This window comes from Flaviramulus basaltis, from assembly GCF_900114265.1.
Classification (GTDB): Bacteria; Bacteroidota; Bacteroidia; order Flavobacteriales; family Flavobacteriaceae; genus Flaviramulus; species Flaviramulus basaltis.
On record NZ_FPKV01000001.1, the window covers coordinates 288356 to 403698 of the forward strand.

A 115343-nucleotide genomic window follows, 5' to 3' on the forward strand; every position below is an offset into this window, starting at 1 on the left:
TAACTAACGAGCGAAGTAACATTTGATGTGGGTTTTCTTTTTTCTTTAAAAGTTCTTTTTCAAAGATTTCCTTTAAGGTTTCAACATTTCTATTTTCGCAAAATACCAACGGAAAAAATAGCCAAACGTTTTCAGTACCAACTTGTCCATCTTCTCTATGATAACCTAAAAATGTTCTGTTTTTCCATTTTTCAACATTGGGTGCAGTCCATGAAAATGAAGCTGTTTTACCAAATACTTTTTCACTTTGGTGTTTTACATTTTCAGTAGTTAAAACATCGCCTTTTTCAATAGCACCACTAGCAGTTCCAACCAAAACACCGTACATAATAATTCTATCGCCAGATTCAAATTTTTCTAAAGTTATTTTATGCTTTGATTTTGTGTCGGAAAGTATTTTTATGTTTTCTCCTTCAAAAGCAATAACATCTCCCGCCTTTAAATTGATTAAGGCAACAGCAACATTGTCTGACGAATTTACTTTTATGATTTTATTTTGCATTATTATAACTACTAATTTTAATAGATTTTACTATAATTTTCAAACCCTTTTTCAATACCGTTTGCTTCAATTTCATTTAAAGCCAAAGTTATGGCTTCGGTTAAATTTTCAACTTTGTTTAAATCTTCACCCCAATATGCTTCAATGCTCAATGTGTTTTTAGCTATTTGAGAATAATCGGTAGATTTCCAAATCTCGGTAAATGTTTCAACTATGTCATTACTATCTTGAACGGGTAAATTTCCTCCTTTAAAAGTCCCTTTGTAAAAACGGATTAAGCAAGCAAACGCGAACGTTAAGTTTGTTGGCAATTTTTTATGGATTTTTACATACTTCAATAAACTTGGTAACACACGGACTGTGAATTTTGAAACAGAATTTAACGCTATACTTGATAGGTTGTGAATGATAAATGGGTTTCTAAAACGATCGAAAATCTCATCGGCGAAACTGTTTAATTCTTCTCTATCCATTTCCAACGTGTCTATAATTTCATCAAAAACGGCTTTTTTTATAAATGCTCCTATAAAGGTATTATCAACTGACTGCTTTACGGTTTTGTTTCCGTGAAGCAATGAAAAAGGTACCATTGCTGTATGTGCACCATTTAGAATACGCACTTTCCGAGTACGATAAGGCTGCATGTCATCAACAATTTTTACATCTAGTTTTGTTTTATCAAATGGTAATTTTGCTTTTAAAGCTTCTCCGCCTTCAATGACCCAGAGTAAAAAAGCTTCAGCGGAAACTATTAAATTATCAGAGTAATTTAATTGGGCATTGTATGATTCTATTTCATCTTTAGGGTAGCCTGGTACAATTCTATCAACTAATGTGTTGTGAAATGTACAGCTTTGTAGTAGCCAATTTTTAAAATCATCACACAAATTCCAATCTGAAATATATTTTAAAATGATGTCTTTTAAAGTATCTGAATTATAGTTAATCAACTCACAGGGTATAATGGTGAGCCCTTTATTGGCATCACCATTAAAATATTTAAATCTTTCGTGTAAAAGCACTGTTAATTTAGCCGGAAAAGAACTAGGTGGCTGCATGTTAAGTGTATCGGTGCTTAAATAAGCGATACCTGCTTCGGTAGTATTTGATATAATGAACTCCAGAGATTCTTCTTTTGCTAAATCTAAATACTCATTAAAATCAAGATAAGGATTAACGGCCTTTACAATATTGGTAATAAGCTCTATGTCTTGAATTTCCTTTCCTTTTTTAATACCTTTCATAAACAAGGTATATAATCCATCTTGGTCGTTTAGCATCTTCACCAAACCTCTATCTATGGGTTGTACCACAGCAATTCCAGCATTAAAACCTACTTCTTTATTCAGTTCTTGAAATGCGTAACCTATGAACGCTCTTAAAAAGTTTCCTTCACCAAACTGAACTATTTTAATTGGTGGTTTTTTTCCTAATCCGAGGTTGTTTCTATTTAGTGCCTTTTTATTTTCTTTTAATTCTGGCATTATATTTCAATTATAAATCAAACAGTCTAGGTAGCCATAAGGTGAGCTCTGGTAAATATGTTATTAAAAATAAAGCAACTATCATAGCTAAAAACAGAGGCAATAAAGGTTTTACTCATTATTTGGTTGGTTAGTCCTCATTAGATGGTTTTCCTATGGTTGCTAAAATTCCACCATCAACATATACAATTTGTCCGCTCACAAAATCACTGGCTTTTGAAGCTAAAAATATAGCTGCACCTTGCAAATCATCAGGATTTCCCCAACGACCCGCTGGTGTTCTACCAACTATAAAATCATTAAAAGGGTGTCCGTCAACTCGTATTGGAGCTGTTTGGCTTGTTGCAAAATACCCAGGTCCTATGCCGTTAACTTGTATATTGTGCTTAGACCATTCTGTAGCCATGTTTCGGGTAAGCATTTTTAAACCTCCTTTAGCAGCAGCGTAAGCTCCTACAGTATTTCTACCAAGCTCACTCATCATAGAGCAAATATTAATAATCTTTCCTTCTTTACGACCAATCATACCTTTTACGATATGCTTCGACATAATAAACGGACTTACTAAATCTACTTTTAAAACCTGCTCAAAATCCTCAACTTCCATGTCTTCCAAAGGGGTTCTTTTTATGATTCCTGCATTGTTAACAAGAATATCTATTACACCAACTTCGTTTTCAATCTTCTTTATATTTTCAATGACTTGGGCTTCATTGGTCACATCAAAAAGATATCCTGATGCCTCTATACCAAGTGATTTGTATTCATCAACAGCTTTATCTAACTTTTCTTGTGAGGAGGCCCCATTAATTATTAAGGTTGCCCCTGCATTTCCAAGCCCCTTTGCCATAGCCATACCCAATCCATGCGTTCCTCCTGTAACAAGTGACCGTTTTCCTGTTAAATCAAACAAATTAATTGACATACTTTAAATTTTATCTTAGCTCGTTTATTTTACACACATCCATATCTCCATAATCCAGATTTTCACCAGCCATACCCCAAATAAAAGAATAATTGCTTGTTCCTGAACCTGCATGTATTGACCAGGGGGGCGAAATTACTGCTTCATCATTACCCATCCATATATGACGTGTTTCATTTGGTTGCCCCATAAAATGACAAACCGCCTGTGTTCCTGGTACTTCAAAATAAAAGTAAACTTCCATTCGTCTGTCATGAACATGCGCAGGCATAGTATTCCAGCTGCTTCCTGTTTTTATGGTTGTCATTCCCATTTGAAGTTGGCAAACGTCAACCACACTGTTTACAATATATTTTCTTAAAGTTCTGGCATTAGCTGTTTCTGGAGCACCTAATTCAATAACCTCAACATCTTCTTTTCCAATTTTTTTATTTGGAAATGCCTTGTGTGCGGGTGTTGAATTTAAATAAAACTTTGCTGGATTACTTGATGAAAGACTTTTAAATCTTACATTTTTATTTCCTTGTCCAATGTAAAGTGCCTCTTTATTATCCAATTGATATTCTTCATCATTAACTTTAACCAATCCAGATCCTCCAATATTAATAACTCCTAGCTCTCTTCTTTCTAAAAAAAAACTTGCCTTTAAAGGGTCAATGGTTAGTAATTCAACTGCTTTATTAACAGGAACAACTCCTGCAACCATAAACCTATCATAATGTGTATATGTCCAATTTATAACATCTTTATTCATTAGGTTTTGAATTAGGAATTCATCACGTAATTTTTGAGTATCATATTTCTTCACCGCTTCAGGACTCGAAGCATATCTAATATTATAATTTTGCATATTTTATAATTAAAATGTAATCGATTACACAAATATAATGTAAATTATTTTAAATCCAATTTATTCGAGTAAAAACAGGGCCTCTGCTATACTTATTTTAATCATTAGGTATTGAGAATTTGCCCATATCCAATTTTCCTTTATCAGAATAAAACAAATAGAAGGTGTTATTTATTGCTACTAGTTTAGGAATAGACCTACCCTCTCCTGCATTAGTATATTTTTGAGTACTTCTGGTATCAGTCCAATGGACTCCACCATCTATAGAGTATTTGTATACAATTTCCCCTATATTCATTTTGGCTTTACATGATTCATCATCATTACATAAATCTGGTCTGCTCTTTAAAGCTATGGCCATTATAATCTCACCTCCAGAAAGGGAAGAAACGGCAGATAGACCACTAGATAAATGCCATTCTCCTAAATCTGAAAACAATAGCCTATCCTTAGTATATAATCTATTTCCTTTCTTTATTAGGTTGTAATAAACAGATTGAAAACTACCATATGAATAAATACCGGTACCGTCTTCATTAAACGTTATATCTGGATTTGATTTTCTACCGATTCCTTGGGATATATCTTTTTTGGAAGCTTCAAGTTGGTTTATAAAATCTGTTCCCACCAGGGCATTAAAATACCAAATACTTCCATTTGGCCAAGGATTACCAGATAGCAAATATACCTTACCGTTGTTATATCTCATTTGAAAATTAGCATCTAATCTACTGTAGCTTGTTTCAAACTTTCCCAAACCTTGAATTCCTTTAGGTGTGGCCTCGTAAAAACTAAAAAGATTATGTATATCTTCTTGTCCTGTTGGATCAGTATGCACTAAATACGCATCTCCATTATCTAATGCTGCAATACCAACAACGTAATTTCTCTTAACAGGCTCAGAAAACTGCATATTTCTTATAAGCCAATTATCAGTCGAATCCTTTTTACTGTAATTTAGAATATGGCCTTCATTCCAACTCCCTCCCTCTCTTGTTAAGGTATGCACTGTACCATTTTTACTTACTCCGATGGCTGGTTCATAATCCATTGGTTTTTGCCTTAAATCCTCAATCTTATTATCTTCAAAAACAATATTACCTAAGGTATCTAGTTCGTAGTAATGGGCTGCGATGATATATAATTTATTTTTAAAGGAAACGACATCAAACTGGTTCCCTTCAACTACACCGTTAGTAAACTTCCACTCTTCTTGCCCAAATGAAATGTTCAATCCATAAAAAAACAAAAAAAGTATATACATAATTTTATATTTTGGTTTGTCATAACTAAAGTAGTTAGGTATATAATTAAATACTTTCATTTGTTTATTTTTATTATTTTTTTAATTGTCTAAATGGAACACCTAGATAATCTTGCTTTTGTGTATCCAGTAATTTTTCATAGGTGTTTATAACTATATTAAATATTTTATGCTTCATTAAAAATTATGTTTTAATGGCAAAACTTATGGAACAAGTTCAACTATTAATGGATTGTTTATACGTCTAGAAAAAACAACCAAATAATCTTCCCATTCCTCCTTGCTTTTGAATTGTCCGCTCGCCTTCCAACCAAATCCTGCATAATAAACTACCTGATTATTTTCAACTTTTAAATGGGCGTAGACATTACTTAAATCCTTTATATTACTATCGTAAGTTTCAAAATCAAGAAAAGTACTTTTTTTAGCTATGATACCTGTACCAATTTCCGATTCCTCCAAGGTTTCCCAATAACTCACCCAACCTTCATCAGAATCGCCCGATACATTCCCTTTTCTATCATGTAAGGTTAAACCAGAATAGATAGTATTAGCACCCTCTAAAGAAATAATAAACCTTGTAAGGTTATTACCTAAATCTAAACTCATCACTCTTGATTCCTTAATGGTATTTCCAGCTGCATCCCAGTCTTCATACTCCAGATAAAAACTTGTACGTAAGGGACCTGTAGTGATTGTTTTATATTTAACATAATTTTTTGAGTAATAATATGAACTATCAACTTTAACAGCTATACCCCCTACACCACGACTAGCGCCTACATGAAAATTATCTAAACCTTCTCCAGTGTCTTTATGATAAGTCCCAGTTTTTTCAGTATATTTTTTATACCATTTATTAATAATTGGGTAAGGCACTCTCTTTAGCCAGGCATCAACGCCACTTGATAGAGTAGGTTCTTTTAGATTGTTTTCATACCTAAATTGAGCATTAGGTCCATAAACCCTGAATGCCACTTTATTGTTCTCCCAAGCATAATCATCAGTGCGTTCTGGCACGAATCTAGAATAACAGAGTTCAGGAGCTTTTGGTTTTTCGGTGTCGGTTACAGCAACAATGTTAAAAGTTTTTTCTGAATTTGCCGCCATTTCTGGTTGAAACAAAATTTGATCCATGATACCATCACCATCGTTGTCGACAGTTTGTGTAACTTGTAATTTCCCTGTACCTTCATCTTGAATTCCCAATGTAGACAAATCTTCAACCTTTAAAAAATCTTTTGTTAATTCGACAACCTCAAAAGTTCGCTCAATATCAAGTGTATTTTTCACTATAATCGAAAATCTCTTTTCCTTTTGTGAGCATGAATAACTAATAATGAGACCCACCAACAAACAAGCATATATGTTTAAATGTTTATGTTTCATAGTCATATTCTTTTAAGACAGTTATTCATTTATAACTGAAGCTTTATATAGCCAATTATTATCCAACTTTAGGTTCTCTGTGTTTTTTGATTGCAAAAATATTTCAGTTGATACTTTGGTTTTGCAATTATGAATATAGACGTCGTTACTATTACTTAATCGTATTACTGCTTCTTTGTTCTCTAAATTATCAGACTTAAAGCCATCAATATCTACAGTTTCTCCATTATCAATAATTAAAGGATTTCCATTTTCACAATTAACATGCACATTTTTAAATTCAGCATTTTCTATAAAACTAGCTTGAAATCCGTTTTTAGATGAAAAGTTTGAGTTTACTATGGATAAGCCTTCTACAGGGGCTTCAGGTAAACCTTTTACTATAAGAGCATTCTTAACATTGACAGCCGTAATATTACTCAACCGAATATTTTTAAAAAAAGGTGTTTCAATGGTAACAGGTAATTTAGCTGTGTCCTTATTACCGTAATACATATCTATGGAAATAGCAGTGGTGACATTATTCATTATAATATTATCAGCTCTATAATTTTCAACAACACCACCTCTTCCACGGCCAGTTTTTATTCTAATACCACGAGAAGTTCCATTAAACACACAATTAGAAACAGTTATATTTCTAACATCTCCAGACATTTCACTTCCTATTCCTATGGCACTATGCCCATTTGCAAAAGTACAGTTGCTAATAACTATATTTTCGCAAGATTTTGCCACTCTTCTTCCATCTTCATTATATCCCGATTTAATTGTAATACAATCATCCCCACAATCAACAAAACAATTTAATATCCGTACATTTTTACAGGACTCTGGATTTATTCCATCTGTATTAGGGGAGTCGTGAGGCTGAACTATAGAAATTTTCTCTATGGTTACATTTTCACAATACACCGGATGAATTGTCCATGATGGTGAATTCACAAGCATTAATTCTGAAATCAAAACGTTGCTACAATTATACAGGTTTATCATTCTTGGTCGTGGCACCTTTAATGGACTTCCAATGGGATTGTCAGGTTCCCTTTCTGTTATTCCATTTTGCATCCTAATATCTCGGGTTCTGTAAAATGCTTCCCACCAAGCTTCACCTTGACCATTAAGCGTGCCCCTGCCTGTAATGGTAACATTTTGTAAATCATGCCCCGTAAATAAGGAGGCATATACTTTTCTTTCAATCCCTTCCCATCGCCCATCAACTATTGGACAGTTTTCAATATCATTGTCAAATAAAAGCGTGGCTCCCGACATAACCTCAAAATTAATATTACTTTTTAGGAACAATGGTCCGGATAAATAATTCCCAGGAGGTACTATCACTTTTCCACCCCCACTGGCATTACATTTGTCAATGGCTGTTTGAATAGCTTTGGTACAGAGCATGGCTCCATCACCTATAGCTCCATAATCCTTAATGTTATATATACCATCTTCTTGTGAAAGCCCTACTATTGGAAGGCAAATAAATTGAATGAGTAATATGATTTTTTTCATGATATTAATAATTTTATATAAAAGTGTAAGTACTATTAAATTTTTGTTCGTCTAATTTTTTTAATTCATTATAGAAATTTCATCCTTGGGCACTTCGTCACTAACATCTAAATGAATAGTGTTACCCAAATAATTGTGAAGGATTATATTTTTAGTGGTACCTCCATAAACTTTATACTGTTTAGGCGATGTATAATTTACTGTAATATCTACATTGACAGCATCCTCTATATCTATAACCTTATTGTTGCTATCTCTAACTGTTAACCCATCAATACTCAAATTTTTGATACTCTTTCCATTTAAAATATCCGTAGCTTCTGAGCGCATCAAAATATTTTTCAATAAAAGCCCGTCTACATTTTTGATTTTCATACCATCTATAGAGCTAATGTCCATGTTACTAAAACTTAAGTCCTTGAAATTACTTTCTCCCAACCCATATAAAAAAACGGGATATTTTATATTGGACATGGTTATATTTGAAAAATGAATGTTTTGAAGTTTGGGCGTGCTTTTAGTTATAGGCATATACTGAATAGAGTCTTTATCATAATACATGGCATTGATGTGAATAGCAGCTGGAACACCATCAAAACAATAAAGAATATCCTTGATGATCATATTGTTTACCCTTACATTTTTAATATAGCCGCCACGTTCCCTATTGGTTTTAATATGAATTCCTTTTCCCGTATTTTCCATAATACAATTACTAATGACTACATCTTCAACACCCGCAGACATTTCACTGCCTATTGCCACACCCGCTGCACCATGTATCATCGTACAATTGCTTATCTGTATATTCCTTGAGGGTTTATAATTTTCGCGTGCCTCAGATCCTTTTCCCGATTTAATGGCAATACAATCATCACCAACATCGATAACACAATTGGTGATTTTTACATTTCTACTGGATTCTGGATTAATACCATCTGTATTTGAAGATTCTTCAGGGTTTTTAATATAAACACCGTCTACAGTTACATTGTCACAATCCACAAAATGAACGGTCCAAAATGGCGCGTTTATTATTTTAATATCCTTTATTTTTATGCGTGAGCTATTTAAAAATTGTATAAAAAGTGGTCGTTGAAAGCCAGACTGATCCAAATTCTTTTTCTCTGGATTGTTTTCGGCAAAAATCTGTTGCCATTTATTTGGTTCTCTTTTAATCCCTTGCTTTTTATATTTTCGGATGTCCATAATAGCTTTTTGCCATATCTCTCCTTGTCCATCAACCGTTCCCATACCTGTAATAGCAACATTCTGAAGATTGTTTCCATAGATTAAAGGTGAAAACCCAATGCCATTCGCGCCCTGAAACCTTGTTGGAACCATTGGCAGATAATCATCAAAATCCTTACTGAATTTTATAATTGCCCCTGCATCAATATGAAGCGTAATATTACTTTTTAAATGAATTGGGCCTGTAAGATAATCGCCTGCGGGAAAATAAACCGTTCCTCCTCCCTGTGATGCAGCTTTTTCAATAGCAGCTTTTATCTCCGATGTATTTTTATATACACCATCATTCTTTACTCCATAGTCAAGAACATTTATAACATTTTGAGTGTACACTGTCGTTACAACAAAAAATAGAAGTATTACATGTGATAGGTTCAAAAAAATTTTATTCATAGGTAGTTGTTAAATGGTTATTTTAATTGAGTTGTAGCCTTCATCTCATCTACCATAATTGTAAAATCTCCCTTTTCTACAACGCGCTCCATATTTTGATTCCATAATGAAAATGCTTTATAAGGAATTTTCATTTCAATAAGCTTTGTTTCATTAGGCAATAGCTTTACCTTACGAAACGCTGCTAAGGACTTCACTGGAGTTGTTACTGATGCATAATTGTCTCTTACGTACACAAGTATAGTCTCATCGACAGGCAAATTACCGCTATTGGATACACTAAACTTAATGCTTACTGGTTGTTCATTCGTAATTTCATCATCTACAACCAGATTATTATAAGTAACGGTAGTATAATGCATACCTGAACCAAATTCATATAAAAATTCTGTTGGTTCATCATTGTAGGATCTGAAATATGCTGCTGGCCTATGATTATAAAACGCAGGCAGCTGCCCTGAACTCACAGGTATAGTAATAGGTAATTTTCCAGAAGGATTATAACGACCAAAAATAATATCTGCCAAAGCCTGACCTCCAAACTCTCCTGGTTCCCAAGCATAAATTATGGCACTGGCCAATTCTTTTGCTTTCTTAATGGCTCTGGGTTTACCTGAAATAATAACAACTACAACTGGTTTACCAGCATCATAAGCTGCCTGTATCAATTCATCTTGTCTGCCAAATAATTTTAGATTTGCACCATCTGAGTTTTCTCCACTAGTACGGACAACTTCTGTACTACGCGTAGGATTATCTCCTAAAACCAAAACGGTAATATCTGATTCTGATGCTCGCAGTTTGGTCTCTTCAATATCCTTATCAGAAATATTGCTATGGTCTCCACTAGCATAGTAATCTAAAGTTATTGGTTCATTTTTAAAGGCTTCTAAAATCGTGATAATTTGATCATCCTTCTGGATTGCCGTCCAATCTCCAAGAATGGTTTGATTGTTAGCATTAGGGCCTGTTAAAAAAATACGGGTTTGTTTTGAATTCTTTAATGGTAATAAATTGCTTCTGTTTTTCAGTAACACCATAGACTTTTGCGCGGCTTCCAATGCTAATGATTTTGCCGTATCTGATCTTAAATTAACTTTAGATGGATCTACCAATACTTTTTCAAAGAGGCCTAACGAAAACTTATATCTTAAAATACTTTTTACTGCTTGCTCAATTCGCTTTTCAGAGATTTCACCTTCTTCCACTTGTGATACTACAGTTTCAAAAAATCCTGGACCATGCATATTCACATCGACACCTGCATTTACAGCTAGTTTATTTGCTTCCTCTTGTGAAGATGCTATTTTATGTAATGAATGAAGTCGCTTGACATCCATCCAATCGCTAACTACAAATCCATTGAAACCCAAACTATCTCTAAGTCGCGTTTTAAGTAAATCCTTATTGGCATGACAAGGAATACCATTCAAATCGTGATGAGCAGCCATTATTGTGGCACAACCCTCATTAATAATGCTCTCAAACGGAGGTAACCAAATTTCATTAAGGGCTCTTTCTGAAACATCCATAGGACTAAAATTAAGACCTCGTATAGGTTGACTTCCAGCCACAAAATGTTTTCCACAGGCTAAAACACTTGACTCTAAGCTATTATTTTGATAGCCTTTAACCATAGCACGACCCATTTCTCCAACCAAAAACGGGTCTTCTCCAAAGGTCTCTCCTATACGCCCCCATCGTGCATCTCGACCAACATCTACATTTGGAGAAAACGTCCAGTGACAACCTGTTTGTCTCATTTCTTTAGCCGTAATAGTTGCCATCTTTTTTACCAATAAGGTATCAAATGTACTTGCCATACCTATTGGTGTAGGAAAAACAGTGGCTCCTTCGTATCTGGCGTGCCCATGTATGGCATCTTCTGCAATAAGTAATGGGATTTTAAGTCTGGACTGCAATGCAATACGTTGAAGAAAATTAGCTTCATCAACCCCTTTAACAAGTAAAAAAGACCCAATCTCTCCCTTTTTTACCCGATCTTTTACATCTTTAACTTCTAGTCCTGGATAGAAGTCTTTTCTACCTTGGTTTTCAATATCATCCAATTGATCTGCAATGGTTAACCCTTGCATGTACTTTAATCCCACATACTGGGTCATCTGGCCCACTTTTTCTTTTAGTGTCATCCGACTATAAAGGTCATCAACACGTTCTTCAACCGAAAGATGAGGGTTGAAATACTCTTGAGAGAACGATAAGAAAATGTTCCCTAATAACATGACAAAAACTATAACTTTTCGAACCATTTATTTAAATTTAGATTGGTGTTTATTATTCAGACACTTTAAGGTTGAACACTTAAAGTCCCTTGAGCCTCAACGTTCTTATATTGAGCCGTTATTTTGTAATCAGTTTTATCACTCCCTGTCTTTAAGAGTATTGATGAAATACCTGCTTTTATTGTAGCGGGATTGTCACCTATCAACATCCCATCGGTACCCGAATCAATTGTAAACAGAACTTGTCCGTCTTCATACGGAAGCTGGGTTCCGTTTTCGTCCCGAACCACTGCCCTAACAAAAATGTCGTCATTTGCAGAAGCCTTAATGCCACTCTCATCAAACTCAATTGTCATATTTTTGAAATCGTTTGGTGTGATTAAAGCATCACGAACAACAGCTTCGCCCTTTATATAACCAACAGCTACAAGAGTACCTGCTTGAAACTTTTCTACTTTAAATGTGAATGGTGGGTTTTTAAGATTTGTTGAAATCCTGTTGGTATCTGGCCTTTGTTTGCTTATTTGTTCACCGTTTAAAAGCAAGGCAACTTCATCACAATTACTAAATACCCTAACATCCAATGACGAGTCTGGAGTCCAATAACTAGCAATAGAAACCATTGGTGATGCTTTCTCTTCTATGGCACGCTGACTTCGGTAAAAATCATAACTGAATTTTGGAAGTCTATCAATACTCATAATTCCGGAAGCTTCCAAATCATCATGATACCCTCTATTGTAATCAAACATAACCCAATAACCATCTGCATGTGCTGGCGTATAAAGATTGTCATTGTGTGCTTCCTGAATGTTTGTTGCCTGTTGCAAAAGTGCCTTTTCTCCAAATTCCAATAATTGCCTACTGGTTCGTTCAGATTCTTTAAGATCATTCCAACTATCTTGATTTAACCCTGCATTTTGAGCATAATATTCCCAATCTCCATATTCAGAAACGTTATATGGTTTTTTAGTTTCAATAGTGTTATCATGTCTATGTTGTCTGGCTTGTAAAAAAATATCATAACCATACTCCATCCATCCAGCAGACAGGCTTTTACCAGTAGGATATTCCTCTTGTACTACCTTAATTAATCTATCGATAAACGCTTTTGGCATTTGAGTTTCATTTAGAGATGCTTCCCAGGCCAATACACAGGGGTTATTGCGATCTCTCCGAATCATATCTCTTACTGTTTGCTCTACTTGATCTGCAAACTTTGGATCTTCATTAAAATATTGCCAACCCGGTATGGCATCCAAAACAAACAATCCTAATGAGTTACAAGCTTCCATAAACGACGGAGCATGTGGATAGTGTGACAGTCTAACATAATCGAAACCAGCTTCTTTTATTTTAACTGCATCACGCCATTGGGAATTATCGCTTATAGCATAGCCTAAATAGGGATAATCTTGATGCCTGTTTACACCGCGCAAAAATATTGGTTCTCCATTTACATACAACTTTTGTCCTTTAAATTCTATATTTCTAAAACCTATGGCGTGAGATTCTTTATCAATAATTTTACCCGATTCAGCAATGATACTTGTTACTAGGTTATAGGTTTGAGGTTTTATTGGACTCCAAAGTTCTGGCGTTAACACACTCATTTTAAGAGTAACCTCTTTATCTTGCAAAGAGTTAAGATGTTCTTCGGTCGATACTGCTCTAACTATTAGCTTATCTTCCTTATATAACTCGGATAGTACCGTAAACTTCTTATCTACATCATACTCATTCCTTATATGAACTTTTATTGAAACTAATGCTTCATCTTTTGATATCTTAGGATAGGTCACAAATATACCTCCAGAAGCCGGTTTGTTTTCTAAAATTGGGTCTGTAATGTGGAGTTTGTCTTTAACAATAAGCCATGCATTTCTATACAAACCACTGTAGGTATTGAAATCTAAAATATTTAAAGGTTTAGGTCCTGTTATTGGATTATCTTCGTTATCAAGCTTAATTGATATGACATTTTTACCTTCAGTAAGGTATTGGGACATATCTACAACAACAGGTAAATATCCACCTAAATGTTGAGTTACATGAGTGTTATTTATCCAAACATCTGCCACATTCATAGCTCCATCAAGTTTCAACCTGTACGTTTTATCTAATTGATCCTTAGAAATATGCATGGTCTTTCGATACCAACAAATGCCCTGCCATTGCTTTAAGGTTACATAAGGCTCAAGGTTAGCTGTATGTGGTAAGGTAACTGTTTCCCATGGTTCATCTGAAAAATCAACTCCAATAGGAATCATTTCATTATTTTCCTCTTGATCCTCCAACTTTATAAACTTCCAATCATTGTTGAATTGGAAAACACTTACAAACTCTTCATCATATTCCTTATTTAAAGATGAATTACAGGAAAAAACAAACACTAAAATTAAATGGAAAAAAACTGATAAAAAATTGGACTTAAGTTTCATATTAATTCATTTTTCGATCTTGTTTGGTTGCTAACTCTACTGTAACATTTTGCACCGATATATCTTTAACATTCTGAATACTAAAACCCTCTAGAGACTTGACTAACATATCTGTGAATGAGACCTGTTGAATTGGAAGTTCAGCAAATCCAGCAATGTAAATACCTCTCCCAACAGGATTATTTATTCTGATATTTTTAAATTGGATATTTCTAAAGAAAGGTGTTTCAGGTGTAAGTGGCTGAAACACTGTTGGACCTTTATCTTCTAGAGCATAATAATACTGATCTATAGCTATTGGAGCATGATTCCATTTTCTATCTGTATGTTTAGTGTTTAAATAGGTAATATTTTCCACCCTAACATCTTCTACAAAAGTGTAGGACGCATTTTTTTTTGTTTTAATATTTGCAATACTGGCGGCATCAATAAACGTACAATTCTTTACCAAAACACCTTTAACTTTACAGCCACTTCCAATAGCAAATCCAAGAGGTGATGCACCAGGAGCTGCATTGCCGTCAAAAACGCAATCCAACACATTAATATTTTCACAAAAGCGGCTTTTTCCATCTCCTTTTAGTGCTATACTATCATCTTGATTAGCAAAGAGACATCCTACAATGGTTACATTTCTTGAACCATACGGATCCAATCCATCGCCATTACGTCCTTTTACTGTAGAATATTTTAAAATTTTAACATCTGAATAAATGACATTATCGATATAAATAAGAACATTATTAAACTTTGGTGAGTCTTGAAATGTTACACCCTGAATAAGAATATTTGAACCTTTAACTAATTCTAGAAAACGAGGACGTGTTTCACCTTTTACTTTTTCTAAGCCTACTGGAAAATGTGGCCACCAAGTTTCTCCATTAGCATCTAAAACACCTTCTCCGGTTATAGTTAAATTATGAATATTTGATCCATAAATTAAACTTTTTCCTGTATGAACTTTGTCACCATCAGTGTATGTCAATGTGGTTTTGAATCTTTTCAAAACACCTATATCGTCATATCCAATAAATGTGAGTAATGCTTCTTTTTCAAGCTCAAACGTCATATCACTTTTTAATTCAATTTGACCAACAAGGTAAGATCCTGCAGGAACAAAAACCGTTCCTCCTTTATCACAACTATTAATGGCATTTTGTATCGCTTCGGTATCATGTACTTTTCCATTACCAATAGCACCAAAATCTTTTACATTAAAAATATTTCCTACCTTTTTAGTTGTAACATTAATCGCATTTTCTTCCAAAAACTTAGGCGCTTTACTTTTTGTAACACATACTGAAAAACTATAGGTGTGTTCAGGTGAAAGGTCTTTTACCGTATAGGTATGCTTATTTGCCGTTGCTATTTTAATACCATTTTGATAAATATCATAAGACAATTTGGAGTGTGAATACTCTTCAAGCATAACGTTTGGCTCGTATTGATCATCCCAAAGAAGTAATACCGTAGACGATGTAACTCCAAGAGAAGGAGCTCTCAAATTCTTAATAAAGTTTGAAGCATTTTGTCCCCATACTTGTAATCCCATGCATAGAAAAATAATTATTAATTTAGTAATCTTATTTTTTATGCTTTTGATTTGTATGTTCATAATTTTTAATTTTTTAGGTTTTTATAAAGCCATGCATCAGCTTCTTCCCATTGTTCCGGAAATGTCCAATGTCCAGTTTCTAAAAAGATATTCAGTTCTTTAGGTGCATCAATTATGTTATATGCAGCAAACATAGAGGTTGGTGGACAAGTAGGGTCATTATACCCCCAAGAATACCATCCTGGAACTTTTATCCTTCTTGCGAAATTTACTGCATCATAATACGGGGCTACCTTTATCCAATTTGGACGTTCTGCTTCGTTATAATTTTTGAACATATGAGGCCAACCTCCTGCTCTTTCTTCTAAATACCCTGTCAAATCGCATAGCGCAGGATAAAAGGCTGCTAAATATTTTATTCGTGGATCTAAACCTGCAGTAACAAGAGACAATCCTCCGCCCTGGCTTGCACCATTAACGGCAATGTTTTCTCCATCAAATTCTTCCATCGAAAAAATATAATCAACAGCTCGAACACACCCCAAGTAAACCCGCTTATAGTAGTAATTATCTAAATCATCTAATTTATTAGCCCAATAGGCCTTAAGTGCTCCATTTTTTAAATTGTTATAAACCTCATCATCCATTCTCACAGGAATGCCATGTATCCCAATTTTCAAGGTAATGAATCCCTCCTCTGCCCTGAGATCCGGACCATAAGACCGCACACCTGCTCCCGGCACTCTTAAAATTGCCGGATACTTTCCAGGAGCTTTAGGTATTGATAAAACACCATATATTCTACTGTTTTTTATATTGCCTATATTGAGTTCATAAACATTTATTTTTGAAGTACATAACTCTGGCAAAAGTCTAAGTTTAGGATCTATGGGCACTTTTGCTAATTCGGCCTTTGCTTGTGACCAAAACGCATCAAAATCGGAAGGGTTGGTTACGGCTGGCAATATATTATGTGGTTCAAAAGCGGCTCTTCCCCTGCCTTTATAGGTTCTATTATTTACTTTTACAGATACTTCGCATTCAAGAAAACCAGGTTTATCAATTTTCATCCCAACGATATGAGCTTGCCCTGATTCGGATACAATATCATCTTCTTTGGTAGATGTCATTTTTTCTAATCCCAATGAATAATGAATTTTAACATTCGGCACTAACTGTCCGTCTTGCAAAACTTTGACATCAAAATTAGCTTTCTCTCCTAATTTATAGTTCCAATCAGCATGGTCAGGCGTTACTATTACTTGTACTCTTGATTGGGCAGGCTGCGCATAAAGTGCGCTGATACTTTTTAAAAGAAGTAGGGCTACAATACAAGATACTCTTATTAATTTTAGTTTCATTTCTTTAAGTTTTATAGTGTTTATTGCTTTTTATAATCGCCCCAAACTTCGTAGTCATCCCAATACACATGAGTAGACTTTCCTTTAGCGTTTAAATAGTTTATGATTTTGCCTGAGGTATAAAGCATAAAGGGATTATGATGAGTAAGCCCATCCGGATTAGGGTTATCAGGATGATATGTCCAATTTTGGATATTGAAAATTCCAATTTCTTTTTCATCAACAATAGCCGTAAGTTGAAATCGACCATGAACCTCATCACCTTCCACAAAATTCACTTTAAGCGTCATCCATTTACCGGTAGGTACAGCAAAATTATTATTGGTTTCCTCCCAAATAATTTCACCCTGTTTTTTTGTTTCCGGATTATAAACCTGACCATGTATTCCAAATTTTAAAGAGTCATTCCCCTCACTTGGTTTATGTAAGCCAACAGTTATGCGAAAACCCGTTTCAGGGTTTACCCACGGCGCATCGTTCCAAAACGCCATAAGCGTAAACCATGTAAATGCATCAGGATACGATTTTAATAGGTCTAAATCTTTAAGTAAAAACAAACGAATGGAATACGTTAAATTCTTAAATCCTTCTTTACAATTATACATATTGGCCTGTATACGACCTTTAACACCATTAAACACATTAGGCTTATCTATTTTAAAAAGAGCTACATGATTTTTAGGATTTATGGGATCAGATACAATCTTAGCAATACGCATCGATTCATCTCCATCTTGATAGTATATTTTAAACTCACAGTTATTAGGTGCACCTTCAAGATTGGTTTCCCAATTTCCTTTTGGGGTATTTAAGGTATCTATGCCTTTTATTTCGGCATCCCTATGGTCAATTTGAGTAACAGTGGTTCCTTCTTCGAAACCCGACTTAAAAATTAATTCTCGTGATTGCCCAAAGACAAAAACCTCATGAAAAACACATATTACGATACAGACAAAATGGATCTTTATATTACCTTGTTTCATTTTTTTATGTTTCTATAATGGATGTGTACTATTAATGTGATATATGAAAACATCATCTATTAATTCATTGATTTTCAATTTCTTTTAGCATTTTCACCAATTCCTCCGGGGCAGACCATTGTACATTATGATCGGCTTCCAACTGCAATACCTTCCAACCATTTTTATTGGCTCTTTCAGCTTGGGGTGCAAAATTATCTGACTTAGGATCAGCACCTTTTTCTACGGTAAGGATATATGTGGTTGGTATATTAAGTCTTTCAGGATTTTTTAAAGAAATTTTGTCCGTTAAAGTTTTTAAAGCCTGTGGAACATGCTTAGGAGGTGATTTTTCCTCTGGAACCCAAGGTGGAATTAAATAACCATTTACAATTTTATAATTTTTAATACTTTCCTCTTTAATTAATGCAACGCTTTCATTATCATTAGGAACAAAAGCATCAATATATACTAGCTTCTTAATCCTTTTAGGTATGCTATCTGCAACACCAGTAATGACCATGCCGGAATAGCTATGCCCAACTAAAATAACATCATGCAAATCTTCATAGAGGATTGTGTTTACAATGTCCTTAATATGTGTATCCAATCCAACATCCAAAGTGGCCAAATGCACGCGCTCTCCCTGACCAGTTAAAGTAGGTCTGTAAACCACACTTCCTGTTGCTGTAAGTAGCGAATCTACTTTCTTGAAAACCCATCCACCGCCCCATGCTCCATGAACAACTACAAATACAGATTTATTATTTGTCTGGGAAAATAAAGATTGAAATGAAATGGTTGCAATTACAAACAACAAAATAAATTTATACTGTCTCATATTTATTGTTTATTTGAATTATCCCAAACTTCGTAGTCATCCCAATACACATGAGTAGACTTTCCTTTAGAATTGATATAGTTTATGATTTTACCTGAGGTATAAAGCTTAAATGGATTATGGTGAGTAAGTCCATCCGGGTTGGTCTTCTCAGGATGATGTGTCCAATTATGGATATTAAAAATTTCAATATCTTTTTTGTCAACGACAGCTATAAGTTGGAATCTACCATGAACCTCATCACCTTCAACAAAATTTACTTTAAGCGTCATCCATTTACCGGTAGGCACAGCAAAATTATTTTGGGTTTCCTCCCATATGACTTTACCCTGTTTTTTAGTTTCTGGATTATAAACCTGACCATGTATTGCAAATCTTAAGGAGTCAACACCTTCGCCTGGTTTGTGTAACCCAACTGATATGCGGAAACCCGTTTCTGGCTTTACCCAAGGAGCATCATTCCAAAATTCCATAAGTGTAAACCATGTAAATGCATCTGGGTAAGACTTTAGAACGTCTAAATCTTCAGGCAAGAACAAACGAATGGAATACGTTAAATTCTTAAATCCTTCTTTACAATTATACATATTGGCCTGTATACGACCTTTAACACCATTAAACACATTAGGTTTATCTATTTTAAAAAGAGCTACATGATTTTTAGGATTTATAGGACCTGGTACAATCTTAGCAATACGCATCGATTCATCTCCATCCTGATAGTATATTTTAAACTCACAGTTATTGGGTGCACCTTCAAGATTGGTTTCCCAATTTCCTTTTGCAGTATTTAAGGTATCTGTACCTTTTATTTCGGCATCCTTATGGTCAATTTGAGTAACAGTGGTTCCTTCTTCAAAACCCGAACTAAAAATTAATTCTCGTGATTGCCCAAAGACAAGCGTCTCAGAAAAAAGACATATCGCTGCACAAACAAAAATGATCTTAATATTACTTTGCTTCATCTTTTTTTAATTTTAGTAATGCTTCTAAAAAATAATAGTCGGCATAAATTAATGGGGCGTCTATTTCAGAACTCTTCGGAAAATGGCCTACGCTGTGTTTTAAAAGAAATCCACTATTTGTTTCTTTTTCAGCCAAATACTGCGGGCTCGACAATGAGGAAAGCATTTTCTTTGCAGCCTCCGTATACCTCAAAGCATCTTCTTTGTTTACGTAGTTTTTCAACTCCAAAAATGCGGAAGCCATAACAGCTGCAGCTGATGCATCTCGTTTTGCCGTTGGAATATCCGGAGCATTAAAATCCCAATAAGGTATCATATCTTTAGGCATATTAGGATTGTTTAAAATATAATTGGCAATACCTTTGGCATGATTCAAATATTTTTGATCTTTTGTAAACCTATACATCATTGTAAATCCATAAAGTCCCCAACCTTGTCCTCTGGCCCATGCAGATTCATCGGCATAACCTTGAAACGTAGTTTTCTTTTCAACCGCTCCGGTAATCGTATCATAAGATAACACATGGTAGCTACTATAATCATCCCTAAAATGATTCTGCATAGTATTGTCAGCATGAGAAATGGCAATCTTGGTCAAGGTAGAATCTGCAAACTCTTTTCCTGCCCACATGAGCATTTCTAGGTTCATCATATTGTCAATAATAACCGGATATTGCCATTTACTATTCCATGTTGAAAAATCCCATGATCGGATACAACCTACAACAGAATCAAAACGTGAAGCAAGTGAATAAGCCGATTCTTTTACTACGTTTTTATAAGCTTCATTGCCTGTTATTTTATAGGCGTTTCCAAAACTACAGAACATCATAAACCCCAGATCGTGAGTCGCTTTATTCGTTTTCTCCTGTTCTAAAACCTTTAAACTTTTTTCAGCCTCAATAAGTAATACCGAATCTTTAGTATATTCAAAAGTATAGAGCAAACAACCAGGATAAAATCCACTACACCAATCATTTGATTTACTAGCAATTAGCTTACTATCTTCAAAACTCCGGGGAAACCTATTATTAGGACGTAAATCTGCTAGGTATTTATACTGCGTATTTGCACGCTCAAAAACAGAATCAATACTCGAACTATTTTGGATATTCTTTACGTTCTTATGACACCCACACAACATAAATATTGGTACTATAAAGCATGCTAATCTTAATTTATTCATAGTGGTTTTAATTAAATCTCATTTTCATTTCTTGGGCACTTTTAACTCTATCAATATTCACATCTTCATACATGTCTTCCAGTTTGGAAACTAATTCTTCAAACAGAGACGGTTTGTATGTAGACAAATCTTTAGTCATTAAAGGATCCTTCTCAATATCATATAGTTTATAGCTGTTAGGTTTCGAATATAACTTATCACTGTAACCATGAAGAACATAGTTATTCTGCCTGATAACAACTTGTGGTGGAATCCCTTCTTTTAAAGGTTTGTTACCTACGTACCTTTGATTATATCCTTCTCCCATAAGTTCCCAATTCTGCCTACGCTTTTCAAATTGCCAATACAAAGGTTTTTTACGTTCAATAGGCGAATTGTTTAATAGATATTGGTATATACTTACACCATCAATTTTCAGTTCAGAATTTAGATTGACATTGGCAATATCACATATTGTTGGTAGTACATCATAATTTACAATTGGGGCATCACATATTCTAGGAGATATTTTATCTTTCCATGAAACCAAACCGGGTACCTTAATCCCGCCCTCAAACAATTGTCTCTTTTGCCCATGTAAGGGATAACTCGTTCCAAAAGATCTTCCAGAACCAGAATTGGTTCTCCACACTTCCGGACCATTATCGGAAGAGAAAAAGATTATCGTATTTTCTCTTAATTTCATAGCGTCCAAAGCTTTCATTAGTCGACCTATCTGATGATCTAAATATGTTACATTTGCGTAATACTGGTCTTTATCTGGATCTCCTGACTTGTACATGTTATTGTATTCATCAGGATTGGAAATAAACTCATGAACTGCATCATAAGACAGAAATAGAAAGAAAGGATCACTCTTCTCTTGAGTTTTAGACAGCCATTGTAACGCATTATCTGTAATAATTTTACTGGAATACCCCTTTATCACACCAAGTGGATTTCCATCTAAATCAAAGAAATCTCCTGGGTTTTTCTGTGAATTTTTATCTAAATCTGTGGTTAAGTGTGGGTTTTCTTTGGTTACCATTCCATAATCAAAACCTTGTTGTTTCGGAAAAGATCCCGTCTTACCTGTCCAGGAATTAGGGTCGTTCCAATCGGCACCGTTTAAATGCCATTTTCCAAAAATGGCAGTACTATAACCTTCTTCCTTAACAAGCTCTGCTATTGTAACCTCTTTTCCACTCAGAAAAATACGATCGTTATCCTTCTTATCACTTATAAACAAATCAATATTAACCCTATTAGGTACTTTTCCTGTCAAAAGACCTGCTCTTGAAGGAGAGCATACCGGTGAAGATGCATAGTGTTGGGTAAAAACTACAGATTGATGAGCTAGTGCAGCTAAATTTGGCGTTTTTATATATGGGTTGTTAAATTCATTAAGCTCCTGAAAATCAAAATTAACATCACCATACCCTAAATCATCTGCTAGAATATATATGATATTAGGCTTGGTAGAAACGTCTTCTTTAGATTGATTTTTAAACGAATAAAAACTCGTCATTACAATAATACTTGTAACAATTAAAAATCCGTATTTATATTTAGTATACATATTCACCTCTTTAATTTTTCCAATTATCTGCTTGAAATGAAGACGCTGGCAATCCTTCTGTATTAAAAAGCTCGCCAACTACCCAATCTTGGTGCGCATAACGCACCGCTACAGGATGATCCACCCTATCAGCCAACAAAACAATTCCTTCTTTGGTTAATAACCCTTTAGCTCTAAAAAATCTTTTATTCTCACCTGCAATTTCAAAATGTTCCAAAGGTTTTCCGTAAGTTGTAAGTCCGTTCTCTGCATGATTAAAAGTTAGTTTCAAAAACTTTCCTTCTGTTTTCATTTCCTTTAAAACTGGACCAGAATATTCAATCCCTTCTAAACCATAAGTTTTACTTAAGGCAATGTATGCCAATCGCTCTCCCGCAACTTTCTTGTTTGCTGGATGAATGTTATCCTTTTCACCAACGTCCAATAGACAAGCCATTCCTATTCCTTCAATATTTGAAAGAGAAACATTTAACATAGACTGTCTTATTTCAGCAGAATTAATAGCATCCATATAATCGAAAGGCGCAATTTGTGCGTAATAAAAGTTCAAACTTTGATTACCCCATTGGTTTCTCCAATCTTTAATTAAGCCAGATAGAAGTTTCTCGTAATTACCTGGTTCCTTTCTATTCGCTTCTCCTTGATACCAAAGAAAGCCTCTGGCACCATATCCTACCATAGGATTTATCATGGCATTAAAAAGATACGTTGGCCGTTGGTGTTTCCCTTCTTTCTTCATATCCTTTTGTTCAATAAACTCAAACTCGGAGATAGTTTTGCCACTAATCCAAGGCTCTATTCGTGTGCCTCCCCAACTAGAAGAGATAAGCCCCACAGGTACATTTAGTACTTTATTAATCATACGCCCAAAGTAGTAGGCCGCTGCACTAAAATTAGCTACATTTTTAGGGATACTTTCTTGCCATTCTCCCTCAAAATCATCCTGAGGCATGTCACTCGTTACCTTATTAACCGTGAACAAACGAATATTTTTATTAGATGACATCACAATATCATTAAGTGCCCCCAAAACGGGTTGGTTTTTATAACCATTCATAGGCATATACATGTTTGATTGCCCGGAACATATCCATACCTCACCAATTAGTATCTCTTTTAGTATTAGTTCTTGCCCATCATTTATATTGATTTCATAAGGGCCTCCAGCTTTAGGAGTACTAACCTTTAAAGACCAATTCCCTTCTCTATCTGAGCTTGTGTTGTATTGTTTGTTATCCCATGATGTAGTAACCTCTATCGACTTTTGAGAATTCGACTTGCCCCAAATTTTAACATTCGATTGCTGTTGAAGTACCATTCCATCTCCAAATATGGCAGGTAACTTTACCTGTGCAAAGCCTACAAATGATAGTATTGACAGGCAAAAGCTTATGATGATTGATTTTATTTTATATTTTTTATTCATCTCAATAAATATTACTAACTACTTACGAATTACTGTTTCCGTTTTATTTCATTTAATGCATTTCTCATTTCTTCTACTTTCTCTGGAAATTCACTCGCAATATTTTTAGTTTCTTCAGGATCGTCATCTAAATTGAACAGTTGTGGTGTGGTCATTAATCCTGTTTCAACTTCTTTATTTACCAACCAATCTGGTGTTGGTCGTTCCTGAGGCTCTATATACTTCCAGTTTCCTTTCCTTAATGCCAATGTAAAGGCTTCCTCAATCATAATCTCTCGACCGATATTGCTCTTTCCTAACCATGCATCTAAATGATTTTCACTATCAGGAGCAAACTCTTCTGAAAGTTTTCCTCCAGTTAAACTTGCCAGCGAAGCAAATAGATCAACCTGATTGAGCATTGCAGAACTTTGCCCCGGTTTTATATTTCCAGGCCAAAATACAATTGTGGGCATTCGGGTACCTGCCTCGTAAATTGAATACTTAGCTCCTTTATAAATGCCTGCCGGTTTATGACTTCCCAGTAACTCTACAGCCTTGTCCTTATATCCATCATCCAATATAGGTCCGTTATCACTCGTAAAAATCACCAAAGTGTTTTCAAGAAGCTTTGATTCCTTTAGGTGATTCATTAACTCTCCAACACACCAATCCATTTGAGCAATGGCATCTCCTCGTGGCCCCATTGAAGACTTTCCTGCAAACCTTTTATTTGGTGCACGCGGTACATGAATATCATGAAATGCGAAATATAGAAAAAATGGATTTTCCTTATTCTCCGTAATAAAGTGTTTGGCCTTATCGGTAAGTACAAACGGAAAATTTTCATCTTTCCATAGGGCTTCTTCACCGCCACTCATGTAACCAATTCTGCTGATGCCATTAATGACTGTTTGGCTATGTTGCGGGTCTGCTTTTTGTTTCAGGTCATCTGGATTTTCAAGTCCTATTGGGTAACCATCCAGTTTTTCCAAATAATTAACTTCTATGGGGTTATCGGGGTTCAAGCCTAATACCTGCTGATTTTCAACAAATACACAAGGCACACGATCTCCCGTAGCCGGAATTAAAAAACTATAATCAAACCCTATCTCTTTGGGGCCAGGAGTAATTTCCTTATTCCAATCTACTTTTCCGCTGCCTAAACCTAAATGCCATTTACCAATAACAGCCGTTTTATAGCCTCCTTTTTGAAGCATCGATGGCAACGTTTCTTTATTGGGATTAATGATTAAAGGAGCATCTCCAGGCAGTACTTCAGCCTTATTACGAAAAGCATAGCTTCCTGTTAGTAAAGAATAACGAGACGGTGTACATGTTGCTGCAGAGCAGTGAGCATCTAAATGGTTTATTCCGTTTTCAGCCAAAAAATCGATATTTGGGGTTTTCACACCTTTAGCCCCATTAATTCCAATATCACCAAAACCAAGATCATCGGCATAAATAATGATGATATTAGGTTTTGAAACAGGTACCTCCTTTTTGTGCTGTTTAGATGTACAGCTAAAAGCTAAGATTAATAAAACTAGGTATACTTTGTATGTTTTCATTTTTAATTGATTTATCAAAAGTCTATTGTCTATAATTTGTATTGTTAGGCACTAAACCTAAACTTCCTAAAAAATCCATACATGCTGCTTTAACATTATAAGATCTTCCTTCTTTATCGTGCGCCAGTTTTACAGTCTCTATAAAAGGCTCTTTATCGTCCACATATAAAAGAAGGTTCACAGCCATGAGTGCTAAATCCTCGTTATCGCACAAACAAAATGATTGCAACAATTGTATTGCTTTCGCATCATTAAATTGTTGATAAGCGATTGCCGACGCAAGAACAGAAACCGGCGGATAACTACCATCCATCGCATCTCGGATTTCTGAAGCATAATTTTGTAATATCTGCTCACTTTGAGAACGCAACCCCATAGCTGCCCAATAACGTACTATTTTGTTTGCATCCTTTAAATAAGCAATCTGTTTCTCGGCGACCTTACTGCCAACATACCCTGATAAAGAAGCCGCTTTATATATTTCGGCTATAGGATACTCGGTATCATCCAATCGGTATTCATAGGGAGCAACCGCTTTATTTACTAAGTTCAATTCATATTCGGGTAAGAACATAATATCTTTGGATTGCAATACCTCATCCTTCAACTGTGTCTCCATTTTATTTAATATCTCTTTATAGTCTAGGTTATTTGCTAGATTTTGGGTTTCCCAGGGATCAGCTTCCAAATCAAAAAGAAAAACAGGTGGGCGTTGCGCGAAAAGACTATTTTGAAGACTATCTAATATACCTGCTTTATAGTCCTGACGCATTTGTTGTTTTATTTCACCAATTTCCATGTATCGAATGTACCTGAGTTCTGGCATGTAAGGCATATAGTTTCTTGAATACAAGTAACGTCCATCGGTCACAGTTCGAACCATATCAATTCCATTGTCCGATCGATCTGAAGAAATTACCAAATGATCCGCTGGTTTTTGACGTCCTCCTCCGAAAAGAATCCGTCCCTCTAAATGTTCAGGAACCTCTCCTCCTACCAGACTAATTAATGTTGGAGCCAAATCAGTAAAATCTACCAACTCATTCGTAACAATCTCTGTACCCCAAGGAGAAAGTTCTTTGTATTTTTCTGGAAACCAAACCACAAAAGGAACTCTGTAGCCATAGTTAATCCCATTTGTTTTCCCTCTTGGCATACCCTCTCCGTGATCGGCATAAAAGAAAATTATGGTATTATCCATTAATCCATCATCCTTTAATCTTTGAAGTAATTGGGCTATTTTATTATCAGTCAGCTTTAAAGCATTGTAAACCCTCGCAAACTGTTTTCGCATCTCCGGACTATCAAGATAAACAGGAGGCATCTCAAATTCATCGTCATTTATAATTTCTTCTTTATCTAAATTGGCTAAAATGTTTCCTTTATACCATTCGTAACTCTCTGTCATGGTACGCGATTGGTGAGACTCCATAAAATTAAAAACAGAAAAGAATGGCTGACCTGCTTTTCTATTCCACCAACCAGCCTTACTTGAACTTTTATCCCAGGTCTCAGAGATATAACGTTCTTCATTTTTTACATTATAATCGGTTTTCTTATTGTTAGATGTATAATATCCTACTTCCTGTAAATATGCAGGGAATCCTTTTATGTAATCAGGCATTTGAATATCACTGCGATGATTGCCAGTACCTGTTTTGTAGGTCTTAACACCTGTAATAATTGCCGTTCTGCTAGGAGAACAAACCGTACCAGTAGAAAACGCATTCGTAAACCGCACACCTTCATTTGCCAATTTATCCATGGTTGGGGTTCGTGCATCTTGATTTCCGTAAACACCCAAAAATTGAGGTGATGTATCTTCAATAGTAATCCAAAGAATGTTAGGTCTAAGCTTTTCTTTTTCAGTACATGCATTAACTAACCACACCAAAAAAGCCAAAATACAATAGGCCTTAGCATTTCGTACTAATCCAACCAGAAAACTATAAAGCTTATTCTCTTTCATTGAACATTTGATTAAATAACTTTAATGATTAACCTTCTGTACGTAACCAGATTAGGAATACCGTCATCCTTAACTTCAAGAATGATATGTATTTCTCCTTTTGGAGCCTGCTTAGGTATTTTTAATTTTGTATTGCCCTTGTTTTTATTCGTTATAATGCCAAACGAAGTGGATACATCATGATATACCCACCAATTGAACGACAGTTTATTCCCGTCTGGATCTGAACTTTCACTGGCATCAATCGTAATGGTATTTCCTGGTTTCACCTTTTTAATAATGCTTTTTTTACTTGAATCACCATCGATTGAAACCGCTGGATTATGGTTCGCTTTTTCAAAAGAAGACACACACCATTGCATTCGGGCGGCAAAGTCGTTTTGGTAGGCTTCTCGCCAGCGGGCTATTGTCCATTTTCGGCGTAATGCACCATCTCGTTCACCCGACCAATGATCATCTTGAGCATCAATAAAATGATTGCCTGAAAAATGCTCAAAACGACCACCCCATCCGCCCCATTCAGGATGTTCAGGAGAGCTTAATCCATTGGGCAAAAAATAAAACCATGATGGCGTATCTCCTTCTTTAGTTCCTTTGGTATTTCTTGAAGTATTCGGATTTTGATTGACAACTGGATAACCTTCTCCCAACGCGCCTTTATTTAAAATATTAGACTTTAACCATTCTTTAGAATTCAAGGTTTCAATACCTGATTTTACAAGAGGTAATGTTGCATAATCTCCTCCTTTACTATCATTTTGATACATTCCGCGAAACGAAGCAGCCTTAGTATCCATCCAGGAAGGTCCGCTTTCTACATAAAAAACCGATGGGAAATTTTTATATATCCATTGACCAGTTCCGATATCAAAATCATTAGGATATTGGTCAGCAATAGCATAGATTCTAATTTTTGAAATAAATAGTTTTAAATCTTCTTCAGATCTGGTGTCTTTTACGTTTAATAAGGCTTGTGCCAAATCATGCGAACCACCCCATACCAAAATATTGAGTTTTTCGTTACTGCTATCTACCGTTTTAATAATATGTTCTGTTCCTGGCGTACTTTTACCTGATAGTAAATTACCACTACCGGCATTGGCTTCTCCTTCAAAAACTAACGCTTTTAAAAACTCTGCTTTTGGATACCCAGATGCATGCTGACTAAGCTTTTTTTGAACCAGTTGATAGTCATCAATAATCGAATCAATTAAATATTTATTTATTTTAAGTTTGGGTTGGTGTCTATTACCTGATGCTGTTGCAATAATACCAGTTAATCTGAATTCATTGGCATAAAGCAATAAACGTCTTAAAGACTGTATATCATCAGGATCGGCACCAATATCAGTTAGTATTAATAAACGCGGTTTTTCCTCGTTTAAAACTTGTTGTGCTGAAACACAATTTACCAACATAAGTGCTAGTAAAAGAAGACAACCATAGTTCCTCACCATATTTAAAAGACTCTTTTTAATCATTATTTCAAATTATCTGAGCAACATTTACTATTGTATCATAATACCTACTTTAATTTCAATCATTTTTTTGATTTACCGCAAATAGATCTTAATGAACCTGCTATATAAGCCGCCTGAAGTTCACGAACTTTGTCGTTGTAATGAACATGATCGACATAGCTAATTTCGCCACCAATATTTCTCGTAAATGTATACAGGTCAATAACCGGTATATTGGCTTCATGCATCAAACTATCGGCAATTTTATTGTAAGCTATCACGTCTGCAGCATGTCGTTGAAATGAATCTTTTCGCCTGGGTGGATTATGAATAGAATCAACAACAGCCGTTGTTCTTACCCAAACCAACTGCACATTTTTATCTTTGATTAATGCTAAAACAGCTTCTAAATTTCTTTTATAATCTTCTGAATTAACCTGATAGGTCCCATCCTTTGGGTTTACTTTTATATCATGAAGTCCACAATTAAGTAGTAACACATCCGGAGAAAAAGAAGAATCTTTATATCTTTCTGTTAAATAAGCAAGGGCACTTCTGGAATCTCCTCCATTACTTCCTCTCATGATACCAGCAGATTTAGGTAAGCCTAAATCATCTCGCTTTCTATCAAAGGAAAAATCTTCTTTTAAATAACCTTCCAAATACTTTCCATAATGTTCTGATATACTATCTCCCAACACAAATAATTCTGATTTTCTATCCTGTAATCCCATTGAAAGCATTAAGAAAATCAGGGGTATTCCTAATAAATGCTTTGTTTGTTTTGATTTCATTTTATTCCTAATTTTCAAATTCAACTTTTATATTTTCAATTCTCGATTTATCCTTTGGCAAACAAGCAATTAGCTCTAAATCTTTAGGACTTTTTATCTGTTTGCCCTCCACAACAAGGTTTATAAAGGTGATCTTACAATCGTAACCTAGTTCTGCATATAGAAATAGCCCTGTGAACTGTTCCTTGTATCTTACTTTCCAGTCTTATACACCGTTAAATTTTCTATTTACCGTAAATAGATCTTAATGCACCTGCGATATAAGCTGCTTGAAGTTCGCGAACCTTGTCATTGTAATGAATATGGTCTATATAGCCATTTTCGCCAGCAATATTTCTGGTAAATGTATACAAGTCAATTACAGGTATATTTGCATCGTACATCAAATCATCTGCGATCTTATTATAAGCTACCACGTCTGCAGCATGTCTTTGAAACGAATTTTTCCGTCTGGGTGTATTATGAATAGAATCGACAACAGGCGCTGTTCTAACCCAAATCAATTTTACATCTTTTTCCTTGGTTAATTCTAAAATTGCTTCTAGATTTCTTTTATAATCTTCTGAATTGACCTGATAGCTCCCATCCTTTGGACTTACTTTTATATCATGACTTCCGCAATTAAGTAGTAATACATCTGGTGAGAAAGAAGGATCTTTAAATCGTTCTGTTAAATAAGCAAGGGCACTTCTGGAATCTCCTCCATTACTTCCTCTCATGATACCAGATGATTTAGGCCTGCCTAAATCATCTCGCTTTCTATCAAATGAAAAGTCTTCCTTTAAGAAACCTTCTAAATATTTCCCATAATGTTCTGATATACTAGTTCCTAAAACAAATAATTTTGCTTTCTTTTCCTGCATTCCCATTGAAAGCATTAAAAATGCGATGGGTATTACCAGAAGAATCTTCGCTTGTTTTGATTTCATTTTATTATTAATTTTTAAATACAACTTTTACATTTTCAATTTTTGACTTATCTTTAGGTAAACAACCGATTTGCTCTAAATCTTTAAGACTCGTTATTTTTTTACCCTCAACAACAAGGTTTACAAAGGTGACTTTACAATCATACTCTGGTTCTGCAAATAGAAATAGTCCTGCAAACTTTTCCTTATTATCTTCTCTTCCCGTTTTGTATACCGTTAAATTTTCTATTGACATATTGATATTTCCCCTGAAAGCTTTTGTAGTTCCCATAAAGTCAACAGCACTTATTTGAAGTAAGGAATGTTCTGCATACTCAATGGTTGCATTTTTAATAAGGAGTGATTTTATGTCGCTTTCTCTATTTCTATCACTAAACTTAAACTGTCCTGTATGAATCATATCTAACCCATCCACTACAATATTGCTAATATCGCTTGAAGCTTGAGTCCCAATTTTAAAACCACTAGCTTGACCGTTTCGTACAACATTATTGGTTATCTTAAAATCATCCATAGGAACATAGGGTTTTTCCATTGTCTTAGGGCAAATTGCATCATCACCGGTTAACAGAATATTATCTGATATCTCAACATGCTGACAATTATCTGGATCTATGCCATCGGCACCATGATGATATCTTAAAACAGCAATATTGTTTATTTTAAGATAGTTGCAATAATGAGGAACTACTGCAAAACCGCCTCCCCGTATTTTTACACCATTTTTATGTACACGAGCTCCTCCCATTCTTATTATGATTCCTTCAATGGTGAGATTATCACAATTTCTGGGCTCTAACACAAAATTGGTCGATGGGAAATTGGTTTGAAGCGACCCTCTTCCTTTTAATGTAACATGATCTTTATCTTTTATGATTAGTGGCGTTTCATTGCTACGAATGATTGCTCCACTCTCCAAATACACAGTTGTATTACTTTTTTTCACAGTAAACTGTCCTCTATATATTCCTTTAGGAAAATAAACTGTTCCACCAGAAGGACATTGATCAAAAGCACGCTGTGGACTCGAATAATCTAAAACGTTCAAAACATTGGCATCCGAAACATTAGGAACATTCTCTTCTTTAGGCATCGCAATAATGGCTAAAATCCCTTCTTTTTCAACATCTTGATCGTTATCATTAGGGGTATTGATTCCTAAAATCAGTTTTTGAGGTTTATCAATGGTAAAAGTTAAAACCTTATCTTCAATTTTATAAGGAATGTTTTTTCGCAAAGGGCTCAACCAAGTACTGTTAGGGTCAATCATATCCTTAAAAGTCACCTCTACTTCTACTGGCTGATCCATATCAAAATGAACATAACTAACAAAATTGTATTCCATGTCATAAGCTGGTTCATACACTTTATAGTGATTCACATAGGCTTCTTGTCCATTCAACTTTACTGAATAAAAAGAACTAGGAGGATCAATGTGTTCGCCTCCATGTACCTTTACTTGTGTAAAGCATATAATTGGTAGAAGCAGCATTGATATAAATATTTTCATTTTAATTTATTTTTAATTATTAGAAGTTAATCAAACTTTTTTTGGAGTCTATATCACTTCAACAGACTTGGTATAAATCTGTCTAATTTCCTTATTGGAAGCTTCAATTTTCTTTTTGGCAGCAGCATAATTATTATGAACATCCATCAATTTATCTGCAATTTGACCGCCAGTTACATCCATGATCTCAAAAATCCAATCGTCATAACCCAAATCGTAATACATCTGACCTTTAATGGTATCTTCCGGTTGTCTCAAATAAAATGCAGGAGTACCATTGGTTAAGGCTATAATTGGGGAATGACACTCAAAACTCAGTACACTATGTGCATTTCGATAAACCGAAGCTGCTTCATCGGGCATCCAGTATCCTCGTTTTACTACATAAGGTTTTACATCTTCAGGCAGAGGATCAATTAAAAGTTCATCCATAATATCTACCTCATAAACCACTTCTGGGCACACTAGTATCTTGTTTCCTGTTTTTCTTACCCAACAAATCATGGCTTCCCGTAACTTTGCATGGTCTTCTTCCATGTACTTCAAGTTTGTTTCATCAACCTTCTTTATTCGTTCTTCAGACCATTTCCAATTAGTAAACTTGTAATACGGTGTATAGCGTAACCGTGGTATGACACAAATAAAATTCCCTCGTTCCAAACCATTTTCCTCTAAGAATGATTCCGCCTTGTTATCATTACGGATATCCATAAAAAAAGTCGCATCGGGGACAAATGAAACATGTTCTCCTGAAATACCATTATTTAACAATACCTTTAAAGACGCTGTTTCCCTGGGATATATAAAGGATGCTTTAAGCAACAATTCTTTTAATGATTTACCAACAGATTGTATGGTTACTCCAAATATTCCAAATGGCTTTCCTGTAATTTCAACCCAAGCCTCTAAATTTTTTTGACCTTGAACAGAGGGACCAGAACCATGAATCATGATATCTGATTCCTTAAATGCATCTAGTACCTCAACACTGGTTACTTTTTTGTCATCATCTACATCTCCATAAATCACCTTAACATTTGGAAAATTTTTATGGAGAAGTTCCTTTACAGGCTCTATGGCCATACTTCTTTTCCAGAGGATAATCTTAGCTTCTGGTAAAAAGGTTTGCAATACATTTAATAATCCTGGAGTATGCGCTATGTCTCCAATATTAACATCTTGCCAACCAGAAAGAAGCAATATGGTTTTACCGTTTCCTAATTTGTTAAAATCTGTATTTTCAGTATTAGTAAGGTTAAGAGCAGACAACAGGGTTGTTTTTAAAAGCCCTGCTCCCACTATCACAGTTCCAACCGCAGGAATAGTTTGCCTAATAAATCGTCTTCTATTCAATATCATATTATTTTAAGCATTCTGCAAACAGTAATTGTTCACAGAATGCTACTATTGTATATGAAACAAGTGTAAATAAAAGCCAGTACGGTGCAATAGTTCATATTAACTAAACTAAAACTACTCCTATGCTATTTGTGATTATTCTTCACAATTGATTCTTTAAATAGAACTATGCACCTACTAACTTACTATCAACTAACTCAAACTATTCTCCCCAACCAGGGTTTTGCTCTATATTAGGATTAAGTACTATTTGATTTGAAGGTATAGGGTACAAATAGTAATAATCTGGAAATGCGGGAGGTGTTCCAAAATAAGATATATAACCTTCAGAAGCACCATTTTGGATAGGTATATTATCATCGTAATCGCTAGATACTATGTACATTCCAAGTTTCTCTTTACCAGCATAAGCATCCATTTTCTTCCAACGTCGTAAATCATTAAATCTAAAGTTTTCACACATCAATTCAACAGCTCTTTCTCTTCTAATTTCCCATAAAATAGGATCAACAGTTGCATCTCTTGATGGGTCAAACCCAGCATCTATATTTGACACTACCATATCGGCCACATGCCCTCTAGCCCTTAATTTATTAATGGTTAAATCGGCTACAGATTGATCAAATTCACCTAATTCCCATTTTGCTTCGGCATAGTTTACCAATACTTCTCCCATTCTAAAAATTGGTGCATCCGTCGTATGTTGTCTTATATCATTATCTCTGTTATAATATTTCCATAATCTATACCCAGTTTTAGCAACCATATCTCCATTCCCTTCGTTATAATCAGCAAAATGAGGAGCCGTAAGCAATACTTGGCCTGTTCTATTTCTTTCTGGTAATAACTTATGTGTTTCATCAGATATTGAAGCCATCAAATCCATATACTCTCTATCCTGCGGATTAGCAGTATATTCAAAAGTTCTGGTATCTCCCGATACGAGATCTACCCTATATGGAGGTGTAACCGTATAATAAAGTCTATAATCACGATTTCTAAATTCGTCATAAGGGTTTGTTTCTCCATCAAAAAGAGGACTGGTATATCTAGTTTGGCCATCTTGCATCAAGTATAAATTCATAGCACTTTTGGTCAAATCCCATCCCACTGTAGCAGCTGGACTTCTAAAATAAAACGTTAAATCATGTTGAAGCACCCCTACTTCATATTGCTTGTATAATATAATACCTGGAATACTACTTAAATCTTCCGTATTAAATACCTCATCATAATTAGGATGTAAGGTAGGGTGCGAATCAATAAGTTGTTCTGCAGCATTTGCACTCGCTCTTAAATAGGTATCTCCTCCACCTAAACCATGATATTTACGCCATGTGCCTTCAAAAAGACCAAATCGTGAGATTAATACCCTAACAGCATCTTTTCCAATTCTATTTTCAGGAATACCGTTAGTACCTGGCTCCAAAATATGTTCTTCAGCATATAGCAAATCTTCCAATACATGTGCAGCAACCTCATTTCTTGGCGTTCTGCTTGCATATAAAATTTCTTCATCTGTATCTGATACAACTTTATCTATCCATGGTACATCTCCATAAGTTAAAAGTTTTTCATGGTAATCAAGTGCTCTGAAAAAATAGCCCACACTTCTCCAATGATTTATTTCAATTTCAGACATACCTGATTTTTCAATATTCTCCAACATTAGATTTACACGTCTAATTGTTGAAAAATTCCACAAACCAGAACTGGTAGGAACCGTAATTCTACCCCATATCCAATCGGAGCCTTGAACGGCAGACGTATTAAAGAGAAGATCTCCATTAAACTCACTATTAAAGGTTTCTCTATGCTGATCATAACCTTCAAATACACCATAAAAACCTAATGCATATGTTTGTGTACTAGCAAAATTATCAAAGACATTTGTTTCTGAAAATGAAAGCTTTGGTTCTGTATCTAATGTCTCCTTAATACAACTTGCTAAAAGCAAGGTTGAAAAGACTAAAAACAAACTGAATAGTCTATTAAAATTATTATATTTATTCATAGTATTTTATTTAAAAAGTTATGTTTACACCTGCACTAATGTTTTTTAAATACGGGTAATTCCCCTCTGAACCAGTTACCAAATCTAGGTCTGGGTCAATTCCATCGGCAACATGGTCAAAATTTAAGAGATTCTCTCCTGTAACAAACACTCTAAAATTTGAAACTTTAAGGCTTTTCATTAATTTCTCTGGCAAGGTATAGCCCAGTGTAATGTTCTTTAATCTTAAATACGCTCCGTTTTGTAAATACTTGGTTTGAACTTCTCTGTTATTCTTGTAATTGCCTTGTCCATTCAAATAGTTTCTAGGATAAAAAGCATCCGTGTTTTCTGGTGTCCAATAGTCTAATTGGTGCTTATAGATCGTTGTGAAACGGTGATTTAAAGGAAAATACTCTACACCACCCATCCAAATATCTCTTTTACCAACCCCTTGAAGGAAAATGCTAAAATCAAAGTTTTTGTAATCGGCAGTGGCAGTGATCCCATACTGATATCTTCTAGTATCGTTTCCTATAATACGCTTGTCGCCAGGGTTTTCCAAAGTGTTGTTACCTCTCCAAATTACACCATCACCATTAAGATCTACATATTTAACATCACCGGGATTTTGGTCTACATTTCTAAGCGGTGCGATACCATCCAGAAGTGTTCCTCCCATAAGGTCGTCATTAAGAGTTCCTGGTTCAAAATCATCTACTGTAAAAAACCTATCTGTGGTATAACCCCAAATTTCTCCAATAGTTTGCCCCACATAATATTGGTTAATAAGTCCAGATTCGTTATTAAATTTTGTGATTTTCGTTTTAGAATCAAAAACATTAAAACCTAAACTATATTTAAAGTCTTTTCCAATATTATCTCTAAAGTTAACGCTCAACTCCCAACCTTTAGTAGAAAGGTCGGCCACATTGTTTAAAGGTGCACTTCCACCTAGTACGGCTGGTAATTCGGCACCTGGGGCCAACATGTCTAATGTCTCTCTGTTATACCAATCAAAGGTTGTTTGCAACTTATTATCAAAAAAGCCAAGATCCACACCAAAATCCAAAGTTCTCACCGTTTCCCAAGTAAAGGAATCACTCACCAAATTTGGAGACTTTATACTAACACCAAGCGCACCCGTTTGTGTATTGATCCAATTAGTCTCAAATGGGTTCATTGTTGGTAAATAAGCATAATTATCCACATCTTGATTACCAATTTCTCCATAAGAAACACGTAATTTAAAGTTTGATACAATGGGCTTAAGTGCACTCATAAAATCTTCTTCCGATACTCTCCAAGCAGCACTTGCTGATGGGAAAAAACCAAACCTTTTACCTTTTGCAAATCTTGAAGAACCATCATAACGACTATTCGCTTCAAATAGATATTTATCTTTATATGAATAGTTAAAACGTCCGAAAAATCCAACAACTCCGTAATCTGAATAAAAGTCAGAGGCATTAATAAGTCCAATACCAGTACTTAAACCCGGTAAATCCGGAGAAAGAAGTACTTGTCTATCTGCACTAAATCTTTTTAACTGATTATATTCCTGATTATACCCCAACAAAAGCTTAAAACTATGGTCTCCTAATTCCTTGCCAAAACTCCCATAAATATTAACGGCATTATACGTTTCTCTTCCATTTGAGGCAGAATAACCTGATTTATTAGGATTATACGGTTCATAATCAAATGATTTAGGGTGAATAAATGATGGTATATATGAAGGGATCTCTCTGTTATTAACAGAATTTTGATAGGTATATTCTGCGTTTACCGAAAAGTCATCCGTAAAATCATAAGTTAACTTACCAAAAATTCTAACAACTTGATCGTATGCTTTAGCTACTGGAGATAAAAGTACTGTATTGGCAGGTGTTCTATAAGGAACTAATTCTCCAGATTCTATCATTCCATATCCTGAAGGTATCGCTGAATAAAAGTTAATCGCATCCTTATATAGCTGTCTCCAATTTCCACTTACAGGATCCTTTCTCAAGGCGTTTTTATACAGTGAATTTACCGTAAAGTTCAACTTTGACGTTAAGTCCGTTGAAATAAAGGTATTCAGGTTATATCTTCTATAGGTATCATTATTGCCAACCATAATACCATCTTCATCACTAACCCCAAAAGACACTCTATAGGTGGTTGATTCAGACCCTCCATTTATTGAAAGATTATGCAATTGTTGAAATCCCGCCTGGTTTAAAAAATCATTTATCACATCAGAGCCACGAACGACATATTTCAAACCAGAATCCTCTGTTATAATCCCATCTGGATATGCTGAAGGATTTGCCTCGTATTGATCAATATAACCCAGCCAAGTGTCAACATCCTGATCCCCAAAATTGGGATAGCCCCAATCTTGAAGAGCGGTTACAAATTCTCTAGGAGACGCCTTCTCTAAAATAGTACTGGCTTTATTCCACCCTATGGTACTAGAGTAATTAAATGTTGGCACTTGATTCTTTCTACCTCTTTTGGTTGTGATCAATACTACACCAAAGGCTGCTCTTGCTCCATAGATAGAGGCAGATGACGCATCTTTTAAAACAGATACATTCTCAATGTCCCTAGGATTGATATCATTCAAATCCATCGGAACGTTATCAACCAAAACAAGCGGCTCTCCACCGTTAATGGATGAAAATCCTCGTATATTAATGTCAACATCCTTTCCCGGTTGACCTGAACCGTAGGTTATTTGAAGACCGGGCACACTTCCCTGAAGGGCTTTACCTGCATCACTAACAGGTCTATCTCCTAAAACTTCATCCATTTTCACAGAGCTCACTGCTCCTGTTAAATTTACTTTTTTCTGAGTACCATAACCAACTACAACAATCTCGTCCAAGCTGGATGCATTTTCTGATAATACAATTTCAATGTTGCTTTGACCAGTAACAGAAATTTCTTTTGTAAAGTAACCTATATAAGAAATAATAAGTACTGCATTTTCATTGGTTACATCTAGAGAAAACTTACCATCAAAATCTGTTTGGGTACCATTACTTGTTCCTTTCTCAAGTATATTGGCTCCTGGTAAGGGTTGCCCATTTATATCGGCAACAATTCCTGTAACATTATACTTCTGTATTTCTGTGTTAATAATTGGTTTTTGGATGACTAGTCCTAAATTTCTGATTGGATTTTCTTTGTTTTTTAATACCACTTGGGTATCATTTATTTTATAATCTGTATTGGTATTATAAAATAGTGTATTCAAAACGGTTTCAATTTTAGCATTTTCAACTTTAATTGAAATTCTTCGGTTTAAATCAACAAATTTTGTGTTGAAAACAAACCTATACTCCGTAGTTGCCTCAATTCTATCTATTACCTTGGCTACTGTTTTGTTTTCAATACTCAATGTAACTGATTGCGTGTAGCCATTATTGGCAAGTGCAGAGAAAATAGAAGCAAAAACAAAAAGAATTGTGAATTTCATTTTTAAATCAAATTTGAAAAAAGGCATATCAATACCTCTCTCTTTATGAAGTTTTTTCATACTTTTATATTGTTTAATTAGTGAATGACTTAGTTTAGTTGATCACTTTTTTATATATGCCGGAAAATGTTGGTCCATTTTCCGGTTTTTTGTATCCAATTAAATGGTTAAAAAGCGATTTAAAGTTCGTTGTTTTTAGTATCATTTATTTCATAGGCACCTGTTGTTTTATGGATTAATTAATATATATGTTATCTCCTTCTATTCTAAATTCCAAAAGGAAACTTTCCTTGAAGTAACCTAAAACATTTTCAAGAGGTTCTTCTTTAAAATGAGCATTAAATATTTCCTTTTTAAGTGCTTCATCAGTAATCACTATTTTTTTATTATAATGACGCTCTAATTTTTTTGCAATATTCTCAAAAGACATATTTCTGAAAAACAATTCTCCATTCATCCATGAAGTGTAAATTTGAGTATCTACCTTCTCAGTTGATATCGTTAAATTTTCTTTATCCAATGAGCCTTTTATCCCAGGAACCAACATTGTTTTTTCTTGTCCTTTAGTCTTATTTGTGTACATTGCTACAGAACCTTCCACTAAAACAACTTCTGCTGCTTTATCTTCTGAATAGGCAGACACATTAAATACGGTTCCATAAACTTTTACATTTAAATTATCTGCTTTCACAATAAATGGATTATCAGGATCTTTGGCAACATCAAAATTAACCTCACCATTTACGAACACTTCTCTGTCCATACCTTTAATGAAGTTGACGGGATATCTTAATGAGGTACCTGAATTAAGATGAGCAATGGTTCCATCAGACATTTTTAATACATACCTTTTGCCATAAGGGATTGTAAGTGTATTGTAAACCAACTCTTTTTTATTCGAGTCATTTTCATAAACTAATTGCTGCCCATTTTGTGAACTTATAACATGTCCCTGTTCATCTACTATCTGTTTAGAACCATCTTCGTTAAGAATCTCAATTTTGCCATTTTCTAACTGAAGTGTAATTCTGTCCTCTGGAATTGTGACAATATTGTCTTTTACAAAAAACCCATTTGTGTACATATAAGTTACTCCCAAAAATAGAATAGCTATAGCTGCATACTTATAAAAAATGGGAATTGCTAAAAAAAGAGACTTCTCTCGTATTGTGTTTTTAGAATACAATTCTTGCTCAAGTGGTGAGTTCAATTTTGATACTATGCTATTCCACGTAGCATCTTCATCGAATTTTTTAATAAACTTTAGTCGCCTGGCTTTTTTGTACATCAACAAATAATCAGAAAACAATTTTCTGTTATTAGCATCCTTATTCAACCAGCCATTTAGTTCTTTAAATTCTTTTTTAGTGATATCCTTAGAAATATATGCAGAAATAAGGTTTATTATATGTGAATTATTGTCAGTCATTATAATTACTCTAAATTATCATAAACCTATGTTATATTATCATAATGAAAAAAGACACGAAATGGGTGACAAAAAATAATAGTTTTTTAAATAAAAAATAATAGTATGATTATTTCAATACCACTACGAAGTTGTTTTAGGGCTCTGGAATAATGGGTTTTGACAGTATTTACACTAATATCGTATTTTAAGGCAACTTCTTTATATTTTAGATTTTCTAATACTATAGACATGAAGACCTCCTTACTTTTTCTAGGCAAACTTTCAATTTTTTGATATAACTTATTCTTTTCTTGTTCAACAAATTCTTTATCTAATTTGTCTTCAGCAAGTAAATTATCAACTTGATTTTCTATATCCTCAAATCGATATTTTGCTTTTGCCTTAATTGCTTGTAAGGCATTGTTTTTTACAGCTTTAAAAAGATATGGTCCAATATACTCATCAAACTTCATATACAGTTTATCGTCCCAAATTTTAACAAACAAATCCTGTACAATATCTTCGGCCATAGCAAAAGAATCGCAATACTTTAGAGCATGTGTACTTAATGGTAGATAATATAAATCAAATAATTCCTTAAAAGCAGCAGAATCTCTTTGCTTGAGCCTATTAAGTATTTCGAAATCATTTGTATTCATAATACATAAATTTACATTTTTTCACCATTATAATTATCAATTTGATAAAAAAATATTTAATATATAGCTTACTTCTTTTGTCGTATAAATGTTTTAGTTGTAATTTCTTAATGTGTATTTTTAATCAATCTTATACTTATCAAACGTCTGGAATATACTTAGTACAGCATTTCAAGACAATTCATTATCAAACCGCTACTAATTATATTAAATGCTTTATCCATATCGCCCCGCATTACGCCTATTTATTATTGCTTTTTCGTACTTCGCATCAAAACGTCTTTCATTTTTAGCATGCAGAGATATTATAATTCCTCAGATATCTTACCTTACTGATTTTCTATTTTTCCAATTTCTCTGTTTTCGTTTCCCTTTTCGATTCCAACATTTAAATCGCCAAGTTCTTTACGTGATTTTTCTACAATTTCCATTAGTTCTTGTACTTTTTCTGGATAGTATTCAATAACATTAAATCGTTCACCTGGGTCTCTCATCATATTATAAAGCTCAGGTTTCTCTACTGCTGTTTTAATCATTTTTCCACTGTGTCCGTCATTGCCTGGTTTGGCATTATACGAAGCATAGGTATGTGGTAAAACCAACTTCCAATTTCCTTTTCGTACACCATTTAAATTGTTTTTACCATAGTAATAAAGAATGGTTTCTCGTGGTGTAGCTTCAAAATTGCCTTTCCAAAGTGATGTAATATCTACACCATCAATTTTATTGTCAGATAATTTACCATCTGTTATTGCGGCTAATGTTGGTAATATATCGATTGCACACGCTAATTTATTACATACAGTTCCTTCAGGCATATTACCCGGCCAGCGAATAATAAAAGGAACTCGCTGTCCACCTTCCCAGCTCGTAGATTTTCCTTCTCGTAAACCTCCTGAAGATCCAGCGTGGTTTCCAAAATTAAGCCATGGGCCATTATCTGTTGTAAAAATGAAAATAGTATTATCTGTTAACCCATTTTTTTCTAGCGCTTTGCTAATTTCACCAACAGACCAATCAATTTCCATCATGACATCTCCATATAAACCTTGTTCGCTTTTGCCTCTAAATTTATCTGAGACCCCGAGAGGAACATGTCCCATTGTGTGTGGAACATATAAGAAGAATGGATTCTTTGCATTTCTGTTAATAAAATCAACCGCTTTTTCGGTATAAAGCGTTGTTAGTTTATCCTGGTACTTTAAGCTAGTAATTCTTTCTACAATTTCATTTCCCTCTATTAATGGTAATTCCGGATATTTTGCACCTTTCTTATCATCAGACAATCTTTCACCTGTAACATTGCTATGTGGCCACATGTCATTGGAATAGGGTAAACCTACATACTCATCGAAACCATGTTGCAATGGTAGAAACTCTTTTTGACTTCCTAAATGCCATTTCCCAAAGCAAGCAGTTGCATAAGCTTGTTCTTTAAACATTTCAGCTATAGTGAGCTCTTCTGAATTCATTCCTATCTTATGATTTGGATATAAAGCCCCTGAGAATCCAATTCTATTTGGGTAACAACCTGTTAAAAGTCCAGCTCTTGAGGCACTACATACAGGTTGAGCAGCATAGAAATTTGTGAATTTCATTCCTTGGCTTGCTATTTTATCTAGATTGGGTGTTTCGAAACCCGTTGCTCCATAGCATCCTACATCACCATAGCCTTCATCGTCTATCAATATAATTACGACATTGGGTTTTTCGATGTTTTGCTTTCGTTTTATTTGATTACAGCTAATAAATAGAACAGCAATTAGTAGAATTAATGTGATAGATGTTCTCATTTTTTAAAATTGTTTATTTGTATCTACTTTTCTTTTTAATATATGTATAACCATATTCTGGAATAATGTTGTTTTATGAGTACAATCTCTTCCTTAAACATAAAACACAACTATTTAATAACATATAGGTTTTATTGTTTCGTCAAAATTATAAATGACCCATTTTCATACTCCGATGTAAGTTTTAGTATTTGCTTCCCCTTTACTTCGGTACTTTTAGCCCAACTTGCATTTTGAATATTAATAGAATACATACGAAAACTACCTGAGACCTGGCTAAGATCTAAATCAACCGAGCCTTTACCAGTAAAATATACTAAATAGCTCTTGTCAGGGTTAGCTGTGAGATAAGCTTCATCATAATCGCAATCCAAAAGGAGTTTCATATTGGGTCGCAAATCCCAAAACTTGACCTTTTCTTCCACCATACGTACAGATTTTATACAATTTATTGAAATCCTGCTTAACCCCAGTCCGGACGTAGGACGATGAAAACGACTAGAGGCCAACCCTCCCACAATATTTCTAAGGAACACCTTTGCTGCATGGCTTGAATTAATACCTTCTTCTGCTCTTTTATGGGTAGATGCACCATATATTTTTACATGATTAATAGGTCTTGTGTTCTTTGAAAGATACGCTTTTACCTTTTGAGCTCCTAACCAATTCTCATAACCTTTATTCCAACTGTTTTGGGAAATATCAACATAATCATACAGTTCGGGGTGATCAAATGTGCGTTTATGCTCATCGTCTGTGAGATCGTGTGCATTCCACATTTCAGTAACATATATCTTTTTATCTCCTGCTTTTTCCTTAATATATTGCGCCCAGTAAGTAGCCCACGCCTCTTCGGCACTGGTTTCATTATCTATACAATAAAGTACATTATTGTATTTTAGAGAAATAGATAGTAATTTATCAACATAAGCCTTCTGGTATTTAAAAACTGTTGTATTTTTCCGCTGATTTGGCGTTGTAAAAAAGAATGGTTGAGCATTTTTTCCTGGATGTTTAGGATATTCTTGAACAAAACCTGACTCATCATATGTATATGAAACATTATTGATTGGATTATACGGATTAGGTTTCCATTCCTCTCGTGAAAAATCAAACCTATCCCAAATTTCAATTTGAACAATGATATTTCTTTTCGCTGTTTCCTCTAAGAAAACCGTAAAACGATTCCAATACTCATCGCTCCACTGGTCAAGATCATATTTCTTATTTGGCAATTCTTTAAATGGATATATTTCAAATCCCTTTTGCTTTCTGTCGCTCATAGTGTTACGCACATAGTTAGCTCCAACATCTACCATCGAATCTAAATGTGGGACAAGTTTTTCAATTGGCCATTGAAACAGATTATCATCATTACTTCCTCCTAATAAAAGTGTTGGCTTACAATTATACGTCCAATAATTAGGGTGTTCGTTTCTTATTTCTATTCCTTTATCCTTAGAAGAACTGCAAGAAAGTATTACAAATAAAAAAACTAACAAGGTTTCTATTTTAACTGTTTTCATTAGTTTTACCATACCATTAAAATCTTTATTAATCTTCAATAAACTCTTTGTGCTAGCATTAATTTTAACTCAACTTTTCTTAAATGTGTCTAGTTTAATTTCTTGTGATTATTAGTAGAAACTCCCAATATATTTTTTAACTGTTGCTTATCTATATGACCTCCAGCAAAATCATCAAACGCCTTATTGGTAGCTTCGATAATATGGTTTGAAATAAATGAAACACCTTCTTTTGCACCTTGCTCTGGGCTCTTGATTACACATTCCCATTCCAAAACCGCCCATACAACGCAACCATATTCGGTTAATTCTGCAAACACCTTTTTGGAATCTACTTTAGTTTAGTTGGTTTGGAAGAGATACTATTTCAAGGTCTCTGCTGCTTTCAACAAAAGTGACTTCGTGGCTAAAGTTCCCGCTTCTTCACTTAACCTATCACCTTCATATTCCACACCTATATAGCTAGTGTAACCAGAATTTTTAATTATTTGCAACATCCTGTAATAATTTATTTTAGTTTCGTTGCCATTACTATCGAAATCATAAGACTTAGCACTTACTCCTAAAGCCACAGGCATCATTTCTCCTACACCTTTATACCTGTTATAATCTTTTCCTTCCATACAGGTTTTATCTTTATTCTTTTCCATGCAAAAATTACCAAAATCTGGAAGCACTCCTACATTTGGCAGATGTACCTCATGAATGACTTCTACAAGCATTGCCGCATTGGATGAGAACCCGCCATGATTCTCAACGATAATATTTATGTTCCTATCTGCTGCATATTCCGCCAACCTTGAAAGCCCTTTTACTGAAGCTTCTTTCCATTCCTTTGCTACTGATGACCCACGCAGATTAACCCTTATGGAATGGCAACCCAATCTTTGGCCTGCGTCCACCCATTTTTTATGATTTTCAACGGCTTGGTTTCGTTCTGCTTCATTTGGGGATGCCAAATCACCTTCTTCATCAACCATAATCAATACATTCTTTATCCCATTTAACCCACTCATAGTATTAAGTGAGTCAATAACCGCATTGAAGCCTATTTTTTTTATTTCTTTTAAATACAACATGCTAACATATTCCACCCCTTCAAAACCCATTTGTCTAGCTATAGGTGCAAACTGAAACACTCCTTTTTCTTTTTTTCTGAAAGACCTATGGAGAGACCATTGAGCCAATGACAATTTAAAGAATGGTGCAGGCTGTAAGACTTCCACGTCATCACCTTGGGATTGTACTGATTGCCCTTCATTTTTGCTTTTACAATTGAAAAACATAATCAGTATCAACAAAACAATGATTGAATAAATTGTTTTCAAAAATGATTTTATTTCCATAATCATATTTAGTTTATGTCTTAAATATTTAAAAGATTAGTTTATCAGCAATCTATATAACTACATTCATTTTGGTTTTTAAAATGTAGAAAAACTAAAATATATCACTTACCAAAGACAAAATCAATAAAACGACAAGAGGTAACATGCCTATAATTTTAGCTTATTTTAAAAAAACTAATTTTTTTGTCACCCATTTTTCGGTTTTTTCAATTATAAATAATAACACTTGTCTTCGGTTAAATGAGTTAAATACAAATAAACACAATTATTTGAAAATAAACGAAAATATTCGTAAAAAAAAGCAAACTAATCCAAAATAATCCCACAACTAAACAAATAATTATACATCTTTAAATGAATCACAAAGAGTTTAAAGCTTCAGAAGAAAATTATGATGCCATTGTTGTTGGAACCGGCATATCTGGAGGATGGGCCGCCAAAGAACTTTGCGAAAATGGTTTAAAAACACTTGTTCTTGAACGCGGTAGAATGGTTAAACATATTGAAGACTATCCTACTGCACATTTAGATCCTTGGGATTTCCCAAATGCAGGAGATGCTACCAGAGAAATAAAAAATCGCAAATTCAAACAACACAGAGACAAGCATTTAACAAAACAAGAGTGCGAACATTTTTTCGTAGATGACACAAAACACCCTTATAATGAAGAAAAACGTTTTGACTGGTTAAGAGGATACCAAGTTGGCGGTCGTTCTTTGGTCTGGGGAAGACACAGCTATAGGCTTAGTGATATTGATTTTACAGCAAACAAAAAAGATGGCATTGGCGTTGATTGGCCTGTGAGATACAAAGATATTGCCCCATGGTACGATCATGTTGAGGAGTTCATTGGGGTTAGTGGAGAAAACCTTGGTTTGAAACAATTACCCGACCAAAAATTATTAAAACCGATGAACCTAAATTGTGTTGAAAAACTTTTAAAAAAGAAAGTTAACGAAAATTTTGATGATGGGAGAGTCGTAACCATTGGTAGAGTTGCACACATTACAGAAGGCACAAAACCGGGTTTAGGCAGAAGCACCTGTCAATATAGAAATAGATGCAGAAGAGGCTGTCCGTTTGGAGCTTATTTCAGTAGCAACTCATCAACGCTACCAATGGCAGAATACACTGGAAACATGACTTTAAGACCCAACTCTATTGTTCATCATGTTATTTATGATGATAAAACCAAGAAAGCGATAGGGGTAAAAGTCATAGATGCGAAAACAAAAGAAACCTTTGTGTTTAAAGCAAAGGTTGTTTTCCTGTGTGCTTCTAGCATGGCTTCTGCCGCCATTCTATTACAATCCAAATCCGATCGTTTTCCTAATGGTTTAGGGAATGATAGTGGGGAATTGGGTCGCAATATTATGGATCACCATTTTCATGTAGGCGCTAGCGGAATAGCTGATGGATTTGAAGATAAAATAGAGAAAGGCAGACGACCAACAAGTATATATATACCACGTTTTCGAAACATAGGTAAGAACACCTATGCAAAAGAGTTTATAAGAGGATATGGTTATCAAGGTGGCGCTTCAAGAAAAAATATGTCTGAGTTAGTTGCAGAAATGAAGTATGGGCCTAAACTCAAGGAAGCCATTTTAAAACCCGGTCAATGGAAGATCAGTTTGAACGCTTTTGGAGAGACACTACCCAATCATGACAATAGAATGTACCTTGATTACAATAAACTTGACGATTGGGGGCTGCCTACAATTACATTTAATGCAGCATTTGGCAAAAATGAACTTGCCATGAGAAAAGACATGAAAGAACAAGCTGTAAAGATGTTAAAAGCAGCCGGATTTAAGAACGTTATAGGATATGACAAATTAAACAAAACCGCCATGGGGTATGGCATACATGAAATGGGAACTGCAAGAATGGGCAGGAATCCTAAAACATCGGTTTTAAACAAATACAATCAAATTCATGCTTGTCCAAATGTATATGTGACAGATGGATCTTTTATGACCTCATCTGGTTGCCAAAACCCGTCCTTGACTTATATGGCATTTACCGCTAGAGCTGCCAACCATGCCGCTGAGCAGGTAAAGAAAAATATTTTTTAACCTTTTTATTATGAAAAGACGAACAGTACTAAAAAAAATGGGACTAACTGCAGGTTTTTTTGCAACCACACCTACTGTCATCAGCCTATTGCAAAGCTGTAAAAGTGATATTAAAACTTGGACACCTGAATTTCTAAGTATTGACGAAGGTACTGTGCTCACCAACCTCGTAGATATCATTTTACCAAAAACCGCAACCCCATCTGCTACGGAATTAAACATTCCGCAGTTCATAGATAAATATATAAAGAATGTCTTTGACGATGATGAACAGCTTGAATTTAAGTCCGCTTTTGCAAATATAATATCGACCCTAAAGCCTAATAAGGAAAATCGCATGGATGATATTCCACAAGAAGCGTATAAAATTCTTTTAGATAAACACATGTTAGTCAAAGAAGATATTGACGAGGAAAGAGAGATGGATCCAGAATCTTTAAAAATGACTACATCAGAATTTTTAAATAGCATAAAAACGTTATGCATTAAAGCTTACATAACTAATGAAGGAATTGGTGAGAGCGTATTGGCTTACGATCCCATTCCCGGCGCTTACTATTGCGGAGACCTTCAAGAGTTAACTGAAGGTAGATCATGGTCTCTTTAAATTACAACCTCAATTTGCTTAAAAATAGCTGTCAAAATTACAGGCATAAAGTAATGGTTCTATTAAAAAATACAAACCTTAATAAAATCGCATGTTTTGGTTTGAAGCTTCATTATAAAGGAATAATCTAGCGTAAGATTAAATGGAAACGGACAGCGTCACAAAAGTTAATCATGAAGCCTAAAACAAACTATATAAAACCATGTAGTGTAAAAAAAATGAAGAAACTCAAAATATTAATAATTTTAATCACTTTAAAATTAAGTGCTTTTGGTCAGGATAAACCAAACGTGCTCTTTATTGCGATTGACGATTTGAATGATTATGTAAATTGTATGAATGGCTCATTGAAGGTTCCTACACCTAACATAGATAAGTTAGCTAGACAAGGGATTTTATTTACCAATGCCCATTGTCAAGCTCCAATCTGTGGCCCTTCTAGAGCAAGCATTATGACAGGGTTATACCCAACAACCACCGGAAATTATTTACAACTCAAAGATGTGGATATAAAAAAATCAAATGATGCCAGTAAAGAAGCCATTTTTATGCCTGACTTTTTTGAAAAACAAGGGTATAAAACAATGGCGGTTGGAAAAATTTACCACAATGGAGATGCTGCCAATACCTTTGATGAATATGGTGGTAAATTTGCTGGGTATGGTCCCATGCCTAAGAAACGAATGAATTATGATCCATCAAAAATTGAAGGTAAAATTGGTCTCACTATGACTGACTGGGGAGCATATCCAGAACATGACAGCCTTATGTCTGACTATCAAAGCGCTAAATGGGCAGTAAAAAAACTAAAGGAATCACACGATACTCCCTTTTTTCTAGCTGTAGGGTTTATACGTCCTCATGTACCGTGGTACGTACCAAAGAAATGGTTCGACAAGTTTCCTATAGACAGTATCGAAATTCCACCATATAACAAAAAAGATTTCGACGATATTCCTGAATTAGGAAGACGAGTGGCCAACGCACCAATGATGCCAACAACAGAAGAGCTTATTCAATCGGGCGAGTGGAAAAATGTTATACAAGCATATATGGCATGCATAGCATTTGTAGATGCTCAAGTAGGAAAAGTACTGTCAGCACTTGAGGAATCGAAATATAACAATAACACCATTGTCGTTTTATGGTCAGACCACGGGTATCATTTAGGTGAAAAAAACAGATTTGCAAAACAAGCTCTCTGGGAAAGAGATACCAGAACTGTTTTAATTTTTAAAGATATCAATACTGATGGTGGGAAAACATGTAATAAGCCTGTTCAACTCTTGGATATATATCCAACACTACTGGAACTCTCTAACCTCCCTACTTATGACTTAGCAGAAGGACATTCGTTAGCAAATTTTATTCAAGGTTCTGATGAAAACTGGACACATCCCGCTCTTTCATTTTATGGAAAAGGTAATGTGGCAGTAAGAGATGAGCGATTCCGACTGATACAATATGAAGATGGCTCATTGGAGTTATATGATTTATTCACCGATCCAAATGAGTGGTTGAATCTGGCCGATAAGTGTGATTATCAAGAAATAATAAAGACATTAAAACAATTCATTCCTACTAGTTGGGCTGATAATTCTATTTATAGTCATTATAACTTTAATGAGTATTTTATTGAAAAATCAAAAATGGATTAATTTTTTTAATAACGAGTAGTCATAAAAGACTCAGGGTCATCAAAATTTAAAAACTTCCCAAGTATCATATAAGGGAATTGTTATCAATAACAAAAAACTTAAAAGATGAAAAAACTTAACTTTTCATTTTAAACATTTAATAAATGAAATTAACATTTAATATAATTCTGGTATACTCAGTCGTATTATTTTTTTTAGGATGTAACAACAATCACATTGAAACTAAATTAGAAACCATTAGGCATATTTCTAATATAAACAACGGTTGGAATTTTCAGTTAGGTGATTCCATTGTCTATAGTCACAAAGAATATAATGATTCTTTATGGACAAAACTTGACCTACCACATGATTGGAGTGTAGGAGGTAATTTTGACACCACCTACGGTACTGATTGGCAAAGTGGGTATTTACCTGCAGGAAAAGGTTGGTATAGAAAAAAAATTTTGATTAATGTAGAACCTAAAGAACATGATATAGAATTGCTGTTTGATGGGGTGTATAGAAACAGTAGTGTTTATGTAAATGGTCATTTAGTAGGAAATCATAAGTATGGCTATACAGGGTTCTTTTACAACATTTCAAATTATTTAAACAATGGTGAAAACAGTATCGCTGTTCGTGTAGATCATTCAAAACCAAAATCTGGCAGATGGTATACAGGCTCTGGTATTTACAGAAATGTATGGCTAAAAGTATTGCCTAAAACGCATTTCAAAACTCGTGAACAATATGTAAGAACCAACTTTGTAAATGATAGTATAGTAGATTTAGATAATCATGTAGTAATACTAAATAACACCCAAAATATTGTAAAAGGAAAATTAGTACAGAAGGTTTTCAATATAAACTATAATCTTTTAAATAAGCATGAAGAAACTGTTGAATTAAAGGCTAATGATAGCATTGCTGTTTCAGGAAAGATGAAATTAATAAAGCCTGAATTATGGTCATTAGATTATCCGAAAAGGCATATCCTTGTCAATCAGTTGTATGATGACAATAAAGAAAAACTAATAGACAGTGACACACTCTTTTTTGGAATTAGAAAAATGGAATTCAGTTCGAAATGGGGGTTTAAATTAAATGATACTAAAACCAAGATAAAAGGAGTTTGCATGCACCATGCCGCTGGAATTTATGGTGCAGCTGTACCAGAAAGTATTTTATATTATAGGCTAAAGATGCTAAAGAAAATGGGGTGTAATGCCATAAGGACTGCTCACAATCCTTTTTCTCCTGAGTTTTATACCATTTGTGATACACTTGGCATATTGGTGCTAGACGAAATCTTTGATGGTTGGGAAAAAGAAAAAGCGGAAGATGATTATGGTTTGTATTTCGAAGGAAATTGGAAAAAAGATATAGAAAATTGGGTTAAAACCAATAGAAATCACCCTAGTGTTTTTATGTATAGCATTGGTAATGAGGTTTCAAACCCTACAAGAGCTACTCAACAAAAACTTATTGATTTTGTAAAAGGAATCGATGACACGCGTCCAATTACGCAGGGTGGTCACGACCCTACCAGGGGCATGACAGATCAATTATCAAAAACGCAATTGGATATAAAAGGATTTAACGGTGATGGAGAAGAAATAGGGAAATACGAGTCTTATCATAATAGGTATCCCGAGGTTCCTCTAATAGCTACTGAAGTACCTCACACATACCAGACAAGAGGAGTTTACAGAACACAAACGCATTGGAGAAGAAAAGATTTTCCTGCCCCATGGGAAATAAATAATGGTTCCGCTGGAACCATGCGAGGGTTAGAAGGTAAATGTTATCCAATTCCCAACCTAGCAAAAGTTGAAATGTTCCCCGAAGAAAAAACAAAATCCTATAGTATTTATGACAATATTTACCCTATAGTAAACCCAAATTTCTGGAAAGAGAATCTGTATTATCAATCTTCTTATGATAATGCTACGGTCAGATCCAGTGCACGAAAGGCTTGGCAAAGAGTCGAAAAACTGGACTATGTGATTGGACAATTTAGATGGACAGCATTTGATTATATGGGAGAAACTAATCTATGGCCTTCACGATTTGCTAATTTTGGTATAATTGATATTGCTAATCTTCCTAAAGACCATTATTACTTGTACAAAAGCCTTTGGAGTGATGACCCAATGGTACATATATTACCCCATTGGACACATTCAGGAAAAGAAGGTAAAATAATTCCTGTGGTTGTATATACTAATGCAGAAGAAGTTGAACTATTTTTAAACAATAAGTCCTTAGGCAAGAAGTCTTACAAAGGAGAACAGTTAGTCTGGAATGTTCCTTATTCTCCAGGAACAATATCGGCAAAAGCCTATATAAACAAAAAGCTAGTCGTACAAGAATTTCATAGTACTGCCAATGGAGAGCACTCACTAAGAATAAGTGCAAGCAAAAACAAGTTAAACGCTGCCAATAAAGAAAACGCCTTAGTGTTTATAGACATTGTTGATAACAATAATGGTAGTTTATTTCCTTATGCAGATGATTACATCACTGTTGAAGTAGAAGGAGCTGGAAGATTAAGAGGTCTTGACAACGGAGACCCTTTAGATTTAACGCCTTATAACTCAAACTCAAAGAAAGCTTTTAGAGGTAAAATAGTTGCATTCATAGAAGCAAATAATTCAGGAATAATTGATATAAATATCAAAACAAAAGACGGTCAAGTAAAAACTTTACAATTAATAAGCAATTAAACCAAATTATTAAAATTTAAAATTATCTAATAAGCAATACATAAAGATATGACCTTAAAAAGAAAAAAAAATTTATTCATCGGCATTTTAATTATCACTGGCTTTCATTTAATGTCCTGTAAAAACGAAAACCGGATTAAAGGAAGTATTGAAAAAACGGATTCAGGTATAAATATGAAACAGCCAAATATTATTTATATTCTTGCAGATGATTTAGGATATGGTGATTTGAGTTGCTACGGCCAAAAAAAATTTAAAACCCCAAACATCGATCGCTTGGCTTCTAGTGGCATGCTATTTACCCAACATTATTCAGGAAGTACTGTTTGTGCACCATCTCGCTCTTCTTTAATGACTGGCATGCATACAGGTCATACCGCAATTAGAGGGAACAAAGAAATAAAGCCCGAAGGACAATACCCTATTCCAGAATCTACCTATACCATAGCTGAAATGCTGAAAAGAAAAGGATATACAACAGGTGCTTTTGGCAAATGGGGATTAGGTTTCCCTGGCTCTGAAGGAGAGCCACTAAATCAAGGTTTTGATACTTTTTTTGGCTACAACTGTCAACGTTTAGGACATCATTATTATCCTCATCATTTATGGTCAAATAGAGATTCTATTAGCTTAAGAGGAAATGCAGGACATAAAAAAGAAATCTATGCCCCTAATCTTATTCATGAAAAAACAATAGACTTTATTGAAACAAATAAAGACAAACCTTTCTTTTTATATGTAGCATCAATAATACCTCATGCAGAGCTTGCCGCACCGGAAAGCATTTTAAAAAAATATAGAGAAAAATATTTACCGGAGAAAGCATATAAAGGTGTTGATAATGGCCCCGAATACAGAAATGGACCCTACGAATCTCAGCAAGAAAGCCATGCAGCTTTTGTGGCTATGCTCTCAATTCTCGACCAGCAGGTTGGAGAAATTCTGGATAAAGTAAAACAGTTGGGGATTGAAAAAAACACTATAATAATTTTTACCTCGGATAATGGACCTCATCAAGAAGGAGGCGCCGACCCTGATTATTTTGATAGTAACGGAGAGCTCAAAGGATATAAACGAGATTTGTATGAGGGAGGTATTAGGGTACCCATGATAGCCAGTTGGCCAGGGAAAATTGACCCCAATACTACTTCAGACCATATCTCTGCTTTCTGGGATGTTTTTCCAACTTTTTGTAACATTATAGGAGCAGATCTACCTAACAACATAGATGGCATTTCATTCTTGCCAACCTTGTTAAGGGATACAAGAACTCAAAAAAAACACGAGTATTTGTATTGGGAGTTTCATGAAAAAGGAGGTAGACAAGCAGTGCGAAAAGGCAACTGGAAAGCGGTTAAATATAATGTTCTTGCGGATCCGAATGCACCACTAGAGTTGTACGATTTATCAAAAGATGTAGGAGAACAATATGATGTCTCTACTGAACATATGGATATTGTTAAGGAAATGGAGAGCATTTTTAAAACTGCAAGGACAAATTCCGATGTGTTTACTTTTGCCCAGGAAACCTATTTAGATATTAATTAAAGATATGAGAGACAAGGTCCTATTCAAGTATTAATAAGGAACAACTGGAAGCTGGTTCATTTTGTAGAACTATATATCTTAAATTACGGTCCTTCAGAGAAAAACAATCTTATTTATAATTTTCCTGACGTTTCTGTAAACCTCAAAACCAAAATGGATATAGCACGAACAAAGAATACTGAATTCCCATTAATAAAAAGAAATAAAAAATGAAAAGCAAAATGTGCACACCAAGAAAATTGTTATTTGTTACGAGTTTTCTATTTTGCTTTTTGAATTGCAAAGAAAAATCTTCAAATGTATCTGATAAAGAAATTAAGCCCAATATTATATGGCTAATGGCAGAAGACATTAGTTTAGATTTGGAATGTTACGGAACAAAAGCTGTAAAAACCCCCAATCTAAACAAAATGGCTTCCGAAGGTATACGGTTTGATAATTGTTTTGTAACAAATTCTATTTGTTCTCCAAGTAGATCAGCAATGATGACAGGAGTACACCAACGAATAATCAACGCAGATAATCATCGAAGCAATAGGGATATCCCTTTAAATGAAAAATACAAGCCTTTTACTTACTATTTGCGTCAAGAAGGCTACACATGTATTTTAGGACATCACGGAGTTATGTCAATGGGAAGAAAGGTTGATGTAAACTTTAAATCCAAAGACATTGGTAAATGGGATGGTAAAGAAAATTTTGGACTATTTGATAAAATGGATTATTTTGAAAAAGAGGACCAACCATTTTTTGCACAAATACAGTTAAAAGCAACCCATAGAGGGGATTGGTGGAATTCAATTAGGAAAAAATCAAAGCACCAAGTAAACCCAGATGAAGTAGAATTACCTGATTACATTGCGGATCATCCAGTTACACGTTTAGATTGGGCTAAATATTTAGATCAAATTGAATATATAGATAACGAGGTAGGTATGATTTTTAAAGAATTAGAAGACAAAGGATTGGCGAAAAATACCATCGTTATTTTTATTGGAGATAATGGACGTTGTAATATTCGTGGAAAAGGTTATTTGCACGATTCAGGAATACATATTCCACTAATCGTTTATCATCCAAAAGGTTTACAAGGCAAGCAAGTTAGAAAAGATATAGTTAGTGCTACAGATATAACAGCTACAATATTAGACTTTGCAGGAATAGAGACTCCCAAGTATATGACGGGCAAACCTATTTTTGATGAAAGATTTTCACGTGATTATGTGTATGCTACGCGAAGTTTATGGGATGAAATAGATGAAAAATCTCGTGCAATTACCTCAAGTAATTGGAAATATATTAGAAATGACAAACCTGAAATTCCTTTTGACGCACATCAAGCCTATTTGGAATTTTATCGTCCTGCATTGCACATCATGAGAACCCTTAATAAAGAAGATAAACTATTAGAAAAAGAAAAGTTCTTTTTTCAAAAAACCAAGCCTAAAGAGGAATTGTATGATCTGGAAAATGATCCTTTGGAATTAAATAATCTTGCCGATAATATTAATTATCAAAAGATTTTAAAAAAGATGAGAGAAAAAACACTGTGTTTTGATAAAAAAATGAAACCAACAGATACTACCTATTTCCCTATTATACCAAGTAGTGTTGGTTTGTTAGAATGGGTAAAAAAAGAAAAACCAGCATTATATCAAGAAATGTTAAAAGGCGTAGAGATAGGTTTTCAAACTTTACAAAAGGAGAACACAACAACAAATAAATCTTCAATATGAGAAAAACTCATCTGACAGTCTCAATTATAATAACACATATTTTTTCTTGTAAAGAAAAGATTTATGAAAGACCTATAAATGTGATTGAACATTGGAAAAATCGATCACTATTATGACACACAACGTTCTTCTAGGCTTCACAATGTCTTAGACAATAGAAGTAAATCTGCCTTTTATATTAATTGGAAGCAAAACATTTATGATGAAAAAAACCATCTTTAGTATTTTATGTATACCTTTTCTTTTTTATGTGAGTTGTAAAAACATAACAAAAGAGCAAACCACATCAACTACAACTGTTATACAACCCGAATTACCCAGTTTTAAAGCATCTAAAACCACTACTAATATGATAATTGATGGAAAAAGAGATGAGCTGGATTGGAGTAAAACAGAAGTTGCCACATTTGATTATTTTTATCATTATGACTCTATTATGAAAGATGATGATAAGCAAAAAACCGCATTTCGAATGCTGTGGGACGATGCGTTTTTATATGTGTTTTTCGAGTGCAATGACAAATATTTAACAGCACGTGAAAAAACAAGGGATGGGACACCATATTTTGACGATTGTGCCGAGATTTTTTTAGCTCCAGCACCTGATATATTGAATACACATATGGGGTTTGAAGTAAATCTATATAAAACGTCTAACGACTTTTTATTTATGACAAATTTCTACAAAGGCCAACAAGGTGTGCTAAAGGCTTTTAATCCTGATTTCCAAGTAGAGACTACCCATACTGGAACACTAAATGATAATTCAGACATTGACATAGGTTGGACAATGGAATTGGCAATACCGCTAAAACTGTTCTTTAAAATAGACACCTATGCCCCAGTTAAAGCAGGAGCTAAATGGACTTTTTTAGCCTTAAGGCAAGAACGTAACGAAATTGAAGGCAATCGAAGAATCACATCTTCAATATTCCCCGTTGACGAAAAAAAAATAGATGTTCACGATCCAAATAAATTTGGATTTCTTTATTTTGTTGAGTATAAAACCACACTAAATTCTAACTAAATAAGTTGTAGAAAAGAAAGGATAAGGAGCCTTTTCTTTTAATTAAAATCCTTATTCCTTTCTTCCTATTTTAGAACACTCTCAAGATCATTTTTCAAAAATTTAAATTCAAAACCAAAATCTATCGTAATTAACTATAAATTACTTTTTAGCTATTATCTAAAACGAGTTCTATTTTCTTGCAGATATTTAATTGCTTCAATTACAACTTGTTTTGGACTTTTTGGGTCGAAACCTAACTCTGTTCTGGCTTTTGAAATATCAAAGTCTTGTTGTAGTCCCGAAAACATTGCTATATCTTTTGTTGTCAGCAGTGGTGCCTTTCCACTTATTTTGCTTCCAATTTCCATCAACCAAGCTACAGTAAACAATATTGATTTTGGAATTGACGTTGGTAATTTAATTTTAAGTTCCGGATACAGCTCTTGTGCTATTTTTGTAGTTTCTCTTAAAGACATGCATTTTTCGTTGGCCAAAATATAACGTTCACCACTTCTTCCTTTTGTTGCAGCCAAGTAACAACCTTTGGCAACATCTTTTACATCAACCCAATTCATGGTAATGTTGGTTTCAACTGGAATCTCTTTTTTCAAAATTAGATAGATGATGTTGTAAGAAACATTTAAAGGAGCAAATGCTTCGCTACCTATCATACCTGAAGGCAATACGCCAACTAATTCAATGTTATGCTTTTTGGCCAATTTAAACGCCAAAATCTCTCCATCATTCTTTGAGTTGTAATACATATCCCTTCGGTCTGGATTATAACCGTAACTTTCTTTGGTTGGTAGTTTGGAATAGTCCAATGCTGCTATGGAGCTTACATACACAATTCTTTTTACGCCCGCTTCCGCGGCGGCTTCTATTTGAAGTTTAGTACCTTCAAGGTTAACATCATAAATTTCTTTTTTTGGATCTTTGGCCCAAAGCTTGAACGCTGCGCCTACTGCATAAAACGTTTCAACGCCTTGTAATGCACTGACCAATGATTTTTTATCCGTAATATCGGCTTGTACCACTTCACAATCGAGCCCTAAAAATGGTTCTTTGTTTTTTAGATATCGAACTGAAGCTCTAACAGGAATTCCTTTATCAATCAGGAATCTTACCAAGTTATTCCCTAAATGTCCGTTAGCACCCGTAACCAATGCTAATTTTTTATGTACCATATTTTTAATGCTTAATTATGGTACAAAATTCAACATTGATTATTAAAGGGCACTTCGCAAATGTTACTTAATTACTATTTTGGTACCATCTGTTACAGATGTTTTCTATCCTTAAGTTTGCTTCTTCAATAAGTTTATCTGCTTTTTCAGGAAACTGGTTGAGACCTTGTATTACAACGTCTTCAGACTCAATGCCCATAAAACCTAAAGAGGTTTTTGTAAGTGGTGTAGCAAAATCTGCTTCACCAACTTCATACCCAGTTGTTGTGAGAATCATTGCTTTTTTATTTGAACATAATCCCTGAAATCCTTCACTATTGATCGTGAATGTTTTACCCATCTGTATTACTGCATCCAACCACGCCTTTACTGTAGCTGGAACAGAAAAATTATACATCGGGAAAGCTAGTACTATAAAATCTGATTGTATGAGTTCTGCGGTCATTGTGTTATTTTTTTTGAGTAACATTTCCTCTTCATTAGTTAATGTTTCTTCGGAATAATTAGCTTTTAAAAAAGTATTAAGCGTTTCAAATAACAAAAGATCTGGCGGTGTAATTGACAAATCCAAAATCGTCAGTTCCGTATTTCCGTTCGCAAATGCTTTAAAAGTGTCAACAAGCTTTTTTGTATTGGAACCTATGCGTGGAGTATAATTAATTAGAAGTGTTTTAGACATAATTATGGTTTTTAAAGTTAAATAATGTTTGGCAAATGTAGGGGAGCTATATGTATAATTAAAATTACTTATATTAGTGTTTTGTATAACTTAAGTAATATGGTTAATTTAGAATGGTATCGTACTTTTACCTATGTTTACGAGTACGGAAGTTTGACAACTGCTTCACAGAAATTGTATATGTCGCAACCAGGAGTAGGCAAACAAATAACGGCTTTGGAAGCTGAAGTAGGAAAGCAACTTTTTGAGCGTACAGCTCGAAGAATGCTACCAACGGAATACGGGAAATTTTTGTATTCACAAATTGCAGGGTTCATTGAAGGATTAGAAAAATCAGAACAAAAATTCAGGAGAGGAAGCAGCAAAAATTGCCCATCTATCGTAGTGGGTTGTTCCTATGATTTTTTCCATCAATTTATTTTAAAAAAATTGCCAGAAATAAATATGTTTCTCACATTTAAGTTTGGCGACATGGAAGAACTGATTACTTATTTAGAAAAAGATAAAATTCATTTAATGGTTTCAGACAGGGAATACACTGGATATGACCACAATTTTTCACTCATAGCGGAAAGCAAACTATCTCTCTATGCTTCCAAAAAATTGTATGATGATGCTCCTTTTAAAAAAATGGACAATACGAACGCTAAAGAAATCCAACAATGGTTATCCAATCAATTGTGGTATGCGTATGATAATGACCTACCGTACATAACAGATTTTTGGAAAACCAATTTCAACAGTAGACCACAAATAATGGCAAAGTATGTTTTTCCTTCTTTTAGGGATATTGTTTCTGCGATGAGTGCTGGTCACGGATTAGCTGTATTACCTGATTATATTGGTAAAAATGCTGTAGAAAGCGGAGTTATAAAGCCTATGTTTATGGACAATAAAAAACCGAATTGTAAATTACTATGGGTAAACAAGAGAACCACCAATTACCATTACGAAATTAACCTGCTTACCAATGCTCTTAATATTAAATAAGTATGAATATAGAGGATTATAGAAATTATTGCATCAAAAAACGAGGAGTAACGGAATCTTTTCCTTTTCCAAAAAACCTGCCCAACGTTTTGGTTTTTAAGGTTGGCGGCAAAATGTTCACAGCAACCGATGTGTCAACTTTTGCTAGTATTAGTGTAAAATGTAGTCCAGACAGAGTAGATGACCTTCGGGCTAAATACTCTGCAGTGACCTTACCCGGATATATGAATAAAAACCATTGGAACCGTATTATTATGGATAATTCCATTCCTGACCCATTGCTTTACAAATGGATTGATGAATCGTATAATTTAGTAGTAGCTAAACTACCGAAGAGGGTTCGTTTGGAATTAGAAATATGAAGCCTCTACTTAACAACCTGTTTTCGTATACGACTCATACTTTTGGGGTTCATTCCTAAAAACGAAGCGATGTATTGCAAAGGAACATTGTATAATATCTGGGGATAGTTTTCAATGAGATTTTGATAGCGTTGTTCTGCAGTGAGGGTTGCCAATTCTTTTGAACGGTTTTCATTGTATGCCAATGATTCTTGAAAAACCAATATACTAAAATCTTTGAACGCTGTACTTTGTTGTATTAATATATCCAAATTTTCTTTGGTAATTTTAAGTAGTTCACATTCTGTAATGCACTCTAAATTTTCGTTTGATTTAGTTTTATTAATGAAGTTAAAATATGAAGTGATAAACCCAGGTGGACAGTTGATATGTGTTGTAACTTCATCGCCTTTGTCGTTATAATGAAACAATCGAACAAAGCCTGATACTACAAAATACAGATGTTTAGGAATACTTCCTTCCTCTTCTACAATTCGATTTTTAGGAAAAAGGACAGGCTCAAAAAATTGCTTACATAACACTTTATCTTTATCGGCAATTGTTACACTTTGAGAAATTAAGTTTATTAATTGTTCATGCATTTTACAAAGTTAAGAATAGTTTTATTGTGTTGACAGTTTGTACTATAAATATTGCTATTCTTCGCTTTCCCTTGTAGCTATAAAGCAGATTACTCAAAGGTTGTGCTTGTATAATTATTAAAATTTTCAAATTCAGTTGGGAACGTGTTGTAAACAAATTCATATTCCCAAAGTTCCACATATCTAACACCCATTGTTTGTGCTTGACTGAAAATGGTAGTGTAATCATTATCTTCAAATCTTTCAGTTTGATCAGATCTACCAATTGCCTGTGCATATATATCTCCTTGAAAAGAGTTAAGAGCATTTATCAGATTGGGTTGGTAAGTTATCTTTCCGGAAATCCACCAAATGGCAGCTCCAACACGATGGTTCAAGGCGCTATCATTCCATAAGTCTGTCATAATTCGGTTTGGTATTGAGGTATCATCCATAATGTCATGCACTTCAACAGCTATGGCTTTATTTGAAAATGCATTTGCAAAAATATTCGCCGTCTCTTTTACAGATTCTACCCATTTGTCTGCTGTAAACCCAGCGTTTGTTAATTCTGTTGTAGAAACACCATTAAAATGGCCTTCTATTCCGTTTGCCGTCATTTGAGGTACATACACTAATACCAAATCTTCATCATTTTTATATGTGTTTGCTAGCGCTTGAGCCAAAAGCGCTAATTTTTCATTAGCTCTTGTGTCCCATATTTTTGGTATTCTTTTTAAGGTATTATCAAAGCCCATAATTTCAAAATAATCTACTCCATAAGAATCAATTAACCAATTTGGGCTGTCGCCACCAGCAATTACCCCTAAACTCCATTTTAAGTTTCTTGATTTTATTGAAACAAGAAACTGTTCTATTATAGAAAAATCATAGTTTCCTTCACTGGGTTCAATATCACTCCATGTTACACGTATCAAAGAACCTTTGATTTGATTATTGTCAAGAGCTGATTCATTGCCAAAAGAACTAGAAAATAAGCCTTTGGGTTTACTAATATTGTTATTGCTTTGAGATGTTATGTCATCATCTCTCGAAGCACAAGAGAAAAACACAATGAGCAATAAAGAAAGTAAGAGTCTATTCATCGGTAAATTTGTTTTAGGTTATTGACAGTTAGATAATAATTCAATAAAAAGGTTTAATCTTGTTTATACATAACTAGTATTACTGATATTTTTTAGATATTTATTGTAGTATCTAATTATTTGGGATTTATTTACTGGACCTCCATGACCAAGATAAAACACCTCTGCCTTAAGAGATAAAACCTTTTCAAAGCTATTTTTTAATTCAATAATATTATCATGAAAAGGAGGATGTTTGATTCGTTCATGAAACATTACTCCACCAAGTAAAATTCCAGATGCCATCATGTCCATAATAATAGCTTCCCCATTTTCCAAAATTATAGACAAGGATCCAGGAGTATGCCCTGGAGTGTGAATGATTTTACCGTTAGTACCCCATTCCTTTAAATTATATTCAGCATCTCCATTAATTAAAATATCAGGTTGGAATGGTTCTGTACTTTGATTTTTAATTATTTGCTTAAAAAGCCACCATTGAGGCTTATTGAGTTTCATGGTTGAAATATCTGCTTTGCCTGTTATGTATGATTCTACATCCAATTGATGTGCCAAAATGGGAACTTGTAAAAGTTGTTTTAATTTATAAGCACTTCCAAAATGGTCAATATGAGCATGAGTAACAATTATTAATCCAATATCTTTTTTATTGACACCCTGTTTATTCAATTGTGCTATGATTTTATTCTCACTATTTGGAATGCCTGTGTCAACCAGTATATGTTTTTCAGTCCCTTTAATCAAGAAACAATTTATCATACCTCTTGACCAAATTGATATTGGAATTACGCTATTCATAATTTTATTTTTTTTCAAAATTATGAGCATCCTAGTTCCAAAAAAATCACATTTGTTACTTAATTACCTCCTTTCGAATGCGACTTAATGATTGTGGTTTTATACCAAGATAAGAAGCCAAGTGTTTTACTGCTGTATTTAAAGCAATATTGGGCTGGGTATTTAATAGCCTTAAATATCTATCTGATGCGGATAAATTCTGAAGGGAATTAGCTCTTTCGGAAATTTTAACTATATGTTTTTCATATACGCTTTTACAAAAGGTTGACCAGTTTGAAACCTCTTGGTACAACTTATCATAATCAGACTTTGAAATACTTAATAAAGTACAATCGGAAGTACATTGAATATATTCTTTTGAGTATTCATTGTTAAGAAAGCTTTCAAATGAGGTCGCAAAATCTTTAGTGGAATAAATTTGTGTTGTTATTTCATTGCCGTTTTCAATGTAAAAACATCTTACATACCCTTTGACTATGAAATATAAATTTGGTGATAACGAGCCTTCTTTAACCAAATATTCTTTTTTCTTCTTGGTGATGCTTTGAAAAACTGAAGTCAAAATTTCAACTTCTTTATCAGAAATAATTGTTACTTCTTTTATACTATCAAGTAGAATTGTATTTATATCATTGTTCATCATTCTAATAAAGATCTTAATTGTTCAATTATCTCTTTTACTAATTTATTTATGCTAATTGATTTATACTAATTGATTTATAATACCCAATATTGAAATTATTAAACATAAAGGTGAAAATAGTTTCGTGTCGAATCTCCCGAATTTCGTTTTTTTCACACGCTTAAAAATCCCAACATATTTAAATTCACCTATTGCTCTTAAAAGAAAAATGATTGGAATTACCCAGCCACCAAACCTCATTACCCATTCGGGGAGGTGATTGTGTTCAATAAATCCTGATTGTAATAAATAAAAAAAGCCGAAAAGCGTTAGCCCAATTCCAACAATAAAACTATCTATTTTACTCGGGTTTAGTACTCTTTCTCCATTCTCCTTGGTAGGTAATGATTCTGAAAAGCCAAATGTTCCACCAGTTGCCCAATTAAAATGAATAATACCTAAAGCAATTAATATCATACTTAATAAAACTGGTAACATACTATTTTTGTTTGTTGTATTGTACAAAGTTATAAAAACATCCTACAAAAATTTTCATTAGTGAACTTGCAATTTCATCAACAAAAAAAGAGGCATCTATATCAATTTGAGCCTCTCTTCTTGCTATTAAATAATCTATCAATTCTTTAAGTTAACAATTCTATCATCTTTTTTGCTACACCAGAAGCTGAAGCTGGGTTTTGACCTGTTACAATATTATCGTCAACAATTACATACGGTTCAAAGGGTTTAGAATGATAGAACATCGCTCCTTGTTTAATCAATTCTTCATCAAGCATAAACGGAATTACATCACCCAATGTATGGCCATCAATTTTTTCTTCAGCTTCTGTAAATGAATTAATCTTCTTTCCTTCCAATAAATTGCTACCATCAGAGAGCGTGACATTAAGTAAGGCAGCTGGTCCATGACATACAGCCCCAATAATCTTATTATTTTCGTATGTATTTTTAATAGTTTCTTTTACCCGAGGTTCGTCTACCATATCCGTCATTAAACCTAAACCACCTGGAAAGAAAATGGCATCATAAGCTGAAACATCAATATCGCTTAATTTATGGCTAAAATTAAGTCGCTTAAACCCATTACCCTCTATAAATTCCTTGCTGGTTTGTTGCTTTGGATCATAACCTACATAGGGTGGCTCTCCTCCTAGAATACTTGCAAAATCTATGGCAAACCCTTTATTGACAAACTCAAAATAAGGGTCGGCTATTTCAGAAAACTCATAACCCGCTGCATGATTACCAGTACCAGTAACATTAGTACTAGTCACTATAAATAATATATGTTTCATATGTTTTAAATTTTAATTTGAAAGCTTAATTGCTTTTCAACTCTATAAATTTATTGTTTGGAAAGATTTTAAGTATTGTTATATGACAATGGTTTTCCATTTTATAAGTAATCCATTTGAATTAGCCATCAATTGCTATATCATTAATACTTGCATATCTTTTGCTCATTAGGCCATGTTCATCAAACTCCCAATTTTCATTTCCATATGAACGGAACCATTGCCCCTCACTATTACTCCATTTATATTCAAACCGAACAGCGATTCTATTTCCTGAAAATGCCCATAGTTCTTTTTTAAGTTTATAGTTTAATTCCTTCTCCCACTTTTTTTCTAGAAATTTTTTTAATTTCCTCTCTTCCGTTTATAAACTCATCTCTATTTCTCCATTCTGAATCAATTGTATATGCTGATGCAACTTTCTCTGGGTTTTTAGTGTTCCTAGCGTCTTCTGCTAATTTCACTTTCTTTTGTGCAGTTTCCATGTTAAATGGCGGAATAGGGTATCTTTTTTCTTTCATAATTAATTTTATAAAGAAAACAAGAACCCTTTATTTGGGTTCTTGTTTTTTAAGAATGATAATAGCAATTTAATCATAGTGTGGCGAATTCATATCTCTACTTGCCGCTTCTACAATTTCTCCGTCAAAAAGCTTTGTCTGAAAACTCACACCAAATGCTCTTGGCTCGTTAGGGAAGTAATCCCACGCAAATTTTTGAGCACTTTCCAACGAATTAAACTCATATAAACCACCTACGGTTCCTGAATTTAATCCCGAAAGCCATGTCTTTCTTACAAACCCTTCTTGTTTTTTAATTCCTTCATTGATTTTTTTCCAAGGAACATCTTCAAATGGTACTGAAAATTGTAACTCTGTGTAAACAAATACTTTTTTTAAACTACTCATAATATATTTATTTTAATACTGAACTTGATTGTTCAAATATGTTACAAAATTGTAATTTTAAAAGCGCGTAAAAGTTGTCATAGGACAATGATTTCTGATGTAAGGAATCCTCTTTAACCTGCTATTATTCATTTACTTGATAATTGCCAGCTGTAAATTTGAAGGTTCTAACCAATCTTGTCCAAGTATTTAGTTGAGAGATAGCAAATGTTAAATTGCAAATTTCTTCTGTTGTAAAGAATTTAGTTAGTGATTTAAAAATTTCTGCTGAAACTTCTTTTTTACTTATTTCTGTCAATGCTTCCGTAAATAGAAGAACAGCTTTTTCTTTTTCAGTAAAAAACGAAGTTTCATTCCATACACTTAATGTAGACATACGTAATTCTGTTTCTCCAGTATGCTTCAGCTCTTTATAGTGCATATCAATACAGTAAGCACATTTATTAATTTGTGCCACTCTTAAACGCATAAGCTCTAAAAGTTGTAAATCTAATGTTGATTCGTTAATGTAATTCTCTATTGCCATTAACCGTTCAACCATTCCTTTTGGAATTTGACCAAATGTAATTCGCTCCATGATTTTATTGTTTTAATTAATTTATGAAGCAAATTTATCGTGTAGTAATATTATAAAGCTTAAGGTATCTTAAGAAGTAAAAATTATTTAGTTTTTCTTAATTCACTTAAATATTCTGGTGTTATTTCTAAATATGATGCAATCATATATTGTGGTACTCTTTGACTAAAACCAGGGAAATGTTTTATTAAATCATTATATCTATCTTTACTTGTCATCTGTAAATAGATATCGCTTCTTCGCTGACTAGCAATAAGCATTTTTTCTGTGATAATTCTAAATAGTCTTTCGAGTTTAGGCATGGACAAGTATAATTTTTCCAATTCCTTTTTATTAATTAATAATACTTGAGTTTTTTCAAGTGCTTGAATAGATGAAAGTGAAGGTGTTTTATTAGCAAAACTTTCCATGTTTGTGATCCACCAGTTTTCGAGAGCAAATTGTGTTATTTTTTCATTTCCCTTGTTGTCAATGTAGAAAGAACGAACCAGCCCATTTATAATGAAATAATTACTCTTACATATCTGCCCCTCACAAAGAATGAACTCTTTCTTTTTATATGTTCTGGCTGTTAATTTCGAATAAATTTCATTTATTTCAGCATCACTAAATTCAACATATCGATTGAAATATTTTTTGATTTGTTGTTTCATTAAATGATTTGTTCTTTTATTATTGACAACGTTTTAAAGTTTAGCTCTTAATTTACTTAAGGTAGAATTGGTCATACCAAGATAGGAAGCAACTGCCTTACTGGAAATACGGGAGAGTAGTTTAGGTTCGTGTTCCATGACCCATTTAAGCTTGTCGATACCTTCCATTCCCAAAAAACTATAGATGCGCATTTGCGAGTGAATGAATGCAAACTCGATAAACTTATGATAAACCGAAGCAAATTGCGGTACAGTATCAACTAAATTGAAAAAATCGTCTCTAGTGATTACCAAAAGTTCTGAAGGCTCTAATGAAACCAGGCAATCTCTTGATGGTTTTTGAAGAATAAAACTGGTATTTGCAGAAATTATGCTGTCTTCTAATGCAAAGAAACCTGTTATTTCATTTCCTTTGTCGTCAATTTCATATAGTCTTAAACAGCCTTTTTTAATAAAATAGAAGTGTCTGCAGACTTGACCGATATTGCATAACATTTCATTTCTAACTGTTTTTAATGTTTTGAAACGAGCTGTTATTTTTTTAAGGATCTCTTCGTTAACATCTCCATGCTTATTTAAATAAGATTCTAATTCTATATACACTGAAACCGTTTATTAGTAAATATAAACAAAAGTATACTCTTAATACCTTTAAAACAATGTTATAAGACAATGTTTTCGATGGTGTATAGTTGACTTAAGTTAATGCAATAACTCTTGGCCTAAGTTTTTACTTAACCTATCAAATATTGACCACCATACAACACCTCCGTGCTTTTCTCCTAATCGAACAATTATTATTTTTTTTAATGGATTTACATAAATAAATTGTCCTAAATGTCCTTCTGCCATAAATGAATTTTTATTTGGAATCCACCATTGGTATTGATAATAAGGTGCACTTCCATTTAAGCTTTCAATTTTAGTGGATTTTTTCACCCATGCCTCTGAAACTATTTGTTTGTTATCCCAATGTCCTTTGTTTAAGTATAATCTTCCAATTTTAGCAAAATCCCTAGCTCTGGCATTAATACAACAAAAGGTTTTTTCTATACCATTTTTCTTTCTATCTAAACTCCAACTGGCTTCATATTCCATGCCTAAAGGAATCCATAGTTTTTCTTCTAAATATTGGGTTACTGTTTTTCCATTAATCACACGTTCTAAAATTAATCCTAGTATTTGTGGGCTTCCGCTTGTGTATTCAAACTCTTGCCCTGGCTCATTTTTTAGTTTCAATTTAGAAATAGCATTTCTAATGTTTGTTCCATAGTAGTAACTTGATGCTTCACTAAAAGGACTGATATAACTTTCGTCAAAATCTAACCCTGAAGTCATTTGTAGTAAATGTTCAATGGTTACCTTATCGAAACCATTTTTTTTCAGTTCGGGAATATAGTTTGTAATGGGTTCGTTAACGGATTTTATTAATCCGTCATCAATCGCTATTCCTATTAAAATAGATAGAATAGATTTTGCCATTGAAAAAGAAGAAGATACAGAGGATTGATTGTATTTATTAAAATAGTTTTCATATTTAATTGTGTCATTCTGTATTACTAAAAAAGCCACCGTTTTACTCTCTTCTAAATACGTGTCAAAATCAAAAACCTGATTGTGATCTAAACTGTTTTTTGCTATAATTTTTTTAGGTGTATTTCCAGTTGCAGATTGATAGAATGTAAAGGGAACGGTGCTTTTATGAACTGTTCTTGACGGAAATATTTTATAGTCCGTAATGTTTGCATAGTTGTACCAAACAAACCTTCCTACTTGACAAGAAGATAAAAGGCTTAATATAAAAATTGTAGTGACTACTATTGTCTTTATTTGATATTTTTTCATTTTTATAGTATTCTTATTTACAACAATCCTTTGAAGTAGTTACAGGAAATGTTAGTTGCTTAAAATATGCTCTGTCTTTTGGGTAATTAGTTTCAGGGCCTTTTATAACCCCAACTTTTTCCACAGAGCCTTTTCTGTTATAATAGGTGCCAAATAATAAATCCCAAAACGGAAATATATTGCCAAAATTCTTTGCTTCCTCCATCTTTATGCTATGATGAAAATGATGCACCTGTGGTGTAACTATTATATAATCCAAAAAACTTTTCTTTGTTTGAATATTAGCGTGAGAAATATAGGCAACCACAACGTGCGTAATGCCAACTAAAAAAATGATTTCTTTACTAAATCCTAAAAGCATAATGGGTGTTATTTTTAATAGCGTATTCAAGAACATATTTATAGGATGAATCCAGTTTGTTTTAAACCAGTTTAAGCTAGTTGGCAGGTGATGTATGGAATGAATTTTCCATAAAAAAAGACTCAAATAAGAGTTAGTATTTCCCTTGTGGCTCAATCTATGGTATACATAAGGAAAAAATTCGCCTACCAGATTTGCAATTGCATATGTTGCAATAAACGGAAGCGAGTCCCAAAAACTGGCAGTAGTAAAGAAGTGCTTTTGAATATAAATAACCAAAGCCAAAGCAGCCATTTTCCCTAAAGCATCAAATATTGCTGTTGAAAAAATAAAGTGTTTAATATCTGCCCAAAGTAATTTCTTTTCAGGTTTCCATGATTGTTTTAAAGGAATTGTATTTTCTAAAAATAGAATGTAACCAAGGGTGAATAAGAAAATTGAAAATGATATTATTTCAAAACTCCAATCATTAAGGATTGTTAAATAACTTATCATACCCGCTAAAACCAACACTAACGGAACAGCAATTAAAGATGTGATTTTTTGTTTCATTTTTTTACTTTACCCTATAGTCGTAAGATGAAAGTAAAAAGATGCAAGATTATGGAAATAAATTTATTCTATCCATTTCATTTTTTAATTCTTGAGGTAGTTCACAACCCTTTTTTAAATGGAAATCTGAAATTTGCCCTCTGTTATTGTATGATATACTAATACATTCAGAAACCATGTCTTTTAATTTAGCTCGCCCTCTTTGTATTCTCGATTTTGTTGCACTCAAGCTTAAATTTAAAGTCTCGGCTATTTCTTGCTGTGGTATTTGCTCAATATCACTTAAATAGAGTGGTTTGCCATATTTTTCAGGAAGGTATTCTTTAATTACAAAACCTGATAAATCGCATATGCAAGCCCTTGAATTATCATCAGAAACAACCTCATTTACTTTGGATATAGTATTCATTTTATGGCTTCGATAATAATCAGCAATTGTATTTCTTGTTACCTGAAAAAGCCACGCTTTATAATTCTTTATTTCAACATTTCTAATTAAACTGTCATTTAGTTTTATACTCACTTCTTGTAAAATATCGTCCGCGACATATTGATCATCAATCTTTGTTTTAATAAAATTAAAAAGATATGCTTTGTGGTTTTTCCATATTTCATCAAAAGCCGTTAACTGTGTTTCCATATCTGAATTAAATAATAGTTAAAAATATAAACTTGATCCTAAATAAAAACCCCAAGAGATTAGCTTTTTTTGTTTTTAATAAGTTTTACCCAATTTCTATAGGACTCATCAACATTTTCTTGATGATTATTTGGTACATATCTTTTAATCATTGCCTTTGGTAATTTGGGTAAATCCTCCAAATCTCTCCAAAGCTTTGCTCCCAATCCGGAAATTAAAGCAGCTCCCCAAGCAGAAACATCGGTAATACCTATATTGGTTATGGGCGCTTTTAATAAATCAGCGATAAATTGCATCAAAAATTCATTGACTGTAATACCCCCATTAACTTTCAACTCTCTTAAAGATGTATTGGTTTCTTTTTCAATAGAATTAATCACATCTTTTATTTGAAACGCAATTGATTCCAAAGCAGCTCTAACCAAATGCTCCTTGCTTGTTCCAAAAGTCAATCCGTGAATAGATGCTTTCCAATCTTTTTGCCAATATGGTGCTCCCATGCCGCTAAAGGCAGGAATCAAATAAACCCCTTCATTAGTTTTTAACGAGGTGGTCATTGGTTCAATATCTTGGTAAGACGTAAAAACACCTAACTGATTTTTTAACCATTCAATCGTAGAACCACAACTCACTATAACACCTTCCAAAGCATAATTCACTTGACCTTCAATACTCCAACCAATGGTAGTTAACATGCCATTCCCGGTTGGCTTCGAAACTTTTTCAGCAATCCATAAAATAGAAGATCCCGTACCTAGAGTAGCTTTAGCCATACCATTTGCAAAACATTCTTCTCCAAAAAATGCCGCTTGAGAGTCACCAATGATACCTGTAATAGGAAGTGACTTTTTAAAAACGCCTTCGAACGTAGAATCTCCAAAATGATCTGAAGAAAACGTAACTTCTGGAAGAATTAATTTCTCAATATTAAATGCTTTTAAAAGCGATGCATCCCATTCTAAATTATAAATATTATAAAATAAGGTTCGGGAGGCATTTGTATAGTCTGTTTTAAAACTTTTCCCCTCTGTAAGTTTGTAAAGCAACCAAGTGTCAACAGTTCCAAAGTAAGCCTCACCCTTATCAATTGTGTTTTTTACCTTTTCATTATTTTCATTAAGCCACATGACTTTGGTCGCTGAAAAATATGGATCTATGGTTAATCCTGTACTCCCACTTATTTCACTTTCTAAGTTACTTTCTTTTAAACGTTCACAAACTTTGGCTGAGCGTTTGCATTGCCAGACTATAGCATTGTGCAATGGAGCCCCATTCTTATCCCATAAAACAAACGTTTCCCTTTGATTAGAAATACCACAAGATACAATGTTCTGTTCCTCTCCTGGAAATTCATCATTGAATTTTGTAATGCAACTCTTTACAGCATGTGTCACTGATTGATAAATCTCTTGTGGATCTTGTTCAACGAAACCCGATTTAGGATAGTAGGATTTTAACGGTTCAGTAGTTTTAACTACTACTTTTCCAAACTCATCAAAAATAATGGCTTTGGTTCCACTCGTTCCTTGATCGATCGATAAGATATATGATTTTGACATTATAGTTTTTGAATCTGAAAATTTTAAGGACTAGTCATCGTTCGGATGATTTAATCTATCCATAATTACTGCAACTAATATCACTAAGCCTTTAATGATCTGTTGCCAAAAAGGAGACACGTTTAATAATACCAATCCACTGTTTAATACACCAATGATGAGAGCCCCTTGAACCGTACCCATGATGGATCCTCTTCCGCCAGATAACGATGTGCCACCAATAACCACCGCTGCTATCGAATCTAGTTCATAACTCATGCCCGCATTTGGCTGCGCTGAATCTAACCGGGATGTTAATATGATGCCTCCAACGGCAGCTAAAATTCCTGCAATGGCATATACCCAAATTTTTATTTTATTAATGTTGATACCCGATAATCTGGCTGCGCTTTCATTACCACCAATGGCATAAATATGTCTTCCAAATTGTGTTTTCTTGGTAACAACAACAGCAATTACCACTAAAACTACTGTTATCCAAACAGGCATTGGTATACCTAAAAACCAACCTGTCCCAATAAAATCAAAATTTTCACCCAAGCCAGTTATTGGAAAACCACCTGTCCATAACATAGTAGCACCTCTGGCAATAGTGAGCATCGCTAAAGTAGCCACGAACGGAGGAACTTTAAAACGTGTAATCATCCAACCGTTAAAAACGCCCAAAGCCCCACCAACTGTTAATCCAGTGAGTATCGCGCCTAATACCGTAAAACCAATATAGGTATTTATACTGGGAATTTCTAAACCAAATTTTAGGAGTCCAGCAGCAACAGCTCCACTAAATGCAAGAATAGATCCCACCGATAAATCAATACCTTTTGTTAATATAACCAAGGTCATACCTACTGATATACATACGTTTATGGATATTTGCCTCGCAATATTCCACCCATTTTCCATGGTAAAAAACTTATCAGACATAATCGTTAAAACAATGCATAACACTAATAGCGCTATGATAGATTGAAATTTTACTAAAGTATTCTTTACATCGGTCATTTTACAGTCTTACTTATTTTTGATGATTGTTTTCGCTGGTTATTTATTTTATAATTACTACATAATAGCCGATTTCATAATGGCTTCTTCGTTGGCATTTTCTTGATTAAATTCTCCTGTTATCCTCGAATCGCTCAGTACTAAAATCCGATCCGAAATAGCCATGATTTCAGGGAGTTCTGATGAAACAACAACAATTCCCAGTCCGTCTTTTGCTAAATCATTTATTAGATGGTAAATTTCATTTTTTGCATTAACATCTATCCCCCTTGTGGGCTCATCTAAGAATAATACTTTAGGTGTGGTAGCAAGCCATTTGGATAAAACTACTTTTTGCTGGTTACCACCACTTAAATTTCTTGAAAGCTGTTTTTCTGAAGGTGTTTTAATTTTAAGAGCTTCTATATATTTTTTAGATAAAAGTGATTCTAATTTAGTGCTTAAAAACCCATTTTTTACAACATTGTTAATACTAGCCATACTCATGTTTTTTGATATCTCCATTTGTAATACCAAACCATCTTCTTTTCGATCCTCAGGAACCAATCCCATACCATTTTTTATGGCGTCCATTACGGATTTAATTTTTACTTGTCTATTTTCAATAAAAATAGATCCGCTCATAATTTTGGAATGCATACCAAAAAGCGCCTCCAAAAGTTCAGTTCTACCAGCACCCATCAAACCAAATACGCCTAATACTTCTCCTTTTTTAACACTAAAATTGATGTCTTTTATAAGATATGAAGATCTACTGGTTATTTTTGGGAGTGAAATATTTTCTACTCTAAGAACTTCTTCTCCAAACGAAACCATTTCCTTTTTGTACAAATTTTTAATGTCTCTTCCTACCATTATTCGAATGAGGTCATCCTTTTTTGCTTCTTTAGCATTTTCTATGGTTCCTACCATTTTTCCATCACGAAGCCCAATAAATCGATCTGCAATTAAAAAAAGTTCATCCAGCTTATGGGAGATATAAAGAATAGAAACATTTTGCTTTTTTAGGGATGCAATAATTTTAAAAAGAGACTCGACTTCGGTATCTGAAATTGCAGAAGTTGGTTCGTCCATGATAACCAATTTAGCCTCTTCCAAAAGTGCTTTTGCAATTTCAATAAGTTGCTGTTCCCCCACCCTGAGCTCAGAAACAAGGGTTTTAGGATTTAAATTACAATCTAGACGGGATAATAATTCTTTGGTTTTTTTATTCATTTGTTTAGAATCCAAGATTCCAAACGCATTGTGCATTTCTCTACCCAAAAATATATTTTCGGTAATACTTAAATAAGGAATTAAATTTAATTCTTGGTGAATAATAGCAATCCCTTTTTGCATGGCATCTTTTGGGTTGCTAAAATTAACCTCTTCATTATTTACAAAAATCTGACCTTCATATTCAGGATAAACACCGGACAGAATTTTCATTAAAGTAGACTTGCCAGCACCATTTTCTCCCACAATGACATTTACCTTACCTGTATGAACCGCTAAGTTTACGTCGCTTAAAGCAATGACACCACCAAATTTTTTTGTTATATGCTTAGCTTGCAATACTATGTTTGGTTGGTTTTCCACGTTTTTATTTTTTGAATTTAATAATTAGTGGAATTACTTTTAGATGCTGCAAATCGGGGTGTTTAGTGTTAACTTCAACAGCTCCTTTAAAGTACAACTCATCATCTTCCTCTACTTTTTGTTTCAATAAAGGGACTACAGTTTCTCTAACTATATTATTAAGTTCAACGGAAATACTGTTAAAGTCCATAGTGTTTTGAAAATCACCAATATCTGCAATCGCACTCGCATCACGTATGGCATTTCCAAAAATAAAATCCGTTGCTATTCGTATATGCTGTTCTTTGTCATCATTTAGCACTAATAAAATATTTTCGTCTTCAATAGTGGCAACAGTTGCGTTACCTTCAATTATAAAATTATAATTATCACTAATACCTAGTTTTTTACCGTTATTTTTACAGTAACCGGTTATGTCATCCGCAATATTTACTAGAAATTCTGAAGCATTAATTGCCGGAAGCGTTTCCGTTTTAGAAGCCATAAAATCAATAGCTAGTGTTTTTACATCAAAAACGCCTTTATTCTGTCCTCTCTTATGGTCATCCAAAGATTCAAAGTAAACAGCATTGTAAAGCGAAAGGCCTATTAATAATGCGAAAACAATATATTTAATTACTTGTTTCATGTTCAATTAGTTTCTTGAGTCGTAGTCACCAAATTCCTTAATATTCTCCTGAGTCACAAGACTAACAGCCAGTGGTGTTTTTTTACTAAAATCACGTTTCCCTTTAATGTATTCATCGGCTAATTCTGCCGCAGTTCTAGCCATTTTTTTAGGAGACTGCATCACGGTTGCTTTTATTTTTTTATCTGCAATAGCATTCATAACATCATCGGCTCCATCAAAGCCAAATACCATAACATCCTTTTCTTTTCCAGCGGCTACGAGTGCTTGATAAGCACCCATTGCCATGGCATCATTGCCACAAAAAACAGCATTTAAATCGGGGTTTGATTGCATGATGGATTCTAAGACTTCCATGGCCTTACTTCTGTCAAAATCGGCACTTTGTTGGGATACCATTTTCAAATCTGGAAAAAGATCAACAACACTATGAAATCCTTTAGATCTATTCCATGTATTATTATCACCGACTAAACCAAGAAGTTCAACATATTTACCTTTCTTATTTAGTTGCCTGACAAAATATTCACCTAGCGCTACGCATCCAGAAAAACTGTCTGAAATAATTTGTGAAGTAGCCACATCTAGGGAATTCACTTCCCTATCCATACAAAAAACGGGGACTCCAGCTCGCTTGGCACGTTTGACATTGGATACAGAACCTTCAGAGTCTGTAGGATTAAATAATACTGCACTATAACCAGCTGCAATTAAATTTTCAAAATGTTCCGCTTCTTTAGATGTATTATTTTGCGAATCAAAGATAGTGGCTTCATAACCTAATTCCCTGGCACGCTCAGCGGCTGACTCCCCTAAAACTACAAACCATGGATTGTTTAAAGTTGAAATAACAACGGCTATTTTTTTTGATGCATCTTTCTTCTTTTCATTACATCCAAACAGGGAGAACAGAGTTAGTAATAAAAGAATTAGATTTTGTGGGCTGAATGGTTTAGTCGGTTTGGTCATAAAATCCAATTTTTAAATATTTAGCATTTTTTTACAAGTTTTGTAAATACCTTCTTTTGAAATGCCATAATGATTAAAAATTTCAACTTGAGAACCCGTTACCGTATATTCATCTGGAATCCCAATGATTTGAAACGGGTTTTTAAATCCGTGTTGAAATAAATGGGAAGCACAAGCTTCTCCCAAACCACCAGTTACCATATGCTCTTCAACTATAATTATGGGTCTGCCATTTTTAGCAAGGTTTTCAATTAAGTTTAAGTCTAACGGTTTTATGGTGTGCATACTTATAACCGTTGCTTTTATGTCATGATCATCTTCCAGTTTTTTGGCAGCGAGCCAAGCAGGATACACTGTTTCTCCACTTGCTATAATGGCTATGTCATCACCATCTCTAATCACTCTACCCTTTCCAAACTCAAACGTTTTATTGTTCTCATTTAAAAACGGCATAGTTTTTTTACCAAAGCGCATATAAATCGGCTTATCATGTTGAGCTGCTAAACGCACCGCTTGTTCTGTTTCAAAATTATCTGCAGGTGCCAAAATGGTAATATTGTTAATTGCACGAAGCACGGCATAATCATGCAAACTATGATGTGTTGTCCCTAAGGCACCATAACTAACGCCAGCACTAATCCCTACTAAGGTTACCGGATTGTCTGAATAGCAAACGTCATTTTTGATTTGCTCCAATGCTCTAGCACTAAGAAAACAAGCCGGTGAAACTGCAAAAACATTTTTCCCAGCGGAAGCTAGACCGGCAGCAACGCCAACTAAATTCTGTTCGGCTATTCCCACTTCTACTATTTGATTCGGATATTTTTGTCCAAAAGGAACTAATTTCCCAGAACCACGGGAATCACTCGTTACGGCAATAATATCCTTATTGGTTTCTGCTAATTCTTGAAGTGTTATAGAAAAAACTTCCTGATTGGCTTTTCCCATTTTTAAATCCTTTTCCTCAATTTTATCTAATTCCATACTTCACTAGATTAATGCTTCTGCTTCTGTTAATTCTGAAAGTGCCAATTCGTATTGCTCAGGAGTTGGCACGCCATGGTGCCATTTTGTAACACCTTCCATATAACTAACCCCTTTGCCTTTAATAGTATGGGCAATGATAAAGTTTGGTTTACCTGTTTCAAAAGGTCCATTATTTAGTGCTCCTTCTAGTTCTTCTAGATTATGTCCATCTATTTCTTTAACCGCCCAGCCAAAAGATTCTAATTTTTCTCTAATAGAATCTATATTCATAACTTCTTTGTTATAACCTGTAATTTGTTGTTTATTATTATCCAGAATCGCATATAAATTGTCTAGTTTATAATGGGATGCTGATAAGAATGCTTCCCAGTTTGAACCTTCTGGCAATTCTCCATCACCCAATAAGGTGAAAACGCGATGTGTTTTATGGTCTAATTTTGCCGCAATGGCTTCTCCAACACAAATAGATAAACCATGGCCTAAAGCCCCTGTGTTTTGTTCTACACCGTTTACTTTTTTTGTTGGGTGGCCAATGTAATGGGATTGATATTGACAAAGCGTTTCCAAATCTGATTCAGGAAAAAAACCCCTATCGGCTAATGTTACAAATAGGGCCTCTACACAATGCCCTTTACTTTGAATATACCTATCTCTAGAAGGGTCTCTAAAATTGCTTGGTTCTACATTTAAAACGCGATTATATAACACGTTTAAAGTGTCAACACACGATAAACTTCCACCTGTATGTCCCGCTTTTGCTTTATATATGTATTTAAGAAGGTTTTTCCTTAAAAAAACCGATTTCATTTGTAATTCTTTTTTCGTCATTTTTCTATTTATAAAAAATTTAATCGATTACCCTTTGTGATAATAAATATCCCAACCCATGTAGTTTCCTAAAGCTTCTTCAAGAATAGCAGCTGATTTAGAAGCATTCATAACCACATGATGCTCAAAACCATTTTTGCATACATAATTCATTAAGCCTTCTAAATTGCTGATTTGTGCAACAGCTCTATTTCCAAATGTTTTTAAAGGATCATTCGTTAATTCACCTTCACCTATATAAGCTTTTATAATACCTTTAGGGTCGTCTGTACTTATTCTTCCGTAAGTAAGTGGCATTGCAGGTGTACGACCATCCAAAGCTCCATACGTATTTTCAACCCCAACAGAAGTGCCTAAAATTGGTGCATTACTAATTTCGATATCTGGTAAAAAAGATTTTGCCCAGTTGCCACAATGGAACAAAACACATTTATTAGGGTCTTCAGCATAATTATTATTCCAATCTACCAAGGCACTAGGAGACCCAGAAGCCAATTGCATAGCATACATACTTAAAGTTCCTGTAACATCTACTTCACAAGCCGACGGCAGCATATTTTCGGACATGATACTCATACTTGTACACACATTACAACCAAAATTTTGTTGTAATGAGGTCCAACATTGAATAGCAGTCGCATCTAGAGCATATTCTTCAACAAAATCATTTAAAACAACATCCAATTTTGCCATTTGAATCATGGCGCCATTAGGTGTTTTACCTTTTGGTGCATAAGTATTTATTTTATCTAAATGTTGTTTAACAGACGTATCATCTTTAGTAAGTTTATTTGCTTTACCTAAAATTTCTGATAAATCAATGGTGGTAACGGTAATACCATTTCTTTGCAATATTTTTTCTGAATAACGAACCGTATTAAAGGCTCCTGGTCTGGCACCAACAGCTCCAATACGAACATTTCTTAGGCCTTTCACAACACGACAGACAGCAACAAAATTTACTAAGTCTTTTTGAAATATTTCATCTGAAGGTAAGCAGACATGCTTGCTTGTTAAGGTATATTTTATGCCATATTGATACAGATTATTACAAACTGAAATTTTACCACACCAAGAATCACGACGATTCACCACATTCATTTTAGACAATTCGTCTGGATAAGCTTGAATTAAAACAGGAACATTTAGATTTGCTAATTTTAAAGTATCGGCTACCCCTTTTTCATCTCCAAAATTTGGCAATAAAACCAAAATTCCAGCTAATTCATCTCTATACTTTTTGAAAAGTTCGGCACATTTTTGTGCTTCTTTATATGTTTCAACACCACCAAGTTTGGTGTCTATGGTTTTCAACACAATAGGTTTTAGATTTAATTTCGCAAAAACATCAATGATTTCTGTTCTTGCTTTTTCAACCAAGCTATCTGGGAAAAAATCCCTGTTTCCTATTATTATTCCAATACTTAATGTTGGTTTTGACATAGTTCTTTATTGTGGATTTAAAGTTCTCTCATTAATTGAAGCAGAGCTATAGATTTTAATGGAAAGAAAATGGTGCTTTTTAGTGTTATTCAATCTTATATGATTTATTGGTTTTCCGCTAAAATCACCTCGATTTCATGATTTTTAAAAACTTTTTTGTCTTTTTCCTCCATTCCTGAATCCGTTATGATAAAATCTATTAAGGATAAAGCCCCCAAACTTGCCAAGGCACTTTTTCCAATTTTGGTGCTGTCGGCTACTAAATAAGTAATATCGGCAGCCTCAATCATGGCTTTTTTAACTACCAAATCGCTTATACTTGGGTATGTAAGTCCTGATTTCAAGGAAATTCCAGCAGTCGCCAAGAATAGTTTTTGAACATTTAGCCCTTTAAAAAAATCTGCTGCTTTTTGACCAGTTAGTGATAATGTTGGAGGTTTAAATTCACCACCTGTCATGATGACCTCGATTCCAGGTTCTGCTCCAAGCATTAGAGCAATGTTAAGTGCATTGGTAATAACTGTTAGATTTTTATAGCCCTTTAGCTTCTTTGCAATTTCGGTTGTAGTACTTCCCGAGTCCAAAATAATGGTGTCCCCGCTTTCAATAAATTCAAGACATTTAATCGCTATTGTTTCTTTTTTATCGAGATTTTCTTGATGTACTATAGAAAAATTTTTAACATGATCTTCAATATTTTTCATGAATGCACCACCATGCTCTCTAATTATTAGCCCTTGTTTTTCTAATTTTTCTAAATCCTGCCTGACAGTTACTTCGGTTACTTTAAAAAGTTTAGCTAAATCAGCAACCTTTGCTGACCCATCTTCTTTTAAAAGTTCTATAATTTTCTCACGTCTCTGATTAGGTAGAATTGCCATAAAATACAATTATTAAATTATTACATTACAAATAAAAGAAAATAAACACAAATAAAAGAAAATAAACGTAAATAAAATTTTCAACATTATGTTCTCTATTCATTCATCCTTGAGCCTCAAGGATATACCAATGGACTGTATTTTCCATAAAAAACTATTATTTTTTCAGACAGAAGATTCCAAATCCCATTGAATTTGATTGCAGTAAAATATTTAAAGGGAAAGAACAACTAATAAAGAATACTTTGAACTTTTTAAGTCCAAACATGGGAAAAGGTTAAATTTTAATGGTGAAAAATTTAAACAAAAATATGTCTTGAAAAAGACGCTCGCACAAATTTTGATTTAATTTTATCAATTCTTAAGTAACAGTTTCCTATCGCCATTTAATTCCTGCAGCTCAATTTCCAACTTCTCATTCTTTCCCAATACAAATTTAGGAAAGACAATTACAAATCTATTTGATTTATCCTTTTCAACAACATTTGGCATGCTATGTTCATAAACAATTTCTTGTTCCAGTCTTTGATAAGAGGCTTTACGTCTATTATTTCCATTGACTCTAAAAACTTTTAAATATCCAACCTCAAAATCAATTTCTGAATTGTTCTTGACACCAAACACTAAATATACTTCAGACCCATTATAAGTGATTTTTTGCAATTGTAATTTCAAGCCTTTATTACGATCGGTAACTATAGATACATCTCTCGATTTCAATAAATAACCACTGAATTTTTGAAAATATTTAACTCTATTTTTATGTAAACTTTGTGATTTTAGAATTGGACTTTGTTCAATCGTAGTTGGATATTCCATGCCAATACTTTCTTCCTCCGTGATAAAATAATTGAGCTCTCCCAGCTGCTTTTTATACTTCAATATATAGGAGTAAATCTTTCCATTTTTGGTTATGGCCAACAAATTACTTTCTATCCCTGGAGTGGCCTGTAATAATCCGAAGGACTGCTCCTTTTCCCTGTTATAGGTAAACACAAAATGATTTGCACCTGTAATTCCTTGACGAATCGATTCAGGAAAAAACAAAGCGACATTTTTACTTTCGTTGGCATAAATAGTATCCAAAGGTTTTTGTGCTCTTAAATAATTTGAGAAAATTATAACTGTTATGATGATATATGCTTTCATTTTTATGTGTTTTTAGATTATTACCGATTATCGGCTTTTAATATGAGTTTGTAATTATGAGTTACCGTCACCTTAACGTTTCGGTTATTTCTTTGAAATATTTTTTTCACACCATCAACTTGAGGTACTCCGGCTATATTGATATCATCGACTATATCTCCGGTAACTTCTTGACCAGCTTCAGCCCTAAAACTATTCTCAACGTAAATCCCTTCACTACCATCTTGAAAATCAAAAGCTTTTAGTTTAACCGTTTGACGGTTGATGTTTTCTATTCTTATAATGGTTCTGTTAGGTTTAAAACTCACAAAACCATAAATAGGTGTGTTTTTTGGCAACATCCTATTGTTAATTTTTGTAGCTTTAATTAATCGCATCTGCAAACGATAATTGGTTTGTACTGTTTGGGTCCCATCCACTCTGGCATAGATAAGGCTATCGGTGTTTTTAGAATTTAGCCTATCGTTTTCCATGGGTTTCGAAGCAAAAAACAATCGGTGCTCTAAAGCCAACTCCTTGGTGTCTATTTGATTTTCCTGTTTGTTTTTTTTAGGTATTGAATCCCTCTTGATTGCTTTAGGTCTAATTTTAGTATCTGGTTCTGTAAAATTCCTATTGGAATAACTGATGCGACCTTCATTATAAATACTGTCAACAATTCGCACCTTTTTCTTGTCCAGTAAATCAGGGTCATAGACGCCTGTGGAATCCAATAGGCGTTCGTCATAAATACTGGGTGCATTGGTTTCCCTGACTTCCTTTAGTGCATCCAATGCTTCCAATTTAGACTCATATTCCTTTTGGCCTTCCCCTAATTCAGGAATGGGGATTTGGTTGGTCTCGATGGTTGGTTCTTCTTCATCTCCCATGACCAACATGGCATATGCCCCTATAAAAAGGATGACACAGATCAGTACAGATGCAAATACGATCTTATTTTTCTCTATCTTCATTTGTTTTGTTTTAAAAAGCCCTTCATGGGCTTTTAGGTTCTACACGTTTTAATTTATTTTCAAAAAAGTTGGTAATCAAAAGCCCGTGGGTATTATTTGGAAAGTTCCGATCCACATAGATCAAGGCTCCAGTAGTTGTCAATTGATAGGTATCAATGATTGCACCCCGATTGATCTCAAAAATAGTTGTGGTTTCAAACCCATAGGGTTCTTTTTGAATATTAATGCTTGATGAGACACTTAGGACTTTTTGCACCAATGAATATTGCAACAAGCGATTATAAACCCCATCGGCCTTTTTTTGTCTGTACAATCCATCTACCGAACTATTTCCTAACCATAAGGCCTTCTCCAAGTTCTTTTCGTAATTACTGGCATCTATATTATAGAAATAGGTATGGAACAATTCTAAATGTGACAATATTTCCACTTCCAAGTTTTCATGCTGTGATACCAGCTTCAAGGGAATCACCTTGCCGTCGGTATTGACAACAAACGCCTTATTGATTGTTTCTTTATGAAGTTTTATGACTGAAAGAACGGATACCGTACAAGCCAATAAAGCGCCAATCACAACCGCTAATACAATGAAACGGTTAAGCTTCAATACATAATAAATATTCTTATAAGGTGTCTTCATAATTCATTTTTATTTTTTAATTATCAAATGTGCCGTAGTTACCTATCCTCCTGAAAAAAGCTTAAAGACAAAGGATGTTGCCCTGCGATAGAGCTTGAATTTTAAAAGCACAATAAATCCTATAGAGCCGAATTGAATAAGGGGTGCAAAAAACTGACTGCCCCAATCGGTTCCAAACAACGTGGACCAAAAATTGGTATTGACCTCCGTATAGAGGTTATTGACAAATACATTGACCAAGAAAAAGGCGGGCACCAGCATATAGACCCCTGCATAGAGCTTAAAAAAATTATAGGCCAAGGCCCTAAACTTCTCAAATACGGCCAAACTAATGACCAGTGGAAAAAAGGCTTGCATAATGCCCAACAGGAAATAACGCTCTGCCAAAAACAAGGGATAAATGAACAGATCCAATAACCAAAGAAAAATGCCCATAATAAAAGCTATTATCTTGAGTCCATACAAGGGTGTTACCAGAGCTTCATACAACATCGCCATAGCTTTTTTGGCGGCTTCCAAAGCACCCACATCCTGCTCCAAATCAATATCTTGCATCTGTAATGGGAGGAGTGCTGGAGCCGTGTCTCGATATTGGGTTTCTATGGCCACCAATATGGTATCAAAAACACTTAAAACCTGCGTTGAGAAAATTACCAAAATGACCACAGCAAAATTCTTGGCAAGTTCCACTGGGGTCAATCCCCAGGTGTAGCCATCATTATTGGCAACGCCCTCATTATACTTTTTTAGGATATTGATGAGAAAGAACAGAATGGCCAGAGTTTTCATGCCCGTAATGGTATACTGCGAAAAATCACTGTTCTTAATGGTGGTGAATACTGCATCCACATATTCCAATCCGATTCCTAAAAAGAATGTAGCCATCAGTAATTCGTTTCCCTGTTATTGACTTTATCCTGCATTTCCCTGAAGGCTATGATCTCATGGTAGCGTCTGGTCTTGGATTCAATTTCCGCAACCATCTCCTTCGATTTGAGTTCCATATCCTTTAAAATTTCGGCACGTTCGGCATCGGTCATTTTTAAGGTATTGTTCGATAAAATCCGATCGATATAATGAAGCCCTTCCAAGGAGTTTTCTACAATATCATTAAAGGCATTGGAGACCCTTGTAACCTCATGGGATTTGATATAGGGCGAATTCAGAATCTCCCTTAAATCCTTTTGTATAATAGCGTACAAGCGTTGGTTATTCTTTGCCAATTCATTGACAGCTTTTAACTGTTTGATGACATTATTGACCTTTTCGATATTTTCCTTTTGGGCCTTTAAAAACTGGACGGTCTTTAACAATTGGGAGGTTTGCTTCGCAGATTCTATCAAGGACTTTGTAAAACTGACAAAATTGGTATTGTCATAAACCGGCATCCCCTGGCCAGTGCCAGTGGCACTCACAAGTATGAGCAAGGTTATGGATAAAATTGTTTTCTTGATGTTGTTTTTCATGGTATCTGTTTTTAAGAATTAATAATTGTTTATAATAATGGCAGTCTATGACTGCTTAATAAATATGTTGATGGCTTTTTCCATGTCCTTGTGCTCTTCAAAGAGCTGCATGATGTCAGCACTTTCTTTTCCATCCGTGAGGTAGGCAGCATAGACTTCTTTTGGCACTTCCAACCTAAAAATGTTGCTTTCCTTACCTATTTTGATAAACATTTCCGTGTATTTTCGCTCTCCTGAAAGATTGTTCCGGATGGATTTTAATTGGTTCAGATCATGGCTTGATAGGCTCAATCGCTTTTGGAGCTCTTCATACCCCTTCTCGTTTCGCAGGCTATAGATAACCTGGGTGTTCTCCAATATACTGGCTGATGTCGTGTTATTGGGCAGCTGGTTGATGGATTGCAAAATAATTCCAATGGCACCGTTCTGCTTTCTAATGGCTTGGTAATAGAATTCGACACTTTCCAATACGTTACCGAATTTTAACTGTTTGGCAAACTCATCGAATAAGATTATCCCCCGTTCAGACCTGTTTCTCCAAATGGTACGTTGAATGGCTGACTTGATCAACTTTAGCATCACGGAAAGTAATTCCTTGTTGTCCTTCACTTCATCAAGTTCAAAAACAATCAAACGCTTATCCTCTATCTTATAGGTTTGATCTTCTCCCACACTGAATAAAAAATGATACAGCCCATCACCTACATATTCCGATAGAATATGCAAAAAGTTATAGACGCTAAAATCAACTTCACCTATATTGAGCTCTTGAATGAGGGTGTCTTTTTTGCCATCTACAAACTCATATAGGTTTTCCAATGAATGATTTCCCAAGTTTGCAGCATAATAATAGCCAAGGACTTTCTTAATGGCCACTTCCCTAGCCTTGGTCACTTGTTGTTCTGCCAAAAGTTCCAACAGGAAAACAGCTAAGTCTTCCAGTCGCTCCGGTGTTAAATCATCGACATCTGAAATGAAAAAGGGATTAATTCCTAGGTTCTTCCCTTGCTCATAACGCAGTATCACATGGTCGTTTGGATAGAGTTTTGCAAACTTGGAATAGGAGCCTCCCAGATCAATGATGACCAATCTAACCTGTTGCTCAAAATATTGTCGCAGGATATTATTGGCCAAAAAGGATTTACCTTCCCCAGTTGGAGCAAATATGGCAAAGTTTCGGGCTTTGATTCGTTTTTTGCGCTCATCCCAAACATCCTTCAATACTGGGATATTATGTTGCCTATCATTAAAGATGATGCCGGTTTCATCTGATTTGTAATTCGTATTGTTTATATACAAACAGATGGCATGTTTTAAATCGGTGACATATAAATCTTCATTTGAAAAATTGGAGGTAAAACAACAATAGGAATTCAAAAAATAGTGCTTCCGTTCTTCACCCTTTGGATAATAAGGCACCATGTCAAGCTCCTTAAGTTCGGTCTTAATCTTAGAAGCTATATTGTTTAGCTGACCAGGTTCTGGACACCAGAAAATGATATTGAGATGTCCTCGTATGATTCGCGACGAATCATCCTGATTGATCTTGGCGACAATGGCTTCAATCTTTCTTAGAATGACTTTATTCTGGGTTCCGAAATTGGAGCTCTTATTGAGTTCCTCTATTTTTTTGTCCAGTAGTTTTCGCCATTTATGTTTATCATCCAAATAGATGATTTGGTTGACGATATGGTTTTCATGGAGACCCAATCCCAATCCATCCATAAAACCTTGATGGAATACAAAATCATCCGAGGTAAACTTATCGTTGGTTTTACTGGTCTGGACCACATCTCCAAAACAGACCTCACTATTGATTGCCAATACATCAAAATGGTGTTCTCCGATGTCTATGCTTGATTTATTAAGCTGTATATCGGTATCAAAGCCTTGATTAAAACCATTAAAATAGGTATTGGTATTTGCTATTATCTCATGCTCATTGAGTGGTCTGAGGGTTACTTTTCTACTATTATTTATAAAGGATACAGCATCATTGACTGAGTTTATGAAATCGTTCACATGGTGATCTAGTTTCTTATAAATTCCTTTTTCAACCTTACGGAATGGATTGGTGAATTTGGAAGCGTTCAGTGCTCTATTCAGGGGCAAGACAAAGAACAAATATGCGTCATGTTTGATAAATTCCCTTGACATAAAATAATCATGGGTGGCCTTCTCTAAAAAACTGCTATTGGGAATATTCTTGGCATCGTAGGAGGCTTTTTGATACACATCCTGTTTATGGATAATCGTACTTATAGGTAATGATTTAAAGGCTTGAAACCACGCACCATGAAGGTCTTCAAAATCGGATTCAGACAGACTATAGATTTCTGGAAGTTCTGTTTTATAGCACAATACCACATTGCCATTATTGGCAAATACGATATGGCCTTGAATATCCATAATAGGATGATAAGCAGATAGGTTCATTTTTTCATTCTAGGTCTTGATTTCTTTTCTTATGAATTTTCATAATCCAATCGGGTATCTTTTTTGTTACTGATGGTATGTGGAAAAACCTTTTTAAAATGCAGGATGGCTCGGTTTTTAGTAACATACGTTAAGCCTGCATAAAGTGTCATATTAATTATGAACACGCCAATGATCACTGAAAAACCAAAAGAAAAAATGATAACTAAAAGCGAGCCAATCACAGAGGTCATCATTAGGGCGAACAGTGCTATGGGCAGGCCCATAATCACCGCACGCTTTCTAATGTTTTTATATACTTCAAAGGTCTTCACTGGTCTTTACTATTTAATGGCTAAATCCCACTTAGCAACCTAGACTACAATGGTAATGAGATATGTAAAGATGCCCACGACCGCACCAGCTATGAGGACAAATACCAATACGCGCGTGATACCTTTCTTTAAATCGGCATTCTCGCCAAAGAAATGACCTGCGTTGAACAAAAATCCAATAAGGAAAATAACTCCTAAAATGATGGGAAATATGGTTCTGATGGTGTCGGAAACATCGTTTACGGAATCTTCAATACCTCCAATCTGTGCAAATAAGGCATTTGAAAGCGTAACGAATAAAGCGGTTAGATAAAGTGATTTTTTCATACTAAAATGGTTTAAGTTTTATTTCATTTTTGATATATGAAAAATACGTTATATTTGAATATAAATACTTGATTTTCAATATTTTATAAAATAATTTTATTTGATTTTGTTTGATTTTAAATGGCATTAAAAGGCTTTAAATTTTATGGATTTTGAAGAATAAGAGGAACCCAACCCTAAAAATGAATTGGAAAAAAACGCTCAAAAACGTCAGTTTTGTGATTTTGATGTTAAAAATATGTCTGGTTTTTGGTCAGAAAAAAATCATCGTCATCGATCCTGGCCATGGTGGAAATGATTCCGGTGCCATTGGCATAAATGGCATCCTAGAAAAGGATATTGCTATACAAGTTGCAAAAGAGATTTTGAATTTCAATAAAACGCTTTTTGAAGATGCATATGATGTCTATTTAACGAGATATAAGGACACCTTAATATCTTTAAGGGATAGAAGCCGGTTGGCCAAAAGCCTAGATGCTGATGTATTTATCTCGCTGCATGGTAACGCTTCTCGAACCCAATCAAAAGGCATGGAAGTTTATATACATGCATCCAAAACCTCATGGGTTTTGGGAACGTCCATTTTGAATGAAACTACTGGAAAGCTGGGGTTAAAAAAACGCGGTGTGAAGTTCGCCAATTTTCAGGTACTGAGAGAAACTGTTGCTTTTTGCCCGAGTGTGCTTGTTGAGCTGGGATTTGTATCCAACAAAGATGAAGCCTATTATTTTTTGAGCTCCAGAAACATAAAGGCCATCGCTTTGGCTGTTTTTATAGGAATTATAAATTATTTAAAACCCGGATTATGAAATTTTTTTTGATTGAGATTGTAAAAAGTATAAGAGAGGTCATAATTGCAAATCTTAAGGAAATTGGGCGTTGGTTAACAGAAAAACAATAGTCCCTTAAAACTCCCTCCTTTTTAAACATGGAATGCCTTACCCATAATTTGTTGTTCTCTTTTTGAAATGCCATATTTATTGGCAAATGCCTCCCATTCTTTAACAACTGCCATTACTTCCTTTACTATTTGGTTCATTTGATTTCCGTCCAATCTAAAATATTCACCAACACTTTTTGCCAAATCATAATCCAAAGTATTATTATCCATATCAATATTTAAGGCTAACCCGTCTTTATCAATAGATGGGTTCAGATCATACGCTGGAGATAATACCCACCCTTTACATGTTAAAATAAATCCATGGTTACGGAGATGGTCGTCGGTATTTGAAATGGCTATATTGAATACAATTCGTCTCCAAAGTTGCTGCAAATTATCATTGACCATGGCACCATGGTTCTGAATAAATTCTGCCAATTCCAAATAGCTAGCTGGACTGTCCCTTATGGTTTCTTCATTGTTTCCTGTCATGGTCATGGCTGAAGCAAAATGAACACGTTCGCCATTATCCCTATCAAATCGTTTTGTAAAAAAGGTATTGAAGTTTCCCGCAATTTTTTCAATCTTTGATGGCGCCATGTGAATGCCAGCCTTTATTGCCAATTGATATGCAACATATTCCCATGCCGCTTTATCTATGGTATCGTTTTTAGAAGGAAACTTGGCTATCCAAAGATCTTTGTTTTCATCAAGGATGTTTGCTTTTGGTCTAGCACCCCCTAAAGAAGATCCTGGAGCCATCAAGACTGTCAACCATTTTTTTACTCCATCCGCACCTTCATCATTTTCAAAATTTCTCGCGGCATCCTGCAACTCCCTAACCGATGACCATGGGGGTGTTGGTGTTTGATTATTATTATCCAAAAAAGGCCCGTTCCTATCTATTTTAAATCGCAATGCGCCCATACGGCTCTCATCATACACGCCCAATAAATAATCTATCTCATAGAGGGTTTTTGCTTTTTCATTTTTTTCCTTTGCCTCTTGAGCTGCTCTGCGCTTCATTAAAGTTCTACCCCATGTATCAGGCATACTATCTAAAAATATTCCGAAATTCTCTTTATTGTTAGGGTATTGTGGCCCAGTGTAGAATTGTAAATCTGGATCCAAGAGCAATTGCTCCTTAGAGTTTATCCAATCCTTATCATACTCGAAACTAAATGCCTTTTTACCTTTCGCATAAAGTGCCGAAAGGGAGCCCACCAATTGTGGTGCTTCCATACCCTTCCAATGGGCATAAACGAATATCTCCAGTTTTCTTTTTGCCATGTTATAATAGATCTAAATCCTGTAACTTTCTGCCAAACTCGTCATCAGATGCCAATTTCAAAAAATCGTCTTGCAATCCCAAAACACGTAATACATTAAAATATGCGCCCATTGATACTTTTGAATGCCCCTTTTCTATTTGATATAAGGTAGTTCTGTCTATACCGGCACGTTCTGAAACTTGTATTGTTGTAAGTTTTCGCCGTTTACGTGCGAGCTTGATGTTTTCACCTAAACGTTCCATAATTTTCTGATGCTTGGGGAAAATTACATTTTTCTTAGATTTCATTTTTGTTGAATATTTTAAACAAATGTATGCATTTTGTTGATAATAAACAACATTTTTGAATTCTACACAACTTTATTCATTATTTTCGCTTATCTTCAACCGCACTATCAAAAGCAATTAAATTAAACAATTCACGCATTCGTGATCGTACACGGTTCCCATAACGTTCTTCCAGTTCTTGGGCATTTAGGTTTGTTGTAGCATGGGTTTTTATGCCATTTTCCAAAAACAAATCATATCTGGACAGTATGATTTCTCCCATGACATTGCAATCCTTCCCAAAATGACGTCCCGTAGGCTCTACTCCCAGATCATCAAAACAAAAGTAATTGGTGTTCCCATAATCTTCAATGGTTTTATAGCCTATATGGTTAAATCCAAAAACAATATTTCTTGCTGGAATCATTTTATAGGGCTTTATATGTGGAACGATATACCTCATTAATTTCATCAAACTTGTTTTTCCACAGCCAACGGGACCAGACAATAGAATACCTTTATTGGTATCCAAATTAAAACGCTTACAATTGGCTTCGTCCTTGATAAAATAATTACATAATTTGAAAATAATTTCTCGATCTTCTTCTATGATATTAAACTTCTCCCCAAACAGTAATTTACCCTTGCTATTGAGATATGTTAGGATCTTACTGAAATCATAAATGATTTCATTGACTTTAAGCTCCCCTAATTGATATTGTTTCTTGCCTTCGATGATGATGTGTGGACTTAAATTTTTCATAGCGGCTCATCATAGTTTTTATCGGAATTGGTCTTGAGGTTGTCCTGATATTGGTCAACCGCTTGTGGTATGTTATTCTTTTTAGAATTTTGAACCGTAGATTTTTTTAAAATTTCGGGTTTGTTAATATTTTTTTGGTTTGTTAGTGTTTGTAAAGGTTTGTTTATAGATACCAGTGCTTGTCCATCGCTAGCACAAATTTTGATCTGGCTAGAGTCCAAGGCTTGTCCATGGCTAGTACAAAAATTGAACATCCTTATTTTACTACCATGAAATGCATTATGTGAGGGCAAATACTCCAAATAACTCCAATGGTTTAACTCTTTTATGCAGCGATGGTAGGTTGTTCTTGAACCAATTTTAGATAGTTTCATCACATCATCCCTGTTGATGTAAAACTCATTCCTAAAGAAGTTAATGTTCCATAAGTAGAACAAGGCCATATATAAACTAATATGGGTTGGATTTAACCGGAAATCTTTGGAAATAAGGACAAAAAAAGTATTCAGATGTTTAATATAATTGGTGTTTTCCAAAACCCTTTAGAGTCTGTTATCAACCTTATTCTTTTCCAGGACTTGCATGATTTCCTGGTAATCATAATATAATACCCCGCCCACTTTGGTGTAGGGCAGTGTTCCATTGATCCTCAAATTTTGCAGTGTCCCAGGGGAAATACCTAATAAATCCCTAACCTCTGGTGATTTCAACCATTTTTTAAAGGGTTGACCAGATTGATTGCTTAGAACTTGTTTGATGTCTTCGAGCAATTCCATTTTGAATTCCCGAAGATCTTCTGTAGTGATAATAATTGCTGACATAAGTTTCCGTTTTTAAAAAAAGTAAAGCCGCCAATAAATCCCTTAATTAATATGACGACTTTACAGTGATTTGACTTTCGTTGTACAAATCTGAAGAACTTATTTCTTATAATATCCATAGTCCACCTAGAGGTGGGAGATTTTAATTTCTCTGATTTCTCCATTTAATGATCGATACTTGAAGAAAGTGAGATTTTAAAAAGTAATAAACGGAACCAAAATTTATGGCTTGCCTCTTTTAAACCTTCCACCCAAGATGGGGCTAGATTGGGATCATTCATCGGCATTCTGAAAGCGTTGGTTCAATACCTCAATCAATCTATCCAAGAACTTTGTTTTACTGCACTTTCTAGCCCTTATTTCGATAAATGTATGGTAATAATTTCCTAGGTCGATATTAAAGATTTGCTCAAACATGGAGGCCATTTCTTTAATGTCCGCGGTTCCACTATTGATAGCACCACTATCATGCAGTGCATATATCAGCTCAATTAATTCTGTTTTGTTTCCTGTCCAGAAAAGCTTCGTAGATTGCTTCATGGGATTTAATTTGGGGTTATCGTTAATACTTTCTAATTTTTTAATCTCTTGTTGTAAATAAACAATCAGCATATCAAATGCCATTATGGTAGCCACCGTGCAGTCTTGGCATGTTGAGAACTCTTCATCAATAAAGGCATGGTACGATTCTGTTGGGGACCTTAGATCAGACTGACCTCTTATAAAATACTGCTCATCCAAAGTTGTTGATCCCCTCCTGTAATAATGATAGAACTCAAGGTTATCATTAAAATAAACCTGTAACTTATTAATTTGTCCATTCAAGTATTTTACTTGAAATTTTGCACTGCTTCTAGGTCTTTTACTTTCAATATGATATAATTTCACATAGTAAATGAGTTTACTGAATATTTGGGGCTTTATATGCTTAAAGAACTTGATCTCCTCCTCAATGGAGAAAAACCCTTTTTCAACGACCCGCTTTCTCAAATGTTTAATACATTTTTCACTTTGGGTAATTCCCGTTTCTGCTTTATAAAGGATATCTTCATTAATGGCTTCCAAAGTTTCCAATTTAGACTCAAATTCAGTTATCAATTCTTGGTATTTTATAGACATATAAACCGTAATTCATTCCAATCATTCTCATTCCAAAACCCCCATTAACTCTAAGGTGTAATTGTCCGAGGTTTGTATATAGGCAAAGGCCTCCTCAACTTTAGCCCCTAATTTTCTTTTCTCAAATGAAGCGGTCATACCTAAATCAATATGCATGAACTTAAGATTTATGGCTCTTTTAATCGTCTGAAACAACAATTGACGGTAGGTATGGTAAGTAGCCAAGTAATCGTAATCCAATCCCACGAATGATGGTACATAACTTATATTTTGGTTCTTGTAACATAACATGACCCCAATGATCTTTTCAGGTACTTCCAGCGTGTTTACTACTATAAATTCCCAATAGGGACTGTCTGACATACTTTGGAATAATTTTTCTGGAAATGAAAAGGTATTCAAACCCAAATTGTTCTGGTGGACCTGGTTGTATAATTCCTGAATGCGATTAAGCTGCAATTTATCACAGGATTTAAGAAACCTAATATCCAATGTGGACTCTACATCCAATATTTCCCTTCTCAAATGGCGTCTATTTCTTGAGGATAATTTGGCTATATAACTGTCTAGGGTCTCTTGAAAGCCCAAATCGATTTTACAGGTATTTGGCATTTGCACCCTTACAAAACCCTGCCCCTGGAAATAATCATGGAGCTTATCCTTTATTAAAAAATCCCTGAGTACGATCATTTTGGCTTTCGTTTGATGTTCCAATATTTCCATGGTCTGCATGAGAGCGTCCAATGCCTGTTGTTTTAAAGGATGTTTACTTTGCAAATACAGATGTCTGCCTTCGGTAAAAAGGGATCCCATACCCAATACCGTGGAAGTGAGGTAATGTGGATTTGTTCTTCGGGTTTCTTCAATAGCTTTGGAAGCCGTTTCCTTTGCCAACATATCATCCTTCCATAACCCGACTGTAAAATAAGTAGCCAATATTGGCTCGCTTTTATCATCAAGGATAACCAAATATTTAAATTTCCAATTATGTTCCAATAATTCATTACCTTGAAATACCTTTTCCAAAAACCTTAAACCCTCCCAATCAAAAACCCCGTGGTTACCAAGACATTTGTTCCAAAGCCCCTTATCAATTTTCATTATGGAATTTTCCAATGTTACTGTAAGGTCTGACGGTAAACTTTCCTTAAGGTTTGTCTTTACTTCCAACTTGAATGCCTTACGGACCCGTGGTAAATTCGTTTGGGTATCCTCAAGGGATTTTGGAAAATGGTGAACCATTGCTGCTACCAATTCCTTGATTTCGGCACGTTCATTATGCCTAGAAATGGTGATTCGAACTCCAGTATTTTTTACGGGTACGGCAGGAAATATCCCGAGGTTAACGTAAAACCCCTCTTTCATAAGCCTACTTACAAAATTATAGCCTGTTTTAGGCATGCCCGTTCCGATGAAAAAAACAGGGGAATTATTATGGTCAATAAGTGGTAAATCCGTTTCTTTCAACAAATCATTAAAATAGTCCACACGCTCCCTCAGATCATTTTGAAGGGTGTATATTTCAGGTGTCAAATGGATCTTGGCAGAAGCCGTTGCGGCTGCTACCGAAGCAGGTTCCAATTGTGCTGAAAAGGTCAAGGGGCCTCCAAAGGTTTTAATTTCATGGTACATCTTCTTGTTGGAGCATACCAAAACAGCACCACTTGCCCCAAAGGTTTTACTGAGTGTCCCAAAAAGAAGTATGTTTTCAGTGAGTGTTTTCAGTTCGCTCAGGGCATACCCAGTGCCATTTTTCCCAATCCAGCTCATCCCGTGAACATCATCAATGTACAGATACAACTGGGGATATTTTTGGCAAAGTGTTTTTAAATCTTGAAGTGGTGAAAAATCCCCGTACATGGAATAAATCCCGTCTGCCATATACCAAATTCTTTTATGCCTATCTGATAGCCTTTTTATTTTATCCTCAAGCATATTAAGATCATTATGCCGAATCATATCAATAGGAACACTTCTGTTCTTGAGTACCTTGGCCGCGCTCTGGACACTCCAATGTACTTGGTGGTCCAGTATGATGGCATCTTGGTCGCTAACGGCATTGGGGATAACACCCATATGTCCCAAAGTACTGTTTTTCGTAATGATGATTGGATTTTGGTACATAGCTGTTACCGTTTCCTCCAGTTCCCTATACAGGGGATTGGAAATATAGGATTTGGATAAGGGAAATTGGGTACCATATTTTGAGATGGCCTCAATGGCCGCTGCCTTTAATCTGGAATCCTGTTCAAGCCCCAAGTAGCCTGTTGTACCAAAATGAAATAGTTTTCTGTTATTGATTCCTATGGTTCTTCCTGAAAAATCATCGCCCTCAGCATAAAGGTGCATGACACCTTCTTGTTTGGCATCCGTAAAAACGTCATTAACAGTATCCAAAAAATTATTGTGCTTTATCTTAGCCATATCGATAGATTTTAAATGTGATTTAATTTAGCTGAATTTGTAGGATATTGGATGCCAAGTCCATTCCAAACTCCCTAACAGTCAACTTATAATCCTTTGGAGGCAAAAAAAGGCAGTTTATTACTACACGTATTGCACCCACCATGATTTACTCTGTTGTTTATTTTGTAAGTTTAGAATGTCAAACCAGTTTTCTTTTTTACCATGCGGAATTATTTCGAAAATGATTATACCTCTTATAAATACCAAGAGGGTATTCTTTATGTTACATATCATGAGGGAGTCAGTATTGATTTAAAGGCCGCTGTAAAAATTGTTGAGGACCGACTATTTATCCATGAAGGCTTGCACTTACCCGTTTTAGTTGATATTCGGGGCATAAAGGAAATAGATAAACCTGCCCGGGCGTATCTGGCCATTGAGGGTTCAACTTTAATAAAGGCGGTTGCTGTAATTGTAAGACCTCCAGTTTCCAAGATGTTATCCGAATTTTACATCCGAACCAGTAATCCCATCGTTCCCACCCAGTCCTTTGATAAGATCGAGGAAGCCATCATATTTTTAAAAACCCATATAAGTTAAAGCAAACCTGAAAATTACCTGTTATAACGTATAATGTCTCTCACTATTCTTTTAAATTAAATACTGGAAGTGAGCTCTATAAAAAAACAACGAATTAAAAATATCCACCAAATGCTTTTGGAAATGGCCTCCGGCAATTTCTTTTATCGTCTGGAACGCACAGATAAAAATGACAATTTGGAGTCCATAAGCATATCACTTAACATGTTGGCAGAGGAAATACAGGGTATACTTCTGCACCAAGGCTATGCCAATTCCAACAACCTCATGGTAGAAATTATTCAAATGAGTTTCATACTGGATGACAAAGGTTATATTGATATGGTCACCCAACAGTCGTGTAACATATTATCCTTATCACATTCCGAACTCATAGGTCTACCCATTACGTCCATTTTGGACAACCCCTCAAAAATGACATGGGAGGCTATTTATCGATTGCAAAAAGACAATATTTTCTTCAGTTCCAGTGCCATGTTAACATTTAAGACCCAAGGGAGCCTGGCAATTCCAAAAGCTTGTTACATCACAACCTTTACCGATAAAAATAAAGCACAGACGAAAACACTGGTCAGTGCGATTCACCACGCCTCAAATGACACAATGATGGATCAGGAATTAAAAACGCATATTCAAGGATTGTCAAAAACCCAAAGCTTGAGTACCAAAACACTTCCAAAAGCAGAAACCAAACAAAAGCCCAAGTTAAGTTTTGATGATATCCGTAAAATAAGAAAGGGACATGAGACCATTCTCAATAACTTGGAAAAAGACCTGCCTTCCCTAAAGGAATTTGCACTGCAGTTGGGCACCAATGAATTTAAATTAAAATATGGTTTTAGGGAATTATATGGCACCAGTGTCTTTAAGTTTTTATTGGATGAGCGCCTAAGAAAATCCAAAATGATGATTCAATATTCCGACCAGGCCCTAAAGACCATAGCCCATAAAACAGGCTTTAAAAGCATGCCGCATTTTTCCAGGGCCTTTAAAAAACGCTTTGGATATGCACCCAGCGAATTGCGCAAAAAACTATCAAAAACAGATTAAAACCTTTAAAGATTATACCCAAAAATAAATAAATCCCCCGCAAGCAAAACCTTATCCCGTTCAAATAAATTTTACTGTGGAACTTTACCATATCAAATCAAAAGCTATGGAAGGTTTAAAATCAGGCTATAAAATACTGTTAAAAAGTATCATCTATCTCTATGTTATTCTTTTTGTTTACACGGCAACCAGTAAACTGCTTGCTTTTGAGGTTTTTGAAACCCGCCTTTTCAAATCCCCCTTGATTTCGGATTACGCGGACACCTTAGCTTATGCCATCCCCTTGATTGAATATCTAATTACTGTTTTTTTACTGTTTCCTAAAACCATAAATATAGGATTATATGCCAGTTTGGGTTTAATGACCTTGTTCACGGCATACATCATTTACATCTTGAATTTCAGTTCGTCCATTCCTTGTTCCTGTGGTGGTGTTTTGGAATCTTTGGGATGGCGGGAACATCTCATTTTTAATCTTTCATTCATCGTACTTGCCATTGTTGGCATCCTTTTATCTAACCAACAACAATCATATAAGCTCAAAAAATATACTGCGTAGTGCCAGGGGAAAGACTGAAAACCTGTAAAAAAGAGTAGGTCATTAATTTTAATACCATTTATTATGAAAACAAGAATTTTTAAAATCGTATTACCGCTTTTTGCCATTCTATTGGCCATCAGCTTATCATTTGCCACAGAGGCAAAACGCGTCATCATAACAGGTTATTACGACCACCCTACCAATGGTTCAACACCTGTCTTGGTAGATTGTAATGATGTCTCAGGCTCATTTTGTATGTATGGTCCATACCAAGTGTTCAAATACCCAAACTTAACAGAGCCACTGCATAAAAACAATCAATAGTATTTATCTTTTTTTATGTAATTCGAAAAGGTGTCCAATTTGGACACCTTTTCTTGACTAACTCAAATACATAGTATCATAAAATACTAATTCTTATCCAGGCCTAAATATTTTCTGATCAGGGGTTCGAGACGTTCACCACGGGCATGGGTATCAACAATTCTACCAGATTTATCCAAAAGCCAAACCGTCGGTAATGAAGAAATTTTATAAAGCGAATGATAGCTTACATTCACCTTTGAGCCTTTATCCAAATATTGTGGCCATTTGGCATTTTGTTTATTAATTATATTCAGGACATGCTCTCTATCTGAATCACTGTTTGCGGCAATCCCAATGACCTCAAACCCTTTATCAGCATATTTTTCATACATCTTTTGAACATAGGGCATTTCAATGATACAGGGTGCACAGGCTGTTGACCAAAAATCCAATAGTACGACCTTGCCTCTCAAATCTTTTAAATCTATGTGACTACTGTCCATGGTAGTGAAGGTCATCTCCAATGGTTTTGAATCATCAAAAGCCTCTAAGTCATACAAGGCCTTAAGGTTTTCTTTAGCCATTTGATGTAATGCCATAATTTCTTTTTCATGCTTGTGTTCCGTATTTAGGGATAGGTCAAAGAAATACTTCCAACAGAGCTTGGTGAGTTCAGGGGCCAATAATTTTCGGGAAATCAAATTGACCAATTGTTCAATATATGAACTGATATCCTCAATATCGGAATATTTGAACAAAAGGCTTTCCATCCTAAGAAGAAATGGCTCCCAATAGAACCAACTAAACGCCTGCCAATAGCTGCTTTCCATATCCTTCTTTTGAAAATTTTGAAATTCATAAAGATACCTGGCATGTCTAAAGTCCCTTCCCAAAAGCGATATTTCAATTTTGAGTTTTTGTTCCCGTGTGGCATTTGATAACAAAAATTTAGAAACTAGACCCCTTCCTTTCTTTAGCCATTGTACCCGTGCCTCAATGTCTATGGGAATGGCTCTAAATTGACTGTATTTAAAAGCACGCTTGTCTTTTGCCGATTTCGCATCCTGTGACAAAAAAACTTTAGTACTGTCTGGTATTTGCTTTGAAATAAAACGTGGTTCAAATAAATAATAAAGATAGAACGTCAGGGTTTCAAAATAATGCTCACTATCTGGATATTTATCCATAAAGTTTTCAGCCAATTGTACTCTCTTAGTAAAAACGCTTTCCTCAAATAGCCTTTGTTCCAAAAATGTGGCATTGTCATACCATGCACATTGCAATGGCCAATCACAGAGATAGGCTTTCATGCTATCCAATTGGACCCAGGCCTTTTCTTCCTCGTTCTCAATATCAATGGTTCTGTTTTGTGCTATGATATTAGGTATTGTACATAATATCATAAGGCCTACTATAATTACTTTTGTCATTTTTATTTTCATGGTGTTGTTTTTATTTTAATTTCAAAATCATCCGAGAGCAAAATACATTTGCCTTGCGTCATATGGCACACTTGATATTCATAGGTACCTTTAATGATTGGGTTACTATCAAGGATTTTTACAGTTTGGGAAAACGTTGCTTTACCCTCAAAATAATTTACCGTGACATCGAACACTGTATCAAATTCACTCTTGGCACCCACTGGCTTAACAGTTCCCACAATTTTATATTTGGGCTGTGTTTCAAAACTGAATTCGGTCGGCATGGGTCCCATATCGTAGTTTTGAATATTACCATATAAATGCCAGCCTTCATCCAATATCACCTGAAAGACAATTTCAACGGTTTCATTTATCTTTACCTGTTCTTTAGAAACCTTATATTGCCACTTGGCAGGATTTAAAATTTGAGCCTGTGCCATACTAAAAACCAAGGAGAACCAAGCTACCCAAATCCATACCTTATTATTCATCATATTTATATCGATTATTGACTTCATTAAAATTTATTTTAAGATTTATTTAGCCTATCTGGTTTAGTATCCTAAATTTTGGGGCTTTAGATTTGGATTGATCAATATTTCATCCTCTGGGATAGGCAATAAAACCCTGGTTTCCATCCAGTCCATTTTTAATGGCCCCAGGACTTCAGTGGCCTTTTCCAAACGCTTTATATCAAACCAGCGAAGTCCCTGTTCCGTAAATAATTCCACTCGTCTTTCGTGATATATTGCCATCAGTAAATCATCATAATCCGAAAAAACAAGGGCTCCAAGACCAGCACGGGCTCTAATAATATTTACATCCTCTAAGGCGCCTGAATAATCCCCTAATTGGGTTTTGGCCTCCGCTCGAATCAAATATTGTTCGGACAACCGGAACCTAATAGCATATTCCAAGGATGTCGTTTCATTAAAATCCGCTTTGTACTTATTCGGATAGTATAGGGTTGTAAGACCATCACTGCTTGTTATATTGGCAACCCAATTCGTAAATCTCAGGTCATCGGTCTCGAAAGCATCCAATAAACCTTGGCTCAATGCATAGGTTTGTCCAGGAATACCTCTGATAATAAATTGGTTGGCTTCATAGGTGTTTTTATTGTTGACCCCATCAGGTATTAATTGCCAGATAGTTTCTGGGGAGCTCTTCAAAAAAACATTATTTAAATCAGCCTCCAATGTAAAACTATCCATGACCTCATTAGTGATAGTTTCAGCTAATTCCCACTGTTCAGTCTGGAGGTAAACACGTGCCAAAAGTGCCTTACCAACATTCTGGTTTGGAATGACGCGCTCCCCAGTTTGGTCAGCAACATCCATGAGTTGAACTGCATGGGTTAAATCTGAAATGATGTTTTGGTAAACTTCATCCTCTGAATTTCTCCCAACCACATTGTTTTCCAAATAATTGGTTGTTGTGATATAAGGAACATCCCCAAACACTTGCACCAATAAACTGTGCATATAGGCACGTACAAAAAGTGCTTGTCCCATAAAATTATTCCTGTCCTCGACACTCAAAGCATTACTAACAGCCAAACCTTCAATAATGGCATTGGACGCATAAATAATTTGGTAGCCCTCTTGCCACCAACTTTTTACAATACGATTTGTTGCAATGACTTGACTTTGGCTGAATTGTAACACAGCTGTATCAAAAGCAAAATAATCCAGTTCATCACTATAAATGCCCATATAAGTGGACAGCCCCAAGTGCCCTGAAACCATCCCAGCTTCTCGCATACTAAAGTAAATTTGAGCCAAGGCAGATGTTACTGTTGAAGCATCTTCAAATACGGTTTCTGACACCAGAATATTTTTTGGAGTATCAACTTCAACAAAATCACTACAGGAATTCATTGAAGAGATAAAAAACAGAAGGCCTATTAATTGTATGTTTTTACTAATCCAAAGAATGGACTGCAAATAGTTTTTTCGATAATTTTTTTCATTTTTATATAACATGGTCTTTAATTTTAAGTTAAAAGTGGCATTGAATGCCAAGGGTTATTTGCCTTAATGGAGGCAAAATGGCCGAGGAAGGTTGTTCTGGATCAGGCCCCTCAAAATTTGTAATTGTCAAAAGGTTTTGGCCTTGGATGTAAACACTCAAATCCAGACCAGAGCTCAAACTGGTTGGGAGCTTATAGGTCAATGAAATATTTCTTAACCGTATGAATGACGCATCCGATACGGCCGCACTACTTTCCGTTTGATATTCAAAGACATCAAACACTGAAGGATCAAAACCACTAATGGCACGCATTACAGGGTTGGTATCCCCAGGTTCTTGCCAGCGATCCAAGAGGCTTACAGGTCCGTTGGCACTGAATCCCGGTGCTACCATGGAAGCCATGTTATTATATGCCCGTTGTTTTTTAAACTGAAAAAAAACATCTAAGGTCAGACCCTTATATGTCAAGGTATTGCCCAGTCCTCCATAAAATTGGGGCGCAAAATCCTCTATCCATTGCTTATCCCCCAGGCTACTGATATTACCATCATCATTATAGTCCTCAAACTGATAAAGCCCAGTATCGGGATCTACACCAAGCGCATGGTACAGGCGATTAATGGTTAAGGGCTGTCCTATAATATAACGATTGGCAAATGTTGAGCTTTCCAATCCATCAAATGCCACTAATTTATTTTTGGGAATGGTTATGTTGAAAGAGGAAGTCCACTGAAAGTTCTGACCGTTGACCTGATGTGTTTTCAAAACTATTTCCAATCCTGTATTCTCAACAGTGGCATCAAAATTTCCTGTCAAACTGTTAAAACCAGTTGTAGCGGCCAATGGTATCCCAATAAGTTGATTGGACGAACGGTTTTGATACCATGAGGTATTTATGAAGACCTTTTCCCTAAACAATCCAAGTTCCAGCCCTAATTCCAGTTTTCTATTGGATTCCCACCCAAACAGAGGATTGAATATCCCTGTAGGCTGTAAAACAGCAATACCGTTATAATCATTTCCAGTTACACTGTAGGTATCCAAAAACCTATAATCACCAATATTATCGCTTCCCGTAATACCATAACTTCCACGTAGCTTACCAAAGCTTATCAAGCCATTATTATTGAACAATGCTTCTTCAGAAAATATCCACGCTAAACCAAGTGCGCCAAAATTTCCAAACTGCTTATCAGGACCAAAACGGGACGATCCATCGCGTCTACCTGTGAGATTAATGATATAGCGGTCCTTATACTTGACATTAACACGCCCAAATAGTGCATGGTAATGGTATTTGCTGTCCTCATCCTGCAAAATTTCATTGGTATTTGCAGCAGCACGATTCTCCAAAAGCTCATCACTTGGGAAACCAGTAGCCCTCATTACCGTTTGCCCAGAACTTTGGCTTTGGAATGTTGTCCCCACCAAAACATTAACGTCAACATCTTTCCATTGTTGGTTCCATTGCAGTTGGGGCTCTACAATCCATGACTGCCTTGAAGCCATATTGGTATTTATGGACGAATAGTTTTCAGGAGTAAACCCAAATCGGGGGCTTCTTGCCGAACTGGGCAATGTTTTTAAGGATTCCAAACGGTATACCGTATACCCCAAATTGGTTTTAATTTCCAAATTATTGAGTAGATTATAGGATACCCCAACATTAGTCAGGAACAGGTGTGTCTTTGCTTTGTATTTCTCGTCCAAAGCCGCCAATGGATTATTCCAAGTATTATTTTCCCAATTAATGTTTCCCTCGTCATCATAAAGTTTTGGTGCATTGGGAGGCAATAAATAAGCTAAATTTGTAAAATCCCTTTGGGGCAATAGATTATCCTCATAAGTATAATTTGTTGAGGCATTTATTTTAAAACGCATGTCTTTGGACTGGTGGTTCATTTGGCTATGGGTTGTCCATTTTTTGTATCGGGATTCACCAGGAAACACGGTGGTTTCTTTTTGGTAGCCACCACTCATTAAGAACTGTGTAGTTTCACTGCCCCCAGAAACGCTTACTTGCACAGTATTACGGTAGGATGTTCCTCCCAATAATATCTTTTGCCAATCGGTGTCACGGTTTGGATCCCAAGTTTTTATATCAGGCCAGAAAAAATCAAATGATGGTTCATCCAAAAGAAAACCAAAACCATCATTTTCAACCCCTTCCCTGCGCACCTCCAAATATTGCGAGGTGGACATGAGGTCCAAAAAGTTTGATACTTGTCCCAGTGTGGTCGTAAAATTTACACTCACTTTGGTTTGACCGATCTTACCCTTTTTTGTGGTAATAAGCACCACTCCATTAGCAGCCCTAGAACCATATATGGCTGTAGCATCGGCATCCTTTAGCACTTCAATACTTTCTATATCGTTTGGATTTATAGCATTTAAAGGACTGACATTGCCAGCGTTAATAGTAGATGACACCGCATTGCTCTCTAAAGATTGTGAACCATAGGGCACACCATCAATGATATATAAAGGCTCCGTATTACCATTTATAAAATTCTGCCCTCGAATATCTATATTAAACCCACCACCAGGCACCCCGGTGTTCTGCACAATGTTCACACCAGCCAAATGACCTTGCATAGCAGCTAAAGGATTGTTAGCAGGTTGTTTTTCGATGGTTTTGGAGGAGATCCTTCCAATATTTCCGGTACGCTCCTTATCCTTAACTTTATAATACCCTGCATTGATTTCTACTGTATTTAAGGCGGTAATATCGTCTTCCATTTGTATGTTCCATTGGGTTCGTCCCGCAACAGGCAATTCCAATGTCTTAAAACCCACAAAGGAAAATACCAAAACATCAGAGGCATTTACGGGAATGGTATAAGTGCCATTAAAGTCAGATACCCGACCTGTTTGGGTCCCTTTAACAATAATACTGACACCAGCCATAGGGATGCCATTGGTGTCAACAATGACACCTTGAATAGTTTTCTGTTGAATACCAAGTTTTGAGACAATCTTTGGTAAAGCATCTACCGTGAAGGAGCATGCCATAAGATATAAGATACACCATAGTGTACATTTTGAATTATTTTTCATAATTTTGAGTTAGAGGTTAACTAATCTTGTTAAATCAATACCTCCTACAGACCCTGCAAAAGTTTTGTGGGAGGTTATTTTATTTGTTTTATAATATCATAGGCATCTATATTTTATGTTATTGGATTACAATTAAAGATGAGCTATCCCTGACCCCATTAAACAATAGGATAAATACCTTAAGCCAGCCAGTGGATCAGGAAGACTCAAACAACAGGATTATCCTGTGCTTTTTTTCGGAAATCATTAAAATTGAAAAGGGTGTTATGGGATAAAAAAGGTTGCGTGTTCCGTAATGGTGTATAACGTCAATCCCACAAATGGCAAGTACTTATATTGGATTTTTAGGTTTCTTTTTAAACAGAATATCAAAAACGCTAACCTCTAGCCTTATGAGAAGCCATAAGTGAAGTTTGTGCTTTGGTTTATAAAACAGGTTCTGCATAATTATTTATGTTATGCGAATCGTTATGATAAAAAAACAACGCAAAGAACCTAGAGAGCAGTAACCTTTAAACATAAAAAAGGCATGGAACCCACCATATTGCCATTGAGGTACTGGTATACCGTGCAACAATAAGTGAGCCCACGCCCTAGGACGTGAGCATCTTACTTATCATCTCGTTGCAAAAATTACCAGTTTTCAATGGCGAGATTCAAAGCGAATGCTTCAATATTTTATTTGAAGAATCGCAAATGTATTAATTCTGTTGCTAATATAAGCAAATATTTCATATGTAGTATCATAACACTACATTATTTATTTCCAATTCTTGGATATTACCATTAATCTGAAGAAATAATGGAGGAAGAAGCAAAAAAACAAATGCTAAAAGCTTTTGGTAGCAATTTAAAAAAGATAAGAAAAGAAAGGGGATTTAGTTACAGAGAATTAGCCCAGTTATGTGATGTAGATCATAGTCAAATAAGTAAAATTGAAAAAGGTTTGATTAGTATTCAAATAACCACTCTTGTTGAACTGTCAAAAGGTTTGGAAATACATCCTAAAGAATTGTTAGATTTTGATTTTAAATTGGGCCATAATAATTAATTGCTAAGAAAAACTTAATCCAAATTAATATGAGCGGTATATTTATCTAGCTGAATTCCAGATTTAAAACTCCTTACTTCTACAACTCTATTTACGTTTGAATCATAAACCATTTCAACAAAAAATTTGTTTACAGCGTAAAGGTTCATTCTTATATGGGCTGTTACGTAATTATCCAAAAAGACACCCTGATCTACCACTGTGAACATTTTTTGATCATGGCTTAGATTATTAAATATTTTAAGAGTCATTTATTATTCATTTAATATCAAAGGGCAGTATATGAACTTGCAGTTAGTTCAATATTTTATATAACAAATACCCAATAATTAAAATAAATACTCCTATTACTAACCAGGTGCTATACAAATTCTTTTTCTGAAATACTATTTGGTCCAATAACAATCGTTTTTCCATCTCTGTCTGCTTTTTAAAGGTTTCCAATTCCTCAATCTTAGTCTTAACCAATCTGCTTCTTTCTTTATAAATATTAATCGTGTTTTGCAAAAAAGTTCCAACGGCAGTTGGTGTAGAAAACCCCCTATCTGCTATTTTTTCCATTAGGGTTTTATCGGCATCATGCCCAATACCAGTAATAAAGGGAATGGGCAGTTCTAAAACTTTTTTACACAATTCTATATTATTAAACACTTCCAATCCACTACCTCCCCCTCTAAGCACTATTAATAAATCTGTAGTTGCGAAATCGTGGGTTTTTAAAAACTCTAATATTTCTTTTTCAGATGATAAACTACATTTGTGGTGTCTTATTCTGAAATAATCTGAATCGGTAAGTTGACCCATATAATCATCTTCAGAAGTCGATTGAACACCAATAATAACATCCAAAATCGGGCTTAAACCTTTTTCAAGCTTAGAGGCAAGTATATCATTGATTAGAGGAAAATCTCGTTCAAACCTTGCCTGTATGATATCATACTCAATTTTAGATATAGCTTGCACGTTTTTCTCATGCTTTAATATCTTAGTTACTCTAAAAAATATATTCAGTTTAGATTCATTAGATAAACTTTGAGCTTTGGTTATAAAACCCTCAAATTGATAATATTTTCCATCAGTAATTTCTTCTTTTAAACTTGTAGTAAACTGAGCTGTTATTTTATATTGCTTGTCTTTACTAACGATATCATCATAATAATACTTACCATAAAGTTTGCCTTTTTTATGAAAATAAAAGCCCTCTAGTATTAATAATGAACCATCTAAAGTAGACGAAAGACTTTTTGCATATAGCGTTTGAAGAATGGATACAGTTATATTGGCTGTTTGATTTGGCATTTTTGTTGCAAAGCTTAAATATAAAAAGTTTTATCAAGAAATTAACTTTCTGTCCACAAATAACAAATCTAACATGTATTAAATGAAACATACTCTAAGCGGAAAAATTGATTTTCTAAGCTTTAGAAAACTTGCGCAACGCTGTGATATTGATTAAAGTAACCTCAATAAAATTGAAAAGGGTAAAATCAAAATTTTCCTTATCTACTGTGTTGGAACTTTCAAAAGATCTTGAAATAAACCCAAAAGAATTGTTTGATTTTGATTTCAAAAAAGATAAAGAAAACTAAAACAAGAGAAACTATTATGTAGTTCTCCCGGCTTAAAGCTATTTAGAATTTGTTATTTTACAAAATGACAACCTCAACAATATCTTTAACTTCTAAAATTACTGATTCTCCAGAATTTTCAATAAATCTTAATTTTCCATCAGACTTAAGTTGATCAAAATTTTTATTGGCTTCAAAAAAACCAAGCTTATAATTTCCGTTAATGAAATTAACTCTCACAGAGTTATATGTAATTAAGGTATTATAAATTATTTTATCAATCCAATCCATAATTCATGATTATTAAGGTTTTATTAGTTTAAAGGTAGTTGTTTTATTCAAAAAATCAAAAAGCTTAACTTTCAAACAAATATGTTTGTGACTTTATTTATGAAGAATGGTTATTTGACGGAAATCATAAAGGGAATATAGCCAATTATATGTTGTTAACTACCATATAATTGAAATGACCATGAAAAAAAACGGATATAATATTACTCTATCTACCCTAACAACTATTTACTTCAACCAAGGCATCAAATTATCGCAATTTTTTAAATTTGTAAAAAGTAAATACAGTAATAAACTAAATGATTCTTTTATTTTAAAATAATCTATTAATATAAGGTTGAAAACTACTTCTAAGATTTGTTTGATTTAGAGAAAAAAATCCAACGCATTAAATTGAGTTTAATCATGTGATTAATCATAATTTATTTTAATACCTATCTTTTTTTACAATGATTATGATCAATAATAAAATATCTGGCTATATCACAAAAGAATAGTTATATTCTTTGCTGAAAAAAGGTAAATCTCAAAACACTTATGAATTTAAGTATAATATTTTTGAAAGTACGGTTCAGAAAATAAAAGGTAAAAAACACAGAATACATGTTGAATATATTATTAAAATCTGTGAATCTATAGGGGCTAAATTGACTTTCATTAAAACTATAATTAGGGTCACATATGCAAGATGATTTAAAATAAACCTTTTATCAAACTAAAATTATATACTGTATAATAGGGAAAACTTTGATTTCTTCAAAATCTACGTTAAAAAAACAAATTGATTAAATGTAATTATTATATTTCATTCTAAAAAGATCTTAACATTTTAGCTGATTTGGTTTTTCTTAAGCTTTCTCCATAGGTGAAATACAAAAAGAGTTAAAATTTCGAAATACTGTGTAAATAAGGATAATTCCTACGTTTTTTGTATTAAAAAACAAGATAATTGAAAATTAAGTATTACCTTGGACGTATTATTTTAGGCGGAAATGAACCGAATAAAGGAAGCACTTGAAGATAAAGGGATTAAGCAAACTTGGCTGGCCGAAAAACTGAGAAAGAGTTACAACATGATGAATGGTTATGTTCAAAATAGGCAACAACCAAGATTGGAGATTTTGAATGACATTGCTAGAATCCTTGAAATTGATGTAAAAGCCTTAATTGTTAGTAGTAAGAATAAATGAGCCAAAATACAGAAACAGAATTTCCAAGCAGTTGGTTTCAGGTGCCATTATCAGATTTATTTTTGGATCCTAAAAACAATATTGTAGATGGACCTTTCGGCTCTAACTTAAAGGCAAGCGAGTATCAAGATGAAGGGATACCAGTTATTCGAATACAGAATATTGACAGAAATAGGTTTATTGATAAAAATATCAATTATGTTTCTGAAGAAAAGGCTGATTTTCTTTCAAGGCATAGCTTTAAAAGTGGTGATATTATCATAACTAAACTTGGAGACCCGGTAGGAAAGGCTTGTTTCGTTCCCAAGAAATATGAAACAGGGATTATTGTTGCCGACTTAATTAGAGCAAGAATAGATAACAAACATCTCAACGACAAGTTCTTATTATATCAGCTTAATTCAAGTTATCTAATCAAACAATTCGATAAATTCACTAAAGGTACTACAAGGCCAAGAATTAAGTTGAGTATTGTTCGCGACTTAATAGTAAATCTGGCTCCTATAAAGGAGCAACTTCGTATTGTAGAGTTTATTGAAGAATTATTCAGTGAATTAGACAATGGTGTGGATAATCTTAAATTGGCACAAAGCCAACTGAAAGTCTATCGACAGGCTTTGCTGAAATATGCCTTTGAGGGCAAACTCACCGAACAATGGCGCAAGGAAAACAATCCCGAACCCGCAGAAAAACTACTTGAGCGCATCAAGGAAGAACGTCATCAACGCTACGAACAAGAAGTCAAAGAATGGAAAGTAGAGGTAAAAGTCTGGGAGAGGGAAGGCAAGCAAGAGAAGAAGCCGAGAAAGCCAATCAAACCTGTTGATTTTCCATCTATAAGTAAAGAAATATTGGATCAGTTACCATCAATACCAAGGAATTGGAAATGGATTAGAAATAATGATTTATTGTATTACGTAACTAGTGGATCTAGAGACTGGAAAAAATATTACGCTAATTCTGGCGCTTATTTTATAAGAACTCAAGACATTAAGACAAACAAACTTAAAATTGAAAATGCTGCTTTTGTTAATCTTCCTGAAAATGTAGAAGGAAAAAGAAGTTTGGTTCAAAAAGGGGACTTGTTAATGACAATTACGGGGGCAAATGTTGGCAAGGTTGCATATATAAAAGATGATATAATGGAATCATATGTAAGCCAATCAGTTGCTTTAATGAAGCCTATCAATACTAGAGTATCCCCATTTTTACATCTATACTTCCAGTCAGATGTTTATGGTGGAAAAATGATTAGTGGATTAGTCTATGGAATTGGTAGACCTGTCTTAAGCTTGGAAAATATGCGTGAATCACCTATAACCTTGTGTTCTTTTGAGGAACAGGAGGAAATAATATCATCGATTGAATCTCAATTTTCAATCATTGACAACTTAGAAAAAACTATCGAATCTGGCCTTCAAAAATCAGAAGCCCTTCGCCAATCCATTTTAAAGAAAGCCTTTGAAGGTAAATTAGTGCTTCAAGATCCCAAGGATGAGCCCGCTTCGAAACTGCTCAAACGGATACAAGCAGAAAAGAAAAAGTACCTGGAAGAGCAGAAAAAACAGAAGAAAAGAAAACCTAAAAACACAAAGAAGATGAGTAAAGAACTGAGCATAGAAGAAGTACTCAAAACTTCTGACAAACCCATGCTTGCCAAAGATGTGTGGCAAAAAAGCAAGCATAGGGATAATATTGAGGATTTTTACAAAGAGTTGAAAGACATTCAGTTAAAGATCAAGGAAGTGAAAAAAGGCACAGAATCATTGTTAAGTCTCGCAAAATGAGGATAGACAAAGTACATATCAAAACACGGTTCAAGAACCTGGAGAATTTTCAGATTAATATAGATGAAAATGCCTGGGAAACTGTTTTACTTGGTCTCAATGCCACTGGCAAATCCAACTTCTTAGAAGCTTTGGTTATTATTTTTAGGGATTTAGACTTAATATTTAATCACAACCGGAAAATTGCAAAACATGATTTTGATTACTACATCAAATATGAATGCAGAAATAACAATATTGAAATCATTCTCGAAAATGGCAAATACAGTTTTATAGTCAATTCGATTCCTGAAACAACCACTGTCACTCAGAACATAGAGCACTATCTCCCTAAACATGTCTTTATTTACTATTCAGGGATTAGTGACCGGCTTGCCAATTTGTATTTGCCCCATCAGAAAATTTACTATGAGAAGATTATTAAACCTGATGCAAAGAGAGAGCAGTTTGACGAGATTCGAAGAATTTTCTTAGCTCAAAATATACATGCCAATTTTGCTCTTATTGCCTTTTATATGTTTAAGGATCAAGAAGAAGAGACTATTAAGTTCTTAAGGGATGAATTGAATATTAGTGGTTTTGGTTCAGCTCTTTTTATGCTTAAAGAACCTGATTGGGCAAAAGGTAAAGACTTTAATCGAGGAGCATCAAATATGTGGGGTTCTGACGGATTGGTTAGCAGATTCCTTAATGATTTACTAAGGTTTTCTTATGCTCCTATTGAGTATAAAGCAAAAGAGGATATAACATATAAAAAGTCTGAAACACAAAACCGATTGTATCTCTTTTTGAAGGAAAAAGAAGATTTTCAGGATTTAGTTGATTTAAAATACAATAATAAAATTGAGCTATTTAATGCTTTAGAGAGTATTCACATTTCTGATATGCTTTATGATGTTAAAATCAAGGTTAAAAAGGAAAATGTAGATGGTGAGTTGGCTATGTCAGAACTTAGCGAAGGTGAAAAACAGCTCCTTACCGTTTTGGGTCTATTGAAATTCACCAAAGATGAAGAATCATTAATTCTTCTTGATGAGCCCGATACTCATTTGAATCCCATGTGGAAATGGAAGTTCTTGGATTACCTGGAAAGAGTGGTAAAGAGAAAGGAAAATACGCAGATTATTTTCTGTTCGCATGACCCGTTGGTAATTGGAAATCTGAAGAAAAATCAGGTTCAAATTTTCAAAAAAGATAAAGATGGGAAAACGGTAGCTTTCAATCCTTATATGAGTCCAAGAGAAATGAGTGTGTCAAAAATTCTGACCAGTGAATTGTTCGGCATTCCTTCATTAATGAGTAAAAAACTAGAAGACCTTCTCAATCAAAAACGATTTCTTCAAGCAAAAATCTCACAAGGCGAACTTGACGAAGATGAAAGAAACCAATTTGAAAGGCTTAAAAAATATTTTGATAGGATAGGTTTTGGAGACGAGACTATGGATAGCCGCTATAATCAATACCTGAAGTTAACAAGTAATCACAAAGAATTCGCCAATAGGAAGTACACGAAAGAGGAAGCGGAAGAATTAGACAGAATTGCCAAAGAAGTATTAGATGAAATTCTAAAGGAGGAAAAGGAGGGGAAATGAGGCATATTGATAAGACAAGGTTTAGGCAAGCGGTGGCTGACTTTATTGATGTAGATGGCTCAACTTGGGATCAAATAAAGCAAAATCGATTGAATGCAATGACAGACTTGACTGTCGATCAAAGGAAAGCATATATAAGAACAAATCCGGTTTGGAATAAGCTACAACCGATTATGATGAGTCTTTCACATAATAAATGTTGGTACTCAGAGGCTACTTTTGGTAATGGAGATCCAGAGGTTGATCATTTTAGACCTAAAAACAGTGCAAAACAGAAAGTTGATTATGCAGACCCTAAAAGTGAGTCCACCATACACAAACCAAATGGGTACTGGTGGTTAGCATATGATTGGTTTAATTACAGATTGTCTGGAGATTTAGCCAACAAGAGAAGAAGAGACAGACTGGGAGATTGTGATGATGTCAAAGGTAAAGGTGATTACTTTCCGCTAGATTTGGTAAATGGGAGAATTGCCAATGATGAAGAGAATTGCAATTGTGAATTTCCAATTTTATTGGATCCCCTTGAACCAGATGACGTCTGTCTAATCACTTTTGATAAAGGTATTCCAATACCTGCCACAACAGATCCTGATGGAATCGATCGTGTGAATCAATCAATTTTTTACTATCACCTTGAACTAGATCAGCTTAACAAAGACCGTAAAATAGTCTGGGATGAATGTGTGGATCAAATCATGGATGCTAAAGAAGCAATTGATAATTCTCAAAACGCAGCTGATAGAAGGAGTTCAGTTAAAAAGTGTTATAAAGAACTGAGGAAACTTGTTGATTCCGAGAAGAGAGCTTTTACAAGTACTGCGAAAGCATGCTTGATGGTTTATGCGGAATTGGATGGATATAGAGAATGGCTTAAAGACTTAGTAAGAACGCTCTAATGAAATTCAAAGTATTAAATAGAACCCATATTGAGCAAGCTGCGGGCATCATTGACGACCAAGGTATTCCTAAAGAAATTGTTTGGAGCCAATATTACGTGGCTGTAAACGGCAATGAATATCCGTTTAAACATCTGGTAAGAACTGCTTACGAACTAGCTACTGGAGAGAAATTGCAATTTCAATCCAATGAGTTGTACCGTGGATATGTTGAAAACGACTTAGGTTTTGAATTTCGGTATTATGAGGGTGGATATAATTTCCTCACCAAAGAGGAATTGGAGTTTTATAGTTCAATCGTCAATACAGATTATAGAACATCAAATCCCAAACATCAATATTACGGTCAAAAGCTCTATCCTATTATTGCAAAAGCCAAATATTGGGCAGAGCAAATTTTGATAGAAGGATTCAAGCTTAGACAAGACGGCAACTGGCTTAATGGTCATGTGGCCCGTATAAAACCCTATTTTTGGCCAAGAATTTATAGTGGGGAGGATAAAGATGTTTTCTTCAATGTAGAGGTCAATGGTTCAGAAAAATTTATTGGGTATAAGTTGGATGGCTATTTTGAGACTACAAAAGCACTTCCGGATTATAAAATCAAATTGCTTGAAGAATACAAAACCCGAATCAATTGGGAGTGGCCTAAAATTCCATTTGACCAATTGGATGAATACAATTGGGATAGACTCATTGAAGAAAGCAAAGCCTACCTTCAGAAATATTTACCACATCACAATCACTTGAAAAGGTTACTTTTAAAAGAATCAAAAATTGCCCGTATCACCTGGAATACGAACGGTTGGGTAAAACCATCTGGTTTAACAGGCAAATCAAGAAATCCGAGTTTTGAAAATGAGCATGGTTTTGGTCACGAAGAATGGTTATTCGATGGAGACAAAGTGATTGATGGGTATAAGTATGGTTTTTTAGAACCCATCCATAAATTTCGTTCAAAGTATGAAGGTCAGATCTTTGATCTTACGCTTTACTCCAGAGATGGGGAATCAAACAAAAATTTTTGGGTTACCAATCTGAAAGATGTTGAAGTACTTTTACCAGAAGAATCAGAAAAGATTTTAGCACTCTACAAGAAAGAAGGTTGGTATGATGAAATGAAAGCTGATCTGTACAATCTCAATCTTGATTCTGGTCAATTAGATACATGGATTAAAGAAGGTGCTGATCAGTTGTTCAATGTGAAGTTCAAAGCTTCACAACTCAATGAAATTCAAGCGGAGCTAATGCCTGTATTGAACGATAATGAAATTGCATCCAATCGATACATTTTAATGGATATGTCGTCCGATCTGTATGAAAAAATTAAGGATAGTGTAAAAATTGGATTTTCATTCGAAGACTCTGGCAGTGAAGAAGCAGACCTTGGTACAAAAAGTAAAAGAACGGCGAGAAAGAGAGAGATTGAACTCGAGTTAAAACATAATATTCTGCAAACCAAATTCTTGAAATACCTTCAAAACAAATATGGTAAGGCAATTGTGAAAAGGGAGTGTACAGCTTATGGGTCTTCACGTATTGATGTGACCCGAAAAACCGATACAGGCTATATATTCTATGAAATCAAGACTTACAACAGTTTGAGAACTTCTATTAGAGAAGGAATTGGGCAGTTGTTGGAATATTCTCTATATCCCAATTTGAATGAAGCCGAATGTATTGTTTTGGTTTCTCATGTGGCACCATCAGGTGAAGTTAAAAACTATCTTAATCATCTAAAGAATTTTATTAAGCTTCCTTTTTCCTATATCCATTTTGATATTGAGCAAGAGGAAATAATTTTAAAAATATAACTTATGGCAACAAATAACTTAGTCGCAAAAATATGGTCATTCTGTGATACGCTTAGAGATGACGGACTTGGATACGGAGACTATTTAGAGCAATTGACTTTTTTGTTATTCCTTAAAATGGCGGATGAAAATAATAGCCAATATAACTTACCTAACGGATGCGATTGGAAAACAATTTTAAAGAGCACTCAGATCATAGAAGATTATGAAAATCTTCTAAAAACCTTATCTAATGCTGGTGGAATGTTAAGTAAAATTTTTGCCGGTGCACAGAATAAAATTCATGATTCAGTTAAATTAAAAAGATTAATTAAGCTAATTGATGGTGAAGATTGGACAAATCAGGACGTAGATATCAAAGGAGAAATCTACGAATCACTTCTTCAGAAAAATGCTGAAAACAGTGGTGCGGGTCAGTACTTTACTCCTAGGTCTGTTATTTCTGCGATGATAACCTGTATAGACCCAAAACCCATGGAAACCATTGCCGATCCTTCCTGTGGTACTGGTGGATTCTTTCTTGGCGCCTTGAATCATTTGAACGAAAAGCAATTATCAACGGAAGAAGCTAATTTTCTAAAATTCAAAGCATTCCATGGATGGGAAATTGAGAAATCTACGGCTCGTTTATGTTTAATGAATCTCTTTCTACATGGTGTAGGTGACCTAAAAGAAACTCCTGACATACAAGTTACAGACAGTCTAAAACGTGGAATTAATGGAGAAGTTGAAGAAAATGAAAAGGTGTCGATCGTATTGGCGAATCCTCCATTTGGAGTGAGTAGTAGTGATATTCCAACGATTGATTTTGAGCAGTCTAAAAAAGATGGATATTTTCTTAGAAAAGATTTCTGGGTAACAACTAGCAATAAACAACTAGCATTTTTACAACATATTGTCGCAATGTTGAACGAGGATGGTCGTGCAGCAGTGGTTCTTCCTGATAATGTACTATTTGAAGGGGGAGCCGGAGAAGCCATCAGAAAAAGACTTTTGGAAGAAACTAATCTGCATACGATTTTGCGACTTCCAACGGGAATTTTTTATGCCCAAGGAGTAAAAGCAAATGTTCTTTTTTTTGACAAACCTCAAGAGTCAGTAAAATCAAC

Annotated in this window: 98 protein-coding genes and 2 pseudogenes (2 of these 100 running past the window's edge); 21 read left to right on the forward strand and 79 right to left on the reverse strand. The window is 34.6% G+C overall.

The features are described from left to right. The 33 genes and pseudogenes from BT151_RS01345 to BT151_RS01505 all read right to left on the reverse strand — a co-directional run. A protein-coding gene (locus BT151_RS01345; protein WP_072399889.1) for a UxaA family hydrolase crosses the window boundary here: on the reverse strand, positions 1-502 show its 5' portion. The gene continues 1106 nt to the left of window position 1, outside the view; only the first 502 of its 1608 coding nucleotides appear in the window; its start codon is at positions 500-502; its stop codon lies beyond the left edge, outside the window. 17 nt (positions 503-519) lie between these two features. Next, positions 520-1986 carry a tagaturonate reductase gene (locus BT151_RS01350; protein WP_072399891.1) on the reverse strand — a complete coding sequence of 489 codons (1467 nt, stop codon included), beginning with the start codon at positions 1984-1986 and terminating at the stop codon, positions 520-522. A gap of 130 nt (positions 1987-2116) precedes the next feature. Next, positions 2117-2911: a gluconate 5-dehydrogenase gene (locus BT151_RS01355; RefSeq protein ID WP_072399893.1), complete on the reverse strand. Its 795-nt coding sequence runs from the start codon at positions 2909-2911 to the stop codon at positions 2117-2119. A 10-nt stretch (positions 2912-2921) separates the two neighbouring features. After that, positions 2922-3761 (reverse strand): 5-dehydro-4-deoxy-D-glucuronate isomerase, encoded by an 840-nt coding sequence (kduI, locus tag BT151_RS01360; protein WP_072399895.1) that lies wholly within the window; start codon positions 3759-3761, stop codon positions 2922-2924. Positions 3762-3858: 97 nt separating this feature from the next. Further along, positions 3859-5025, reverse strand: a complete 1167-nt coding sequence (locus BT151_RS01365; RefSeq protein ID WP_143144232.1) for a hypothetical protein — start codon at positions 5023-5025, stop codon at positions 3859-3861. Between the two features lie 204 nt (positions 5026-5229). Further along, positions 5230-6318, reverse strand: coding sequence for a DUF4861 family protein (locus tag BT151_RS01370; RefSeq protein WP_245794679.1), 1089 nt, complete (start codon positions 6316-6318; stop codon positions 5230-5232). A gap of 117 nt (positions 6319-6435) precedes the next feature. Continuing rightward, on the reverse strand, positions 6436-7929 hold the full coding sequence (locus BT151_RS01375; protein WP_072399899.1) for a glycoside hydrolase family 28 protein: 1494 nt from the start codon (positions 7927-7929) through the stop codon (positions 6436-6438). A gap of 60 nt (positions 7930-7989) precedes the next feature. Next, positions 7990-9573, reverse strand: a complete 1584-nt coding sequence (locus BT151_RS01380; protein ID WP_072399901.1) for a glycoside hydrolase family 28 protein — start codon at positions 9571-9573, stop codon at positions 7990-7992. A 17-nt stretch (positions 9574-9590) separates the two neighbouring features. Next, positions 9591-11843: a glycoside hydrolase family 3 N-terminal domain-containing protein gene (locus tag BT151_RS01385; RefSeq protein ID WP_072399903.1), complete on the reverse strand. Its 2253-nt coding sequence runs from the start codon at positions 11841-11843 to the stop codon at positions 9591-9593. Between the two features lie 38 nt (positions 11844-11881). Continuing rightward, on the reverse strand, positions 11882-14257 hold the full coding sequence (locus BT151_RS01390; protein ID WP_072399904.1) for a glycoside hydrolase family 2 protein: 2376 nt from the start codon (positions 14255-14257) through the stop codon (positions 11882-11884). A gap of 1 nt (position 14258) precedes the next feature. Continuing rightward, positions 14259-15872, reverse strand: coding sequence for a glycoside hydrolase family 28 protein (locus tag BT151_RS01395; RefSeq protein ID WP_084647822.1), 1614 nt, complete (start codon positions 15870-15872; stop codon positions 14259-14261). Between the two features lie 5 nt (positions 15873-15877). Then, positions 15878-16957 (reverse strand): acetylxylan esterase, encoded by a 1080-nt coding sequence (locus tag BT151_RS01400; RefSeq protein WP_216231057.1) that lies wholly within the window; start codon positions 16955-16957, stop codon positions 15878-15880. A 236-nt stretch (positions 16958-17193) separates the two neighbouring features. Beyond that, positions 17194-18156, reverse strand: a complete 963-nt coding sequence (locus BT151_RS01405; protein ID WP_072399906.1) for a hypothetical protein — start codon at positions 18154-18156, stop codon at positions 17194-17196. A gap of 64 nt (positions 18157-18220) precedes the next feature. Next, positions 18221-18976: an alpha/beta fold hydrolase gene (locus BT151_RS01410; protein ID WP_084647824.1), complete on the reverse strand. Its 756-nt coding sequence runs from the start codon at positions 18974-18976 to the stop codon at positions 18221-18223. Positions 18977-18978: 2 nt separating this feature from the next. After that, on the reverse strand, positions 18979-19941 hold the full coding sequence (locus BT151_RS01415; RefSeq protein WP_072399908.1) for a hypothetical protein: 963 nt from the start codon (positions 19939-19941) through the stop codon (positions 18979-18981). Next, positions 19928-21127 (reverse strand): glycoside hydrolase family 88 protein, encoded by a 1200-nt coding sequence (locus BT151_RS01420; RefSeq protein ID WP_084647825.1) that lies wholly within the window; start codon positions 21125-21127, stop codon positions 19928-19930. Before BT151_RS01420 ends, BT151_RS01415 begins: the two co-directional genes overlap by 14 nt. Positions 21128-21134: 7 nt before the next feature. Beyond that, positions 21135-22685, reverse strand: coding sequence for a sulfatase-like hydrolase/transferase (locus tag BT151_RS01425; RefSeq protein WP_084647826.1), 1551 nt, complete (start codon positions 22683-22685; stop codon positions 21135-21137). A gap of 10 nt (positions 22686-22695) precedes the next feature. Continuing rightward, positions 22696-24111 carry a sialate O-acetylesterase gene (locus BT151_RS01430; protein WP_084647827.1) on the reverse strand — a complete coding sequence of 472 codons (1416 nt, stop codon included), beginning with the start codon at positions 24109-24111 and terminating at the stop codon, positions 22696-22698. Positions 24112-24140: 29 nt separating this feature from the next. Continuing rightward, a complete protein-coding gene (locus tag BT151_RS01435; RefSeq protein ID WP_072399913.1) occupies positions 24141-25661 on the reverse strand; it encodes a sulfatase family protein in 1521 nt (506 codons plus the stop codon). A 22-nt stretch (positions 25662-25683) separates the two neighbouring features. Then, the gene (locus tag BT151_RS01440; RefSeq protein WP_084647828.1) at positions 25684-27630 is read right to left on the reverse strand and encodes a sulfatase family protein; all 1947 of its coding nucleotides are present in this window, start codon (positions 27628-27630) and stop codon (positions 25684-25686) included. Between the two features lie 11 nt (positions 27631-27641). Then, positions 27642-29111, reverse strand: coding sequence for a DUF1593 domain-containing protein (locus BT151_RS01445; protein ID WP_084647829.1), 1470 nt, complete (start codon positions 29109-29111; stop codon positions 27642-27644). Between the two features lie 59 nt (positions 29112-29170). Continuing rightward, positions 29171-29884 (reverse strand): SGNH/GDSL hydrolase family protein, encoded by a 714-nt coding sequence (locus BT151_RS01450; RefSeq protein ID WP_084647830.1) that lies wholly within the window; start codon positions 29882-29884, stop codon positions 29171-29173. Positions 29885-30108: 224 nt separating this feature from the next. Continuing rightward, positions 30109-30747 (reverse strand): SGNH/GDSL hydrolase family protein, encoded by a 639-nt coding sequence (locus BT151_RS01455; RefSeq protein ID WP_072400954.1) that lies wholly within the window; start codon positions 30745-30747, stop codon positions 30109-30111. A 73-nt stretch (positions 30748-30820) separates the two neighbouring features. Further along, positions 30821-32323 carry a glycosyl hydrolase family 28 protein gene (locus BT151_RS01460; protein ID WP_143144234.1) on the reverse strand — a complete coding sequence of 501 codons (1503 nt, stop codon included), beginning with the start codon at positions 32321-32323 and terminating at the stop codon, positions 30821-30823. Between the two features lie 48 nt (positions 32324-32371). After that, on the reverse strand, positions 32372-33682 hold the full coding sequence (locus BT151_RS01465; RefSeq protein WP_084647832.1) for a polysaccharide pyruvyl transferase family protein: 1311 nt from the start codon (positions 33680-33682) through the stop codon (positions 32372-32374). Positions 33683-33884: 202 nt separating this feature from the next. Further along, on the reverse strand, positions 33885-35696 hold the full coding sequence (locus BT151_RS01470) for a RagB/SusD family nutrient uptake outer membrane protein (RefSeq protein ID WP_072399919.1): 1812 nt from the start codon (positions 35694-35696) through the stop codon (positions 33885-33887). A gap of 10 nt (positions 35697-35706) precedes the next feature. Further along, complete coding sequence (locus tag BT151_RS01475) at positions 35707-39201, reverse strand: TonB-dependent receptor (RefSeq protein ID WP_084647833.1); 3495 nt, start codon at positions 39199-39201, stop codon at positions 35707-35709. A 175-nt stretch (positions 39202-39376) separates the two neighbouring features. Further along, on the reverse strand, positions 39377-40570 hold the full coding sequence (locus tag BT151_RS01480; protein ID WP_072399921.1) for a FecR family protein: 1194 nt from the start codon (positions 40568-40570) through the stop codon (positions 39377-39379). An 86-nt stretch (positions 40571-40656) separates the two neighbouring features. Next, positions 40657-41211: an RNA polymerase sigma factor gene (locus tag BT151_RS01485; RefSeq protein ID WP_072399924.1), complete on the reverse strand. Its 555-nt coding sequence runs from the start codon at positions 41209-41211 to the stop codon at positions 40657-40659. 329 nt (positions 41212-41540) lie between these two features. Then, positions 41541-43004, reverse strand: a complete 1464-nt coding sequence (locus tag BT151_RS01490; protein WP_072399926.1) for a sulfatase family protein — start codon at positions 43002-43004, stop codon at positions 41541-41543. A 131-nt stretch (positions 43005-43135) separates the two neighbouring features. Next, positions 43136-44530, reverse strand: coding sequence for a hypothetical protein (locus tag BT151_RS01495; protein ID WP_143144235.1), 1395 nt, complete (start codon positions 44528-44530; stop codon positions 43136-43138). 89 nt (positions 44531-44619) lie between these two features. Beyond that, positions 44620-44847, reverse strand: a pseudogene (locus tag BT151_RS01500) (hypothetical protein); the annotation flags it as partial. Positions 44848-44892: 45 nt separating this feature from the next. Further along, a complete protein-coding gene (locus BT151_RS01505) occupies positions 44893-45717 on the reverse strand; it encodes a sugar phosphate isomerase/epimerase family protein (protein WP_245794681.1) in 825 nt (274 codons plus the stop codon). A 516-nt stretch (positions 45718-46233) separates the two neighbouring features. On the opposite strand from BT151_RS01505, the gene BT151_RS01510 reads away from it, so the two are divergent. The 7 genes from BT151_RS01510 to BT151_RS01540 all read left to right on the forward strand — a co-directional run bounded on the left by BT151_RS01510 (position 46234) and on the right by BT151_RS01540 (position 57242). Then, complete coding sequence (locus BT151_RS01510) at positions 46234-47958, forward strand: GMC oxidoreductase (protein WP_072399929.1); 1725 nt, start codon at positions 46234-46236, stop codon at positions 47956-47958. A gap of 10 nt (positions 47959-47968) precedes the next feature. Further along, positions 47969-48565, forward strand: coding sequence for a gluconate 2-dehydrogenase subunit 3 family protein (locus tag BT151_RS01515; protein WP_072399931.1), 597 nt, complete (start codon positions 47969-47971; stop codon positions 48563-48565). A 218-nt stretch (positions 48566-48783) separates the two neighbouring features. Next, entirely contained in the window at positions 48784-50223 is a 1440-nt protein-coding gene (locus BT151_RS01520; RefSeq protein ID WP_072400958.1) for a sulfatase, read from the forward strand. Positions 50224-50366: 143 nt separating this feature from the next. After that, positions 50367-52931, forward strand: a complete 2565-nt coding sequence (locus BT151_RS01525; RefSeq protein ID WP_072399933.1) for a glycoside hydrolase family 2 TIM barrel-domain containing protein — start codon at positions 50367-50369, stop codon at positions 52929-52931. A gap of 111 nt (positions 52932-53042) precedes the next feature. Continuing rightward, positions 53043-54479, forward strand: a complete 1437-nt coding sequence (locus tag BT151_RS01530; RefSeq protein ID WP_245794683.1) for an arylsulfatase — start codon at positions 53043-53045, stop codon at positions 54477-54479. Between the two features lie 272 nt (positions 54480-54751). After that, positions 54752-56215: a sulfatase family protein gene (locus BT151_RS01535; RefSeq protein WP_072399935.1), complete on the forward strand. Its 1464-nt coding sequence runs from the start codon at positions 54752-54754 to the stop codon at positions 56213-56215. A gap of 202 nt (positions 56216-56417) precedes the next feature. Next, complete coding sequence (locus BT151_RS01540) at positions 56418-57242, forward strand: carbohydrate-binding family 9-like protein (protein WP_072399937.1); 825 nt, start codon at positions 56418-56420, stop codon at positions 57240-57242. A gap of 155 nt (positions 57243-57397) precedes the next feature. On the opposite strand, the gene BT151_RS01545 is transcribed toward BT151_RS01540, so the two are convergent. Together BT151_RS01545 and BT151_RS01550 are read right to left on the reverse strand one after the other, a co-directional pair. Beyond that, on the reverse strand, positions 57398-58411 hold the full coding sequence (locus BT151_RS01545; RefSeq protein ID WP_072399939.1) for an NAD-dependent epimerase/dehydratase family protein: 1014 nt from the start codon (positions 58409-58411) through the stop codon (positions 57398-57400). A 67-nt stretch (positions 58412-58478) separates the two neighbouring features. Further along, entirely contained in the window at positions 58479-59090 is a 612-nt protein-coding gene (locus BT151_RS01550) for an FMN-dependent NADH-azoreductase (RefSeq protein WP_072399941.1), read from the reverse strand. A 99-nt stretch (positions 59091-59189) separates the two neighbouring features. On the opposite strand from BT151_RS01550, the gene BT151_RS01555 reads away from it, so the two are divergent. Both BT151_RS01555 and BT151_RS01560 read left to right on the forward strand, forming a co-directional pair. Then, entirely contained in the window at positions 59190-60080 is an 891-nt protein-coding gene (locus BT151_RS01555; protein WP_072399943.1) for a LysR family transcriptional regulator, read from the forward strand. A 2-nt stretch (positions 60081-60082) separates the two neighbouring features. After that, a complete protein-coding gene (locus BT151_RS01560; RefSeq protein WP_072399944.1) occupies positions 60083-60442 on the forward strand; it encodes an MmcQ/YjbR family DNA-binding protein in 360 nt (119 codons plus the stop codon). Positions 60443-60447: 5 nt separating this feature from the next. On the opposite strand, the gene BT151_RS01565 is transcribed toward BT151_RS01560, so the two are convergent. From BT151_RS01565 to BT151_RS01715, 30 genes and pseudogenes are all read right to left on the reverse strand, one after another. Continuing rightward, positions 60448-61023, reverse strand: coding sequence for a Crp/Fnr family transcriptional regulator (locus BT151_RS01565; RefSeq protein ID WP_072399946.1), 576 nt, complete (start codon positions 61021-61023; stop codon positions 60448-60450). Positions 61024-61112: 89 nt separating this feature from the next. Next, positions 61113-62108, reverse strand: a complete 996-nt coding sequence (locus tag BT151_RS01570; RefSeq protein ID WP_072399949.1) for a beta-galactosidase — start codon at positions 62106-62108, stop codon at positions 61113-61115. Positions 62109-62171: 63 nt separating this feature from the next. Next, positions 62172-62867, reverse strand: coding sequence for an MBL fold metallo-hydrolase (locus tag BT151_RS01575; RefSeq protein WP_171946596.1), 696 nt, complete (start codon positions 62865-62867; stop codon positions 62172-62174). Positions 62868-62961: 94 nt separating this feature from the next. Beyond that, entirely contained in the window at positions 62962-63549 is a 588-nt protein-coding gene (locus BT151_RS01580) for a Crp/Fnr family transcriptional regulator (RefSeq protein WP_072399953.1), read from the reverse strand. Positions 63550-63609: 60 nt separating this feature from the next. Further along, positions 63610-64026, reverse strand: coding sequence for a DUF3995 domain-containing protein (locus BT151_RS01585; RefSeq protein ID WP_072399955.1), 417 nt, complete (start codon positions 64024-64026; stop codon positions 63610-63612). Between the two features lie 146 nt (positions 64027-64172). Then, entirely contained in the window at positions 64173-64844 is a 672-nt protein-coding gene (locus BT151_RS01590) for a type 1 glutamine amidotransferase domain-containing protein (RefSeq protein WP_072399957.1), read from the reverse strand. Between the two features lie 121 nt (positions 64845-64965). After that, a pseudogene (locus BT151_RS01595) lies at positions 64966-65365 on the reverse strand (DUF1348 family protein). A 69-nt stretch (positions 65366-65434) separates the two neighbouring features. Then, entirely contained in the window at positions 65435-65752 is a 318-nt protein-coding gene (locus BT151_RS01600) for a hypothetical protein (protein WP_072399959.1), read from the reverse strand. Between the two features lie 124 nt (positions 65753-65876). Then, the gene (locus BT151_RS01605) at positions 65877-66329 is read right to left on the reverse strand and encodes a carboxymuconolactone decarboxylase family protein (protein WP_072399961.1); all 453 of its coding nucleotides are present in this window, start codon (positions 66327-66329) and stop codon (positions 65877-65879) included. 83 nt (positions 66330-66412) lie between these two features. Continuing rightward, a complete protein-coding gene (locus BT151_RS01610; protein WP_072399963.1) occupies positions 66413-66982 on the reverse strand; it encodes a Crp/Fnr family transcriptional regulator in 570 nt (189 codons plus the stop codon). Positions 66983-67015: 33 nt separating this feature from the next. After that, a complete protein-coding gene (locus BT151_RS01615; RefSeq protein WP_072399965.1) occupies positions 67016-67585 on the reverse strand; it encodes a Crp/Fnr family transcriptional regulator in 570 nt (189 codons plus the stop codon). A gap of 99 nt (positions 67586-67684) precedes the next feature. Further along, positions 67685-68827: a serine hydrolase domain-containing protein gene (locus tag BT151_RS01620; RefSeq protein WP_072399967.1), complete on the reverse strand. Its 1143-nt coding sequence runs from the start codon at positions 68825-68827 to the stop codon at positions 67685-67687. 13 nt (positions 68828-68840) lie between these two features. Next, positions 68841-69740, reverse strand: coding sequence for a sterol desaturase family protein (locus BT151_RS01625; RefSeq protein WP_072399969.1), 900 nt, complete (start codon positions 69738-69740; stop codon positions 68841-68843). Positions 69741-69789: 49 nt separating this feature from the next. Then, a complete protein-coding gene (locus BT151_RS01630) occupies positions 69790-70380 on the reverse strand; it encodes a sigma factor-like helix-turn-helix DNA-binding protein (RefSeq protein WP_072399970.1) in 591 nt (196 codons plus the stop codon). A gap of 59 nt (positions 70381-70439) precedes the next feature. Then, positions 70440-71939, reverse strand: coding sequence for an FGGY family carbohydrate kinase (locus tag BT151_RS01635; RefSeq protein WP_072399971.1), 1500 nt, complete (start codon positions 71937-71939; stop codon positions 70440-70442). 30 nt (positions 71940-71969) lie between these two features. Then, positions 71970-72863, reverse strand: a complete 894-nt coding sequence (locus tag BT151_RS01640; protein WP_216231059.1) for an ABC transporter permease — start codon at positions 72861-72863, stop codon at positions 71970-71972. Between the two features lie 135 nt (positions 72864-72998). Next, on the reverse strand, positions 72999-74519 hold the full coding sequence (locus BT151_RS01645; protein WP_072399975.1) for a sugar ABC transporter ATP-binding protein: 1521 nt from the start codon (positions 74517-74519) through the stop codon (positions 72999-73001). A 4-nt stretch (positions 74520-74523) separates the two neighbouring features. Further along, positions 74524-75147 (reverse strand): DUF2291 family protein, encoded by a 624-nt coding sequence (locus BT151_RS01650; protein ID WP_072399977.1) that lies wholly within the window; start codon positions 75145-75147, stop codon positions 74524-74526. A gap of 6 nt (positions 75148-75153) precedes the next feature. Beyond that, positions 75154-76116, reverse strand: coding sequence for a D-ribose ABC transporter substrate-binding protein (locus BT151_RS01655; RefSeq protein ID WP_072400959.1), 963 nt, complete (start codon positions 76114-76116; stop codon positions 75154-75156). A 12-nt stretch (positions 76117-76128) separates the two neighbouring features. Beyond that, positions 76129-77100: a transketolase family protein gene (locus BT151_RS01660; RefSeq protein WP_072399979.1), complete on the reverse strand. Its 972-nt coding sequence runs from the start codon at positions 77098-77100 to the stop codon at positions 76129-76131. A 6-nt stretch (positions 77101-77106) separates the two neighbouring features. Further along, a complete protein-coding gene (locus BT151_RS01665) occupies positions 77107-77931 on the reverse strand; it encodes a transketolase (RefSeq protein ID WP_072399981.1) in 825 nt (274 codons plus the stop codon). A 27-nt stretch (positions 77932-77958) separates the two neighbouring features. Beyond that, entirely contained in the window at positions 77959-79374 is a 1416-nt protein-coding gene (locus tag BT151_RS01670; protein ID WP_072399983.1) for an L-fucose/L-arabinose isomerase family protein, read from the reverse strand. A gap of 104 nt (positions 79375-79478) precedes the next feature. After that, positions 79479-80255 carry a DeoR/GlpR family DNA-binding transcription regulator gene (locus BT151_RS01675; protein ID WP_216231062.1) on the reverse strand — a complete coding sequence of 259 codons (777 nt, stop codon included), beginning with the start codon at positions 80253-80255 and terminating at the stop codon, positions 79479-79481. 354 nt (positions 80256-80609) lie between these two features. Next, entirely contained in the window at positions 80610-81404 is a 795-nt protein-coding gene (locus tag BT151_RS01680; protein ID WP_072399985.1) for a DUF4138 domain-containing protein, read from the reverse strand. Positions 81405-81424: 20 nt separating this feature from the next. Then, positions 81425-82282: a conjugative transposon protein TraM gene (traM, locus tag BT151_RS01685; protein ID WP_317041219.1), complete on the reverse strand. Its 858-nt coding sequence runs from the start codon at positions 82280-82282 to the stop codon at positions 81425-81427. Positions 82283-82379: 97 nt separating this feature from the next. Next, entirely contained in the window at positions 82380-82997 is a 618-nt protein-coding gene (locus BT151_RS01690) for a conjugal transfer protein TraK (RefSeq protein WP_072399990.1), read from the reverse strand. A gap of 42 nt (positions 82998-83039) precedes the next feature. Continuing rightward, complete coding sequence (locus tag BT151_RS01695; RefSeq protein WP_171946597.1) at positions 83040-83882, reverse strand: hypothetical protein; 843 nt, start codon at positions 83880-83882, stop codon at positions 83040-83042. Further along, complete coding sequence (locus BT151_RS01700) at positions 83882-84463, reverse strand: TrbJ/VirB5 family protein (protein WP_072399994.1); 582 nt, start codon at positions 84461-84463, stop codon at positions 83882-83884. Before BT151_RS01700 ends, BT151_RS01695 begins: the two co-directional genes overlap by 1 nt. Positions 84464-84508: 45 nt before the next feature. Further along, a complete protein-coding gene (locus BT151_RS01705) occupies positions 84509-86899 on the reverse strand; it encodes a TraG family conjugative transposon ATPase (protein ID WP_072399996.1) in 2391 nt (796 codons plus the stop codon). A gap of 353 nt (positions 86900-87252) precedes the next feature. Next, positions 87253-87540 (reverse strand): hypothetical protein, encoded by a 288-nt coding sequence (locus tag BT151_RS01715; RefSeq protein ID WP_072400000.1) that lies wholly within the window; start codon positions 87538-87540, stop codon positions 87253-87255. 182 nt (positions 87541-87722) lie between these two features. Here BT151_RS01715 and BT151_RS01720 point away from each other — a divergent pair, with 182 nt between their 5' ends. Next, positions 87723-88349: an N-acetylmuramoyl-L-alanine amidase family protein gene (locus BT151_RS01720; RefSeq protein WP_072400001.1), complete on the forward strand. Its 627-nt coding sequence runs from the start codon at positions 87723-87725 to the stop codon at positions 88347-88349. 113 nt (positions 88350-88462) lie between these two features. Here BT151_RS01720 and BT151_RS01725 read toward each other — a convergent pair whose 3' ends face one another. The 7 genes from BT151_RS01725 to BT151_RS01755 form a co-directional block, all read right to left on the reverse strand. Further along, a complete protein-coding gene (locus tag BT151_RS01725; protein ID WP_317041220.1) occupies positions 88463-89647 on the reverse strand; it encodes a type II toxin-antitoxin system HipA family toxin in 1185 nt (394 codons plus the stop codon). A 67-nt stretch (positions 89648-89714) separates the two neighbouring features. After that, on the reverse strand, positions 89715-90002 hold the full coding sequence (locus BT151_RS01730; RefSeq protein WP_072400005.1) for a helix-turn-helix domain-containing protein: 288 nt from the start codon (positions 90000-90002) through the stop codon (positions 89715-89717). A gap of 79 nt (positions 90003-90081) precedes the next feature. After that, on the reverse strand, positions 90082-90744 hold the full coding sequence (locus BT151_RS01735; RefSeq protein WP_072400007.1) for a P-loop NTPase family protein: 663 nt from the start codon (positions 90742-90744) through the stop codon (positions 90082-90084). Then, positions 90741-91187 (reverse strand): hypothetical protein, encoded by a 447-nt coding sequence (locus BT151_RS01740; RefSeq protein ID WP_317041221.1) that lies wholly within the window; start codon positions 91185-91187, stop codon positions 90741-90743. Before BT151_RS01740 ends, BT151_RS01735 begins: the two co-directional genes overlap by 4 nt. A 99-nt stretch (positions 91188-91286) precedes the next feature. Next, positions 91287-91565 (reverse strand): helix-turn-helix domain-containing protein, encoded by a 279-nt coding sequence (locus tag BT151_RS01745; protein ID WP_072400011.1) that lies wholly within the window; start codon positions 91563-91565, stop codon positions 91287-91289. A 273-nt stretch (positions 91566-91838) separates the two neighbouring features. Further along, a complete protein-coding gene (locus BT151_RS01750; protein ID WP_245794685.1) occupies positions 91839-92630 on the reverse strand; it encodes an RteC domain-containing protein in 792 nt (263 codons plus the stop codon). Between the two features lie 81 nt (positions 92631-92711). After that, positions 92712-95108: an aminotransferase class I/II-fold pyridoxal phosphate-dependent enzyme gene (locus BT151_RS01755; RefSeq protein ID WP_072400015.1), complete on the reverse strand. Its 2397-nt coding sequence runs from the start codon at positions 95106-95108 to the stop codon at positions 92712-92714. Positions 95109-95312: 204 nt separating this feature from the next. On the opposite strand from BT151_RS01755, the gene BT151_RS01760 reads away from it, so the two are divergent. The 4 genes from BT151_RS01760 (at position 95313) to BT151_RS01775 (ending at position 97605) form a co-directional block, all read left to right on the forward strand. Beyond that, positions 95313-95690 carry a DUF7793 family protein gene (locus tag BT151_RS01760; protein ID WP_072400016.1) on the forward strand — a complete coding sequence of 126 codons (378 nt, stop codon included), beginning with the start codon at positions 95313-95315 and terminating at the stop codon, positions 95688-95690. 69 nt (positions 95691-95759) lie between these two features. After that, positions 95760-96740 carry a helix-turn-helix domain-containing protein gene (locus BT151_RS01765; protein WP_084647837.1) on the forward strand — a complete coding sequence of 327 codons (981 nt, stop codon included), beginning with the start codon at positions 95760-95762 and terminating at the stop codon, positions 96738-96740. 106 nt (positions 96741-96846) lie between these two features. Then, a complete protein-coding gene (locus BT151_RS01770; protein ID WP_072400020.1) occupies positions 96847-97299 on the forward strand; it encodes a MauE/DoxX family redox-associated membrane protein in 453 nt (150 codons plus the stop codon). A 63-nt stretch (positions 97300-97362) separates the two neighbouring features. Next, a complete protein-coding gene (locus BT151_RS01775; RefSeq protein ID WP_072400022.1) occupies positions 97363-97605 on the forward strand; it encodes a DUF6520 family protein in 243 nt (80 codons plus the stop codon). Positions 97606-97691: 86 nt separating this feature from the next. Here BT151_RS01775 and BT151_RS18725 read toward each other — a convergent pair whose 3' ends face one another. From BT151_RS18725 to BT151_RS01795, 4 genes are read right to left on the reverse strand one after another with little or no spacing between them, the layout of a single operon-like run. Next, positions 97692-99029 carry a TlpA family protein disulfide reductase gene (locus BT151_RS18725; protein WP_072400024.1) on the reverse strand — a complete coding sequence of 446 codons (1338 nt, stop codon included), beginning with the start codon at positions 99027-99029 and terminating at the stop codon, positions 97692-97694. Then, on the reverse strand, positions 99026-99529 hold the full coding sequence (locus tag BT151_RS01785) for a protein-disulfide reductase DsbD domain-containing protein (RefSeq protein ID WP_084647839.1): 504 nt from the start codon (positions 99527-99529) through the stop codon (positions 99026-99028). Before BT151_RS01785 ends, BT151_RS18725 begins: the two co-directional genes overlap by 4 nt. A gap of 36 nt (positions 99530-99565) precedes the next feature. After that, positions 99566-100996, reverse strand: a complete 1431-nt coding sequence (locus BT151_RS01790; protein ID WP_072400961.1) for a RagB/SusD family nutrient uptake outer membrane protein — start codon at positions 100994-100996, stop codon at positions 99566-99568. A gap of 16 nt (positions 100997-101012) precedes the next feature. Next, positions 101013-104042: a SusC/RagA family TonB-linked outer membrane protein gene (locus tag BT151_RS01795; protein WP_072400028.1), complete on the reverse strand. Its 3030-nt coding sequence runs from the start codon at positions 104040-104042 to the stop codon at positions 101013-101015. 802 nt (positions 104043-104844) lie between these two features. On the opposite strand from BT151_RS01795, the gene BT151_RS01800 reads away from it, so the two are divergent. Then, entirely contained in the window at positions 104845-105093 is a 249-nt protein-coding gene (locus BT151_RS01800; RefSeq protein ID WP_072400030.1) for a helix-turn-helix domain-containing protein, read from the forward strand. A gap of 14 nt (positions 105094-105107) precedes the next feature. On the opposite strand, the gene BT151_RS01805 is transcribed toward BT151_RS01800, so the two are convergent. The 3 genes from BT151_RS01805 to BT151_RS01815 all read right to left on the reverse strand — a co-directional run bounded on the left by BT151_RS01805 (position 105108) and on the right by BT151_RS01815 (position 106952). Further along, positions 105108-105302 (reverse strand): hypothetical protein, encoded by a 195-nt coding sequence (locus BT151_RS01805; RefSeq protein ID WP_143144237.1) that lies wholly within the window; start codon positions 105300-105302, stop codon positions 105108-105110. 85 nt (positions 105303-105387) lie between these two features. Then, positions 105388-106392 carry an exodeoxyribonuclease VII large subunit gene (locus BT151_RS01810; RefSeq protein WP_072400033.1) on the reverse strand — a complete coding sequence of 335 codons (1005 nt, stop codon included), beginning with the start codon at positions 106390-106392 and terminating at the stop codon, positions 105388-105390. Positions 106393-106739: 347 nt separating this feature from the next. Then, a complete protein-coding gene (locus tag BT151_RS01815; RefSeq protein ID WP_072400035.1) occupies positions 106740-106952 on the reverse strand; it encodes a hypothetical protein in 213 nt (70 codons plus the stop codon). Positions 106953-107944: 992 nt separating this feature from the next. Between BT151_RS01815 and BT151_RS01820 the strand changes: the two genes are divergently transcribed. The 6 genes in view from BT151_RS01820 to BT151_RS01845 are tightly spaced (at most 3 nt apart) and all read left to right on the forward strand, a layout consistent with a single transcriptional unit that may run on beyond the window. Then, a complete protein-coding gene (locus BT151_RS01820; protein ID WP_072400037.1) occupies positions 107945-108142 on the forward strand; it encodes a helix-turn-helix domain-containing protein in 198 nt (65 codons plus the stop codon). Further along, complete coding sequence (locus tag BT151_RS01825) at positions 108139-109929, forward strand: restriction endonuclease subunit S (protein WP_072400038.1); 1791 nt, start codon at positions 108139-108141, stop codon at positions 109927-109929. The genes BT151_RS01820 and BT151_RS01825 overlap by 4 nt, the downstream gene beginning before the upstream one ends. Then, positions 109926-111521, forward strand: coding sequence for an AAA family ATPase (locus tag BT151_RS01830; RefSeq protein WP_072400040.1), 1596 nt, complete (start codon positions 109926-109928; stop codon positions 111519-111521). Before BT151_RS01825 ends, BT151_RS01830 begins: the two co-directional genes overlap by 4 nt. Further along, positions 111518-112420, forward strand: a complete 903-nt coding sequence (locus BT151_RS01835; protein ID WP_072400042.1) for a hypothetical protein — start codon at positions 111518-111520, stop codon at positions 112418-112420. The genes BT151_RS01830 and BT151_RS01835 overlap by 4 nt, the downstream gene beginning before the upstream one ends. Then, entirely contained in the window at positions 112420-114234 is a 1815-nt protein-coding gene (locus BT151_RS01840) for a hypothetical protein (RefSeq protein WP_072400044.1), read from the forward strand. Before BT151_RS01835 ends, BT151_RS01840 begins: the two co-directional genes overlap by 1 nt. A gap of 3 nt (positions 114235-114237) precedes the next feature. After that, a protein-coding gene (locus BT151_RS01845) for a type I restriction-modification system subunit M (RefSeq protein ID WP_072400046.1) crosses the window boundary here: on the forward strand, positions 114238-115343 show its 5' portion. 358 nt of this gene lie beyond the right edge of the window; 1106 of the gene's 1464 nt are visible here — the first part of the coding sequence; the start codon lies at positions 114238-114240; its stop codon lies beyond the right edge, outside the window.

Coding starts and splice junctions, on each gene's coding strand:
- BT151_RS01820 (WP_072400037.1), top strand. CDS start 107,945: ATGAACCGAATAAAGGAAGCACTTGAAGATAAAGGGATTAAGCAAACT.
- BT151_RS01350 (WP_072399891.1), bottom strand. CDS start 1,986: ATGCCAGAATTAAAAGAAAATAAAAAGGCACTAAATAGAAACAACCTC.
- BT151_RS01825 (WP_072400038.1), top strand. CDS start 108,139: ATGAGCCAAAATACAGAAACAGAATTTCCAAGCAGTTGGTTTCAGGTG.
- BT151_RS01720 (WP_072400001.1), top strand. CDS start 87,723: ATGAATTGGAAAAAAACGCTCAAAAACGTCAGTTTTGTGATTTTGATG.
- BT151_RS01475 (WP_084647833.1), bottom strand. CDS start 39,201: ATGAAAAAACTTCATAAAGAGAGAGGTATTGATATGCCTTTTTTCAAA.
- BT151_RS01665 (WP_072399981.1), bottom strand. CDS start 77,931: ATGACGAAAAAAGAATTACAAATGAAATCGGTTTTTTTAAGGAAAAAC.
- BT151_RS01590 (WP_072399957.1), bottom strand. CDS start 64,844: ATGAAACATATATTATTTATAGTGACTAGTACTAATGTTACTGGTACT.
- BT151_RS01630 (WP_072399970.1), bottom strand. CDS start 70,380: ATGGAAACACAGTTAACGGCTTTTGATGAAATATGGAAAAACCACAAA.
- BT151_RS01495 (WP_143144235.1), bottom strand. CDS start 44,530: ATGAAAACAGTTAAAATAGAAACCTTGTTAGTTTTTTTATTTGTAATA.
- BT151_RS01755 (WP_072400015.1), bottom strand. CDS start 95,108: ATGGCTAAGATAAAGCACAATAATTTTTTGGATACTGTTAATGACGTT.
- BT151_RS01525 (WP_072399933.1), top strand. CDS start 50,367: ATGAAATTAACATTTAATATAATTCTGGTATACTCAGTCGTATTATTT.
- BT151_RS01545 (WP_072399939.1), bottom strand. CDS start 58,411: ATGGTACATAAAAAATTAGCATTGGTTACGGGTGCTAACGGACATTTA.
- BT151_RS01570 (WP_072399949.1), bottom strand. CDS start 62,108: ATGAATAGACTCTTACTTTCTTTATTGCTCATTGTGTTTTTCTCTTGT.
- BT151_RS01445 (WP_084647829.1), bottom strand. CDS start 29,111: ATGATTAAAAAGAGTCTTTTAAATATGGTGAGGAACTATGGTTGTCTT.
- BT151_RS01375 (WP_072399899.1), bottom strand. CDS start 7,929: ATGAAAAAAATCATATTACTCATTCAATTTATTTGCCTTCCAATAGTA.
- BT151_RS01785 (WP_084647839.1), bottom strand. CDS start 99,529: ATGAAGTCAATAATCGATATAAATATGATGAATAATAAGGTATGGATT.
- BT151_RS01705 (WP_072399996.1), bottom strand. CDS start 86,899: ATGAACCTATCTGCTTATCATCCTATTATGGATATTCAAGGCCATATC.
- BT151_RS01835 (WP_072400042.1), top strand. CDS start 111,518: ATGAGGCATATTGATAAGACAAGGTTTAGGCAAGCGGTGGCTGACTTT.
- BT151_RS01810 (WP_072400033.1), bottom strand. CDS start 106,392: ATGCCAAATCAAACAGCCAATATAACTGTATCCATTCTTCAAACGCTA.
- BT151_RS01730 (WP_072400005.1), bottom strand. CDS start 90,002: ATGAAATCTAAGAAAAATGTAATTTTCCCCAAGCATCAGAAAATTATG.
- BT151_RS01405 (WP_072399906.1), bottom strand. CDS start 18,156: ATGAAACAAGGTAATATAAAGATCCATTTTGTCTGTATCGTAATATGT.
- BT151_RS01460 (WP_143144234.1), bottom strand. CDS start 32,323: ATGAAAATATTTATATCAATGCTGCTTCTACCAATTATATGCTTTACA.
- BT151_RS01675 (WP_216231062.1), bottom strand. CDS start 80,255: ATGGCAATTCTACCTAATCAGAGACGTGAGAAAATTATAGAACTTTTA.
- BT151_RS01790 (WP_072400961.1), bottom strand. CDS start 100,996: ATGTTATATAAAAATGAAAAAAATTATCGAAAAAACTATTTGCAGTCC.
- BT151_RS01520 (WP_072400958.1), top strand. CDS start 48,784: ATGAAGAAACTCAAAATATTAATAATTTTAATCACTTTAAAATTAAGT.
- BT151_RS01700 (WP_072399994.1), bottom strand. CDS start 84,463: ATGAAAAACAACATCAAGAAAACAATTTTATCCATAACCTTGCTCATA.
- BT151_RS01770 (WP_072400020.1), top strand. CDS start 96,847: ATGGAAGGTTTAAAATCAGGCTATAAAATACTGTTAAAAAGTATCATC.
- BT151_RS01660 (WP_072399979.1), bottom strand. CDS start 77,100: ATGGAATTAGATAAAATTGAGGAAAAGGATTTAAAAATGGGAAAAGCC.
- BT151_RS01585 (WP_072399955.1), bottom strand. CDS start 64,026: ATGTTACCAGTTTTATTAAGTATGATATTAATTGCTTTAGGTATTATT.
- BT151_RS01795 (WP_072400028.1), bottom strand. CDS start 104,042: ATGAAAAATAATTCAAAATGTACACTATGGTGTATCTTATATCTTATG.
- BT151_RS01580 (WP_072399953.1), bottom strand. CDS start 63,549: ATGATGAACAATGATATAAATACAATTCTACTTGATAGTATAAAAGAA.
- BT151_RS01540 (WP_072399937.1), top strand. CDS start 56,418: ATGAAAAAAACCATCTTTAGTATTTTATGTATACCTTTTCTTTTTTAT.
- kduI (WP_072399895.1), bottom strand. CDS start 3,761: ATGCAAAATTATAATATTAGATATGCTTCGAGTCCTGAAGCGGTGAAG.
- BT151_RS01695 (WP_171946597.1), bottom strand. CDS start 83,882: ATGGCTACATTCTTTTTAGGAATCGGATTGGAATATGTGGATGCAGTA.
- BT151_RS01450 (WP_084647830.1), bottom strand. CDS start 29,884: ATGAAATCAAAACAAACAAAGCATTTATTAGGAATACCCCTGATTTTC.
- BT151_RS01575 (WP_171946596.1), bottom strand. CDS start 62,867: ATGATAAATTGTTTCTTGATTAAAGGGACTGAAAAACATATACTGGTT.
- BT151_RS01740 (WP_317041221.1), bottom strand. CDS start 91,187: ATGGCCTTGTTCTACTTATGGAACATTAACTTCTTTAGGAATGAGTTT.
- BT151_RS01760 (WP_072400016.1), top strand. CDS start 95,313: ATGCGGAATTATTTCGAAAATGATTATACCTCTTATAAATACCAAGAG.
- BT151_RS01470 (WP_072399919.1), bottom strand. CDS start 35,696: ATGAATAAATATAATAATTTTAATAGACTATTCAGTTTGTTTTTAGTC.
- BT151_RS01465 (WP_084647832.1), bottom strand. CDS start 33,682: ATGATATTGAATAGAAGACGATTTATTAGGCAAACTATTCCTGCGGTT.
- BT151_RS01745 (WP_072400011.1), bottom strand. CDS start 91,565: ATGTCAGCAATTATTATCACTACAGAAGATCTTCGGGAATTCAAAATG.
- BT151_RS01550 (WP_072399941.1), bottom strand. CDS start 59,090: ATGTCTAAAACACTTCTAATTAATTATACTCCACGCATAGGTTCCAAT.
- BT151_RS01410 (WP_084647824.1), bottom strand. CDS start 18,976: ATGAGACAGTATAAATTTATTTTGTTGTTTGTAATTGCAACCATTTCA.
- BT151_RS01440 (WP_084647828.1), bottom strand. CDS start 27,630: ATGAAAGAGAATAAGCTTTATAGTTTTCTGGTTGGATTAGTACGAAAT.
- BT151_RS01380 (WP_072399901.1), bottom strand. CDS start 9,573: ATGAATAAAATTTTTTTGAACCTATCACATGTAATACTTCTATTTTTT.
- BT151_RS01775 (WP_072400022.1), top strand. CDS start 97,363: ATGAAAACAAGAATTTTTAAAATCGTATTACCGCTTTTTGCCATTCTA.
- BT151_RS01490 (WP_072399926.1), bottom strand. CDS start 43,004: ATGAGAACATCTATCACATTAATTCTACTAATTGCTGTTCTATTTATT.
- BT151_RS01355 (WP_072399893.1), bottom strand. CDS start 2,911: ATGTCAATTAATTTGTTTGATTTAACAGGAAAACGGTCACTTGTTACA.
- BT151_RS01510 (WP_072399929.1), top strand. CDS start 46,234: ATGAATCACAAAGAGTTTAAAGCTTCAGAAGAAAATTATGATGCCATT.
- BT151_RS01840 (WP_072400044.1), top strand. CDS start 112,420: ATGAAATTCAAAGTATTAAATAGAACCCATATTGAGCAAGCTGCGGGC.
- BT151_RS01715 (WP_072400000.1), bottom strand. CDS start 87,540: ATGAAAAAATCACTTTATCTAACCGCTTTATTCGTTACGCTTTCAAAT.
- BT151_RS18725 (WP_072400024.1), bottom strand. CDS start 99,029: ATGAAAATAAAAATGACAAAAGTAATTATAGTAGGCCTTATGATATTA.
- BT151_RS01680 (WP_072399985.1), bottom strand. CDS start 81,404: ATGAAAGCATATATCATCATAACAGTTATAATTTTCTCAAATTATTTA.
- traM (WP_317041219.1), bottom strand. CDS start 82,282: ATGTTGGTCATGGGAGATGAAGAAGAACCAACCATCGAGACCAACCAA.
- BT151_RS01425 (WP_084647826.1), bottom strand. CDS start 22,685: ATGTATACTAAATATAAATACGGATTTTTAATTGTTACAAGTATTATT.
- BT151_RS01455 (WP_072400954.1), bottom strand. CDS start 30,747: ATGCAGGAAAAGAAAGCAAAATTATTTGTTTTAGGAACTAGTATATCA.
- BT151_RS01560 (WP_072399944.1), top strand. CDS start 60,083: ATGAATATAGAGGATTATAGAAATTATTGCATCAAAAAACGAGGAGTA.
- BT151_RS01650 (WP_072399977.1), bottom strand. CDS start 75,147: ATGAAACAAGTAATTAAATATATTGTTTTCGCATTATTAATAGGCCTT.
- BT151_RS01435 (WP_072399913.1), bottom strand. CDS start 25,661: ATGAAAACATACAAAGTATACCTAGTTTTATTAATCTTAGCTTTTAGC.
- BT151_RS01515 (WP_072399931.1), top strand. CDS start 47,969: ATGAAAAGACGAACAGTACTAAAAAAAATGGGACTAACTGCAGGTTTT.
- BT151_RS01830 (WP_072400040.1), top strand. CDS start 109,926: ATGAGGATAGACAAAGTACATATCAAAACACGGTTCAAGAACCTGGAG.
- BT151_RS01555 (WP_072399943.1), top strand. CDS start 59,190: ATGGTTAATTTAGAATGGTATCGTACTTTTACCTATGTTTACGAGTAC.
- BT151_RS01640 (WP_216231059.1), bottom strand. CDS start 72,863: ATGTCTGATAAGTTTTTTACCATGGAAAATGGGTGGAATATTGCGAGG.
- BT151_RS01565 (WP_072399946.1), bottom strand. CDS start 61,023: ATGCATGAACAATTAATAAACTTAATTTCTCAAAGTGTAACAATTGCC.
- BT151_RS01635 (WP_072399971.1), bottom strand. CDS start 71,939: ATGTCAAAATCATATATCTTATCGATCGATCAAGGAACGAGTGGAACC.
- BT151_RS01735 (WP_072400007.1), bottom strand. CDS start 90,744: ATGAAAAATTTAAGTCCACACATCATCATCGAAGGCAAGAAACAATAT.
- BT151_RS01610 (WP_072399963.1), bottom strand. CDS start 66,982: ATGAAACAACAAATCAAAAAATATTTCAATCGATATGTTGAATTTAGT.
- BT151_RS01625 (WP_072399969.1), bottom strand. CDS start 69,740: ATGAAACAAAAAATCACATCTTTAATTGCTGTTCCGTTAGTGTTGGTT.
- BT151_RS01815 (WP_072400035.1), bottom strand. CDS start 106,952: ATGGATTGGATTGATAAAATAATTTATAATACCTTAATTACATATAAC.
- BT151_RS01800 (WP_072400030.1), top strand. CDS start 104,845: ATGGAGGAAGAAGCAAAAAAACAAATGCTAAAAGCTTTTGGTAGCAAT.
- BT151_RS01600 (WP_072399959.1), bottom strand. CDS start 65,752: ATGAGTAGTTTAAAAAAAGTATTTGTTTACACAGAGTTACAATTTTCA.
- BT151_RS01420 (WP_084647825.1), bottom strand. CDS start 21,127: ATGAATAAATTAAGATTAGCATGCTTTATAGTACCAATATTTATGTTG.
- BT151_RS01415 (WP_072399908.1), bottom strand. CDS start 19,941: ATGAAGCAAAGTAATATTAAGATCATTTTTGTTTGTGCAGCGATATGT.
- BT151_RS01485 (WP_072399924.1), bottom strand. CDS start 41,211: ATGAATACAAATGATTTCGAAATACTTAATAGGCTCAAGCAAAGAGAT.
- BT151_RS01385 (WP_072399903.1), bottom strand. CDS start 11,843: ATGGTTCGAAAAGTTATAGTTTTTGTCATGTTATTAGGGAACATTTTC.
- BT151_RS01605 (WP_072399961.1), bottom strand. CDS start 66,329: ATGGAGCGAATTACATTTGGTCAAATTCCAAAAGGAATGGTTGAACGG.
- BT151_RS01530 (WP_245794683.1), top strand. CDS start 53,043: ATGTCCTGTAAAAACGAAAACCGGATTAAAGGAAGTATTGAAAAAACG.
- BT151_RS01480 (WP_072399921.1), bottom strand. CDS start 40,570: ATGACTGACAATAATTCACATATAATAAACCTTATTTCTGCATATATT.
- BT151_RS01430 (WP_084647827.1), bottom strand. CDS start 24,111: ATGAATAAAAAATATAAAATAAAATCAATCATCATAAGCTTTTGCCTG.
- BT151_RS01620 (WP_072399967.1), bottom strand. CDS start 68,827: ATGAAAAAATATCAAATAAAGACAATAGTAGTCACTACAATTTTTATA.
- BT151_RS01690 (WP_072399990.1), bottom strand. CDS start 82,997: ATGAAGACACCTTATAAGAATATTTATTATGTATTGAAGCTTAACCGT.
- BT151_RS01390 (WP_072399904.1), bottom strand. CDS start 14,257: ATGAAACTTAAGTCCAATTTTTTATCAGTTTTTTTCCATTTAATTTTA.
- BT151_RS01395 (WP_084647822.1), bottom strand. CDS start 15,872: ATGAACATACAAATCAAAAGCATAAAAAATAAGATTACTAAATTAATA.
- BT151_RS01670 (WP_072399983.1), bottom strand. CDS start 79,374: ATGTCAAAACCAACATTAAGTATTGGAATAATAATAGGAAACAGGGAT.
- BT151_RS01805 (WP_143144237.1), bottom strand. CDS start 105,302: ATGTTCACAGTGGTAGATCAGGGTGTCTTTTTGGATAATTACGTAACA.
- BT151_RS01655 (WP_072400959.1), bottom strand. CDS start 76,116: ATGACCAAACCGACTAAACCATTCAGCCCACAAAATCTAATTCTTTTA.
- BT151_RS01365 (WP_143144232.1), bottom strand. CDS start 5,025: ATGTATATACTTTTTTTGTTTTTTTATGGATTGAACATTTCATTTGGG.